The sequence below is a fragment of the Clostridium sp. 001 genome, assembly GCF_019056555.1.
GTDB classification, from domain to species: domain Bacteria; phylum Bacillota; class Clostridia; order Clostridiales; family Clostridiaceae; genus Clostridium_B; species Clostridium_B ragsdalei.
In genome coordinates this window covers 2,306,144-2,421,486 of record NZ_CP020473.1, presented here as the reverse complement: position 1 = coordinate 2,421,486, position 115,343 = coordinate 2,306,144, and the positions used below count along the sequence as shown (strand labels likewise).

Here is a 115,343-nt window from a genome sequence, read left to right as displayed (position 1 = left end):
TGGATTTTTTTATCAGTGCTGTGATGAACTTCAAGATATCCAATTTTGTGAAGTAATGAATCTTATTGTAGATATTTTAAAAAATGTATTAACTGAAAAACTTCTTCTTTCAAAGGACGTTATTGACTCAATAATAGATAGTTTTATTGCTGCTTTACCTTGTTACATCAAGGAGAAATTAGTCTTTTTGTCCTGCGAAAGTTGAGTTATTAAATTAATAACATTAGACATTACTAAATAAAATAATTATTCAGGTCCTACTTAATATTAAACAAACATATTCAATATCAAAATACATATTAATCCTGTTACTGATAAAATAGTTGATAACAAAGTCCAGGTTGAAAATGTTTCCTTCATACTGAAACCAAAGTATTCTTTAACCATCCAGAATCCTGCATCGTTTACATGAGAGGCTATTGCACTTCCGCATCCGGTTGCAAGTGTTACTAAAGCCAAATTAACATGGCCACAACTAGCAAGCATTGGAATAACTAGACCTGATGTTGATAAAGCCGCTACAGTTGCAGACCCTAAAGAAATACGTAATATTGCTGCAACTATCCATGCAAGTAGTATAGGCGATATAGAACTTCCACTGAATAACGTAGCTATATATTTACCAACACCTCCATCAATAAGTACTTGTTTAAAAGCACCACCGCCGCCAATAATTAAAATCATCATTCCAATTGATGCAGCTGCAGCCGAGCAGGAAACTCCCACTTGCTTAATTGGAATTTTCCTTCCTATTCCCATTGTATATACTGCAACTATTAAAGATATAAGCATTGCAGTGTCTGGATTACCAATAAAGCTAACAATAGTAAAAAACGAATTTCCTTTAATTCCTGCTGTTTTTTGTACCATTGAAATTATTGTGGAAATCATCATCAAAATAACAGGAAACATTGCTGTTAATAAACTAATTCCAAAACCAGGTGTTTCTTCTATTTTAAATGTTTTTTGTTCGCCTAAAGATTCAATATTCCCAGTTTTTTCAAAAGCACTTGGTATAATTTTTTTAGCAACTTTAGTAAATACTGGTCCTGCCATAATAACACACGGTATTGCTACAATAATACCATATAATAAAACCGTTCCAATGTCTGCTCCATATGCTCCAGCTATTACTGTTGGTCCTGGATGCGGAGGTAGAAAGCTGTGTGTTACTAATAAAGCTGCAAGCATAGGAATTCCTAAATATATTGGAGGAATTTTTAATTCTCTTGCAATAGAAAATACAATTGGAATTAATAAAACTAATCCTACTTCAAAAAACATTGCTATACCAACAACAAATGAAGCAACTACAACAGCCCACTGAATTCGTTTTACACCAAACTTGTTAATTAAAGTCATGGCAATGCGATGTGCTCCGCCTGAATCAGCAACTAATCTACCAAGCATGGCACCAAGACCAAATATTAAAGCTATATGGCCAAGCGTTCCACCCATACCACTTTCGATGCTTGCAACAATTTTCCCAAGAGGTATGCCCAACCCCAAAGCTACAGCAAATGAAACAATCAGCAGTGAAAGAAATGTGTTTAATTTAAATTTTGAAATTAATATTATTAAGAATAATACACCTATTCCTACCATTAATAATGGCATAATATATTCCCCCTAACATCTTTAGTTTTTAAACATAAAACAGTGATTATTTTTTAGTTAACGCTTTCTTACCAGCTTCAAGAACTTCAATAATTTTATCTACATCATATACGCTTCCTCTCCAAGTTCCACCACTGACAGATTGAAGTGTGACCCTTACCCACTTTGATAGACACGAGGAACTCGTGTTATATTAAAAGTGAAAGGAATGGTAGGGTTATGAAAAAACAATATAGTGCAGAATTTAAAATTGAAGCAATAAAAAGATTAGAGAAATCTGGAGAATCATTAAATAAGATAGCAACAGAATTAGGAGTAAGACCAACAACAATGCATGGATGGGTAAAGAAGTATAGAGAATCACCTGATACACCTTTTCCTGGCAGTGGACATCTTAAGCCTGAAGATGAGAAATTAAGAAGATTAGAAAAAGAAATTAGAGATCTTAAAGAAGAAAATGAAATATTAAAAAAAGCGGCAGCCTACTTCGCCAAGAACCTAAAATAAAGAGGTTTGAGTTTATCAAGGCTAGTTGCCATAAATATAGAATAGCGAAGCTGTGCAAGGTTTTAAGCGTGTCAAGAAGCAGTTACTATGCATGGGATAAAAGACCTGAAAGTCAAAGATCAAAGGAAAATAAACAGTTATTAGAACAAATTCAAACAATCCACAAAGAAAATAGAAATGTATTCGGTTCTGTTAAAATTACTAAAATAGTAAATATGAAAAATGATAAACCTATTAATCATAAAAGAGTAGAACGTATCATGAATCAGAATGGCATAAAATCAAGGGTTTCAAAGAAATTTAAGGCTACTACTAATTCAAATCATAAACTTCCAGTAGCAAAAAATATTCTTAATCGAGATTTTACTGTGGATAAACCTAATGAAAAAATGGTCAGTGATATTACATATCTGTGGACAAATGAAGGATGGCTTTATATAGCAGCAGTAATGGATTTGTGTGGACAAAAAATAGTTGGTTTATCTATGAATGAAAGAATGACAAAAGAATTAGTAATCAACGCATTAAATGACGCATATCAACGTGCAGGAAGACCAACTGGTGTTATTCTACATTCGGACAGAGGGTCACAATATTGCTCAAATGATTACCAAAATTTAATAAATAAGTATGGATTTATATGCAGTATGTCTCGTAAAGGTAACTGCTGGGATAATGCTCCTATGGAATCATTCTGGGGTAAAATGAAATGTGAATGGCTTTATGGGAATCACTTTAAAACACGTGAAGAAGCTCGTGCTGCTGTATTTGAATATGTTGAGATATTTTATAATAGGCAAAGAATACATGCTTCTAATGGTTATGTAACGCCTGAAAAATATTATAACAATTCAAATAAAAAATCAAAAGCAGCATAAAAATTATGATAATCTACGAAATAAAGAGATATTACGAGTTTAAGATGTCTATTTTATTGGGGAAAGGTCAGTGCTGCCCACAATCTTGTATCATCTGGAAGATCTGCATCAGGCTTAAGATCTGGATGAAGCTTGCGTGATTCTAATACTTTAGCTGCTTCTTCATAAGAAAGTTTGTTATCTTCAGTTCCAATGAAATTAATTGATCCCTCAAGTTTGTTAGTGTCAACTATTATTTCAATAACATCTTCATCTCTTAATTTTCCGATAGGACCTCCTGCTAATGCTTCAGGACCTACATGTCCAAAACAAGCCCCTGTAGAAACACCAGAAAAACGTGCATCCGTAATTAGAGAAACATGTTTACCAAAAGATAAATGTTTTAAAGCAGAAGTTAACTGATATGTTTCTTCCATCCCAGTTCCCATTGGGCCTCCGCCCATCACAATCATTATGTCACCAGCCTTGATTTTTCCCACATCTTTAAGTGCTTTAATAGCTGCCTTTTCAGATGTGAAAACTTTAACTTTTCCAGTATGTCTAAATATTCCATCATCACCTATAACTGATGGATCAATAGCCGTTGATTTTACTACTGAGCCTTCAGGTGCAATATTTCCTACAGGAAAAGTTACTGTTGATGTTAATCCTCTTTCTTTTGCCTGACTTGGGTTCATGATAATTTCATCAGGATTAATTTTATCCACTTCAAGCAGACGTTTTCTACACTCAACACGTCTTTCGGATTTTTCCCACCAATCAAGGTTATTTCCAAGTGTTTCTCCTGTAACAGTAAGAACATCTTCATGCAGCAAACCAAGTTTTCTTAAATGAAGCATAACTTCAGGAACTCCACCTGCTAAGAATGCACTTACTGTTGGATAATTAACTGGTCCCATAGGAAGAACACTCACTAAACGAGGCACTTTCTTATTAATTCTTGCCCAATCTTCCACAGTAGGAATTTTACAGTTAGCAGCATGTGCAATTGCTGGGAGATGAAGAAGCAAGTTTGTTGATCCTCCAAAAGCAGCATGAACTACCATGGCATTTTCGATTGCTTTATCTGTAATAATATCCTTTGTTGTTGTTCCATTATCTGCCATATCTAAAACTGCTTTAGCTGATTGTCTAGCAATTTCTTTCCATATTTGCTGACCAGAAGGTGCTAAAGCAGAGTGAGGCAACGCTATTCCAAGTGCTTCAGCAATAACTTGAGAAGTACCGGCTGTACCTAAGAATTGACATCCTCCACCAGCAGAAGCACAAGCATTACATCCACGTCGGCAAGCATCTTCTAATGAAAGTTCATTATTTGCAAATCTGACTCCAATAGTCTGAATAGTTCCTGCATCCTCCCCGTCTATAGCTTTAAGTGTTGCACCACCAGGAACAATAATAGTTGGCAAATCATGCATAGATGCTAGTGCCATCATCATGGAAGGCAGTCCTTTGTCACATGAAGCTACTCCCATTACTGCACGGCGTGTTGGCAGTGAACGAATTAAACGGCGACATACTATTGCTGCATCATTACGATAAGGAAGAGAGTCAAACATTCCAGTTGTACCCTGACTACGGCCATCACATGGATCTGTTACATATGCAGCGTAAGGAACGCCTCCAAGTTTCTTTATTTCTTCAGCTGCTGCTCTCATTTGTAATCCTAATTCAAAGTGACCTGTATGTAACCCTACAGCAATTGGAGTACCATCATTATCACGAATTCCTCCTTGATTGCTAAGTATTAACACGTCGCCACCCAGGAGTTTAGATGGTTCCCATCCCATACCAGCATTTAAAGTCATTCCAAATATATTTCCGCTAGGTGAATCTTTTAGCAATTCCGGGGTAAGTGGAAGTGAACCTTTGGGTCCTTCTGCATGAGTTTGAATCTCATATAAAGACTTATCTTCTCCACCATAAATTGATTTTAACGACATAATAATCCTTCCTCTCTATGATTTAAAAATCTTTTATTTTATATAGTAACTTTTAATAAATTGCAGCAGATTATTTTGAAATTATATTATCAATTTCTTCCATAAGCTTTTTAATTGAATTGGTTTGTTTTTCGTCAGCTTGCAGAAGAGGAGTTTTGCAGTAGTCTTTAATATCCAAACCTTTGAACATCATGGCTTTTTTTACAATTGGAATAAAGCATTTACTAATTTCATATAGTGCTGCTAACTTATCAACACAATTTTGAATTTCAGCTGTTTTATCCATGTTTTTCTCATTAACTGCTTTTACCCAATCTACAAAAATCTCTGGATAAAGATTGGAAAGTGCGCTAATACATCCGCTGCCACCAGAAAGAATATTACGAACAAAGTTTTCATCAAATCCTGAGAATACCTCAAAATCAGGGAACTCATTCTGTACGGTTTGGATTAATTTTCTAGTATGTCCCATTTCGGATACTGTATCTTTATAACCAACAATGTTGCTGTGTTTTCTCAATAAATTAAGTGTTAATTCTGGTGATAAATCATGTCCTGTTCTGTCAGGGTAATTATATAAATAAATATTACCTTTTACAGATTCTGCTACTTTCCCATAGTAAAATTCCAAACTTTCATCCGTTAGACTAAAATAATATGGACTGATAATTATAATATCATCTGCTCCAGCATCAATGGCATAATTAGAAAGTTCAATTGTATCTTCTATTGTCATGCAACCTGTTCCAATAATAAGTTTTGTCCTTTTATTTACATAGGAAACAGCAAGATCAATTAATTCCTTCCTTTGTTCAGTAGACATAGCATAGAACTCACCTGAACTGCCCATAATAAGTAGGCCGTCTATTCCTGCGCTTATGAGATAGTCATAAATATTTTTATTTGCCTGGATATCTAAGTTTCCATTAGTATCAAATGCAGTAACAACTGGTGTTATAAATCTAGCTTTTTTCATATATGTTTTCCCCCTTAGTAACAATTAGACTAAATACAAAGCCTAATTTGTAATTGTTTACATGTATTTCAAATAGTTAACTTAACTATTTAATAATTCATAAAAATAGTTAAATCTTTTATCTATACTTAAGTAATAATTTAAAATTTTTAGTGATGTCTTAATGACTTATGGGATTATTCCTCCTTCCATGTTTACGTATATACAAATCTTATTTGTTTATACGAATACTATAGTTAAATAATATCACAATTTTTTGTCATGTCAAGGTAATATTTGGACATTATTGTAGAATTAAAAAAAATAGAGACATTTTTCTTGATATTTTAATTGAAGTGCTTTTATAGAAATATTTATTTTTATATGTATAAATGGAGATTGAATATTACTAATAAGGCATTTATAATTGTTATTGTATAACAAAGTTTTATAAAAATTTGAATGGTGGTTGTAAATATGGCACATAAACCAACGGAAAGAGTGTTAAATATATTAAATCTCTTGTCAGTCAAACCTAAAGGCTTAACATTAACAGAGATTTCTGAAGCAATTGATGTACCAAAAAGCACTCTTTATCCTATTATCCAGACAATGTTAGAACGTAATTTTCTTTCTCTTGAAAAAAACTCTCTAAAATATTCAATAGGAATTTCCACTTTTTGTATTGGAGCATCCTATTCACGAAATAAAAATATGTTAGATTTTATACAAAAAATAATGAAGAACATTGTCAGTAATATCAATGAAACCTGTCAAATGGGTATTCTTGATGGAAACAATGTACTTTATATATTAAAAGAAGATCCTATAAAAGATATTGATATTCGACTTATTTCATATGTAGGGAAACGAATACCCGCTTATTGTACAGCATTAGGAAAAGCCCTATTAAGCGAATACAGTATTGAAGAAATAAAAACACTTTATCCTGATGGCTTAAAACCCATTACAAAAAATACTATAACAAATTTTTCTGTTTTAGAAGTGGAATTAAAAAAGATTAGAGAAACTCATGTTGCAACAGAAGTTGAGGAAGTAACAGAATTTTTACGCTGCTACGCTGTTCCCCTGACATCAAAAGGAAAAACAACCGCAGCTATCAGCATAAGTATTCCAACTTTCCGAGCTACTGAGGAGAAAAACAAGCTTGCAATTGAATTATTATTAAATGCAAAAGAACAAATTGATGCTGTTAATTTGAATTAAGTCTTATCAGCACTAATAATGCTATTTAACGGAATCAACCGATAAGGTGTCTTTAAACAATAGTCTTTATACCCTGGAAGATCTCTTAAAAGCACTTCTTCCTCATTCTTTATCCTTAATATATTCATTGGCACAGAGAGAAGGAAAGGTAGTACTGCCCAATAAGAACCAAGTGCAAGAGGAGTAAATAATAACATTAATATCATCCCTAAATACATTGGATGGCGAACTATGGAGTATGGGCCTGTTGTTATAACATGCTGTTCTTTTTCGACATGTATAATAGTAGATGCATAGCTGTTTTGATTATGGTTTCCACTAGCAAGCCCACAGTGGACTTGCACCACCAAGTTGCCGCCCATGCTAGGCTCACAAAAAAAATAAAGGGTCATTTTTATTGACTCTTTATTTTTTATATCTATTCAACTGTTGTTTCAGCCTTATTTACAACATCTGAAAGTTGTTGAGTAGGTGAATCATAAGGATTATTCCAGCCTCTGTTTATAACCAACTCGGTAAGTGCTGAATGACCACCAACTACTTGATTAAGACTAGATGCATAAAGTGCTCTTAATTCTGGTGTTGTACTTGTCATCGTTGCATTTAAATAAGCATCTGCTGCACCTTTAGCAGAAGAAAGCATACTTCCTGATATAACTTCATCATTTATATCAGTAGTATTTTTAACTATGTTGTTTAAAATACTTGCCATATAATTTTACCTCCTTTATCTTCTTGTAATATCATTCTCATTAATAAATTGTTCCAATCCTTTAATTCTACCTTCAGCCGCCAATATACCTGATTTTGCTTGCTTTTTTAATTCATCATCTTTTATAAGCGATTGCATTGCTCGTGAAACTGCTAACCCATCACTCTCAAACTTCAATAGTCCTGTTAATGAAAGTATTTCTCCTTCAGCAAGTTTTCTCATTTTGAAACCTCCATTCTATAGTTAATACATTGATTTCTCCATTAGTATGTGTAATTTATATAATACTAAACATAGAACTAAGATTTATAGTTTTTTATCAAGTCAATATCGGCTTTGAATCAATCCATATCATCCCGGAGTGCGTCAATAATATTTTCCTTTTTTATTTTTCTAATAGAATACAGCATTGTAATGAACACTATAAAGAACACGCCAAGCACACTGATTCCGATACTGGCCCACGGCATCACAAAACTCCCATTTTCGCTGCCGTTCATTTCTTTGTGCATGAACCATGAGAATATGATTGCCAGGGGAAGCCCGAAGAGCAGCGCCTTCATGCCATAAAAGATACACTCGAAATTCATCATCTTTTGGAAATCGTGGTCGGACATTCCCACAGAGCGAAGCATTGCAAGCTCACGTCTGCGCATCTTGATGTTCGTGGAAATTGTGTTGAACACATTGGCAACTGCAATCAGTGAAATCATAATTATAAAAGCATAGGAAAACACATCGGCAATGAATATCATATTGCGGCTCTGATCAAGCGCTCCAGACATATTCAAAAGGATGTACGGGCTTGTAATTCCCATATCCTGAACTATCTCTTTCATTTTATCCGATGACTTCGATGGGTTCTTTGACTGAAATGTCATGCCCTTAGTTATAATATCTGCAGGAGTACCAGTGGCATTAAACTTTTCTTTGAGTGAATATGGGGCAGTCACATAAATTCCACCTGATTTTTGTTTTATGTCTGTTAAGATAGGAGGCGTATCAAGCGGCACAAAATTGTTCATAAATGTAATGCTTGCATTATATCCCTGTTTCATCTCCGGCTTGCCATTTGTTTTGGGAAAAATGGTAAAATTACTGGCAGAACTCTTGAACACATTTTGAATTTGGCTGGCCGTTTTCTGATTGTCGTGGCTGTCCACTTTGGCAACGCCGATTAATTTCGCATTTTGTCCGGTATATTTATCTGTAGGCAAGCCTAAACTTTTGACAATCTTCAGATAGGTACTGTCATCTAAAAATTGGATTTGCACTGGCAGATTCACCGTTTCGTTTGGCGAATGTGAACCTAAAGATTTCTTGTAAGCGTCTGAAAGATCACTGCCCTTGGCAGCACAGAAATAGTTCATAACAACTTGATACGAACTTTCGTCAACACCATCGACATTTTTTAGTTTGCTATAAAGCTGCAGCATTTCGCTGTCTTTCATATCATGTGTGCCAAAACCGACATCACTATTAGTAACCTCTTTTGCACCTGCCGACGCCTGTTTCAAATCTATTACAAGGGAACTGGTCGATATAAACAGCACTACGCTTAAGACAAGTGACAGCACAATGCTACTGTAACGCTTTTTGTTCCTCTTAAAGTTCTTTAATGCAAGAGTTCCCTCCAAGCCGTAAATACGCTCCGCAAGTTTCGACGTTTTCACAGCTTTGGATTCGATTTTGATATCGTTCGTCTGGCGAATACACTCCATAACTGGCATATTGGCAGCTTTGCGAGCTGGAATATCTGCCGAAATCAGGATTGTGATCATGCTGGTCACTACTGCTGCAATGATTGCGGGAGCGGACACTGTCAATGTCAAAGGTACATTGGCGAAAAGAATGTTTGCGAAGTTTTTGGCGACGATATTAATCGCAAGTTTGATGCTGGCTATACCAATGATAATACCAATTGGGATACCAATAGCACCGATACAAAGTCCTTCAAACAGCACTGAATGGCGCAGTTGCTTTGGGGTGGCTCCCACCGATGAGAGAATCCCGAATTGGTGTGTGCGCTCGTTCAAGGAAATATTGAATGAATTATAAATCAGAAAAATAGAACCAATCATAATGATGATGAGTACAATGGCACCGACTGAGTACAAAAATGCATTGAACACCTTATCGCTCGAATCGTTTGAAAGAGCAATGAAACGCAGCACATCACTATTAAAGATGTAAGTATGACCTCCAGCTGTATTTTTTGCATAAGTATGAGCCTCAAACGGTTTTTTTAGCGTGACAAACAAGCTGATATTGTTTTCCGTATCTGCTGCACCTGAAGTTGTAATTGCGGTATATCCAGGCGCAGAATCTTCATCAAAGTGAGGCGTTTCGCAGAAACCGACCACTGTGTAAGTTTTCTCTGCTTTTGGAACAAGGGTTTCTTTGCCGGAAATGTAAGGGTCGTGTTGACCAAGACTTTTGTTTCCACTCATGCGGCTTCCAATAGCAAGGGTAAGTGTGTCACCCACACGTAACTTAACGCCATCTTTTATTACGACTCTCTCAGGAATAACAATCTCTCTACTGTTTTTTGGCAACCTGCCAGCACACAATGTGAGTGGGAGGGCATTAAATGTTTTCTTGCTGAATCCAGCGATAAAAAAATACGGTTTGTCGTGAATTTTTCCGCCGTTAAGTTTTGCGTAGCCAATATTTTTAAATGATGTGGTATTTTCAACTTTGTTGTTACTTGTCTGCTTCGCTGCGAAAGAAGAATCCACATCCTCAAATTTGATGTGCCAGCCGCCGTATTTATGAGCCTCACCATTTGACATATAGTTCAACAAGGAAACGCCAAAAGTGACAACTGCCGTAATCAGGGCAGCGGAAAGTACAACTCCGATAATCGTTACAATTGTTCGTGTACGGCTCTTTTTCATGCCTTGCAGGGTAACTTTGTTGAAAATATTCATAGTCTCACCTTCTCATCTCTCACTACTTTGCCATCTGATATGCCGATAATGCGATCTGCCTGCAAAGCAATATTTTCGTCATGTGTAACAACAATAAGTGTCTGATTGTATTTTTTATTGCTTTCTTTAAGCAGCTTTATAATTTCATGTCCATTTCGGCTGTCCAAACTACCCGTGGGTTCATCAGCAAGCATGACCGCCGGGGCGTTCATCAAAGCACGTCCTATGGAAACACGCTGCTGCTGACCACCTGAAAGCTGATTGGGTAAATGTGTTTCTCGGCCCTTTAGCCCAAGCAACTCCAGCAATTCATTCAACCTCTTCTTATTAACATTCCGTTTGTCCATCAGTATAGGCAATGTGATGTTTTCCACAACATTCAGAGTGGGAATGAGGTTGTGAAACTGGTAAATCAGTCCAACCTGACGCCTGCGGAAGATGGCAAGTTTTTCATTGTTCTGGGCATATACATCCTGACCCTCCAAATATATCTTTCCACTTGTTGGCACGTCCACGCCAGCGATAGCATGCAGCAGAGTGGACTTGCCAGAGCCAGAGGAACCGATAATTGAAGTAAATCCTCCTTTTTCTATTGTAAGCGAAACATGGTCAAGCGCAGTAACCTGATTTTCACCAGTGCCGTAGACCTTGCATAAATTTTCAATTTTTAAAAAGTCCATTATATGAGCCTCCCTTTTCATGTTTTACCTATATAATAGAACTCTCAACTTACATCTATGTGACTTTAAGGTGAGAGATTCGTCACTTTGGGAAACGAAGGTCAAACATGGCGCCGCCCTGTGGATGATTTTTGGCGATAATCGTTCCTCCCTGTCGTGTTATAATCATCTTGCAAAGAGCGAGTCCAATCCCGTATCCTGTAGCACCTGCATTTTTCCCACGATAGAACCTGTCAAACAGGCAGGGCAAATCTTCTTTTTCAAAGCCTGCGCCGCTGTCGTGGATGGTAACTTCGGTAAACAATGGGTTTTCCTTGCAGACAATTTCAATCTTCCCGTTATCACCTGCACTTTCCATGCAGTTTTTGATGATGTTTTGAATTGCTTCCGAAAGCCAACCAGAATCGCCCTGAATTATTATCCCTTTCGACACGTCTATTTGCAAAGCAATATCGTGCAGTTCCATTTGGATCAAAAACGGATGAAGCACAGTGCTTATCAAAGTATTCAAATCTATCTGTTCACATTTAAAAACCACAATGCCTGCATCCAGACGGGATAATTTGAGAAGGGAAGTAAGTAGCCAATCCATATGTAAAAACAATTCCTTTGTTTCCCGTATCAATGCTTTCCGTTCATTTTCGTTAGGGTTATTCTCTAACAATGATAAAATGAGGTTTACAGATGTGAGAGGAGTGCGGAGTTGATGAGCTATGTCGGCCAGCGAATCAGCAAGATGTTCTTTTTCTTTTCTCAGTGCATCATTTTGCTCTCGAATACGCAGCGTCATTTTTGTTATCTCGCTTTGCAGAATGGAAAGTTCGCCCTCATCTAATTCACAAATATACAGATGATCAGCATTATGAAGCACAATATCGATTTGATCTGAAATTTGGGCAATGCTTTTATATCGGGCTTTGGTAAATGCAAAAAACGCTATTCCAAAGGCTGAAGCAGAAGCAATGGCAAGAATTCCAGCTGCCACATTAATTGCAAATCCCAACGTAACAGCGGCTGCGGCTATTAAGAAGAACAAAATAGCAAACTTTCTAAATTCTCTATTCCGAAACATACCCATCCCCCAATCTATATCCAGTCCCACGAACTGTCAGAATTATTTGCGGGCTTGCTGGGTTGTTCTCTATCTTCTCACGCAGACGTTTAATGTACACGGTCAATGTATTGTCATTGACAAACTCGCCCGCAGCGTCCCACAATTCGTCAAGCAGCTTGCTTCTCGTGATAATACTTTTGGGGTTATTAATAAACACCAGAAGTAAGCGATATTCTAAAGCTGAAAGAAAAACTTCGCTACCGTCCTTTTTTACAACACCGCTTGCCATATCGACATGAAGCCCATGGATTTCAAAAGCTGATGGAGAACATCCGCTTTTTCGCAGGGCGGTTCTAATTCGTGCTATCAGTTCGCGCGGACGAAAAGGCTTGGTAATATAGTCGTCTGCGCCCATGTTAAGCCCAGTAACAACACTCGCCTCATCGCCGGAAGCCGTCAGGAAGATAACGGGAACATCCTGCACTTCTTTGATTTCCGTGCAAACTGTAAAGCCATTTCCGTCAGGCAAAGAAATATCTACAAGTGCTAGGTCAAATTTATTCCCAGCAAGCATGGCAATGGCATCACTATGCGTAGGGGCGTGAGTGACTGTAAACCCTTCTGAGCGAAGCAAAAGCACAAGGTTTCTGGCAATTGTATTATCGTCCTCAACCAAAAATATCCGTTTCATTTATTTTCGCCACCCTTTACTTTACTATTCCTATATCGTCCGTCAGCCGGTTTTTCAGCGTGAGCAGGAAGAAGCCATGTATTTCCCATTTTTTCAGCTCCTTTAATCCGTCCAGCAGAGCAATAATACACTACCATTCTGTCTGTAATTTTCCAATTTTTAGATGCTTCTTTTGTTGTTATATAATCCACGCATAGCACCTCCATAATTTTATTATATTTCCTTTAAAAGAAATATACAAGCTGAGTATAAATAACATTAAAACTATTTTGGCTGCATACATACTGACTTTTTAAGGTTTTCCAGAAAGCTTCTTAAATGAAAGCACATATAAAACCATTCCTACTAGAATAAATGTAAGTCTACTCATTATAAAATCTAAAGACAATCTAAAAACAGGTTCACCGAGACTATCAACTGGTAGAACTGTAGGCATATAAGTCACATACCCTTTGGCGAAAATATCAATAAAAGGTGTGCTATTAAAACTCATAAGTGACAAAATCAAAACAATTGGAATCCAAGAATAAAGCAAAGTTTGCCTTTTGCTGCCTAAAAACATACTTGTTCCAAAAACAAACACAAAAGTAGGAAGTAGTATTATTAAGATCGGTAATAAAAAGTTTTGAAAATCTGTAAAATTAAAAGTTATCTTGTAAAACACCAAACTTATCAAAATACAGCATACCGCAATAATTAAGTAAGAAATAAACAGGGCAAAACTTTTTATAGCCAGATACTTTTTCTGTGGTAAAGATGTACATGAAGTAATTTCTCTTACTCTTTGTTCATTTCTAGAAAAAAGTCCTGTACACGAAAGCATTAAAATTAATAACATAATCGTATTTATGCCACACAAAAACTTACAATAACTCCATTTAGAAAAAGGTGCCGTACCAGAAACACCTTGTATTATTTCTGTATAAAGGTCAATCACTGAAAAGAAAAGTGCAATTATGAAAGTTATCACAAATATCTTTGAAAAAATTATTCTTTTCAGTTCGTATTTAAGAATTTTTACATCCATTGACGGCTGCCTCCTTGTGTAATACCACTAATATTTAAAAAATCAGAAAAAGACAGTTTTTTATCCTTTTTGCCATAATATTCTTTGTAAATAACTTTCATAGAATTAAAATAATTGTCTTCACCTATGTGCTTATAAACATTGTAAACTGTGAGTGGTCCCAAGCCATAAATTTCACCACCTCTTAAAAATAATGAAACATAATACTTTGGAATCATTGATAACTTGTTCATGTATTCAGGATTTCTTCGATAAAAGTTTCGATTTAATTCATTTGTTGATTCTTCCCATTTTTTCAACAACAAATTTTCTGCATAGGCTTTTCCAAATTTGTTTTTCAAGAATAAATAAGTACTAAAATCCGCAAAAGCTTCATCTGACCATTCATCGTGATTTTTATCTATTTGATTATGGCTGTTTGCATTAGATACATTTATTCCAGTTCCCCACCATTGATGAGCAATTTCATGCGTGAGCAAAGCAAAAGTGTCAGAAGAAGATGCTATCGATGAATCCACATTGGATTTTTTCTTTAAACAATCTTCTGAAACATAAGAGATATTTCCGTTTTGAAATCCACCTTTGCCCTGTACTCCTGATGTTACAACTACTTTGAGACTATCTTTGCCTAGTGGTCCAAATTTTTCCGAAAAGAATGAGAATATATCAAGCGTATCATTTCCTCTGGATTCAAATTCTTTTCTTGCAGCCAATGGATAGAAAAACTCCACATTTGTGCCCTGTGCTTTTCTTTCAAATATTCCATATCGTCCGGCTGTCAAAGATAGGTCACTTAATTTATCCCAAGAAAAACTCCAAGTAGTAAAACCATCCTGCTCAGAAATCTTGCGATTTTTTTCTCCCTGAGTTATGACTGTAAACTTTGAGTCCATTTTTATTGTTCCTTCAATAATCCTATCATTTTGTTCAATACAAACAACAGGAGCAACGCCCGTGGTGCCATTTAACCTTACATAATTTTTGCTAATTCCTTGGGAAAAATCTTTAGCTGTACTTTTGGCTTTCGGTATACCTGAATACCTTATGCTTAATTTAGTTTTAGTGTTTCTTGGAATGCTTATTTCAAAAACGTTGTTAAGTTTTGCACTGCTCAAAATCTTGGGCGAAACCTGTGTACAGCTTATGTCCTTGTTGCCTAACTTGATTTCACTAATATGGTAACCGTCTGCTAATTCAAAATATACATTTTGAGGCTTATCAGTGCCGTTTTGCAGTTCCTGACAATAAGCTCCGCTAGCACAATTTTTATCTTTTTCTATCTTAAGATCTACAAACATATTTGAAGTTCCTATGACACTTACGTTTACAGGCGTTTCTTTTTTACCATTAATCAATACTGACACCACATCCGTAAGCGAAATTGGTTTGAAAATCGGTTCATTTTGAAAAACAAAAAATACTCCAAAAAGAGAAACCAAAAAGCAAATTGGTATGAGCTTATATTTTTTACAGTTTTTTAAGATAGATTTAAATAATCCTTTTTCATAACATCTATCGCTTAGCATTCCGAATAAAAATATGGACATAGATACTGATAACCCAAAGAGCCTATTCCAGAGCATTCCCAAAACGATATTCCCGCTTCCGAAATTTTCGGAAAGTCCACTAGCACCTGTCTGAACCCACATATATTGATAATTGATATTTCCTGTTAAAAAACTAAAAAGTACCGCTAAAAGCATAATAATGCAGGTTATATTGACATTCCTAAATATAAGATAAAATCCTGCGGTCATAAGAATTGTTAGCACAATCGAGCCAAAAATTATTAAGGTATAACTGAGCAGAAAATAACTAAAATTGGTTAGACTGCCCACGTTAAATATATAGTGAGGAATCATAATTATCATTGAACCCACTGTTGAAATAAGACCGGCACACATTAAGCCTGTAATTTTGGTTAAATGTATCTTTATAGAACTTGATATTGGTTCAATTATATAATTAACTCTAAACCTAAGTATTTTGTCAAACTCAAAAACTGTTAGTGTCGTAAAAGCAAGAGTTGAAAGTACTGCTCCTGCCTTTGCGGGGAAAAGTATCGTTTGAGATAAAAGAGTAGAGCTATTTATTCCAAATATCATACTGCTAATATCTTCGCTAATGTAGGTTGAGAGTAGTGCACCAATCAAAGGAAAAACTGACACAAGTAAGATTATTATTTGAGTAAACCTGGACTTCAGAATCCGCTTTGTTTCATAATCAAAAAATACATTTCTCATTTAATGGACACCCCCATTGTGTATGACATATGTGTATGCATCTTCCAAGGTAGGCTCTATAAGTGCAATAGAGCTTTCTATTTCTTTGCCGATAACACGACAGGAGATGCCATTACCAGTAAACAACTTAGATGTGATTTTGTACTTACCTCCAATTCTTTTTTCTAAAGTCTCGTTATCTTTTTCCTCAACAAAACCAACATGTCCGTGTACAGCTTTTATTAAATCCGGCGAAGTTCCATCAAATAAAATCGTACCGTTATTAATGATTATAATTCTATTGCAAATGGCTTGTATATCATCGATGATGTGAGTAGAAAGTAACACTATCTTGTCATTTGCAGTCTGTGAAAATACATTTCTGAAATTAATTCTTTCTTCTGGATCAAGTCCAACTGTAGGTTCATCTAAAATTATAAGTTCAGGATTTCCAAGTAATACTTGTGCTATACCAACACGCTGCCTCTGACCCCCTGAAAGAGTTTTAATTTTGAAATTTCTTTTTTCTTGCAAATCAGTCCTTTCAATAGCTTGCCGAATAATACCTTTCACGTTGTTTTTAATTTCTTTTAATGCACACATGTAATCCAAAAACTCATAAACTGTTAATTCGTCATATAAACCAAAGCTTTGCGGCAAATACCCGAGCTGCTTTCTGAGTTCTTTTTCGTACTTTTGGATTGGCTTACCATCAACAATTATTTCGCCGGCCGTCGGTATTATCTTCGATATCAATAGTTTCATAAAGGTACTTTTTCCAGCACCATTGGGACCCAAAAGTCCTATAAAATTTGGGCTGTTCACTTCTAAATTCATATTGGTTAGTGCCTTTTTTCCTGTTTTGTATGTCATACTCACGTTTTTAATACTGATTTTCATAGATGCTGTTACACTCCTTTTTCATCTTTTACCTATATAATAGAGCCTTCAACTTACATCTCTGTGACTTTCAGGTGAGAGATTCGTCACTTTGGGAAACAAATGGAAAAGACCTTCAAGTATTTTGAAGGTCTTACAGAAGTGACTGAATATTTACATCTATTGTTCAATTATCATCAAGAATAAATTTTGGCAACTGCTATCCCCCACAACAGTACAATCGCTTCAAATATCCATTTATACCTGAACATAATGGCTATATATTCGCGTATAAAGGCGCTTGGCCAGTAATATGTTGCCGTTCCACATCCAACACCGCTTGCCTTTATCTTCAGCTGTTTTGCATAGAGACTTGTTCGAAAAACATGATAATTGTTCGTCACAAATATATAGCGGTGCTTCACACCATTCACATCCAGCATATCTCTGACATTTTTGAGATTTTCAAAGGTAGTCTTAGACTGTTTCTCTAGAATAATATCCTCTTCTGGAAATCCAGTTTCTACAAGATAATTTTTCATTGCTGCCGCTTCCGATATCTTCTCATCGGCGCCCTTACCGCCTGATACAACAATCTTAGTATGCTGCCTGCATTTATGGTAAATACGAACCGCTTTGTCAACTCTGCCCTTCAGCAGCGGAGATACTCTTTCTCCGCCTATGAGACCACATCCATGAACAATAATATAATCACAATTCAGTCTTTTAGGTAAGCATGTATAAATTAGCGAATAGATCAACAGTGAAACAAACGTAAAAGCAATATAGAACTCCAAAATCAACACCAGTGAGAATATCGTTCTCATAACAGAAGCATCCTGAAGAAAATATATTCCAGCAATGGTTACCATACTTCCCACGATCATGACTATTCCCGTCAATAAAGATAGAACATTCTGCAAACGCCTTCCCTCTTTTTTCATCATCTCCAAACCATTCACAATGAAAAAGATTGCAGTAACAAGAAAAATCAATGGTATAAGCAGCAGCATCAAAATTCCAAGAATCATTCCCCGGATTCCCGGTGCAGAGCCAAATCCAAGAAGAAAAATACCAATTGCCATCATCAGCAGCAGTGCATTCCAGAAACTTCTTGGTTCATACAGCATACTTATAACAAGGATGAGCATTAAAATACAACCAGGCATCATTAAAGACATTCAGACCACCTCTTCTCAATATAAGTTGCGTTCAAATTGCCATTAGGATAATTTGAATTCAGATGTTTTTTGAATTTTTTGTATTAAATTAATATCAGTTTTGATTTACATGTCATCCCGAAGCGCGTCAATAATATTTTATTTTTCATTGCTTTAGGCATATACATACTGCCCTTGCCATATACATTACATAGATTTTCAACTTTTAAAAATTCTATTATTTAAGGTTCCTTTCTTGTGGCTTACCTATATAATAGAACCTTCAACTTACATCTGTGTGACTTTTAGATGACATATTTGTCACTTTTAGGGGAAAATAGATTAAAAACTATAATTTTAGATAAAATAAAAAACACTGAAAATCAGTGTTTGGAATGGATTATGGTGCGTCAGAGAGGAGTCGAACCCCCGGCACGCTGGGACGACGAAATAAATTTTTCCACTTTTTACATAATACCTTATGCGTTGATATACCTAGTTTTACAATACTGCTTGTCCCTTTTATTTCCTTATGAAGATACACTTTTTTCTTCCGGTTGTGTTACGGTTGTGTTACAGATTTGAATATAGGATCCTACGATTTTGTGGAACATAACTCCACTGCTTGTTCCACTATATAGGTTTACTCATAAAATGGAATTAATTAATTTTTACACTTATTTTTGATATCTTAATTTCTTCTTTGGTATATTGATATATATGTAAAAAAAGCCTTAACCTAAAAGCTAAGACTTTATAATTACAATTTTGAAACAACAAGTTAGTTTTCTTAATCTTAACCAAGTCAAATGCTACTATGCTTTAAACTTTAATATTTCAGAACAATGTAGTCATTTCTTACATTCTGTAGAATTGCTTCTCCCCTATGCCATACTTTTACAATGTATTATTTTAATTCACTTTTGATAAATAATACATATACATAACATTTACATCTCATTAATAAATTAGAAATTTGGCAACTTTATATTATACATAAGCTTAAGCTATGTTGTTCATATAAACTTATTTACTGACTTCCCATATTGATAAATCCGATATAGATAATGAATTATTGTTATCCAAAATTTCTTGTGGAATAATATATTTCTTATTATTACATTTAACACAATAATCAACAGAATAATACTGCGATCCTGGATTATATATTGATCTTATATTTATTCTGCCTTCGCTTATATCATATTTTGGATTTACAACAGGATATCGCACTGCTGTTTTTAACTGTGTATAGAATCCAATTGGTATCAAATTAGAGGAAGTAGCTGTTCCTCCTACCCCTATATCATCAGTAAAATTGCCATCCTCATCAACATAATTTTTTAACTTTCCATAATACGTACATATTACATTTTGAAAATGTCCTTCTGTTTCAATTTCATACTTTCCCTTTACTAAAATAAGAATAATAGAATATAATAACTTAAGGTTATCAGAAGAAATATCAAGGTTAAACTGAGTTCCTTGAGGACTGGTATAATTAAAATGGAGTAAATTATTTATAGATACAATAGCATCTATATTATGAACAAATCCATTTCTTATCGTTTTCATTAATCTATAGCATTCTTTTTCAATTATGTCTTGATTTGTAACAAAAGGCAAAGCATTATACTTTCGTTTAAATGACATCCCTGGGCTCATACTATATTTATTCTCTAAATAAGCATCAAACAATGTAAAAACAATCAAGCATGAAATCACTGGAGTTTTACTCAATGGAGTTGGACCCATATTTAAAACTTCACTAAAAACCATAGTAACATTCTTTATTTCTCCTTCAAATTTTACTGGTCTAATTTCTGTTGTGTAAAATCTTATATCTGAATTGTTTAACAAATTAATAATATTTTTGTAAAAATTATCATTCATCATGACCATTCCTTTCTTTCAACAAATCAAATTATTTATGAATAATTCACGATTAAGTAACCTTCAAGTCAGAATCTAATTCAATAATCTTCCTCCACTTTTTATAAGTAATAAAAATCTCTACAATTACTACTTATCTACTGTAGAACTTGCCAAGCTTTATCTCTTCCCTCACTCAGACAAAAAGCTTGGCAAGTGCCTTTAATTTTAATGGGATGCTCAGCCCCAAACCCATGAAGTAATGCTCTGCTGTCTTATAATAGGCTCGGGTTCCCTCACACGGAAGCTTTGGACAAGCACTTTCTTTTTCACTTAGTCAACACTTCAATAATCTCTTAAAGTAAGACATTTTATATGTAGGATTCAGCTCAGCAGCGTTCAAATCAAAGGCTTGTCCAAAGACAAATTGTTTCATTCAGTACTTCAAATAAGTGACGCTCCTGCATCTTTACAAAATGAGTTCTTATATTTTCACAAAATAAAATCAGTACATATGTATGAATTTCAAATATACTATCATAATCCTTTTCGTTATCACCTAAAAAACTTATTACTACACATATAGATACTTTATATATATCTTTAATTTATCCATATGTTTTAAGGCAATAAACCGCAGTATATTTTCTTCAAACACCATCACTTTTTTAGTCCTCGTCAGCCTTGTTACAATTAAATTCCCAAGCAAAAATAAAAAGAAAGCTTCCTGCGGATAAAGTGCTTCCTTAATAATTCATAAAAAGTTCCTATTTTAACTGTACTGCCGGTGTATTCCTCTGGGGTCTTCCCTCTACGCACAAAGTGTTTATTTAAATTGAATTTTCATACACGGTTGGCACCTTTGACAAGCCCAGGGCTAGTCCACCTTATACATGCCCTTTACAGGTCAGGCATAAGGACGGCTTGGGTATAAAACAATTGAAAATACTAATTTTAATTACTAATTATATGGATAATAGGAAATTTAAAAATATACTTTATTGTTTCTATTACTGAAAGCTTATAATGTCACTAATTATAAGGTTGGTGACATTATTTTCAAACAACACTACTTCTACATCTTATCAATTTTGAATTGATTAATAAATGTGTTTAACCATCATCTTTAGCTAAACAAACAGTAACTTATAGATATATGGAGTATATTGTAACTATTTATCTTTATTAAAAATTTGAAGTTCTATTGCCTTATTAGTAAACTGGTCCATGTTACAGTTATTAAACCAAAACTCTAGAATGTTAGACTTATCAGAAATTTTTTCAATCTTAAAAATAGAAGCAGTGTTCTCTTCATCAAATGGTGCAGCTAAGCCTTCTTTAGTTGTTGCATCTCCACAAATTATATAATCTAACTGTTTCAAATTATTATTTTTTCTTCTAATAACAAAGTTATCAAAACAAACGTTACTTTTAGGAATAGCCCCTATCCTATATATAAATGGAGAAATAATTTCATAGAACACTGGATCATTCCTAAATGAGTGTCTAAGAAGATGTTGAGGTGAAAGTATAGTTGCATCTATTTTCAGCATCAAAGTACTCTGCCTTTCGCTAATATTTTGTCTGTAAACTTTTAACTCAAGTATATCATTGCTATGTAATTCTCTCCATTTTCCAGTAATTACAGATGGTATAACAACATTATCTGTGATGAAATATATCTTTTCATTACTAGCCATAGCGATTTTTCTTAAGTCATTTTCAGTTTTTATTTTATCTAAGCATGTTAAGTATACATAACCAATATTAACCAAAGATTTATTGCCTTGGATATTCCACGTAGATAGCCAAAAGCATCCACTATTGATAATGCTCTGTTTCTTTTCTTCTGTCGTATGATGATAGAGCCGTAAAAATGGTATATACTCCTCTGTTAAATAGCATGCTCCAGTGGCAAAGGTGTTAAGATCTTTCGGACCGTGTATTTTACATTTAAACAAATTTGCACCATCTTCATAATTCCTTATAAAATCTTTATTTGTAAATTCAATTTTGATATTATTTCCGCATGAAATATCAATACTAATAAAAGCTATAATAAGCTTATCTTCCTTAAATAACACATTAGGGAAGAAATTCAAAGGTTGTATCCATAACAATTCTGCAGATTCTATATAAATTTGATCTGGAACTATAATGGATAAATTAGTCGTATGAACTAATTTACATTTAATATATCCTGTATAAGTATAATCTTGGTTAAATTTATAGCCAAATTCATTAATATAATAATTCTCATTTTCTGCTTCCATCCTGTTAAATTGTCTATTCTCTATCATAACTAGACCTCCAAATTTAAGATTACTCCATTTATATTTCTACAAAGTCAATTTAATTAGCAATATACTCACATATTTAATGAAAATTAAAAGTAGTATGCTTTCCTATATTAACGACACTTTCTAAATTAAAATATTCAAGATTATAACATACATTTTATATACTCAGGCTACCCATTGCCTTATGAGAATGACAATAGCACGTCCAATTATATGAATAATGAAAAATTATAATTCCTTATTATTCATATATTAATTGTCAAAATACTACTTTTTCAATGTATTATATGTAAATATCCGAATAATTTTGTACATACTTTGATAACCAATTATGATCAAATAAGTGTTGATTTAACCCATTTTCAAATGTACCTTGAAGATATTCAGGTATAATTAATCCATGATATCCACTTAGAATATATCTATTAGTTTCTGGTAAAGAATTAGTCTCTATATTACAACTCGCCAAGCGAACATAATCAGGATTGCAAATTGTATTATCAAGATGTGTTTTATCTATAGTTCGATAAATATGGTTATCATCTATAACCCATTGATTAATAATATAAACAACATTATTCGTATTTGCGTATTGACAAGGATCAAATAATTGAGTTAATCCTTCAGGATCAAATAATTTACTTAAACTACCCTCCTCATAAAATTCTGCTTCCTTTACAATAATTTCTTCCCTATTTAAATTGTTTATAAGCATAATATTTTCATTTTTACGCAACAACGAGTAATCAAAGCTAACTGGTGGTATTGCTCCTTTTACACTGAAATCGGAAGTATGCCTATTTCCAGTAATTTGTTCTCCTATCATATAAAAATATCCACCGCTAAGGATAGAACCTGCAAATACAGGGGAAATACCTAATTTGTTATACGCAGATACACCTATTCGCTGAAAAATATTTTTTATATTCATCCTTGTAGCATCTAAAGCACTTCTAATATCATATCCCTTATTAATCACTCTATTTGCTATATTGGTTAGCTTTAAAGAAATACCATTTATCGCATTTCCAGATCCTATTACCACAACTTCATTTTGTTTAACAGGAGTAAGTAAGCTTCCCATACCAACCTGTGACGTCACTTGAAAGCATTCATTTGTCATAGATTGATCATCTATTACAAATCCAAGCATACCTACCTTACGAATTCCTGTTAAGTTATCTCGGTTGCTCATCATGTTCAACTCAATTGCTCTTGCTAAGGGACCTCCAGGTTCTAAAACATTGTTTATATTGACTTGCGATTCCACTGAACGAATATCTGGTATAAGACGTTTAATAGCTGCAACATCTCCTGCGAAAAATAATCCAATTTTTGACCCAAAGGATGAATATTTCATCATTGCATCTATTTGTTTTCCACCTGTATGTGTAATTCTAAAATCTTGCAGAAAGAAAGCCTCGTTTTTATTTCGGTATAATAAAGCCATTGTCATTTTTATCCTCACCTTTTTAATATGTTAAATTATATAAGTATTGCTCTTCTTAATCTTAGAAAACATAATATCAAATAAACTTTTCTATACAACAATTATAAAATTAAATATATTCACATATTAATTTTATCAAACTATATCAATTGTCATTTATTCTTACATTCCAAGTAATTAAGTATTCTTCACATTATAGACATAATAGAAAGTTTAAAAAAGTATTCATAATATCGTAATATCTACATAAAATATACTTATGTTGAAAATACGCCTCTGCAATTCAACACATCAACTTGTGCTTTAAGCGAATTTATCAAATCAGTCTTAATTTCCGACCAAGTGATCCTATTATTTATGGCTAATCTTTTATTACAAATGTTAAAAAGCTTGCAAATAGAACGCCTCGTTATCTCAGAAAGTGCTTCTAATTCTACATCTGTAATATTAGAAGCATCACCTTCATGCAACGATTCAGAACGATACCGATAATAGTTTTTCATATTCCCATAAATTATAACAATTTCAACATCATTCTGCCCCAGCAAGGCAGCAACACGCTTTGATAGTACTTCCTTTTTCCCCTGCTGATTCTTGCCAAGAAAGATCATTTCTAATGCGGTTGTATATTTCTCAAATGCAGTGGCACTGTCAATCTGTTTAAGGCCAAAGGTAAAAACATCTACAATATCTTTCATAACTTGAAGGCCAGTGTGAATATGTATATTCTTAAATTGTTCCCATGCCGCTACTTCCGTATCTGACAAAACATACCAATCGTTCTTTACTGTATTAGCATCCTTAATATCTATAGTGGCAGAAAAAGTATTATTTAAAAATCCCATTAGGCAATAACTGAAATCAAAAAATATCTCTTTTAGTCCGATATTTCCTGATTTATAAACTTGAAGTAGTGAAATAATTTGATTTAGATAATCAAATTCATTATCTTTGTATTCTTCAAGATATGGAGTTCTCTCTAAATCAACATTAGAATATACCTCCCTAGCACATACCTCAGGTGATGGAACATAGAAGACATCTTCCTTTTTTAGGCAGTAGAATGATGTCACAATATTCTCATTTACTCGTTCTATTATTCTAGATAGACAATAATCTGTACTAATATTTCCACGCCCATCTTTAATTCGATCAATACCTGGAAAGTCTTCAATTTTTGTTTTTACCACTTGATAGCCATGTCCCCAGTTGATTTTAGAAACACTTTCATCTGCGCACAGGACAATAGCATTTATCTCTACTTTTACTTCAATTTTATTATCCATTTCATTTCTTCCTTCCATTATCGTTAAGCATCACATTTATCTATGTTCCTTGTCTACTTTTGTAACTAATTGTCAATGCTACTTTTAAAGAAGTTGAGTATATTCAATCAAATAAATCGTGTTATGTTGTTTCTTGTATCAATAAAGTTTGAAAGCAAAAACACTGTTCTGGCGTATCGCTTGGATATTCTGCAATTTTTTGTTTTGTTGCCAATACCAGAAACATCATATACACAGATTTTCGGTTCACCGACGAATTTATTTGTTCAATATAACTCGTTGATATATATACGTTTTTGAATTTTTGTCAAGATACATTAAAGCCTTCGTCCGGTACCAGAGCAATAAAAATCATTTCAATCAGGCAGTTCTGAAAATATCTTAAAACCAAGGCTCACCTAATTGATAATACTATTGCAGAAGAAATAGACATTTCTAAACTCCCAAAATGAAATATACACTACCTTGACCTTGAAAAACCTGTTCGATTACTTATTCAAAAAAAATTATACTCAGCTCACGATAATTGTATAATTACAACTTTTCTTAATTGTACCTTGCATTTATCCGAGTTAGCTTCACTCAACATTGAACAGGTTGTCTCTAATATAATATCTGTTATCAATTTTACTATACTTCCCATTATAGACATAATCCACTATACATATTACACATCTATACGATAAGACTATATCCCAATTATATCATACAAACCCATATTATTACTTATAGTTGCAAAACAAGTTATTATTTTATATAAATATACTAGGTTTAGATAGGGTGGACTTGCCTTGTAATGCCGGCCATATAAACAAATTCTACATAATACTCATATCTTGACCGAGTATTAGAAGCATGTCCACCCTTTCACCTGTATACTACAAATTGTTTAGAAATATTTTAAAGAGCTATTTAAAACTTAATGCATATAAAGACCTGTGAAGACTCCCCAGAACGCTTGTTTATTTCGCTAAACAATAGATTTGACGACTGTATCAAGCTTGTGACCTTAAAGAATTTACCCAAGGCTCTGCTGCAAGCTTGTACTTTCGTTAAATCTCCCTTTGTTTAGCGAAGTAGCACAAGCGAAAGACCCCGGAGGAATACCATGAAGGGGTGGACCTGCCTTGCTGCGAAACCTTATATGGACATGTCTTTTCAATGCTTGTACATGAAAGGTTTCTGCAGGGAGCATGTCTCACCCCTATGCACTCTGCCGGGTACCCAAATAAAGGACTAGTTAAAATCGTGTATTTCTTTGCTTTTAGAAGGTCCGGATAAAGGAGAAACTTATAAAAGCTTAGAAATACTAGATAGGAACCTGTCCTTTTTTGGGTGGCAGTCAAAGTGCCTTAATATATAAAATGTGAATTATATGTAATACCAATTTTACTTGCGTAAGAGTTTAGCTTCTTTTATAACCTAGAATCTATATCTAGTTTAGTTGAACTTAATAAATCAGGATTTATTTTTATCATATGATATTTTCATAATTTGTAGGATTGGTGTTATATATTATTGCAAGATCGTAATTCACTTTATTATGATATGATTTACTGAATAGAATATTATGTTTGCCTTTGGACTAGCTATTTTTTTGAACGTAGTGAAAAATAATAGCTAGTCCAAAGCTTCCTTGCGACTGAAAGGATCCTATTATAGGACTTCGAAGGATTACTCCCTGGGTTTTGGGGCGGAGCATCCCATTAAATTTTCGTCTATGGCCTAGCTTTTATTCTGAGTATGCGAAGAGTTAAGGCTTGGCCATAGCTTCATTGTTATAGAAATATACTTCATTTATCTGATAACTCCTTGAATACGCATTTTTTGTTTCAAGCGGATTGAAAATATTGTAAATAATATATTGTTCACTATTCTCTACAAAATATCCATTAGCTCTATACCTTTCTTTCTATATCTTATATTAAAATATAATATTAAAAGTGCTGTCTTTTAAATTTTCTATAAAAGCTTCATTACTTAAAATTTCATCATGCTCCTCAATTGAAGTATCAAGTGCATTCTTTGTATATTTAACTCTCTTTTCATCCCTAAATTCTATAATAGAACAAACATCTTGTCCATTACTTATATAATTATTTAAATAACTTTCTTTAATTACGAAATCATTAGACTTAAATGTTATGGGACTTCCTTGTAGTTTTGTAAACATATCATCTTTTGATAATTTTAACTTTGCAAACTTAATGAAATCATACGTATCCCTATCATTGGATAGCACAGTTATATTATGGTGTCCTTGAAAATAGATATATGACATAACCAGAGCTAAAACACTTATGGAAATCTCTCCTGCATTTTTCTTTTTTGTCCTTCCATTTTTAAGTAACTTACCCTCAAACCCCTTATCATACAACAAATCCAACCAAACTTCATAATCTTCTAATTCTTCTAGAGGCTGATTTTTCTCAATATTTCTTTTAATAAAACTTTTCACCTCACCGATTTTATATGAAGAATATAGGAAAAGCTTATAAATCCACATTGATTTATAGTTTGCTAACTTTTCATAATCTCTTTCATTTACTACAAAAATTTTTATACCTTTATTAAAAATATTTTCTATATAGTCTACTCTGTCTTTTGAATCTTTTACTTCTTTATAAACCCAATTAGGTATTAGTAATAAATCATAATTTATCAATATCTTGTCTACATAAATATACTTATCTACATTTACTAAAAAACTAATTGTATTATTATCAAGGATTCCAATCTTTTTAGGAGTACTGCAATTTAAAACTTCAATTAACTTCTTTACCTGAATTGTCTCCATTACTAAGTTCTCCCTTCATTAGATCCTTGAGTTTATCTAAAAATTTTAAATTATCTTTATGATAATCAACATCCGTTTCTTTTTCTGATAGTAATTTTATTTTTTTATCCAATCCACCAAAACTTATTATATTAGATGGTTTAACCAAGTCAGTATCTAATTCTAGTTTTTCAAATAATGTTACTAAATTTTGTGGCTTTTTATCAAAATTCTCAACTATTAGTTTCTTTAACCCAATATCATTGAATACTTGCATGGCATCTTCATATAGTTGAATTAATATAGCCTTATATGGTGCCTTAAATACATCCATACATTTTGCAATCTTATTTATAAAATCATCATCTTCTATTGAATAGTAATATCTATAGACGTCACCCAATAACATCTTAGCAGCAAAGTAATCCGCTCTTCTCTCATTTAACTCCATTTCTTCTGCTTGTATATTATGCTGTCCTTTAATAATAGAAGGATCATAAAGCAAATGATATACTTCATGCCAGGCAACAAAAAATTGATAAACTCTCGGCTGTGCTGAATTAATAACAGGTATTTTTAAATTATCTCTAATAAATATAGCTCCTCCCCAATACTCATCATCTATTGGCAGCTGTATTAAATTATAATTTTTCTTAAGAACCTCAAATGCTAATCTATCAGGACCCACTATTCCAGCTTTATTATAATTAATAAAGAAATTACTTTTAAAATTTTCAATCTCATTTTTTATTTTCTTATTTGCTTCTATTACTTCATTTAAATTCTGAGATGTTATATATTGAGACATATTTTATCAACCTACCTATCATTATAGACTTCATAAAGGTCTATTATATCATCTAGAAAACCAAACATCCTTTTAGCTTTGTCATTTAGTTCATATTCTTCCGGTGCATTATTAGATGCTACAACTTTAAGATTATTTTCTGATTCTACATGCTTATAATCTATTAATTCTTCAAGCTTTATATTAAAAGTTGTAATAATCTTATCCACATGTTTTTTCAGATTTGTATTATTATCTATTTCGCCTTTAATTAATTTATCAATAGTTGGTCTTGACAGACCAGTTAATTTTGAAAACGATGATTTTGTATAGCCATTATCTTTAATAAATTGAAGGAGATTAGCACCTATTTTATATCTATTGTCATAAATAAAGGATCTCAATACTTTTTCATTATACTTTTTTATTAATTCCATACTATTACCTCCCTTAACTATATTATATGCCAATATTGTAAAAAAAGATACATGTGTAAAAATAATTTTTACATATGTATCTTTTTAAATTATAATTTTAATCCATTTACATATACATGTTATGAGTCTCTGGTAATATATCACATAAAGTTGCTATTAATTTTACATAAATTTATTCTTAAGTAAAGCTTCCATTAATTTTTCGTTGTACTTTTTAGATTTTTCTATTTTATTTTCTAATTCATCACATAATGCCATTAATGAATCTACTTTTTCTACTATACGTTTTTGTTCGCTGAGTGGTGGTATAGGAATTAAAAATTTTGAAATATTTGACATACTCAAATTTGCTCTTGCATTATCTACTTGCTTATCAAACATGTAACTGATACATATGTTGCTATTCATAAAATGTAACAAATATGATCGGTAAACACTCTTTTCAATAATTCTTACCAAACATACTGCCTGATTTATGTTACAGCACTCTTCTAAATCAAAAATTGCTGTTCTTCCAATCGATCCTCCCACAATATTGATAAGTAAGTCGCCTTTTTTTAAAATTGACCTCGGTTCAATTTCGTTAAACTTCCACTCTAAATACTTTTTATTGCTTAATATCAATGAATACTTTCCAACATTTTCACTTGTTATAAATAAAACACCTTTATTATCTTCAATATAGTTTACTCCTTGCCATTTTGGAGATGAACCCTTAGTAATTCTTTCACATATATCGCCTAATCTTGCCCATTCCCATCCACTAGGCAACTCATAAGGCTTTTCATCCTCACTTATCTCAGGAAGTTTCTTTTCCTTTTTAATCTTTTTTTCTTTTATAAGTCTTCCTTTTTCTTCTTTTATCTTTTCTAAAAGCACACTTGCTGGCTCATCCTTGGGATTTTGAGGAACAAGCTTTCCTTGTACTGCTAATTGAAGTGCTGCATTTTTTAATTCTTTAACTCCATCATCACTTAATGTTAACTCTTTAAAGTTATCTATAACAAATTTTAAATTTTCTTGTAATTTCTCTAAGGAACTGCAATTACCTACACTATTAAATACAGATTTTGAACTTAAAGAACTAAATTTTACTTTTCTTTGTAGCTCTTTTTCTAGATTATCACAAAAAAACATTAATGAATCTACTTTTTCCACTATACGCTTTTGTTCATTTAGTGGTGGAATAGGAATTATTGTATCCTGAATTCTCTTTAAAGCTAATTTAGGTTGAGCCATTTGATTGACTTTATCCAACAACATTTCCTTTACTGTGCTTGAACTGAGAAAATTCTTCAGCCATATTTTATCCACATTATATGGTATAATACGTGCAGCATTTTCAGTCAAATTCATATTATGAAATTTTTCTGGTACAATTCCAACTTCACCTATCGTTCCAGCAATAGTTATATATAAGTCATCTTTTGTAATTATATAATTTTTAATCTTCTCATATACATTATCATCAATATATCTAAGATTGTAATCTTTTATAGTTCCATCCTTCATATCTGTGATTCTTATATATATATGTTTAGTTGGCTCTGTTTTTAATTCATATCCTTTTGGTACCCTTTTACCACCTTTTAACGTAATTATTTTTCCTAGTCTTATCCATTCCCAACCTTCAGGCAACTCATAAGGCTTTTCATCCTCACTTATCTCTGGCAATGGTTTTGACTTCTTTATCTTTCCTTCTTTAATGAGCTTCTCTTTTTCTTCTTTTATTCTCTCCAAAAGCACACTGGCTGGCTCATCATTTTCATCCTGCTCTACTAATTTTCCCTTTACTGCTAACTGTAGTATTAAATTTCTTAACTTCTTAACTTTTTCTGGCCTATCAAATATTGTTTTAAATTGTTCCAATAACATGTCCATACTATTTTGATGTCCCTTCTAAAATCTTCTTTAATTCATCTATCAAAGAATCCTGTAACTTATCTACAGCAGCAGCAGCTTCATGATATTTTTTTAATAATGCCTTTGGATCTCCTAAATCTTCTTCTTCCTTATTAGGATTTTTATAATCTAAATTATAATTTCTATTTTTAATGTCCTCTACTGAAACCTTCCACGCATACTCATTTTCTTCTCTGTTATTCCACCACTTCTTCTCTAATTCAAATTCTTCATATCTTATTGGCTTGGTTTTAGTATAATTCTTATACCCTTCAGGAAGTGGATGTTCAAAGAACCAAATTTCTTCTGTCGGCTTACTCTTTTCAAAAAATAAAAGATTTGTATTTATTCCCGTATATGGTGCAAATACTCCATTAGGCATTCTTACTATAGTATGAAGGTTAAATTCATTTAAAAGTTTTTCTTTTATATGTGTCTTTACACCTTCACCAAATAAGAATCCATCTGGAAGTACTACTCCCGCTCTTCCTTTTGCACTTAATCTATACATTATAAGAGTCATAAATAAATCTGCTGTTTCTTTTGTTTGAAACTGCTGAGGAAAATTAGTTAGTACTATATCTTCTTCAATTCCACCAAAAGGAGGATTCATTGCTATCACATCTACATATTCTGAAGACTTTAAATCTCTTACATTCTTCATTAAAGAATTATCATGTTTTATGTTTGGAACATCAATATCATGAAGTATCAGGTTAGTTGTAGCAAGCATGTGAGGAAGTGGCTTCTTTTCTACACCCATTATGGTTTCACCTAATATTTTTAAATCTTCAACTTTGGTTTCTTGTTTTTTTAAGTTTTCTATGGCACAGGTTAAAAATCCACCGGTACCACAAGCAAAGTCAGCTACTTTTTCACCAAGCTTTGGACTTAGCATATCTATTATAAATTGTGTGACAGGTCTTGGTGTATAAAATTCTCCTGCATTGCCTGCACTTTGAAGATCTTTTAATACATTTTCATATATATCATTAAATAAATGTCTGTCTTCACCTGCTGTAAAATCTATTTCATTTAGTTTATTTATTACCTGTCTCATTAGAGCTCCTGACTTCATGTAATTATAGGAATCTTCAAATACAGATTTAACTAATAGAGCTTTAGCATCACTATTCTCATCTACTTCCATTTCCTTTAAACCTTTGAATAATTTATTGTTTACAAAGTCTAAAAGTTCATCTCCTGTAATTCCTTCATCATCTTGAGCCCAGTTGCTCCATCTCAATTCTTCTGGAATAATAGGTGTATAATCATCATACTCTAATTCCCATTCCTCTTCTTTTGCATCAAATACCTTTAAAAATATCATCCAAACTAGTTGAGATATTCTTTGAGCATCTCCATCTACTCCTGCATCCTGGCGCATTATATCTTGTACTGATTTTACTACGTTTGTTATTGACACTTTTCTATTTCCTCCTAAGTCTCTATATTAAAGTAAATAGTGAATTATTAATTTTTTTATTTTCATATTCTACTATGGATATGTTTTTTTCAATTGAATAATCTACCTTAGTCTCCAATAAGTTTATACATGAAATTACATTATCTAATTTAAGAATATGATTTACCGAATTATCTTTTATAATTTTTAAAAAGTTAAACTCTGATAAAGTGTGTTTTCCATTATAATGTAATTGTATTCTTTTATCCACCATTATATATTGAATTGTTGATGGATAATATGGCCTATTCTTAACTTTTTTATTATTGTCAAATATAAAGTCAAGGTTATTAACATCTAAATTTAAAAAATACTTATGTTTATCAAGTTGATTTTTAAATATTTTATTAACATCATCGCATATCTTATCGTACTTCTCACCTTTAACATATAATTTTTCTTTCCATTTACATTCTATAATCATAACTGTATTGGAAATAACATCATATAATGCAACATCTACATCACTTTTCAGTTCTTTCCCATTGAATAAATGCTTTTGATCAAAATATTCCTTATTATTAGCAACTACAATATTTTTATATTTACTACATTCTAATGAAATTCTGTCAACAACAGATTGTGAAACAGTATCGTCCCTATTTATAATATCTATTTTCTTCTCATAGTGTCCATTTACTATTGAAAATTGGAAATCATTCATTATAAATGATGATGGTATCCATAATATGAAATTATCAACATTAATTAGTGGATATTCATTGGTACCCCATTGGCATTTACTATCTATAGTTAAATAATCTATGATACAACTTACTTTGTTTTCTTCAATAGAAATAAATTTTTTAATAGTTTCTATTAATTTTTCTTTTTTAAATATAATTGGTTTTTCAAATAACATTGGAGTTTTAATACTTCTCATATCATTTTTTATTTTATATAATTGGCATAAATACATAAAAGCTCCTAAAATGCTTACCAATTGATCCTTACTATTAAATACATTACTACAAAATTCGCATCCAATTTTATCTACATCTATCTTTACACTTTTCTTACACGAATCATATATATCTATATCTATTTTGTCTAACGAGAAAAACTCATTTACCGTTATATCACACTTTCCCGAAAAATATTTTTCAAATATTTTTTTAGTTGCTTCATTTTTAGTTTCAATTTCTAAATCAAATTGAGATTTATCAACATCCTCTTCATAAAAATAAGTATCTTGACAATCAATACTATCATTTATCATAGGTTCCTTAAAATAATATTCACCTTTTTCATTTATCTCTATACTAATTTTATTTATTCCACGATTTTGTTTAAACTTTTCATTCAGCAAATAATTGACACATACCATTAAAATTTTATTAATATCTTTTTTAAACACATTATACCTTTCTTGATCAAATACAAATTTATGTTTGTTTATTTTTATTTCTAATAACTTTTTCTGAAACCATTCCAATACTGTTTTTAGATTAGCTGCATTTTGATGCATACTGTTAGGTCTGAAACTATCTAACTCAAATTTAGAAAATGTTTTAAAATCCTGTTTTAATAATTTGCTAAATTCATTTTCTATCGCCTTATCATTCAAATCTGATATATAATTTCTTATCTCATATTCAGTTTGTCTGTCAATTTCCACAACATGCACCTTCAAACGTCTTAAATTTTATCATATATATCATATTTTCTTATGCTATTGTATATAATTCCTTAACCAATTCTTTAACCGCTTCTTCATACTTCTTTTTACCACCAAATACCTTCTTCACTATTTCTAGCTGACTGCCAAATTCCTTAAAATCCGGCAGCTTAAGTACTTTAATATCTTCTATGTTTTCAATGCCTTCATTACTGTATTTGTCTAACAGTTTTTCTAAGACTCTCCTTGCAGAATCTCCATATTTGGCAAAGTAATTTCTTTTTTTTATGTTATTTGCCCTCTCTTTTCTAGTTAAAGCCGGCATATCAAAAGCTATATGGCATATTAAATCAAAGGTATCCATATCTTTTCCCACTTCATCTTCTAAATCTTCAAGGAAAATTCCTTCTTCTTCTAAATGTAGCCTTAATTCTTCTTTTTTATCAGTTTCACTCCACTTCCTCAGGAATTCATCTAAACTTGCAAATTCTTTTTTTATATTCTTCTTAGTATAATCTACTAAAGATTCTGTAATAAGTTTTCCATCATTACCATAGTACTGAACTCTATCATTAATAACTTTAACTTCTACATCATCAACATAATATTTCTTTCTTTTCTCACCTGACGGATCACTTATAGTTTCTCCCTCGGTATATTCTCCAGCTTCTCCATAGCTTGTCTCCTTCTTTTCCTCTTCTTCTGAAATATCATCAATTTCTTCATCATCTTCATCTGGGACCTCATCAGAATTTACATCTTTGACTTTAACAGGTTCACCATCAAAATCCTTGTCAGCAAATAACCTTGAAACATCTCTAAAATCTATAAGAGTAAAATACATTTTGCCATAATCTTCTCTAATTCTAGTGCCTCGGCCTAATATCTGCTTGAATTCAATCATACTGTTTATCTCTAAATCTATTATGATAAATTGACACGTCTTGCAGTCCACACCAGTAGTTAAAAGTTTTGATGTAGTTACTAAAACAGGATAATCTTCTGAAGGTATTATGAAATTTTCTAGTTCTGCTTTTCCTTCATCATCATCTCCTGTTATTTTCATTATATACTTAGGATTTTTTGAATATAAATCAGCATTTTCATTTATAAGAGCTTTCCTCATTCTCTCTGCATGATCTATATCCGTGCAGAAAAATATGCTTTTAGCCATTCTCTTATCGTTCTTTTTCAAATAGTCAGAAACATATTTAGCTACTAGCTCTGTTCTTTTTTCCAATACCAGCGTTTTATCGTAATCTTTTTTATTATATATTCTATCTTCTAACTCTTTGCCATACTTGTCCCTTTTACCTTTTTCTGGCCTATAACCTTCTAAATCTCTATCTATACCTACCCTTATTACTTTGTAAGGAGCAAGAAATCCATCTTCAATACCCTGTTTTAATGAATAAGTAAATATAGGATCACCAAAATAATCTATATTAGAAACATCTTTAGTTTCTTTTGGAGTAGCAGTTAATCCAATCTTTGTAGCTGATTCAAAATAATCCAATATTTCTCTCCAGGCTGAATCATCCTTGGCACTTCCCCTATGACACTCATCTATTATTATAAGATCAAAGTAATCTCTGCTAAATTTCTTAAATACTTTCTTTTCCTCAGTTTCTCCAGTTAAACTTTGATATAAAGCAAACTGAATTTCTCTTGATTTATCAGCTGTTCTTTTTTGAATTTTGTTTATGTTCTCTTTTAAAGGTTTGAAATCTCCTATAATTGTCTGGTTAATTAAAATATTTCTATCTGCTAAGTAAAGAATTCTCTTCTTTACGCCAGATTTAAAAAGCTTATATACTATTTGAAATGCTGTATAAGTTTTGCCTGTTCCCGTGGCCATTACAAGAAGTATCCTATTCTGTCCTTGTGCAATTGTCTCTACTGCCCTATTAATTGCAATTCTTTGATAATAACGTGGTGGGAAAGTATCTTGGTCATAGTAATAATTATGAGTAACAACGTTTTCCTGCTCTTTAGTTAAACCTTTATAAGCTTTATACCTGTTCCATAGCTCTTCTGGAGATGGAAATTCCTCTAATTTCAGTTCTCTCTCTAATATTCCTTCTTTTTTAGTTCTATCATGTTCTATAAATCCATCGCCGTTAGATGAATAAATAAATGGAATATCCAATATCTCTCCATAGTTTAACCCCTGCTGCATTCCGTACCCAATTGAGTGATTATTATCTTTAGCCTCAATTATAGCTAGTGGTATATTACTCTTATAATAGAGAATTATATCTGCTCTCTTCCTTTTTCCCCTTGTAACAATTTTCTTTCTAACTATAATTCTACCGTCAGTAAAATTTACTTCTTCCCTAATTTGTTTATTTCTATCCCAACCGGCTTTCTCTACAGCAGGGATTATATACTTTGTTATTATATCTCTTTCGCTCAGTTTCTTTTTATCCATAATAACTCCCCCAAATCTAGCATTGTTACCGTTCCAAATAAACGCTCTAATTTCTCGGCTATTACTTATTCATTTGCATTATATCTTTTACACAAGTAAATATCATTACTTCCTCCAAAAGATACAAACCTATATTTAGTATGATTAGATTTAATATTAGAAAACTTCTTTTTCTTTATTAATAATACTTTATCACATCCATCAATATTTACACCTTTATAAACAGAATACCCCTTTATCCATAAAAAAATATTGAAATTAAAATTTTCTGCCTTTCCGTTCATAATTACAAACATAATTATTAATATATTAGTATATAGTATATAAAATCCATTTATCTTGTCTAAATCAAATGTCAATAATGGCACTAGATATGTCATCATATAATTTACATATGCTTTTTTATCTTCTCTAATATTTTTAAACGTAATTTCATTTTCTGAAATTCTCGAACTTTCCTTACCTTTTATATAGCAGTTAACTACTATTGAAGAAATAAATTGTATGAGTATAATAATTAGAATAGTAATTATTATATCCTTTTTAGTTGTTTCCCATATAGTTCCAAATAAATACGAATATAAATACATGGAAATCATCATTATGTATAGAGGGATAAAACCTGTTACAGATAATGCCAATTCAGGAATCATCTATATTCCTCCTTTTAATTACTTTATCACATCATCTTTTTGACTAATATGCCTTTTAACATAATCATCTGCAAATAAATGTAATACATCACTAACATCTGTTTCATCATCAAATATAATCATTCCATTTTGTTCATCAAATTTAACATTTAAATTATACAATTTTAAAACTTCTGGTATTCTATTAATATTATTATGGAAATACTGATATGAATGAGTAGCTTCTATTTTATGAAGTTTCCTCATATAGTTATTTTTTTTAGATACTTCACTTATAAAACTTTCAATAGTATCACTCTTCATTAAATTATATTCTCTTAAATTACTAGAGGCATTATTTAATGCGCTCACAAACAATGAATCTATTTCCAAAATATATTCAGCTTGAGTAACATTTAGTATAAAAGCAAATATTCCGCTAGCATCTAATATAATGTCAGGTATCGTCTTTGAAAGTACTAGTATACTATCATCTTCTTTCTGTACTACAGCCTCCTCTTTATCGAATTTGGCTTTCCATCCCTGTTTAAATAATTTTCTTGAATCATATCTATACAAAAACAAAAATCTATCTTTTTTAAATATAATAAGTTTAATTTTATCATTCTCAATAGTTTTGATAGTTGCTCTTTTAACATCTCCACATTCGATCTGATGATTTAAATTTAAAATATTGTTTAATGATTGATTTTCTTCCATTTCATTTGAAATATAATAAATAGTATTAGGCCTTATTTCCAATGGATCATATTGATCATACTCTTTATCTTTAAGATAATTACCTATAGGCTGAATTATATCTAATTGTTGATTTGGTGTTAATTCACTCCTAAATGAATATATGTCATTATTTGTCTGTAAAAACAAACATAAATCATTATCATCACTCACTAATTGTTGCTGTACTTCATTTAAAATTCTTCTATATGGCATAATTCTCCCCCTCCATCATCCATTAAAAAAATTTACATAAATATTTATTCTACATCCAAATATTTAGAGATGTATTTTATTTAAATAATATTCCAAATAAATTATACCATATTCCCCCATATTAATACCTATATTTACAAAATAGAAAATTATAACTATAGTATCGTTACAGATATTAGTTTAGGTTCATATAAATAAGGTATGAACTTATTAGATGGCAAAAATATAGCTTTGATGTAATAACATAAAAAAGGCTGGCATCGCCAACCTTTTTTACTTACCCAAACAACTTATTCCATGTATTAACTCCAACAATACCATCAACTGCAAGTCCGCTGTCTCTCTGAAAATCCTTAACAGCCTCAAGGGTACCCCCTCCAAAGAATCCATCAGCACCGCATCTTCCAATGCTGTAACCTCTGCTCATAAGCTTCTCTTGAACAGCCTGTACATTGTTATCCTCCAAACCAGGATTCATCTTTATAAGATATCCTGGATAAACTAACCTGCCGCTGCTTCCTGCAGCCTCACTTCTTATTCTGTCCAATGGAAAATTCTCTCCAGGACAGTCAGTAGAATAAAGCTCCCTATGTCCGTATACTTTATTTATTCCATATTTACTTAACATAGAGCGGGTTAATTCTAATAATGCACTGTACTGTGTTTGACCCATAACTTCAACGTTGAAATCACCCTCAGCGCATATTCCTATAGATTTGGAATTATATCCTGGACAATGAGCACCTACAGCCTTTTCATTTCTTCCCGTATATATAGTACCGTCTTTCCTCACAAGATAGTGATAACCGCATCCGCACCATCCATTTTCAAGGTGCCACCTGTGGATATCCTCTATACTGCACACTTTTGCATCTGCATGGTGGAGCACGACTGCCTGCGGGTTGTTTCCCCAGCTTAAACTGCTTCTAAAGCTCAAATTAGAATTTACTATGTTCAAAATAACACCTCCTAAATTTAAAGGTCCTGCACATCTGCAGGACCTTTATGATCTATTTCATTTCAAATTCTTTTGAGTCTGTTGTTACAACCTTAGCATCCTTCTTGCCAACCAATGCACCGTTCTTAGTAACAAATATTTTCTTTGCAATTATAAGATCCATGAGAGATGTGACCTGTTCCTGGGTAACTGAAGGCTGTCCATTTGCATCTTCTTTTACGTTGTCCACACTCAGGGAAAAATATTTGCCTTCTTCCTCGGTAGTAAACCTCATATTAAGTCTGTTTGCCATTTAAACTCCTCCTTTCCTGATTTTTGCCCACTAACTAGGCATTAGTAATTACAGTGTTGTCCACTTTTTGAATCTCATTTACAGGATAAGTCAGTATGTCACCTACAGCTTTTACAACATCATATACATCCTGATCTGCTGCATCCATCGCAATTTTGCCAAGTGTAACTTTCTTAAGTATCTCTTTACCCTGTTTGTTAAGCCCTGTCTTTTCTACAATAGAAAGCGTACTTGAAAGCTTTGTTGACTTTGCTGCCATAGCAATTCGCCCCTTTCTTTAACTTTTACTTATATATATGCCTTCCAAAAAATTAGTGCAGAAAAAAAGAAATAGGCTTTTACCTATTTCTTCTCCTGGTTTTTTATAACGGCTGATATATCCTCTCTTAAGTCTTCAATAGATTTGACTAAAAGGTCAATCTTATTTTCAAACCTTATGAGCAGATATATACTAACTGCTATTGGGAACCCTACGGTGCTGATTAAACTAACCAGCTGGTCATACATAAATATCACCCTCCCTCTGCCATTATAAAAATATATATGCTATTTCAGATATTTTTTCAGTTTATTTAGGGCAGATTTTTTTATTTCTATAGCATGTCTATATTTTATGTTAAGCATTTCAGCGGTTTCCTTAAGGGTTCTGCCTTCCATGTATACGGATTTAATTATTTTTATTTCTATATCCTGAAGGTTGCAGAGTGCAAGTCTTATCTTTTCTGCCTGATCAAATGCAATAACTTCATCTTCAAGGGTAAAGTCATAGGGCTGAATTGACAGTACCCCTTCATCCTGTATTTCTCTAAAGTGCTTTATCTGACCTTTCAAAAGGGCATTGAAGTTATTTACTATGGAATTTGTACAGTACGTTGTAAAAGAGCTTTTTCCAATTTTGTAGAGTTTTACTGCTTTTATTACAGAAAGATACCCATGCTGCACTAGATCTTCAAAGTCATAGGAAGGAATATTGTATTTGCATGCTTTTTTTATTATGAAGCAGCTGAATTTTGCAATGATAGAATCCATGGAGTTTTTGTCGCCAGATTTGGCTTTTCTAACAAGCTCTTCTATGGTAACCACCGCCTTTTTATTTGATTATACAGGTAAAAGGGCAGTGATTGACCATTTTTTGACATAATGGAAAACATTAATTTTAAGGCCTATGCTCAATAATGCTATCCGGTATCTTTCTCACTTTTGGATTTGGTTTTTCATCAGAATATCCAAGTGATACAGCTCCAACCAGTTCTTGCAGCATCCAATATTTTATTAAGAATATCTATTGGTATTTCTTTAGATTTATACTTTCATATACTCCTCTTATTATAAATTGCTTCTATGCTCATTTATTTCATCTCATTGAATTGAAATTTGTCTCTTTGAGCACAAGAAGCACTAGGACATATTCAGAAATATCCTTATTCGCATAAAATATTGTCGGAATGACATCACTTTTAACATAGAGTTCCTCTAACTATCATCACTATTATAGGAACCTTTAGCATCTTCCTTTTCAACTTTACGATAAAGTTCTTACTTTTTATACTCCTCTTTTAATTGCATAAATATATCTTGCCTTAGTTTTATTAATGGCTCTGATGATATATCCTTTCCCATAAAGCTAAACCATGTACTAAATATATCAAATGGTACACTTAAACCATAAGTTGCTTCATATACTCTATCCCCAAATTTAAAATATTCTTCTGCATATTTCTTGACTTCAGAAGCTTCATCTAAATGAGCTTGATATACCTTGTCAAGCTTAAATACCTCTACAGAAGCTTCAGCTCTTTTGTTCTTTTTAGTATCTATTGCTATCTCTGATACTCGTTCACTTGTTTCTAATGGTATTTTAAAGACTAAGCTATGACTTGAATCCTCATATGGATATAAATGTTTTTTATTTTTTTTTCCTTTCATTCTTGAATTACATACACCACAGCTTGGTATTAAATTAAAAATATTCATTTGTAATATTGGGTACTCTACTTTAGGGTAGTAATGATCTGCATCTGCTGTAGTTTTCATGTCATCTGCTTCACTTTCATAAGAAGTTATGTACTGCCTATTACAATATGGACATACTTTAACCCCTAAACTTGTGATGAATTTATGTCTGCTCCATTGCCTACCATTGCTTAGCTTTGTTCCTGAGTTGAATCCTCCATAATTAAATATTGAGTTTAAATCTTTACATATAGCTTCAATTGTTCTCTTATGCTTTTTTAAATTACTAAACTCAAAGCCATATATCTTTAAAAAAGTATTGTTAAATTTATCCACTATACTTTTTAAATCCGCTGATAAGCAACAGTTTACTAAAGAAGCTTTTCTCTCTTCTGGTGTGTTTCCAAATAAACTTATAAAAAACTTACGCTTTTTAATCATTTTTTTTCCCTTAATTGTTTCCTCTAACTTTGGCAAAGATGTTTGTTCGATATATTCTCTATGATTATCATTTATCTGTTTCCTCGTTGTTGCCGATACTTCAATCTTTACCATTTGCCATCCCTACCTTCTTCTGTTGCTTTAACATAAATAGGATATGACTTCAGCTTTTCTCTAAGAAATTTATCTCCTATATTATCAATAATATACACTAGCTTTTTCCGATCTACTATACCTAAATCAATGTTCCTTATGTTATCTATTGCCCATTGAATTTGTTTCTTTGCTATTGCTCCTATGCTTCCTTGTTCCATGAAAAATGAATCATAAAATAATGTGCTAATATTTGCTCCAAAAGTAAACTTATCCTTAGACGTTGTTTCAAATTGCTTTTGCAAATAAATGATGTTATCCTTCGGTATATCTGATAGAATAATTGGTGAATGTGTAGCTATTACCAATTGAACCTTCTTTTTATTAAATTGCTTAGATTCGTTTATCCATCTGGTAATGTGTGTTAATATGTCTTGCTGCCATTTAGGGTGTAGAAAGGCATCTATTTCATCTATTATCAATAATATGCTTCCGCTTGTTTTCTTCTTTAGTGCTGAATAAACAGTAGCAAATATGTTTATCATTGCTACTTCACCAGAAGACATAGGTGGAGGTATAATACTAAGCATTCTTCCGTATACAATCTCTTCATTATTATAGTCGTTAATTATTAATTCAATGAGTCGTGTAAATCCAAAGTTGATTGTCTGAGCAATCTCTATATTTGAATCGGTATTATAATTATATAAGAAGTTTTTAACCTGCCTATACCACATCGTCTCTCGTAGCAACTGTATATTTCCGTCTTTTAACTCAATAAACTCTCTTATCAGCTTAAGATCAATACCATGTACATTTCTTATCCTTCTAATTAACTCTTTCTTAGGTGCATTTTCATCATTATCTGCTATTTGCCCTAATATTTTCTCAAATGCTTCTCCACTACTAAGGCTAATATAATCTTTTTCAAGTACTGCAAAGTCAATATTTTTATATCCTGAGGTAAACATATTTAGAAACAACACAATTTCACAGAGTATATTTAAATACATCTGCTGCCAATGATTTTCTTTAAAGTACCTTTTTATATGCTCATAGATATATCTTCTGATAAACATAACTGCCTGATTAAATGGGCTTTGTCCAAAAAAGTTTTCCTGAAACTTAATGTATTCACCAAATTCTGTTATATTCAGCTTAAAGTTTTTCATAACAGGTAATAGTTTTACTATTGCATCTGGAAAGTATCTTACTGCTATTAAAAAATTATAGCTTATAGCTGTGGCATATGGTTTTTTAAAATCTGTGGTCATATTTTGAGCATATTGATTAATTACATCTAACAGTAGTGGACTACCATCAGCCTTACCTGCTCCGTAATGACTTTTCAGTTTTGTGAATGCCCTTTGTAATGAAAGCATTGGTGTATAACAGAGTGACTTATGTATTTTCCCTATACTAAACTCTGATAGTCCTTGGTTATTCATTACATTACTTATCTCAAAAGCATTTGTAAAATATACTGCTGTTATATCATGCTCTTGCTCTGCTTTAATTAATCCTCCTTTTCGTATTTTCTTTAAATCTATGAGTTCTATTTCTATCCCTTCTGGATTATTAATTGTTGGTTCATCATGCAAATAGTAGTGTATAATAAGTTTGCTTCGTTCACATCTCTGATTACTACCTCTCTCATAAACCAAAATTCTCTTCTTATCATTAGATACATATCTTCTATTTTCATAACATGGTTGTACACTATCACATTTATCATATAAATATTTTGCTATTGTTGTCTTTCCTGCCCCATTTTTTCCTACTATCGCTGTTATATCAAGAATGTTATTTCCATAAAAGTTATCTATATAACCCTTGTTTTTAGATACATTCAGTCTGTTAAACTCTATATCAAAATCAATGTGATAAGAGCTTGAGATATTAAAGGATTGATTCTTAATCATGTTGCTATAATTTTCTACCCACAAGAACAGTAACTTCATATGCTTTGCTCCTCTGCTTTATTATTTTCTATTATGTTTTATCACAATAAACTCAAATTCTAATTTGCCATTATTCCAATTATCCATACGAATTTACTATTTGTATTAAAATTCTTATATGCTAAATCAGCCTTTAACACCTTGATAGCACCATTTAATACAAAAATTCACCAAAAGTATAAATCTATCCATCACCCCACCCAAGCAGCTTCCTCTCAAGCTCCTTAAAATCATACTGCCTACACTTTTCCCTATGCCCACCTCCTCTGGACTCCCATATGCTCTTATACTTCTTAACATCACAAGCAGTCTTTAAGCCCTTCTTTCTCCAGCTCTGCAGTATTCTACCCACATAGTTTATATTCCTAGCATTGTACTTTAAGGCTTCCTCAACCGCAAGAATAATCACATCACAATCTATAACACCGCTCCACATGCAGAGTTTCTCCCTATCAGCTTCTCCTGCAGAGTGTATGTTCTCCTCAAAAAATGCAAGCACAGTACTGTAGGTGTCAAAAGGTACTGCTTCACCTGCACTCTTATTACTCCTTACTTCTTGCTTATTATTTATTATTTTTTGCTTATTACTTATTACTTCCTTACTTATAGGCTCCTTACAAGCCCCTTTCAAGGGGCTTGTAAGGGGCTCTTTTAAATCCTTAGCAGCTTCATTTTCAGAATCAGCAAGATCCTTTATTTCTATTCCATCAAAAATACTTTCAATATCCAGTTCTTCATTAAGACACTGTTTATAAAATAGTGAGACAAATTCTTTGTTTTTAACATTTTTAAGTTCTCTATTTACGCACTTTACAGCATTTAAATTATTGGGTTTATTGTATTTAATCCAGTTTAAAATCATTATTTCTTTTGTTTCATCCAGGTAAAATATCTTCTTATACTCCTGAAATCTGAGGAGTAGTTTGTCCACTGTTTCTCTATTATAACCTGTTTGGGTTTCTATAATCCGCTTAGGAAGCTCATAAATACCGCACTGGGTAGTGTTTGAGTTAGTCATCAAGTATATGTAAAAAAACTTTTCTTCAGGAGTTAAATCTAAAACAAATCCATCATTCCAGAAATCAGTATGGAGCTGCCTGTACTTAGCCATATAATACCCTCCCTAAATTAATATAATCTTTCTATCTGCTAAGTTTATATTTGCCTGTATTATTTTCAAGCCAGTTAATCAACTCCTCTTTAAGTATCCTTGTCCTTCTAGATTTAAGCATAATTACGGTAAAGTTTTCCCTGTAAATAATTTCATTAGCAGTACTTCTTTCTATCCTAAGTACCTGTGCCATCTCTTTTACAGTCATAAGTGCTGGAAGTTCCTCTAATCTTTCTTTAATCATGTAGATCCCCCCATATTATAAAATAAAATAACTATTTCAAAAAAATATCCTCTATTGTGGTATTAAAAAATCTAGCAAGTTTACCAGCCTCTCCAATAGTAAAACTTCTGCTTCCTATTTCTTTACGGCTGTATGCGGACACACTCATGTGCAGCATATATGCAAGTTCTCTTTCAGTTACATTATTTTTAATTCTAAGAGACTTAAGTTTATAATTTACCCCCATACCCATCACCTAAAAATTGTTAAACGTTATTTTAGATACCGTTATAATTTGTGTTATATTTTAACATTATTTCTATATTTATTAACTTTATTGTAAGATAATTATGTATTATTTTCAATATTTTTTCATAAAAACATTTTATTTGGATACTATCTATTGTATAATTAGTTTATACTTACTCGGTATAATTGAGAAATTAACGTAAATACCGAGTGCAGAGGTGAATATTTTGATATTAAGTAAAAAAGATTTAGGATTGCTTATAAAGGCGGCAAGAAAATACAAATCTGAGAAAATACAAAGGTCCTACACTCAAAAGATGCTGGCAAATGATATACAAAAATCCCAAAGCCATATAGGTGACATAGAATCCGGAAGAACTTACCCTAGTTTTATGATTTTAAATAAAATAGCTGAAGCATGTGAAGTCCCTATGAGTTTCTTTGAATCAGATACAGATAGGACATTCAAAGTACCTACAGTACAAAATCTCACCCTCAAAGAAAGTATAAACTTTATGATGCATCAAAATTCTATAATTGATTTCTGCAGCATTGACATAAAAAAACTAAATAAGCCAGAACAACACAGTTTAATTGAAGATATTTTAAACCAATTAAAACTTATAAGCTATAAATATAGAAAATAAGCCGCATGCTCAAAACTTCTCACCTAAATGTCCTAAAAACCATTCATCAACTTTATTCCTTATAATAAGGGCTTTCCTGCCGCAGAAAACTACAGGGAAACCTTTACAGTGTATGAGTTCATATGCTTTATTGTGGCCTATGCAGTATTCCTCCATAAACTGGGATACTGTCATTACTTTTTTCTTATCATGTCTCATCCTGTCGGCTGTTTTATACTCTTCCATTTCAATCCCTCCAGCCCTAATAAATATTATTTAAAGAACAGTTCCTTCACATCTTCCCCTAAAAGTTCTGCAATCTTTTTCATCAAGTCTCTCCTGGGTTCAACTTCGCCTTTTTCTATTTTTCCTAAGTACTGAGGTGTTATACCAAGTTGCTTTGAAAGTATTATCTGCTTTATACCCTTTTCAACCCTTTTAGCCTTTAATTTGTACAACATATAATTATCCGTTCCCCCTTTTAATGATAACATCTTTTTATAAATTTATTGATTTTATAATTTAATTCTATCACTATTTTAGTGATTGTCAATAATTTTATGAATAACTTATTTATAAATTTAATGATTTTATGATATACTATGTTCATAGGGGGATTATAAAATGGAATTTAAAGATAGACTTAAACAGCTTCGTGAGTCTAAAGGTTTAACTCAGAAAGAACTGGCAGATGAATTAAATAAACTCAATACGGACTTAAGTAGTAATTCTAAAATATATACACAAACTATATCTTACTGGGAGAACGGCAGAGATCCATCAATTGGAATGCTTATAAAAATAGCACAGTATTTTGACGTTCCAACAGATTACCTGCTTGGTAAAACTGATTCTGTAAGTATAGATGAAATTAACTTTGAATATTTTTCTAAATATCTTTCAAAACAAAACATTGAAAAACTTATAAAAAATTACCCTGACAATATGAAAAAGGCAGTGTATTTTTTGCTTTCAAATTATACTTCTAACATTTTCATGAATTTTGATAATGAAAAAAAACAGTATGAAATAAACCTGGATTTTCTGTATCTCATAACTAAAGCTGTAGATATACTGAAAAGTTTTTATGATGAAATGGAGAATAAAGTTTTATGCTATAACACAGAAAGTTCCCTTCAGGATGTTAAGTACATAGATTCTATATCCATGGATACACTTAAAGATATAAACAAACTTAAAGCTCTTACAAAAATAGGTCTTGATTCAATAGTAGATAAACTTGAAGATCTCGTTTTGTTCTTTGATAACCCATCTAATCTAAAACTTAAAGATGAAATTTTAGAGTATACAAGTACAAATGACCTTAATAAAAACTATTTTTCAAAACACTTAAAGAAGGCTTTTACAAATTTAGTTGATGATGTACTAAATACATCAAAATACACAGGTGACAATCACAAATAATTCTCTATTACATGTGAAGGAAGGTGCTAACATGCCCTCTAAAAAAGCAAATGGTGAAGGCTCCGTACAAAAATATTATAAAGATGGAGTTCTAAAGGGATGGAGAACTACAATTACTATAGGACGGGATGATACTGGAAAGCTTGTACGAAAACAGTTTTACGGAAAGACAAAGCTAGACACTATAAAAAAGAAAGATGAGTATATTAATAAATCCGCTGCAGGTCTGCTTCCTTGTGATGAGAAGGTAACCCTGCAGGAATGGATTAAAGTATGGCTTTACGAATACAAAATTAATGATTTAAGACCTTCTACCCTTGAGAGATACTGCGGCGTATTTAAAAACTATATACTAAACTCTCAAATAGGCATGAAAAAACTTAAAGATCTAAAGGCTGCAAACTTACAAGCATTTTATAATTCACTTATAAATGATAAAGCCAAAAGTCCTAATATAGTTAAAACCATAAATAAGTTACTTAAAACCGGATTAAATCAAGCTATAAAGGAACACTACTTAATATTTAATCCATGTGATAATGTCACTCTTCCTAAACTTCCTCCTAAGAAAGAAATTCAGATATTCACCGTTGAGGAGGAAAAAGCTTTCATAAAATCTTTGACTGACCATAGAAATAGAGCATTATTTATATTAGTTCTTGGTACCGGACTAAGGATTGGTGAGGTAGTTGCACTTAAATGGTCCGATATAGATTTAAAAAATTGTGAACTTAAAGTTCAAAGGACATTTAAAAGAGTTCACCTTATAAATAATAAGTCATCTTCTCATAAAACTGCAGTAATAGAGCAGCAGCCTAAAACTATAAATAGTATCAGAACTGTAAATATACCGTCAACTGTTGTGGAAGAACTAAAGCGTCATAAAACAAGGCAGCTTGAAGAAAAATTAAAAGCTGGTGAAATCTATAAGGATAATGATCTTGTATTTCCTAATGAAGTTGGCGAACCTACAGACTCAAGAAATTTAACCAGGAGTTATGCCCGGGCATTAAATAAAGCTAATATACCTTATAAAAATTTTCATGCTATGAGACATACTTTTGCTACTAGGTTGTTTGAAAGAGATGTACCTCTAAAGTCAGTTCAAAAGCTTCTTGGTCACAGCAGTATTAAAATTACAAGTGATATTTATACTCACGTTTTACCTGATGAAAAAATAAAGGCAGTAGATAAGTTAAATGATTTGTTCGTCCTATAATTCATAGGACGTCTTTTTATTTGTGTTTATATATTCCCCTATGGGTTGTGTTACGGTTATGTTATTTTGCATTAAAAAAGACCTTCACATACAAGTGAAAGCCTGCTATTGGTGCGTCAGAGAGGAGTCGAACCCCCGGCACGCTGGTTCGTAGCCAACTGCTCTATCCAACTGAGCTACTGACGCAAATTAACAGTGTTATATTAACACAAATACCAATTAAAATCAAGGTTATTTACTATATCAAGTTAAAATTTATATACCTATCCTAGTAAATAAAAAAAGAAGTAACCATTTTAATGGATAACTTCCTTAAGTAACTATATTTAAGCCATTATTAAAAGTATAATGGCGGAGAAAGAGGGATTTGAACCCTCGCACCGGTTACCCGATCTACGCCCTTAGCAGGGGCGCCTCTTCAGCCACTTGAGTATTTCTCCATGCCCTACGTTTAAATATAATTATTATATGGCGGAAAGAAAGGGATTCGAACCCTTGGTACGGTCACCCGTACGCCGGTTTTCAAGACCGGTGCCTTAAACCAACTCGACCATCTTTCCTAGACCAACATGACAAGTATTATTATAACAACAGTCTACATATATGTCAACATTTTTTTATCTTTTATATTGAATTTTTATATAAAAAATTCAATATAACTACTTTTTATCTAAAATAAGCCTGACAATTCATGTGATTTTCTCTGTATTTATTATACTAAAGGAGATATAATGAATTATTCCATTATATCTCTCAATATACCCAAAATACTCCCACAATATCTTATTTTAAAGATATTGTATTTTATAAGATAATTTTATTTTATTACTTCTTTTCCACCCATATATGGTCTTAATATTTCAGGAATTATAACACTTCCATCTTCTTGCTGATAGTTTTCTAAGATAGCTGCAACTGTTCTACCTATAGCAACTCCTGATCCATTTAAAGTATGTACATACCTTGGTTTGTCTTTTGGAGTTTCCTTATATTTTATATTAGCACGTCTTGCCTGGAAATCCTCAAAATTACTACAGCTTGATATTTCTACATATCTATTGTAACTCGGCATCCAAACTTCTATATCATACTTAAGTGCTGCAGTAAAGCCCAAGTCTCCTTTACATATTCTAACTACTCTATATGGAATTTTTAGTCCTTTAAGTACATCTTCTGCATCATTAGTAAGTTTTTCAAGCTCATCATAAGATTCTTCAGGTCTTGTGAATTTAACCATCTCAACTTTGTTAAATTGATGTTGTCTTATTATTCCTCTTGTATCTCTTCCTGCTGATCCTGCTTCTGCTCTAAAACATGCACTATATGCGACATATTTTAATGGCAAATCTTCTCCTTTTAAAACCTCATCTCTATGAAAATTAGTTACTGGTACTTCTGCAGTTGGAATTAAAAAGTAATCATTATTTGATATTCTAAAAGCATCCTCTTCAAATTTAGGAAGCTGACCTGTACCAGTCATACTAGTCCTATTTACCATATAAGGAGGTAATATTTCTGTATATCCATGCTTTTCTGTATGAAAATCCAAATAATAAGTTATTATAGCTCTTTCAAGTTTAGCTCCTAACCCCTTATAAAATGTAAATCTAGAACCTGAGACCTTTCCACCTCTTTCAAAGTCAAGTATATCAAGATCTGTACCTATATCCCAATGAGCTTTAGGTTTAAACTCAAACTTAGTAGGCTCTGACCATTTTCTAATTTCTACATTATCTTCGTCTGACTTTCCTTCTGGAACTGCAGGATTAGGAATATTAGGTATTCTAAGCATTATGTATTCTATCTTCCCATTTAATTCTGATAGTTCAGTATCATATTGCTTTATGTTATCTGATACATGTTTCATTTCAGCAACTAAATCATCTGCATTTTCACCATTTCTTTTCATTTTAGCTATCTGAGATGAATCTTGATTTCTTTTATTCTTTAAAGCTTCTACTTCAACTAGAATTTTTCTTCTCTTCTCATCTAAAGCTATTACTTCATCAATAGTTGCTGGATCAAAATCTTCTCCTCTATTTGAAAGTTGTTTTTTTACTTCCTCTGGATTGTTTCTTATTCTTTTTAAATCTAACATATTTTATAAATCCTCCCTAATCATCTATATAGTTTCCTATAATATAAAAAGAGCCTTTACGTACCCCAAAGGGACGAAAGACTCCGTGTTGCCACCCTATTTAATTAACAAATTAATGCTAATTCTCTCTAATTTATAACGGTATTACCGAACTGTTTTATCAGTACTTCCAAGGTGGATTCACAATATTATGATATCAGCTTACACCAAGACACTGACTCTCTTAAATCACTTTAAAGCTACTAACCTCTTCATCAGTTAATTTTTAATTAAATATATATCCACTACTTATTATAACCAAGATATTAAAAATAATAAAGGTAAATTTGAAATTATTTTGTAATTTTATTAACATTTTTAGTACAAATTATGTCCACCTTCGTATTTAGTATATTTTTGCAAATTATATCTCCAATTTTTATAGGTGCCCCAACATGTATTCTAGCTAAAACTTTTGAGCATTCAAGCCACAAGCTTTTATCTAGTGGCTTAGAGCTCTTTACTGATACTACGTTGCAATTACACCCTTTTATTCTAACTATAGTAGTAAATATATCACACTTATTATCTTCTTTTAATTTCAAATTTTCTTCTCCGCTATATAAACTTTCATCAATATCCTCTCTATCTTTACTAGCTATACATTGCCTATCCAATTTAGTACCTGTTCTCTCCTTTATCAATTCTAACTCCCCCAATTACATTTTATCAAACTCCTTTATTCTACCTACCATGATATTGGAATTTTTAGAATCTTTAACTACATCAGTCATTTTTTTATTAGTCTCCCTTGCAAGAATTGACGCCACTTCATAAAGGCACCTTGTTCCTCTACAATCTCCAAAAGTTGCACCTGTCCTTCTCTTTATACCTTCTATAGTACGTGCCCCTAATGGTCTACTTATGGCATCTATTATTTCACCCTCTGTTACCTTATTACAATAACATATCACCTTACCATATTTCCTATTTAGCTTTATTATTTTTTTTCTTTCCTCATTAGAAAGTTCTCTAAATTTGTAAAATTCCCTCCTCTTATCCACAAAATCCTTTTTCAAGCGGCAATTTAGTTTGTTTACTACTGTCTTGCACACTATATTTGCAATTGCAGGTGTCATTGTAACCTGCCCATAATGTTTTCCTATTATTTTAATATAATCTTCATCAATTAAACTATCGTCTATAATTAAAAAATCATCATAAAAATGTGAATTATAAAAATCATTAATATTTTCCTGTGATAAATCTTTTATAAAACCACTTATTTTTTGTAGTCCCTCTTCACAATTTATTTTTTCACTATTCTTTAATCCTACTAACAATTTATTTTCTTTTCCAGGGATAATACATGTTTTATTATCCCCCTCCCCTATTGTAGAAATTATATTATTATAGGGTTTGCTTAATTTTTTTTCTACGGAAAAATATTCTAAATATTTTACATTTTGATTTACCTTATTTTCTCTATCTATACTATAATTTTTACCTGGGGTCGTATTTAGTACCATATTACACGTAAATTTATTTTTATTGGTCACTACCTTAAAACCTTTGGATATACTTTCTATATCCAAAACTTCTTCCCCTAACTTAAAATTGACCCCATTGTCACAAGCAATTTCACCATAAGAAATAGCTAAATCATAAGGTGATATAATCCCCGTATTTTTAGAATAAATAGCTTTTTTTATATTTTTCCCCAAATTTGGTTCTATCATCTGTACTTCTTCTCCATCTAACAGCTGTATGTTTTCCATGCCCCTATTCAAAGCTTTATTATACATACAAATTAGCTTTTTCTCACCTTCTTTAGTATCTGCTAACAGTAAGTATCCCTTCTTCTCAAAGAAAATATTAAACTTAGATGCCAAATCAGACATAATCTTACTGCCAGCAAATTCAAGTTTTGATAATGATATATCTTCACATTCCAATCCATCATACACTATAGAATAATCTATAGGTGCTACATCATTAGCAATATCATAATCTTTTTCAATCAATGCTATATTTAAATTATACTTTGAAAGTTCATAGGAAACTGCACATCCTATTATTCCCCCTCCTAATATAAGCACATCATAATCCATGTTAATCTCCCCTTCAAAGAAATCTTTATTTTAATAATCTAAAAATAGCCCTGTTTCTACTACTTTGTATTAAATTCTATTTACTTAGTGAATTCAATATATCTCCAAGTTTTTTAATATTATCTCCATATCCTGACCAATCACCATTTTTTTGTGCATTTAATGCATTCTCGTACAAACTCTTAGCCTGCTTTATCTTTTCCTGATTGTCGTTATTAGTAGGCACCAGCTGACTTTGAGCAGCACTATTTCCTTGTGATTGATTATTTTGCTTATAGTTAAATATCTGCTGCAAAGCATCATCTATGCTTTCAGCTAATATTATTTTATCACCATAAGATACTACGACTCTTTTCATCTCTGGTATACTATCTTTGCCACTAGCTCTAAGATACATAGGTTCTATATAAACCAAAGAATTATTTATAGGAACTATCATGGTATCACCAAATTGAACCTTAGACCCATCTTTATTCCAAAGTGACAGTTGAGTAGATATAGTCGTATCCTGATTTAATTTTTGTTTAAATAAGTATGGACTATATATCGTCTTCTCTGGAGGGAATTTATATAGAATCATCTTTCCATAGTTTTTTCCATCCATCCTAGCTCCAAATAAAGCTACCATATTGTCCTTATCTCTCATATTAAAATATTGCAGCAATATCATTTCTTCCTTATTAGCACCTGGAAGTTTCATAACAACATAAGGAGACTCCATTAGATTCTTTTCGCCACTAACCTGTTTTTGGTTCTTAGCTACTTCCCATAAATCTTCTCCACTATAAAATACTCCTGGATCTGTTACATGATATTTCCCAAGTACACTACATTGAATATTAAACAAATCTTTTGGATATTTAAAATGCTTAACTATATCAGGTGATAGTTGATTCATATTTTTAAATAAGTTAGGAAATATTTTTGCATAGCTTTTTATTATAGGATCAGTTTTATCCACTATATAAAAATTTACGTCTCCATTTAAAGCATCTATAGTAACCTTCACAGAATTTCTCATATAATTTACATCGTTCTGAGGTTGTGAAAAAGGATATCTATTTGAAACAGTGTATCCATCTAATATCCAATATAACTTTCCTCCACTTGCAACTATATAGGGATCTGAGTCATAGTTTAAAAAAGGTGCTATTTTATTGACTCTATCAACTATATTCCTATTTATCAATATCTTACTTTCTTTTGATATATCCCTGGATAATAAGAAATTTAAATCCTTCTGATTTATTGCAAATAATAATCTATTTAGAAATCCTAATTTTATTCCATCTGTTCCATTATAAATATTAGTTGCATTATTACTTCCTTTAGGATAATCAAATTCACCTATTTTAGTATTAACTACTGCATAGTTATCCGTTTTTTCACCAAAATATATTCTTGGATTTTGAATTTTTATATCAGTGGAATTGTTAGGTGGCATATCCTTTATGACAAAGTTAGGCTGTCCTTCTGAAGTTACCGAATTAACTTTATTCATAACTATTCCATAACCATGGGTATATATAAGATGTCTATTTTGCCATGTATTTGGATCTATTGCCTTGCTGTTTATTTCTCTCGCACCTACAAAAACTTGATTAAATTTTCCATTTATATTGTATCTGTCTATATCAATATTATTAAAGTTATAATAATATCTTATAATTTGGACTTGATTATAAAATTCAAGTGTAGGATCAAAAGAATTTATCCTTATATTATTTATCGTATCCATATTATTTTCTATATCCTTTGAAGTTAAATCATCCTTGACTTGAAAAGACCTAGTATCCACATTATCAATATTAAATGCACTACGGGTATAATCTATATTATATTTTATATATGGACTTTCTAAAGTTTTTTGATTGGATTTAACCACAAAATTTTGAACCACAAAAGCCATTAGATTTCCACTTATAATTAAAACTATTATTACAACTATAGATGCCACTATAGGTTTAATTTTAACTCTAATTATACTAATAAATATAACTATAGCAGCAATAAAAGATGCTACTGCAATAATTTTATAGAACAACAAACTTACATGAGCATCTGTATAACTTGCGCCAAATGCTACTCCATTTTGGCTATAAACAAGGTTAATACACTTTAAAATATACCCTATTGATATACACAATATTATAAGAGCAGCTAAAACTGCCAATTGTTTTCCTGCAAATCTAGTAAGCCCACTATCTAATATATTTATTTTACCAAAATTTTTCTTAAAATTTCGTGATACAAATCTATCCTTCATACTTAATATAAAGTATGTAAAAAGAGTTATCAATCCTAATAAAATAAATAGGCTTACAAGTGCACTATATATAGATTGTATAAGCGGTAATTTAAATATATAAAAAGAAATATCTAAATTTAAAATTGGGTCTTTTTTATTGAAAGATACTGAATTTGTGAATTGTAAAATTCTATACCAATAAGCTGATGCAAATACATAAGAAGCTAAAAAAGACACAATCAAATCAATAAAAAAAACTATTTTTCTCTCAATTTTAACTTTACTACTTTTTACCTCAACAACTTTTCTATACTTTATAATGCTTATCCTTAGACTTTTATAATATAACCATATTCCTACAAAGCTTATAATAAATAAAGGTATCATAAGCTTACATACCGCTACAAGTTTAGTAAAATAAACAGATAAGTATCCTACTTGTTTATACCACTGTATATTTATTACGAAATTTACGATATTATTTAAAAATGAAATACACAATACTAAAACTAAAATAAAAATACCTATTGCCATTTTCCTCTTCATAATACAACCACCTCTTTTATAAATATAAAAAATTTTAGCTATGGATCAATCAGAAATCATATACTTTTTCTCTTTCAATTCCCTTTTTATATTCTTAATTATGTCATCGTTTTCTGCAACTATAGTATGTAAATGCACACCTCCTGTTAATATTAATAGTGGTTCTGCTTTATACTGTTCTATTTTATTTATAAAATTTTCAACATCATATAAATTTTTTATCATAAGCATACTTTTTATTTCACCATAAAGGGGATGTTCTACTATTACATCCTGTACTTTACCCCCAAATTTAACTATAGTTTTAAGTTCATCCTCTATTTCACTTGTTTCGTGTGAAACTGCTATTACAGCCTTAATTAAATTTTTTTCTGCTTTTGGAATCAGATAACCATCTGGGGTTGCTATTATATCTTTACCTTCTGCCCTTAAAATTGCTATATCTTTAACTATTATTTGTCTAGTAACCCCTAACTTTTCTGCCAAAATATGACCCTTTTGAGGTTCGTCATTTTTTTCAAGAATTTCTTTAATATATATTCTTCTTTTTTTTGAATCCATCTTAACCTCCACTAATACACTTATACATTAATTATATCATAAAAATTGGAATAAATTTATACACATAAAATACTAAAATACTTATAAATTAAAAAAATTTAACTTATAATTTTAATTTCTTTTATCGCAATACTTTAATATCTTTAACTCCAAATTATTATTATGAGTATCGTTATTATGATGATTTTCTATCAAATAAAATAATTTTTCATTATACTCTATCTTTTTTAATAGCTCTACTCCTATTTTACTATGATTGTAATATACATTTATCTTTGGCTTTTGAGAAAATTTTCTTAATTTCCCTTTTGAAATCCTATCCATTGATACTATAAATGATTTGTCTATTAGATTTAGCTTTCTATCTATCTTACCTATATCATGTAAAAGAGCAGCCTTTAGAAGCAATTTCTCATCTACTGTACCTGGCTTACTATTACAAATACGCTCTACATCATATGCTACTTTTACGCAATGCTTTTGTTCATTTATGGACAGTTTATTAAATAATTTTAATTCTTCTATACTTAAAATATTTTTTATAAACCTACTATCCTGTTCATTAATTCTAGAAGTTAATGCCCAATAAAATTGCTTTATTCTATAAAATATCAATATAAATCTCCTCCAACTAATACACTATTTAAAGTGTACCATAATACGGGCAAAAAATAAAAGAACTACATAAAACTATGTAGTTCTTTTCATGGTGGACCTTCAGGGACTCGAACCCCGGACCCACCGGTTATGAGCCGGTTGCTCTAACCAACTGAGCTAAAGATCCTTATTACCTGGCAGCGACCTATTCTCCCACAGGGCCTCCCCTGCAGTACCATCGGCACTGTGAAGCTTAACCTTCCTGTTCGGTATGGAAAGGGGTGTTACCTTCACGTCATTACCACCAGATTTATTATCGAAAATTGCTATAAGCTTCTCATATTTTCGTCAAGTCTTTCACTGCGGTGCTCATTTACACAAGTAAACTCTGCTCCTCATTCAAGCCTTTCCTCAATCTGCTCGCTTCTATCAATTTTCTTATATATTATCTTTTAAGAGTTCAAATTACTCTGTCCTCTCAAAATTGCACAGTAAATTTTTTTCTTTCGTTTTTTATTTGGTCAAGCCCTCGACCTATTAGTATCAGTCAGCTTAACAAGTTGCCCTGCTTACACCTCTGACCTATCTCCTCGTGTTCTTCGAGGGGTCTTACTAGCTTACGCTATGGGAAATCTTATCTTGAGGTGGGCTTCACACTTAGATGCTTTCAGCGTTTATCCCTTCCCAACTTGGCTACCCAGCTATGCTCCTGGCGGAACAACTGGTTCACCAGCGGTCGGTCCATCCCGGTCCTCTCGTACTAAGGACAGCTCCTCTCAAATTTCCTGCGCCCGCGACGGATAGGGACCGAACTGTCTCACGACGTTCTGAACCCAGCTCGCGTGCCGCTTTAATGGGCGAACAGCCCAACCCTTGGGACCTACTTCAGCCCCAGGATGCGACGAGCCGACATCGAGGTGCCAAACCTCCCCGTCGATGTGAACTCTTGGGGGAGATCAGCCTGTTATCCCCGAGGTAGCTTTTATCCGTTGAGCGATGGCCCTCCCACGAGGTACCACCGGATCACTAAGCCCGACTTTCGTCCCTGCTCCACTTGTTTGTGTCGCAGTCAAGCTCCCTTCTGCCTTTGCACTCTTCGAAGAATTTCTAACCCTTCTGAGGGAACCTTTGTACGCCTCCGTTACTTTTTAGGAGGCGACCGCCCCAGTCAAACTGCCCGCCTAACATTGTCCCGTCTCCAGTTTCATGGAGCCCGGTTAGAATTCCAGTACTGTCAGGGTGGTATCCCAACATCGACTCGGTAATGGCTGGCGCCACTACTTCCTAGTCTCCCACCTATCCTGTACAGACAATACCGAAATTCAGTGCTAAACTGCAGTAAAGCTCTACGGGGTCTTTCCGTCCAATCGCGGGTAGCAAGCATCTTCACTTGCACTTCAATTTCGCCGGATTTGTTGTCGAGACAGTGCTCAAATCATTACGCCATTCGTGCGGGTCGGAACTTACCCGACAAGGAATTTCGCTACCTTAGGACCGTTATAGTTACGGCCGCCGTTTACTGGGGCTTAAGTTCTGACCTTCGCTTGCGCTAAGTCTTCCCCTTAACCTTCCAGCACCGGGCAGGCGTCAGCTCCTATACTTCAGCTTTCGCTTTAGCAGAAACCTGTGTTTTTGATAAACAGTTGCTTGAGCCTTTTCTCTGCGGCCACTTGCGTGGCTCTCCTTCTCCCTAAGTTACGGAGTTAATTTGCCTAGTTCCTTAACAACAATTCTTCCGATGGTCTTAGGATTCTCTCCTCACCTACCTGTGTCGGTTTGCGGTACGGGCACATAAAAGCTCCATAGAGACTTTTCTCGGCAGCGTGAAATCAGGTACTTCCCCTTGCGGGTTCCCCATCACACCTCATCATTGATATACCGGATTTTCCTGGTATACCTGACTCGGTGCTTAGACATACATCCATTTGTATGCACACCTTATCCTCCTGCGTCATCCCTTTTGTCAAACGCTTTTATGCGGTATCGGAATTTCAACCGATTGTCCATCACCTACGCCTTTCGGCCTCGGCTTAGGTCCCGACTTACCCTGGGCGGACGAACCTTCCCCAGGAAACCTTAGGTTTTCGACCAATAAGATTCTCACTTATTTCTCGCTACTTATGCCAGCATTCTCTCTCCTGTACAATCCACTGTTCCTTCCGGTACAACTTCAACTCATACAGGATGCTCCTCTACCACTCTTTCGAGTCCACAGCTTCGGTGGTAAGTTTTAGCCCCGGACATTTTCGGCGCATGATCTCTTGACTAGTGAGCTATTACGCACTCTTTAAATGAGTGGCTGCTTCTGAGCCAACATCCTAGTTGTCTTAGAAATCACACATCCTTTCCCACTTAACTTACACTTTGGGACCTTAGCTGGTGGTCTGGGCTGTTTCCCTTTTGACCACGGATCTTATCATTCGCAGTCTGACTGCCGGAATTCAAGTATATGGCATTCGGAGTTTGATAAGGTTCAGTAACTGTTGTCAGCCCCTACCCCATTCAGTGCTCTACCTCCATTACTCATTTCCGACGCTAGCCCTAAAGCTATTTCGAGGAGAACCAGCTATCTCCGAGTTCGATTGGAATTTCTCCGCTATCCACAGCTCATCCCATGGTTTTTCAACACCAACGTGGTTCGGTCCTCCACGGAATTTTACTTCCGCTTCAACCTGGCCATGGATAGGTCACTCGGTTTCGGGTCTACAACATACAACTTCGCGCCCTTTTCAGACTCGGTTTCCCTCCGGCTCCATACCTTAAGTACTTAACCTTGCTGCATATCGTAACTCGCTGGCTCGTTCTACAAAAAGCACGCCGTCGTACTTTACGTACTTCGACTGTTTGTGGACACACGGTTTCAGGTTCTATTTCACTCCCCTCCCGGGGTTCTTTTCACCTTTCCCTCACGGTACTCCTTCTCTATCGGTCACCAGGTAGTATTTAGCCTTGGGAGGTGGTCCTCCCTGTTTCCCACAAGGTTTCTCGTGTCTCGTGGTACTCTGGATTAGATCTGGCTGCTCTTTGCTTTCATTTACAGGGCTTTTACCTTCTCCGGCGGAGCCTTCCAGCTCTCTTCAATTAACACTTCACAGTATTTATGACCTATCCGCAACCCCAGGAACAAGTTCCTGGTTTGGGCTCTTTCCCGTTCGCTCGCCGCTACTTAGGAAATCGATGTTTCTTTCTCTTCCTCCGGGTACTTAGATGTTTCAGTTCCCCGGGTTTGCCTCTACAAACCTATGTATTCAGTTTGCAGTACCTAGCGTTATCTAGGTGGGTTTCCCCATTCGGATATCTCTGGTTCTCTGGCTATTTGCGCCTACCCAGAGCTTTTCGCAGCTTATCGCGTCCTTCTTAGGCTCCTGGTGCCAAGGCATCCTCCATGCGCCCTTTGTAGCTTGACCTTTATTATCGAAAATTGCTATTAACTTCGCATATCTTCGTCAACCTTTTCGCTGTGGTGCTCATTTACATAAGTAAACTCTGCTCCTCGCTCAAATCTTTCCTCGATCTGCTCGTTACTATCAATTTTCTTATTATCATCATATCATCTTTAAAATGATACTTTACTACAAAGGTTATATTATAACCTTAGCTTTACTTTATTTCTTATTTACTGTGCAATTTTCAAAGGACAATTTTTCAATTTACATTCCTAATTGGTTGTAAACTGAAAGAAGAATCTATCTGATCCTTCAAAATTAAACAGAGTGAAAAATTGCTATTAACTTCGTATATCTTCGTCAAAATCATTCACTGCGGTACTCATTTACATTAGTAAACTCTGTTCCTCGCTTATGTTTTTCCTTGATATACTTGTTACTATCAATTTTTAAGTATTAACTTACTTAAACCATCAATTTATAAGATAGATTATACTCTATCTTTCGACTCCCTAGAAAGGAGGTGATCCAGCCGCAGGTTCTCCTACGGCTACCTTGTTACGACTTCACCCCAATTACTAACCCCACCTTCGGCCGCGTCCTCCTAAGTTAGACTACGGACTTCGGGTGTTGCCAGCTCTCATGGTGTGACGGGCGGTGTGTACAAGGCCCGGGAACGTATTCACCGCGACATTCTGATTCGCGATTACTAGCAACTCCAACTTCATGTAGGCGAGTTTCAGCCTACAATCCGAACTGGGGGCAGTTTTTGAGGTTTGCTCCACCTCGCGGTCTTGCTTCTCTCTGTACTGCCCATTGTAGCACGTGTGTTGCCCTGGACATAAGGGGCATGATGATTTGACGTCATCCCCACCTTCCTCCGCGTTAACCGCGGCAGTCTTGCTAGAGTGCTCAACTAAATGTTAGCAACTAACAACAGGGGTTGCGCTCGTTGCAGGACTTAACCTAACATCTCACGACACGAGCTGACGACAACCATGCACCACCTGTATCCCTGCCCCGAAGGGCTTCTCTTATCTCTAAGATATTCAGGGTATGTCAAGTCCAGGTAAGGTTCTTCGCGTTGCTTCGAATTAAACCACATGCTCCGCTGCTTGTGCGGGCCCCCGTCAATTCCTTTGAGTTTTAATCTTGCGATCGTACTTCCCAGACGGAGTACTTATTGTGTTTACTGCGGCACAGAAGGGGTCGATACCTCCTACACCTAGTACTCATCGTTTACGGCGTGGACTACCAGGGTATCTAATCCTGTTTGCTACCCACGCTTTCGTGCCTCAGCGTCAGTTACGGTCCAGAGAATCGCCTTCGCCACTGGTGTTCTTCCTAATCTCTACGCATTTCACCGCTACACTAGGAATTCCATTCTCCTCTCCCGCACTCTAGATATCCAGTTTGAAATGCAGTGCCCGGGTTAAGCCCGGGTATTTCACATCTCACTTAAATATCCGCCTACGCACTCTTTACGCCCAGTAATTCCGGACAACGCTCGCCACCTACGTATTACCGCGGCTGCTGGCACGTAGTTAGCCGTGGCTTCCTCCTTGGGTACCGTCATTATCGTCCCCAAAGACAGAGCTTTACAATCCGAAAACCTTCTTCACTCACGCGGCGTTGCTGCATCAGGCTTTCGCCCATTGTGCAATATTCCCCACTGCTGCCTCCCGTAGGAGTCTGGACCGTCTCTCAGTTCCAATGTGGCCGATCACCCTCTCAGGTCGGCTACGCATCGTCGCCTTGGTAGGCCGTTACCCTACCAACTAGCTAATGCGCCGCGGGTCCATCTCAAAGCGGATTACTCCTTTAAATCAATCTCCATGTGAAAACTGATTATTATGCGGTATTAATCTCCCTTTCGGGAGGCTATCCCCCTCTTTGAGGTAGGTTACCCACGTGTTACTCACCCGTCCGCCGCTAATCCACTCCCGAAGGAGCTTCATCGCTCGACTTGCATGTGTTAAGCACGCCGCCAGCGTTCGTCCTGAGCCAGGATCAAACTCTTAATTTAAAAGTTTGTATTGACTCTTCTTATTACGAAATTACTTTTTTAGCTGCTCTCGCAGCTCAAAAGAATTGCTGGTTTATTCTAAATAAGTTGTACTTATATCTTCCTCTGTTTAATTTTCAAGGATCATTTTGCTGTCTTACTTCGACAGCTTTTATAGTATATCATCTATTTCTTACTTTGTCAACATCTTTTTTTCAAAACTTAATTTTGAATTGCATGAGACATTACAATTGATATTCTCAAATTAATGTCTTCGCTTGATGACGACAGTTGCTATTCTAACACATTACATATATACATAATTCAAAAATATCACCATTATGTAAAATTATCTTATAATACATACACTATGATACTTATTCCTTAAATATTCTTATACTGACACACTAGGTTATGTTGTTTTTTTAATATAACAAAATAAATACTAGTGTCCTAATCAAGACACTAGTATTTATTTTATTTAAACCATTTAACACGTTTTATATATCATACATATAAAATTAAATAGTATTTATTTTGCTTAATTTAAGTGCACCTATTATTCCTCTACTTGTTTATGATCTATATCATCACTTGTATCATCACTGCAATTTATTTTAGCAATTGCAACAACCCTTTGTTCTTCATCTGTTCTCATGAGAGTAACTCCCATAGTATTTCTATTTGTAACAGAAATCTCAGATACATTGAGCCTTATAGCTACATTACTGCTATTTATGAGCATCATTTCATCCTCATCTTTTACAACTCTAGCACCAACTATTAAACCGGTTTTTTCTGTAACTTTGTAAGTGATAATTCCTTTTCCACCTCTTCTATGAATAGTGTATTCGGATACTGGCGTTCTTTTGCCAAATCCATTCTCACTAATTACAAGAACATCTTGAGACTTATCTACGATATCCATAGCTACAGCTATGTCACCAGTTCTTAAAGTTATGGCTCTTACTCCTGTCGTATTTCTTCCCGTAGGTCTTACATCATCTTCACTGAATCTTATAGCATATCCATTTTTAGTGAAAATAAGAATTTCACTCTTACCTGTAGTCATTCTAACTCCTATAAGTTCATCTTCATCTTTTAAATTTATAGCATTTAATCCATTTTTTCTTATAGAAGCATATTGACTTATCTTAGTCTTCTTTATCAATCCGCATCTAGTAGCCATAATAAAATAATTATCCTTATCAACTTCCTTAAAGGATATAACTGCTTGAATTTGTTCGTCTCCTTGCAGAGGTATTAAATTAACTAAATTTGTTCCTTTAGCTGTTCTACCAGCATCAGGAATTTCATAACCCTTTAATTTATACACTTTACCTTTGTTAGTGAAAAATAAAATATTATTATGGGTTGATGTAATAAATATGTGCTCTACAAAGTCATCCTCTTTTGTAGACATTGCTTGTATTCCCTTTCCCCCTCTTCTTTGGGAAGAATAAGTATCAGCAGAAATTCTTTTTATATATCCTGAATGAGTTAGAGTTATTACTACTTCCTGCTCTTCAATAAGATCTTCAATATTTATATCATCATTGCTTATCTGTATTTCAGTTTTTCTTTCATCACCATATTTATCTCTTATCTCAATTAATTCATCTTTAATTATCTTCAGCAGCAATTCTTTATTTTCTAGTATTTCCTTGAGATGTTTTATTGTTTCCATCAATTCATTATATTCATTTTCAATTTTTTCTCTTTCAAGACCTGTAAGTCTTTGAAGTCTCATATCCAAGATAGCTTGAGCCTGTTTTTCTGAAAGACTAAATTCAGACATTAACCCATTTCTGGCATTTTCTGCAGTTTTAGATGATCTTATTAGATGTATTACCTCATCTATATGATCTAATGCTATTTTTAATCCTTCTAGAATATGAGCTCTAGCTTGAGCTTTATCTAAATCAAATTTAGTTCTTCTTGTTATAATTTCTTCTTGAAATCTTAAATAATATACAAGCATCTGCTTTAAATTCAGTACTTTTGGTTCATTATTTACAAGAGAAAGCATTATAATACCAAAAGTATCCTGCATTCTTGTATGTTTGTACAGCTGATTAAGAGTTACATTAGGATTTGCATCTCTTTTTAATTCTATAACTATTCTCATTCCATCTCTATCTGATTCATCTCTAATATCAGATATTCCATCTATTTTTTTATTCTTAACAAGGTCGGCCATATTTTCTATAAGCTTTGATTTATTAACTTGATATGGAATTTCAGTTACTATTATTCTGTTTCTACCTTTAACTTCTTCAATTTCAGCTTTAGCCCTTACTAATATTTTTCCTCTTCCAGTTTCATAGGCACTTCTTATACCTGATGTGCCAATTATTTGTCCTGCAGTTGGAAAATCAGGACCTTTTATAGACGTCATAAGCTCGCTAATTGTTATATCTGGATTGTCTATTATCATTATGACACCATTTATAACTTCAGTAAGATTATGGGGTGGTATGTTCGTAGCCATACCTACAGCTATTCCAGCAGAACCATTTACAAGTAAATTAGGAAATCTTGAAGGTAAAACTGAAGGTTCTTTTTCTTCACCATCAAAGTTTGGAACGAAATCTACTGTATTTTTATTTATTCCCCTTAACATTTCAAGTGTTATTTTATTCATTTTAGCTTCAGTATATCTCATAGCTGCAGCACTATCTCCATCTACTGAACCAAAATTTCCATGACCATCAACTAGAGTATACCTGATAGAGAAGTCTTGTGCCAATCTAACTAGAGCATCATAAACCGCTGTATCTCCATGTGGATGATATTTACCTAAAACATCTCCTACAATTCTTGCACACTTCCTATAGCCCTTTTCAGGGGTAAGTCCTAACTCATACATAGAATACAGTATTCTTCTGTGAACTGGCTTTAATCCATCACGTACATCTGGAAGCGCACGGCTTACAATAACACTCATAGCATAGTCTATATAACTTTTCTTCATTTCACGGCTTATGTCTACTGGTAAAATTTTTCCTTCATCAAACATCTATTACACCTCTCTACTTATATATCTAAGTTTACAACTTTTTTAGCATTTTCTTGTATAAAATTTCTACGAGGTTCTACTTTGTCACCCATAAGTATAGTAAAGATTTCATCAGCAGCCATAGTGTCCTCTACATTTACTTGAATAAGGGTCCTTGTTTCAGGATTCATTGTAGTATCCCAAAGTTGTTCTGAATCCATTTCTCCAAGTCCTTTATATCTTTGTATATCTACATTACTGTCTTTCCCACCTATTTCAGTAAGCAATACATCTAATTCATCATCTGAATATGCGTAGTATTCCTTCTTCCCTTTAGCTACTCTATATAAAGGTGGTTGAGCTATATAAACATGACATTTTTCAACAAGTTCCTTCATATATCTGAAGAAAAAAGTAAGTAATAATGTTCTTATGTGCGCACCATCTACATCTGCATCTGTCATTATTATTATTTTATTGTATCTTATTTTATTTACATCAAAGTCTTTTCCTATACCTGCTCCAAATGCCGTTATCATGGCTCTTATTTCTTCATAACCAAGTATTTTATCAAGCCTTTGTTTCTCAACATTCATTATTTTACCACGCAGTGGAAGTATAGCTTGAAATTTTCTATTTCTACCTTGTTTCGCAGATCCACCTGCAGAATCACCCTCGACTAAATATATTTCACATTCAGAAGGATCTTTAGATGAACAATCTGCTAATTTTCCTGGAAGAGAAGTATTTTCGAGTATAGATTTACGTCTTGTAAGTTCTCTTGCTTTTCTTGCTGCTTCTCTAGCCCGGGATGCCATAAGTGATTTGTCAAGTATCATCTTTGCTACTTGAGGATTTTCCTGTAAAAAATTATTTAATGACTCTCCCATTATACTGTCAACTATGCCACGCACTTCACTATTTCCTAGTTTTGTTTTCGTCTGGCCTTCAAATTGAGGATCTACAAGTTTTACAGATATAACTGCAGTAAGGCCTTCTCTTATATCTTCTCCTGATAGATTTTTGTCATTTTCTTTTAATATACCAAATTTTTTTGCATAGTCATTAAAAACCCTAGTAAGTGCTGACTTAAATCCAGCTAAATGAGTTCCACCTTCTACTGTATCTATATTATTAGCAAAAGCAAAAATATTTTCAGTGTACCCATCATTGTATTGAATAGCAATTTCTACAGAGTAGTCATCTTTTTTGCCCTCTACGTATATAGGCTCTTTATGAATTGGTTGTTTATTTCTATTAAGATAACTTACAAAGGACTTTATTCCACCTTCATAGTGAAATATTTCTTCTTTATCATCTCTCTCATCTTCTAACCTTATTTTTATACCCTTGTTTAAAAACGCCAATTCTCTAAGTCTTTGAGCCAATATATCATAATCATATTCTATTTCATCAAATATTTCTGCATCCGGTTTAAAGTGAATTTTTGTTCCGTGCTCCTCACTATCACCTATTATATCAAGTCCGCTTGCTACTTTTCCTCTTTTAAATACCTGTCTCCATATATGGCTTTCTCTTTTTACTTCAACTTCACAGATTTCAGACAGAGCATTTACAACTGATGCTCCAACTCCATGAAGTCCGCCAGAAACTTTGTATCCGCCACCACCAAATTTTCCTCCTGCGTGTAGTATAGTCATTATAACCTCTACAGTTGGTTTTTTCATTTTATGGTGCATTCCAACAGGCATTCCTCTACCATTATCCGTAACTGTTATAGAATTATCTTTATGTATAATTACATTTATTTTATCGCAATATCCTGCCAGTGCCTCATCTATGCTATTATCAACTATCTCATACACTAAATGATGAAGCCCCCTTGAACTAGTACTTCCAATATACATTCCAGGTCTTTTTCTAACAGCTTCAAGACCTTCTAATACTTGTATTTGATTTTCATCATAAGTTTGCTTTTTTTCTTGCATCATACCTATATCCTCCTATTTTAGAGTTCGTAACATAAAATTTCTGACCTTTTAGCTAGTGTGGATGAAGATATAGGTGATAAATAAATTCTACTTTTTTTATTTACTTCCGCAATAATGAATGATTTAGGTTTATCTTTTGTAATTTTTTGAACAAATCCATCTTCTTCAGCCATTCTTAAAAATTGGGTTGTATCAGAATTATATGTTGAAGTTTCAATATCAAATATTCCAATTATATCTTTTATCGGAACAACTATATTTTCACCTAAATGTAAAAACATAACAATCTCCTTTCAAAATTAAATTCTATTCATCTTTCCACTCTTTACAATAAATATTTGATTTTCTTTTTTTACATTTTTTTTAATGTCATCAATTCCTGTACCCGTTATAAATGTTTGTATTTCATTTATAGAATTTAATATATACTTTTGTCTATTTGCATCTAGTTCAGATAAAACATCATCCAGTAATAAAACCGGATATTCTCCTGTAATTTCTTTTATTATTTCAAGAGACGCAAATTTCATAGTTAGAACTGATGTCCTCTGTTGTCCTTGGGAACCAAAGCTTCTTACATTTATACCATTTATGCTCGTAACAAAATCATCCCTATGTGGACCATAGAGGGTAATACCTTTTTCTATATCCCTTTGTCTATTAGTTTCCAAAACTTTAAACAAGCTGCTTTCTACATTATCTAAGTCTGTTATAGATGTTACATATTTAAATTCTATTTTTTCAGTTTGTGAAGTTATATCTTCATGAATAATTTTACCCATTTTGCTGAGTTTGTTTATGTATTTATTTCTGAGATCTATTATAACTGCACCATATTTAGACAATTGGATATCGTATATATCAAGAATATCACTATTACTGCTACCCCGTTTTCTAAGTAATAAGTTTCTTTCACTTAGAACCTTGTTATATTGAACTAAGTTATAATAATATCTTTTACTGAATTTACACAGCTCTATATCTAAAAATTTTCTTCTGAAAGAAGGAGATTCTTTTATTATTTTTAAATCTTCTGGAGAAAACATTACTACATTAAAAATTCCCATAAGTTCAGACAGTTTATTTACCCTTATAGAATTTATGTTTATTCCCTTTTTGCCTTCTTTGAATATCTTTATCTCTATTTTTTTATCATTTAAGTTGTGTGATGAACTATATACCCCAGCTTTTATATAAGCATATTTGCCATTCCAATTTATTAATTCCTTATCCTTATTTGTTCTTGGTGACTTGCCTATACTGCAATAGTATATACTCTCTAATATATTTGTTTTTCCTTGTGCATTATCTCCTATAAATACATTTAAATTTTTATCAAATTCTATGTCTAGTTCCTTATAGTTTCTAAAATTAATAAGTTTTAAATATTTGATATACATATAAAAACACCTATTTATAATTATATCACAATATATAATGCACATTTAATACTAAATTTTTAATTGCATCTATATAATTTTATAAGTTTTTTCTTGAAATTCAACTGTAAATCCTTGTGAAAGTTTTCTTCCTCTTCTCATTTCTACTTCTCCATTTACCTTTACCATTCCATTTTTTATAAACATTTTAGCTTCAGAGCCTTGTGAAACAGCCCCACACCATTTTAGAAAAGAATCTAATTTTATTACATCTGTATTAATTTTAATTTCATTCATTTTCTATTATCTCCAATTTTTTTATTTTTAATTGTTTAAAAGTCTTACAGGGAGTACTAAATAAGTGCAATTATCTTTATCTTTATTTTTGATTACGCATGGACTTACGCTGCTAGAGAATTTCATAATAATTTCTTCTTCGTCCATTATTTTCAAGACATCTATTAGGTATTTTGAATTAAATGCAATTTTTAATGTGTCTCCTTGCAATAATATGTTTAGTTCTTCTCTAACCATTCCTAATTGAGAATTTGAAGTTATTATCATGTTGTTTTCTTCTATTTCTAACTTTATTAAATTGGTATTACTGTCTTTAGCCATTAGTGACGCTCTTTCAATACAACTTAAAAGTTCTTCTCTTTTAGCTGTTACTTGCAAATTAAATTCATCTGGAATTATAGAATTATATTTTATAAATTCACCTTCCAGTAATCTAGATATAATTTTAGTATTATCTAAATTAAAAAGTATGTGATTAGGTGTAAAAGTTATATTTACATTTTCATCATTATCTTCTAGGATTTTAGAAACTTCACTTAAAGTTTTTTCTGGAATTACAGCGTTTATTATGTTTTCTGTATTAAGATATTCTGACTTTAAAGCTAATCTATATCCGTCTAATGCCACTAAATTTAATTTTTTGTTCTTAATTTCAAATAAAATGCCTGTAAGTATAGGTCTTGTTTCATCTTGAGCTGCAGCGAAAATAGTACTTTTTATCATATCTTTTAGTATTTTTTGAGGTATTAAAAAAATAATATTTTCATTTATATTAGGTATTTCAGGAAAATCTTCTGCATTCATATGAATTAGGTTAAATTTAGATTTTTGACATATTATTTCTATTGAATTATTTTCTGTAGTGGAAATATTTATATTGTCATTAGGTAATTTTCTTATAATTTCTCCAAATATTCTAGAATCAACTACTACAGATCCTTCTTCTTTTATTTCTGCATTTATTTTTGTTTCTATACTGAGGTCTATATCTGATCCAGTTAATTTAATTTGATTTTTACAGGTTGTAATAAGCAGACCATTTAATATTGGCATGCTGGATTTCCCTGTGATAGCTTTTTGTGCTATGGAAATAGCTTCTTGTAATTCTGTTTTTGTACATGTAAAATTCATTTTATGTCCTCCTTTATTCACAATGTAGAAAGATGTATAGAATATAGATAATTAATTAAATTTAGTAATAATAGTAGTAGGGGCTGTGATTATGTGGATAACCTTTGAATGCGTTGATACTGAATAAAAAAATGCGAAAAATAATTGTGGATAAGTAATTGATAAAAATTGACGTTATCCACATAATTAGAAAAAAATATATTAATATTTTTAATGCACAGTGTTATTGCTAAATAATATTAACAGTTGTTGATAATTAATTTTGATTTAGTCGTTTCGTTAAATCGCCTATAGCATTTTGAAGACTTTCATCCTGTTTTAAATTAGTTGATATTTTTTCATAGGCATGTATTACGGTAGTATGATCTCTTCCACCAAATTCTTCTCCGATTTTTGGCAAAGACATATCTGTAAGTTTTCTGCACAAGTACATAGCTATTTGTCTTGGAAAAGCTATATTTCTTGTTCTTCTTGCAGATTTTAAATCATCTACTTTTAAGTTATAATAGTTTGCAACTACGTCTTGTATTAAGTCTATGGTAACTTGTTTTGATTGTTTGCTTGAAATTATATCTTTTAATGCCTCTACTGCCAAATCTATACTTATTTCTTTATTTGTAAGTGAGGAGAAAGCAACTATTCTTATTAGAGCACCTTCAAGTTCTCTAATGTTGGATTTAATTTGGGTAGCTATATACACCATTACTTCATTAGGGATATTTAAATTTTCAACGTCTGCCTTCTTTTTTAATATGGCCATTCTAGTTTCAAAATCTGGTGCTTGAATGTCTGCTATAAGTCCCCATTCAAACCTAGATCTAAGTCTATCTTCTAATGTAGGTATTTCTTTTGGTGGTCTATCACTAGATAAAATTATTTGTTTATTAGCTTCGTATAATGCATTAAAGGTATGAAAAAATTCTTCTTGGGTTCTTTCCTTACCTGCTATAAATTGTATATCATCTATTAAGAGTACATCTATATTTCTATATTTATTTCTAAACTCTACATTTTTATCATCTTTTATTGAATTTATAAGTTCGTTTGTAAATTTTTCAGATGAAACGTATACTACTTTAGATTTGCTATTATTGTTTAATATGTAGTGTCCTATAGCATGCATTAAATGAGTTTTGCCTAATCCTACGCCTCCGTATATGAATAGAGGATTATATGCTTTTGAAGGTGATTCAGCTACAGCAAGTGAAGCTGCATGAGCGAATCTATTACTATTACCTATAACGAAGGAATCAAAAGTATATTTTGGATTTAGCATGGTTGACATTTCATCATTTACCAATACGGAATTTTTATTGTGCCTTTTATTAGTGCTGTCTAATGTTAAAGCTTCTTCTGATTCAGAGGCAATTAAAAATTTAATGTTGTATTTTTTTGAAGTAATTAATTTTAGAGCATTAGCTATTAAATTTTTATATTTACTAGTTAATATGCCTTTAGTAAGGTCATTTGGTACACTTAATATGAAGGTGTCATTTTCAATAGATACAGGAGTAATACTTTTAATCCATGTGTTAAAGCTTACTTCAGTAATTTCACCATTTATTATGTTTAAAGATTGTTCCCATATTTCTTTTGGATGGGCATTCATTTTGTATCCTCCAGTCTTAGAAAAATAATTCACAACATATTTACATGATTATAAACGTCATTATATTTTCTTGACATATGTTTATAAAAATATTCACATGTTTATAAATATGTTTATATCTCTTAAATAAAAAAAGTTATAAACAATAGCCGTAAAATAAATATTAACATTATCTACAATGAATAATGTTAGTAAAATAGTTAAAAATGTATAAATGAATAGGAAGTTTATATAAAATTAAACAACTTATGCACATTTTTATCCACAACTGTGGATAAGTTATATATTTTTAAAGTTATTAACAGGTCTCTATTTATAATATCAAAACCTAACTACCTATTCAAGAAGTTATCCACAAAAACCGATAAAAAATATTAACAGGTAATGTTTTTTATCCATTTTTGTAGTCTTTATTTTGTATTGACATTGTAACTTAGTGAATATATAATTTAATAGTAAAACTTTAGGATTTATAATTAGGTGGATTGATTGCTTTTATAAATGTTAGTTTACATGAGAGTAATGTATTTATTGCGCTCCATATATAATAAGTAAAGAAAAAATAAATGCTAAATTGGAAAGGAGTTGTGTTATAGTATGTGGATGACTTATCAACCAAAAAAGAAACAAAGAAAAAGAGAGCATGGTTTTAGAAAAAGAATGAGAACTTTGTCAGGAAGAAATGTTATTAGAAGAAGAAGACAAAAAGGTAGAAAGAGATTAACAGCATAAGGGCCGCTTTTGTGGCCTTTTTCTGCAAGCAGAAAAAAGGAGCAAAAACATATGAATGTTTACAGAATAAAAAAGAATGCAGAATTTAGGGCTGTGTATAGAAGAGGAAAATCTTTTTCTAATAATCTATTAGTATTATATATTTACAGAAATAAAAAGGGTATAAATAGATTAGGTATATCAGTGAGTAAGAAAGTAGGAAAGAGTGTTATTAGAAATAGAATTAAAAGATTAATCAAAGAGAATTTTAGGTTGAATATTGAAGACATAAAAGTTGGATATGATTTAGTATTTATAGCTAGGAATTTGTCAAATGGTAAAAGTTATATAGAAATAGAGAATTCCATGAAAAATTTAATTAAAAAAGCAGGTTTGTATAATAAATGAAAAAATTTTTAATTTTTTTAGTTAAATTGTATATGAAATATATATCACCTTTGAAGGGTCCATGTTGTAGATTTTCCCCTACTTGTTCACAATATACAGTAGAAGCATTGCAGAAATATGGTACTATAAAAGGTGGATTTATGTCTATAAAGAGAATATTGAGGTGCAATCCATTTTGCAAGGGAGGATATGACCCAGTTAAATAAATTTCGGGAGGTTTAATATTTTGCAATATCTAAATAATGCTTTTGTTCAGTTTTTTGAGTTTTTACATCATAGTGTAACTTCCGTCATACCTAATCAGAATATGTCTTATGGTATCGCAATAATTTTAATGACTATAATAATTAGAATTATAATACTTCCACTAGGTATAAAACAAGCAAGATCTTCACTTATAATGAATGAAATTCAGCCAGAGGTAAAAAAGCTACAAGAGAAATATAAAAAAGATCCTCAAAAAGCACAGCAAGAAATGATGAAATTATATAAAGAAAAAGGAGCAAGTCCTTTTAGTGGATGTTTACCACTTCTAATTCAATGGCCTATTCTAATAGCTCTCTATTATGTTTTTAACAATCTATCAGGAATAAATGGCGTTAGTTTTTTGTGGATAGGTGATTTAGCTAAAACGGATATATTCCTTGCTATTTTATCTGGCATAACTACTTTCTTATCAGGATATCTAATGATGTCAGGTAATAGCGAACAAGCAAAGCAGGCAAAGACAATGAATATAGGAATGTCTATATTCATGGTATTTATGAGTATAAAGTTTAAAGCAGCTTTAGTACTTTATTGGGTTGTTAGTAATTTAATTCAAATAGCGCAAACTGTTGTTTTGAAAAAGATTGAAATGAAAAAGGGAAATATTAAGGCTTAGGGGGTGGCCATGTGTTATGGATTTTATAGAAACGACTGGGAAGACAGTAGAGGATGCATTTAAAACTGCACTTTCTGAATTAAAAGTTGAAGAAAATAAAGTGAAAATGGAAGTTTTAGATGAAGGCAATAAAGGTTTTTTTAATATTATAGGAACGAGGCCAGCCAAAATAAGAGTTACGGTTAAGAGAGATTATATAAATGAAGCTAAAACATTTTTGAAAAGTATTTTAGATAAAATTAAGGTAGAGGCTGAAATAGAAATAAAGGAAGACAAAAATGGTATAAAGATATACTTAACTGGTCAAGAAATGGGAATACTTATAGGATATAGGGGAGAAACGTTAGATGCACTTCAGTATCTTGTAAGTCTTGTAATAAATAAAAATCATGATACAGAATATAAGAGAGTTGTTTTAGACACAGAAAATTATAGATTTAAAAGAGAAGAAACACTAAAGAGACTTGCTAGAAGAGTAGCTGAAAAGGTTAAGAGGACAGGTAGAATAATTAAGTTAGAACCAATGAATCCTTACGAGAGAAGAATAATTCATTCTGCCCTTCAAAATAATATTTATGTGAATACATATAGCGAAGGTCAGGAACCCTTTAGAAGAGTTGTAGTGGATTTAAAGAAAGCCTAAAGGCTTTCTTTTTTACATTTAGAAAAATAAATTGGAGATACAAAATAATTATTTTTCACAAAATAATTTTAGATATTAGCTAGAGTTAGATTATCTTATGTGTAGAGGTATACTTATAAATTATATTTTGAGGAAGTGAAATAATGAAAGAGTTTGATACAATAGCAGCTGTAGCTACGGTTTTAGGTGAAGGTGGCATATCGATTATAAGGATTTCAGGCTGTGATTCACTTAAAATAGTTAATAGTATATTTAAAGGAAAAAATAATAGAAATTTAATTGATATGAAGCCTTATTCTATGAGATATGGTTATATAGTAGAAAAAAGTACCGGTGAATTATTAGATGAAGTACTTGTTAGTTTTATGAAGTCTCCTAAAAGTTATACTTCAGAAGATACAGTTGAAATAAATTGTCATGGTGGAGTTGTGGCAACTAAGAAAGTACTTGAGGAAGTTATTAAATCTGGAGCTAGAATTGCGGAGCCAGGAGAGTTTACAAAGAGAGCATTTTTGAATGGAAGGATAGATTTAAGTCAGGCGGAAGCGGTAATTGATATAATTAGAGCAAAAACTGAACTTTCGATGAAGTCAGCTGTACAGCAGTCTACAGGTAAGATTTCTAAAGAAATTAATGTACTTAGAGAAAAGCTTTTGGAAGTAATTGCACATATTGAAGCTACAGTTGACTATCCTGAAGAGGACTTAGAAGAAATGACATCAGAGAAGGTTTCCATGAGATTACAGGAAATATTGGACGAAATAAATCGCATATTAAGCACTGCAGAAGAAGGTAAGATAGTCAGAGATGGATTGAATACAGTAATTGTAGGAAAACCTAATGTAGGTAAGTCTTCACTTTTAAATTCTTTAATTAGAGAAAATAGGGCAATAGTTACAGATGTACCAGGTACAACAAGGGATGTCATAGAGGAATATATGAATATAGATGGAATTCCTATAAAGGTAATTGATACTGCAGGAATAAGGGAAACAGAGGATTTGGTAGAAAAAATTGGCGTAGAGAGATCTAAACAAAAGATAGATGAAGCTGATTTAGTCATATTAATGCTGGATTCAAGTGAAGAATTGGATGATGAAGATAAAGAGATTATGAATTATGTAAAAGATAAAAAATATATAATTCTATTAAATAAAATTGATATAAATGATAAAATAAATTTAGACGACATTTGTAATTTAGATTCCAGTTGTATAATAAAAACTTCAATAAAGACAGGTAAAGGATTGGATAAGATAAAAACATGTATTAAAGACTTGTTTTTTAAAGGTGAGGTTAAACCAGGAGATTTATTTATAACTAATGCAAGACATAAGGAAGGACTTATAAGAGCTAAAGAAAGTTGTATTGAAGCTTTAGGAGCATTAAAGAATACGTCTGCTATAGATTTGGCATCTATAGATATAAGAAATGCATGGAATAATCTTGGCAAAATAACTGGAGACACCTTAGAAGAAGATATAATTGATAAAATATTTTCACAATTTTGTTTAGGAAAGTAGGTAGTTAAAATTGGAGTATTTTTCAGAAAAATATGATGTAATAGTTGTAGGAGCAGGTCATGCAGGTTGTGAAGCAGGACTTGCAGCTGCTAGAATGGGTTGTAAGACTTTAGTGTGTACAATGAATTTAGATAGTGTAGGATTTATGCCTTGTAATCCTAATGTTGGTGGAACTGCTAAAGGGCATTTAGTAAGGGAAATAGATGCTTTAGGTGGAGAGATGGGCGTAAACATTGATCATACTTTTATACAGTCAAGAATGCTCAATACTTCTAAAGGGCCAGCAGTACATTCACTTAGGGCTCAGGCTGATAAGAAAAACTATTCAGTTAGAATGAAAGAAGTACTTGAAAAACAAAGTAACTTGTCTTTAAGACAAATAGAAGTACTAAGTATAAGAACAGATGATAACGGAAAAGTATGTGGTGTATTAACTAAAAATGGAGCATATTTTAAAACGAAAACTGTGGTCTTGGCTACAGGAACTTATCTAAAGGGTAAAGTTATAATAGGAGACGTAAGTTATAGTTCGGGGCCAAATGGATTTATGCCTGCTAATGACCTTTCTCAAAGTTTGCTTGATCTTGGTATAGAACTTAGAAGGTTTAAAACTGGTACTCCAGCTAGAGTAAATAAGCGAAGTGTTGATTTTTCAAAAATGATAGAACAACCAGGTGATAAGAAAATAGTTCCTTTTTCTTTTATGAGTGGAAATTTAAATAGAAGCCAAATATCTTGTTATTTAACGTATACTACAGAGAATACTTTAAAAGTAATAAGAGATAATATAAATAGATCTCCACTTTATAATGGTTCTATTAAATCTGTAGGTCCTAGGTACTGTCCTTCAATAGAAGATAAAGTAATGAGATTTCCAGATAAGGAAAAGCATCAGATATTTATAGAGCCTGAAGGTGAAAATACGGACGAACTATATGTAGATGGGGCATCTACTTCTATGCCAGAAGATGTGCAGATTGCTATGTATAGAACTATAGCTGGACTTGAAAATGTAGAGTTTTTAAGAACAGGTTATGCTATTGAATATGATTGTATAAATCCAACGCAACTAAAACTTTCACTAGAATTTAAAAAAGTTGAAGGATTGTTTGGGGCAGGTCAGTTAAATGGAAGTTCAGGATATGAGGAAGCTGCTTCTCAGGGAATAATTGCAGGTATAAATGCTGCTCTTAAATCGCAAGGCAAGTTACCTCTTATTTTAAAGAGATCAGATGGATATATAGGTGTTTTAGTAGATGACTTAGTTACAAAGGGAACTCAGGAGCCTTACAGAATGATGACGTCACGAGCAGAGTATAGGTTGATACTGAGACAAGATAATGCAGATTTGAGGCTTACGGAACTTGGACATAAAATAGGACTTGTTAGCGAAGAAAGATATGAAAAATATTTAAAAAGAAAAAGTGACATTGAGAAAGAGGTTGAAAGAATAAAAGATATTCACATAACGCCTAAAAAAGAAGTAGTTGATTTTTTAAATTCTATAGGTTCTTCTGAATTGAAGAAAACTACAAGTTTGTATGAGCTTATTAAAAGACCAGAACTTGACTATTTTAAGGTGCAACCACTTGATGTAGATAGACCAGAGCTTGGAGAAGATATTCAGGAAGAAGTTAATATTATTTCCAAATACGAGGGGTATATTGAAAAACAGTTAGAACAAGTAAGTCAATTTAAAAAATTTGAAAATAAAATTATACCTGAAGACATAGACTATGATAAGATAAATGGATTGAGAATAGAAGCTACACAAAAGTTGAAAAAGATAAGACCTATGAGTGTAGGTCAGGCTTCTAGAATTTCAGGAGTTTCTCCAGCAGATATTTCTGTTTTACTGATTTATATGGAGAAAAAATATAGAGAAAAGGATCTGTAAATGAAGGTAGATTGGAGAACTAAATATGCAATATTTTAAAATTATAGATACTGCATGTAAAGATGTAGGACTAGAATTTGATGAAGAAAAGTATAATAAATTTATAAAATATAAGGATATATTAAAATTTTGGAATAACAAAATTAATCTTACTACTATAGTAGAAGATGAAGATATAATAAAAAAACACTTTATAGATTGTGTAAAAATATTTAAATTTTCACCATTAAGAGATATTTCTAATATTATTGATATAGGAACAGGAGCTGGATTTCCAGGTATACCTATGAAGATAGTTAATCCGCAAATAAAAGTAGTACTTTTGGATTCACTAAATAAGAGGATAAACTTTCTGAATCAAGTTATATCAGATATTGAATTAAGCGATATAAAATGTATACACGGAAGAGCAGAAGATTTTTCTAAAGATACTGAGTATAGAGAAAAATTTGATGCAGCAGTTTCAAGGGCAGTGGCAAATTTAACTGTTCTAAGCGAATTTTGTATTCCTTATATAAAATTAGGAGGATATTTTGTGGCTATGAAAGGTCCATCTGTTGAGGATGAGATTAAGGAAAGTAAAAAAGCTGTTAGTATTTTAGGTGGGAAAATAGAGGATATAATAAAAATAGAAAATGATGATCTTAATCATAATTTAGTCGTAATAAAAAAAATTAAGAGAACACCGAATATGTATCCAAGAAAAGCAGGTATGGTTTCTAAAAAACCACTAAAATAAATGTAATAATTTGTAGAATGAAAATTATATAAATTAGAAGGATTTTATAAAACGGTGAAGAAATGTTAATAATAGGAAACATAAGAGGGATGGTTAAATATGCAAAAGAACGTTAATTATATACCCGTAGATTTAATTTTACCTAATGTATATCAACCAAGAAAATATTTTAATGAAGAAAGTTTAGAAGAGTTAGCTCAATCTATAAGTTCATATGGAATAGTTCAACCACTGTCAGTAAGAAAATTAGGTGAAAATAAATATGAATTAGTTGCTGGAGAAAGAAGACTGAGAGCAGCAAAAAAGGCAGGGCTTACTGAAGTTCCTGTAATAATAGTAGATATAAGTGATAAAGAATCTGCTGCAATTGCACTTTTAGAAAATTTGCAGAGGGAAAATTTAAATTTTTTAGAAGAAGCAGAAGCATACTATAATTTAATAAAAGATCATTCTTATACTCAAGAGAAACTAGCTGAAACTATAGGAAAAAAACAATCTACTATTGCAAATAAGATTAGACTTCTTAGACTTGATAAAGAAATTAGAATTATGTTACTAGAGAATAACTTAACTGAAAGGCATGCAAGAGCTTTATTAAAACTTCCAACATTGGAGATTCAGAAAAAAATATTAAAAATTGTAATTAAGAAATCTTTGAATGTAAAAAAAACGGAAGAGCTTATCAATAAAGAATTGGACAAGCTTACTAGTAATAAAAAAAATAAAAGAAAGAAAATAAAAGGAATATTTTCTCCTAAAGTATATATAAATACAATTAAACAGATTTTTGATAAATATGGATTGAATGCAAAGTATACTTCAGAGGATTCAGACGACGAGGTTCAGATTATAATTACTATTCCTAAAAAATAAAATGTTTCACATGAAACATTTTATTTTTTTATAAGAATTTAAGTAGTAATTAACAATAAAAACTCTTTTATTCTTTTAAATAAAAATATATAATTAGAAGATGAATATATAAAACTGGAAGGAGGAAATTTAGATGAAGGTAATATCCATATTTAATCAAAAGGGTGGAGTCGGTAAAACTACTACTTGTATCAATTTAAGTGCTTATTTGGCTATGCAAGGATATAAAATATTGAATATAGATATTGATCCTCAAGGTAACACTACTAGCGGATTGGGAATTGATAAGGAAAATTTAGAGGTTTCCACATATGATATATTAACTTCAGACATTGAAATAGATAATGTTATAAAAAAATGTGAATTGATAGATAATTTTTCTATAGTTCCATCAACTATAGAATTAGCTGGAGCTGAAGTGGAATTAATAAATAAAGAAAATAGAGAAAATATATTAAAGAACAAATTGAAAAAGTTAACTCCTAAATTTGATTTTGTATTTATAGATTGTCCTCCGTCTTTGGGACTTTTGACTATAAACGCACTTACAGCATCAAATAGTGTGATTATACCTATTCAATGCGAATTTTATGCTTTGGAAGGTGTTGGACAACTAATTAACACAGTACAATTGATAACAGAATCATTAAATAGGAATTTAAAAATTGAAGGGGTTATTATGAGTATGTGTGATGGGAGAACTAATCTATCTACTCAAGTGATTTCAGAAGTAAAAAAATATTTTAAAGATAAAGTATATAAAAGTACCATACCTAGAAATATAAGATTAGCTGAAGCTCCTAGTTTTGGACTACCTATAGTACTTTATGATGATAAATGTAAAGGTGCTAAAGCTTATGAAAGATTAACTAAAGAATTTTTGCATAGGCAAAAGGAGTGAGTGAGGTTTGAATAAAAAATATGGATTAGGTAAAGGACTTAGAGCGTTGATACCTGAAAATGCGTTGGAAGAGAAATTAGAAAGTAAAAAGGATACAATACTTATTGATATTGACTTAATAAGTGCAAATAAAACTCAACCTAGGAAAAACTTTGATGAACAAAAAATATTACAGCTTTCTCAATCAATACAAGAGCATGGTATAATACAACCACTTATACTTAATAAAACAGGAGATGATGTATATAGCATAGTTGCAGGTGAGAGAAGATGGAGAGCTGCAAAATTAGCTAATATTAAAGAAGTGCCTGCAATCATAATGAATTTATCTGATAAGGAAATTCTAGAAATTTCCCTTATAGAAAATATACAGAGGCAAGATTTAAATCCAATAGAAGAGGCTTTAGCTTATAAAAGATTAATTAATGATTTTAATTTAACTCAAGAAGAATTGAGTGTAAAGATAGGTAAATCTAGGACTGCAATTACTAATTGTATGAGACTTTTGAATTTAGACAGCAGAGTTCAAGAATATATAATAGATGGAGTTATTACAGAAGGCCATGGTAGAGCACTCTTAGGTGTGGGAGATGGGGAACTACAATATAAATTAGCACAAAATGTAATAGATGAAAATCTAACAGTTAGAGATATAGAAAAAATTATTAAAAATCTAAATTCTAGTAAGGCAGCTAAGAATGATAATATAAAAAAAGCAAATCCCTATTATGTAGATATAAGAGAAAAACTAGAAGATTTATTTGGCACTAAGGTTTCACTAATGGATAAAAAAAATAAAGGAAAAATACAAATAGAATATTATTCTCAAGAAGATTTGCAGAGAATATTAGATATACTAAAAATTTGATAAGTCTTGTTTAAATGTTTCATGTGAAACATTTTTATGAAAGGAGAAAGATATGCAAAACATTATTAACTTAATAGGAAGTTTACAACCTTATATTATAATTGGATTAGCTGTATTAGTATTGATATTGTTAATTATGAATATGGTGATTTTTACATCTTTAAGCAGATTGGAAAAAAGATATAGAAAAATCATGAGAGGTTCAAACAATAAGAATTTAGAAGAACTTATTGTAGGTTACTTAGATAATATAGATGATGTAAAAGAACAATCTAAAGACATGAAAGAACTTTACAATAGCTTAAATTTAAAAATAAAGGACTGCATCCAAAAAATATCCATTATAAGATACAGGGCTTTTGAGGATGTAGGAAGTGACTTGAGTTTTTCAATTGCACTGCTGGATGGAAAAAATGATGGTGTAATAATTACAGGAATATATGGAAGAGATGAAAGTACTACTTATGCAAAACCTATTGATAGTGGAATGTCAAGATATGAGTTATCTCAAGAAGAAAAACAAGTTTTAGAAGAATGTGTAAATAAGAAAATATAATAACTTACATAAAGAACCTCCTTAAGGGAAAATTATCTTTTAAGGAGGTTCTTTATATGAAAATATATGTTACTAAAAATCTAAGTTATATAAGTGATGAATTGAAAAAAAGAGGATATATAATAGTAACAGATGATTCAGATACTAAATATGATGTTATAATTTGCAAGTTAAAAGATAATGGACTTGCAAATTTAAATATAAAAAATAAAGATATTTTGATAATTGATTTAGGAAAAAAGAATATAGAAGAAATAGAGTATATACTTAGGGATAGAGTATTTTAGTATAAATAGAACATTAAGCTTCTATATTTTGAAAAAAACTTGTATTTTTTTTACCACCAATAGTTTTTAATATGGAATGATATAATCCTTTAGAAATTGTGTCTGCAAGTTGCATAACAGTAAACAAACGGGTGTTTTGTAAGACCATAAATTCCATGGCTCCGCAGATATTTACGATACCTGTTATACTTAAATCTCCTACTTGTGGTAATGATTTTTTCATTGCAGATCCAGGGGTAAGAGGCTTTGTTTCTATTATTATTTTGCCTACATCTTGAATAGTGCCAAGGCAAGCATCAATTGCTATTATAAAAGGTTTGTTGTATTTAGAATTTATTTCAGTTATAATATCTTTAAGATTTTTTGCATGTACTGGATATTGTAAATTACCATATAGTTCAACTCTATTTCTCATTAAAAACTTCAATTTATCTCCTACTATTGGACCTAAACTATCTCCGGTAGACCGATCTGTTCCTATACAAAGTATTACTATAGTTCTACCGGATTTAACAACTGGATATATTTCATCACTTATTTTATCTCTTAAAGTGTATACGGAATTTCTAGATGTGGAATCTAACGTTAATTTTTTAATCATAAGAAAACCTCCTATATTATGATTTTTGCCATATGGAGGTTAATTATACGTATATTTTACATTTTTTATTATAAAACTTTACAGCATGTCTAATTTATGAAATATATTAAAGAATACAACTAAAAATATGCAAAATATTATTCCTATAAGTCCGTCTGCTTTTAAACCTATAAATAATGATGCTAGTACAGCTACAGGATGTATACCAAGAGATGAGGAAACTATTTTAGGCTCTATAATTTGTCTTATAACTGAAACCAAAATATAAGATATGATTAATCCTGTACAGATAATGTAGTTATTAAATATCGCCAGATAAATAATAGCGAGAGGTAAATATATAGCACCAATTCCTATAATAGGAAGCAAATCTGCTATAGCACAAGTTATACTGAGGATTAAGGCATATTTAATTTTAAACAGTGAAAATACTATGAGTGTTTCCAAAAAAGTTATTAAAATTATTACAATATAGGATAGCATGTAATTTTCCAACATCCGTTTACTTTCATTATATATTTTTAATATCTTATCTGTTTTGTTTTGCGGTATCAAAGTATTCATGCTTATTTTAGAAGAAGTCATATCTCTAGTAAAAAAGTATGTGGCAAGTAGTGTGAAAAATATTACCATTAATATGTAAGGAATTGTAGTCAATAGATTTATTAAAGAAGAAACTAATTTACCTGAAACAGTTACTGCTATATTTGACAATTTAGTAATAAAATTTGTAAAGTTTTTTTCTAAAGTATTTATTATATAAGGGTCTAAGTTATTATAGTATTTTTGTAATTTATAAAAAGAGTTATAAACATTATCAGAATTCCTAGAAATATATAGCTGAGTGCTTTTACCCAATTGTATGGCTTCTTGTGTAACTACCGTTATTCCAAATGACAATACTGTTATTATTATGGTAAAAAATATTATAGTAGTAATTAAAGAGGATAGTGCATTGCTGATTCTAAGTTTTCTCGAAATAAAAAGAGTAGGTCTTTTTAGTATTAGAGCAAAAACAAAAGCTAAAACAAATGGCAATGTGTAATTAAGCGTACTGAAGAACACTAAAAAAGTTATAGTATAAAGTATAATAAATAAACTAATTCTATTTATTTTGTTTATCAATTCATTCACGATTTAAGAGACTCCTTTCCTGATCTTTCCTAATTTAGGCGTTTGCGAAACGCTACAACCCGTATAAATGCGGTGTATTTTTTGTTACAAAACAAAATAACTCCTCACTGATTTATGGTAAAATTGAATTGCAAAGAAACAAAATCACCATATACCTCAGAAAGGAGTTATATATTTATGATACCATATAAACAGCTTTCTTTGGCAGATATTTTTTCTGATTGCAAAGAAAAATTTGAAAATAACAAGCCTCAGTTTCTTTCTTTACTTGAAAATACTATTAACCTTGATGATTTAATCCCTGCTTCCTTCATAAATCATTTTTATGCTTCTACTGGAAGGCCCCGTAAATACAGTCTTTACGCCATGCTCCGTGCTTTGATTTTGCAGCACATTTTTTCTATTCCTACGGATTCCCTTTTGATTATTTTTCTTAAATATTCTCAAGAGTTAAGGGATTTCTGCGGTTTCCTTAAAGTCCCTGATGCTTCTAAATTCACACGTTTTAAACAGGATTTTATTCTGGACTTACAATTGATATTTGATAATCTCGTTGATATTACTGAACCAATATGCCAGCAAATTGACCCCAAACTTGCTTCTATGACTATTTTTGATACTTCTGGTATCGAAGCTTTTGTTACTGAAAACAACCCTAAGTATGCTAACCGCATCATAAAACAGCTTAAGACTTTTAAGAAAGTACATGCTTTAGATGATTCTTATGATCCTTATAAAGCTGCCTATGGTTCTATGCCTCCACACGCTTCAGCTAATCCGGCCATTCAGCAAATGTACATTAACGGTCATTTTTGCTATGCTTTTAAATTTGGCATTGTAACCAACGGACTTGGTATTGTAAGAGATATTTCATTTTACAATCAGGATTTTCTAAAAGCACATCCTGATATTGTTATTGAGAAAAAATCTGATTCACCGGATGAAGATAAATCTCTTGCTGATTCTAAAGCTCTTATACCTGTTCTTATGGATTTCTTTGCAAAACATCCTTTGATAAATCCAAAAATCTTTTTAGGTGATGCTGCTTTTGACAGCATTCTGATTTATCGATACCTTTTGCATGATTTGAAATTTGAAAAGGCATTCATTCCATTAAAAACTAAACTTGCATCAAAAGAATTCGACTGCCCTTTAAATGAAAATGGTATTCCATGCTGTCCTTATGACCATTCGCTTCCAATGAAACGAGAAGGCAGTAAAACACACTTACGTTCTGGAATTCCATCAATGAAATTCGTATGTCCCAAAATGAAATGGGTATACAATAAAAAAACTAAAAAGAGCAAACGTGTAACTCTATGTGAAAATCCATGTACAAAATCTTCTTGCGGCAGAATGTTTTACATTTATCCTGAAAAGAATCTTCGTGCATATCCTGGAACTACTCGTGGAACTCTCCAATGGGAAAACACTTATAAAATCAGGACTGCTGTCGAGAAAAACATCAACCATTTCAAAGGCAGTTATTGCGTTGCGGATCGTAAGACACAAAATGAGCTAACGCTTCATTCTGACTTACTTCTAGCCGGTATAACTCAGCTAATAACAGTTATTGTAGCAAATAAAATACATAAAAATGAATATATTAGAAGCCTAAAACCATTAATTGCATAAATTTTATTTGTAAAAAATAGAAACCCAACTTTGCTTTATTTCGTGCGCCCTTTTTTATCAATATGGCTATTTCAAATCATAAAAATTTGTCTTTAAACTTCTAACAATACTTTTGCAACTTCTAAACATCTTTTATTCATTTTTATTAGCGAGTTTCGCAATTACCTATCTTTCCTAATTAATAAATTAAATAAAACATATTTTTTATGTTTATATGAAAAATAAAATGTGTTTTGTTATATAATTATATTGTTGGGTACATAGATTTTACAATTTTAAGATAAATTATTAGTTAAGTTTATATGATATATCCATAAAAAACATATTTCTGATATAATGGTATATAAAAAATAAGCATTGGTTTTAAAGAATTTTATTAAAATTATGCACTAAAAGTAAATCTTTATACAATAATTATAAAGTAATCTAGAGTTGTTGTATATAACATAATAGTAAAATTTTACAAGGAGGTTCAGGTTTAATAAACTGAGATTATAATTATGAAAGAATATTATGTAGTAACTTTTAAAAATACTCACGGAGCTATAAATGGAGAAAAAATTTTAAAAGAACAGGGAGTAGACGTAAATATAATGCCTACACCAATAGTTATAACTAAAAGCTGTGGTATAAGTATAAAAATTGACAGTAAGGATATAGATACAGTAAAAAGTTTGATAAATGAAGAAAAGTTAACTATTAAAAATATTTATGAAAGAAGTAATTTAGGATATAAGCAAATTTGCTTATAATTCTGGAGGTAGAACATGAAAGAAAGTGGTGTTTTTTCTTTTCTTAAAGTTGGTATGTCTGGAGATAATATTAGTATAGGCAAATTATCCATATCCACACAAGCTATGTATAATTTTATTTGGATAATTATTAAAGTGATATTTATACTTATAGTTATGTATCTCATCGTTAAACTAGGAAACAAAATAATAAATAGATATGTTTCAAGACAGAAAAATTTTAAAATTTCATTGAATGATAAAAGAGCTAAAACTATAGGAGCTATTTTAAAAAGTGTATTAAGGTATTCAGTATACTTTTTTGGAATATTTACAATAATTACAGTTATATCACCTAAAGTAGGTGTAACTGGCTTAACTTTTGCAGGAATAGGAGGTGTGGCTGTTGGATTAGGTGCTCAAAGTATTATAAAAGACATTATAAATGGTTTTTTTATATTATTTGAGGATCAATTTTCCGTAGGAGACTACATAAGTATAGATGATAAAAGTGGCATTGTAGAGAGTATGGAGCTTAGAGTTACTAAAATAAGGGATTTTAATGGAGATCTTCATATAATACCTAATGGACTTATTTCAAAAGTAACCAATCATTCTAAGGGGAGCATAAGAATTACAGTAGATGTGGAAATTTCTTATGATGAAGATATTCAAAAAGTCATAGAAATAATGACACAATTATGTGAGGATTTTGCTAAAGAAAATAGTTCCATTACCCAAGCACCTGCTGTTCAGGGAATAACAAATATAAAAGATAACAGAGTAACCATTAGAGTAGCTGGTAAGGCTAAGGCTATGACGCAGTGGGATATGGAGATGAAACTTAGAAGGGAAATAGGAGAAATTTTAAAAAAGGAAAACATAAAAACTCCTTATTTAGTAATAAAAAATTTAAAGGGGGAATAGTACATGAAAAAAGTTTATTACATTGGTGATGTAGTTGAAATGAAGAAAGGACATCCTTGCGGTAGTAATGAGTGGGAAGTAATAAGACTTGGGGCAGATATAAAGATTAAGTGTTGTGGATGTGGAAGAATAGTTATGCTTCCACGAAGTAAATTTGAGAAAAGTGTAAAAAAAATAATTAAGCAAAATTCACCTGATGAAAAAGAGATACAATAATTAAAAAAATTAATTGATTTAATATTAAAAAAGTAGTAAAATGAATAACTGTAGTCCCTGCTGTGAAATCACAGCCATTAGCCCAAAGGGAGGAGGTGGAATCAATGAATAAGTATGAAACTATATTTATATTACAGCCATCATTAGACGAAGAAGCTTGCAAAGCTAACATAGAAAAGTTTAAGGGTGTAATAGAAAATGGTGGAGGAGTAATAGAAAACGTTGATATTTGGGGTAAGAGAAAACTTGCCTATGAAATAAACAAAGTTAACGAAGGATATTATACCTTAATAAATTTTAATGCTGATCCTAAATTACCAAAAGAGTTAGACAGAGTATTCAGGATTACAGATACAGTTATAAGACATATAATAGTAAAGGATGAAAAATAGGTGGTGTTTTGATTGAATAAGGTTGTTTTAATTGGAAGATTAACCAAAGATCCAGAATTGAGATTTACACCAGGAAATGGTACAGCAGTTACCACTTTTACTATAGCCGTTGATAGGAGATTTTCTAAGGATGGACAAAAAGAAGCGGATTTTATCCCTATAGTTGTATGGGGAAAACAAGCTGAATCTACTGCAAATTATATGAGTAAAGGAAAACTTATAGGTATTAGTGGTAGAATCCAGACTAGAAATTATGAAGCTAAAGACGGTACTAGAAGATATGTTACTGAGGTTATTGCAGAAGAAGTTCAATTCCTAGAATGGGGAGAGAAATCTGCAAAGAACTCATATAATCAAACTTCATCTGAAAATTTTGGAAAAACTCAAAACTTTGATGAGAATATTTATGGAGAGGATATTACTCCAGTAGATGATGGAGATATACCTTTTTAAAAGTAAGGAGGGGAAAGCATTATGGCAAATAATAGAGAAGGCGGAAGAAGAAATTCCGGCAAAATGAGAAGAGCTAAGAGAAAGGTTTGTGCTTTTTGTATGGACAAATCTGAATTTATAGATTATAAAGATATAAATAAATTAAGAAAATATGTTACAGAAAGAGGAAAGATCCTTCCAAGGAGAATTTCTGGAAACTGTGCAAAACATCAAAGAGAACTTACAGTAGCTATAAAGAGAGCTAGAAACATAGCTTTACTGCCATTTACAACAGAGTAGTTTATAAAGTGAAGAATTTTTATTCTTCACTTTTTTTAAATTATATTTAGTTTTTTACTATAGATTTAATTTATGTACGATTTGGCAGCATAATCAATGTTAATTTATTGCATAAAGCTATGAAAGCAACTAAAATATAATTAAAGGCTAGGAGGATGATTGTATGAAAAAAGAAAATTTCAACATAATGTATAATGTTAAGATAATAGAAGATTTAAAAGCTAATCTTTTATGTATAGTAGCAGATTTTTTTAAATTGCTTACAAGAGGCAGTAATGTAGCACAAGAATCCATACTAGACTGTATTTCCGGGGGAATAATAGTATTATATTTACTTGCAGAGAGGCTTGGCTATTCACATAAATCAGTAGATCAAACTATGAAAAAGAAATTGAAAATTGGTATAATTGAAGAAGACAAAATAGAAAAGGATGGCAAAGATTTAAGTAAACTATATAGTTATCTCAAAGAAAGGGAATAATGGAGGTAAAAATGCAGAATAAGACATATAACACAAGAGCCCTAGCAGAAGCAGGGCTTACCATAGCACTTACAGTAATAATAATGCTTGTAAACATATATGTACCTATAGTTTCCGTAGTTGCTAATTTTATAGTACCAATACCTATAACGATTTTGTATATTAGGCATAATTATAAGGTTACTTTGATTTCTGTAATAGCTAGTGGTATATTTATAGCAATGTTTTATAATCCTATATATGCAATATCTTCAATAATAATGGTTGGATTTACAGGAGTTGCACTAGGATATTGTGTAAAAAATAAAAAAAGTTTTGGAACTACAATTATCTTTCTTTCTATAGCAATGGCTTTAGGAACAACAATTTATACGACTATATACATAGTTTTAATGAGTAATGATGGAATATATGGTTTTGTAAGTAAAATAGTGCAAAATTTCAACCAATCCATGGAGATAAGTAAAAGTATTTATCAGCAGGCAGGCGTATCCAGCAGTCAATTGGCATCTATAGAAGATTTAGTTAAGATGTTTACACCAGAATATATTATGAGACTTATTCCAGGAGTAATTATAGCTAGTTCAGTTATTTTGGCATATCTAAATTACACAATAACAAGGGCTGTGCTTAAAAAGTTAAAATATGAAGTTAATGAAGCAAAACCTTTTAATCAATGGTATATGAATACAAGAATAGGAACATTAGTTGGTGTTACACTTGTTTTAGGAATATTATTTAACAGAAACAACATGGCAATTGGACAGTATTTAATTAATTCTTCAGGACTTATACTTGAACTTGTATTTTTACTAGATGGAGTATCATTGGTTACATACTATCTTATGAATAGGTATAAGGTATCTAAAAAAATTATTGTCTTGATTATAGTATTTACAGTTATGACTAAGCTGTCCCTAGTGTATGGCTTGGCTGGATTTATAGACATGGTATTTGACTTTAGGAAACTAGACCCTTATAGAAAATTGAAAAAATAGTAACTGGGGGCTCATTTAATGGATAATAAGTACAATTACTTTATAAAGGGTAATAAAGTGTACATGGTGATAATTGCTCTTCTTATTTTAATATTGATGGCATATGGACATATGATAGTTGGAAGTATAGCTATCTGTCTATATGCATTTCTTGTAATTTACAATGTAAAAAATACGGAATATAAAAAAAGTAAGTGGAAAAAGTTTATAGAAGATTTTTCATCTCAACTTGATATAGCTACCAGAAATACACTTGTAAAACTTCCTTTTCCACTTGTTATAATAAAAATCACCGGTGATGTACTCTGGTATAATCAAAATTTTTCCTCTATACTAGAAGGAAAAGACATACTAGGTCAAAATATTAAGAATGTGGTAAGAGATTTTAATGTTAAGCAGGTGGCAAATGGAAAGGAAACTATATTTAGATATATAAAGATTAAGGACAAATATTATGATATATATACTAATATAGTTGATACTTCAGAAAACTCTAAAGATAAAATTATACTCTTATATTTCTATGACGTAACAAAACCCTTTAAAATTATGAATTCAGTAAATGCAAACAAAGATGCAGTAATGTTAATGGAAGTAGACAATTTTGATGATGTAGTAAAGCCTATGGAAGAAGACGATAGACCACTTATAATAGCTGAAATAGAGAGAACTATAAATAGTTATGCTCAAAATTTAAATGCTATGATAAGAAAGTATGAATCAAATAAATATGTATTCTGTATACAAAATAAGTACATAGAAAAAGAAATGGAAAAGAAATTTGAAATACTTGATACTATTAGAGAAATAAATATGGGAAATAAACTTGCAGTAACTTTAAGTATTGGAATTGGCAGGGGTGGTGATACTCCTTTAGAGAATGAAAAATATGCAGTATCGGCTAAGGAATTGGCACTAGGACGTGGAGGAGATCAGGCAGTTGTAAAAAATGGAGATAAGCTTTTGTTTTATGGAGGAAAGACTAAGGAAATTGAAAAAAGAACAAAAGTAAGGGCTAGGGTAATAGCCCAGGCTCTTGTAGATATAATAAAGGATAGTAGAAATGTATTTATAATTGGACACATGAAACCAGATATAGATTGTTTAGGATCTGCTGTTGGAATTCGCAGTGTAGTTAGTTTAATGAATAAAGAATGCTTTATCATATTAGATGATAGTAATGAAAGCATAAAAGTTATATTAGATAAGATAAAAGAAGAGAAGGAATACGATAATGTTTTTATACACAGCAAAAATTGTGAAGATAAGATAGATGAAAATAGCCTTCTTATAATTGTAGATGTACATAGTGAAGGACATGTACAAAATATGCAATTAGTTAAGAAGTTTGATAGAATAGTTATAATAGATCATCATAGAAGAACTACAGATCTCATTAAAAATTCTCTTTTAAGTTACATTGAACCTTATGCTTCATCTACCTCTGAGTTGGTTACTGAAATGCTGCCTTATATGGTAGAAAAACCAAATATAAAACCAATAGAGGCAGAAGCACTTCTTGCAGGCATATGTGTGGATACAAAGAATTTTTATTTTAAAACTGGTGTAAGAACTTTTGAGGCCGCTTCATTTTTAAGAAGATTGGGAGCAGACACCATAGATATAAAAAAGCTTTTTTCCTATGATTTCGAGACTTATTTAAAGAGAGCTGAAATTATAAAATCGGCAAAGATAAAAAATGGTATTGCTATAGCAGTATGTCCTCCAGAAATGGCAAATTTATTATTAGTTGCCCAAGCAGCAGATGAGCTACTAAATATTACAGGTATTCAAGCATCCTTTGTTTTTGTTAAAATAAAAGATGAAGTATTTATTAGTGCTAGATCCTTAGGGGATATAAATGTTCAAATTATACTTGAAGGCCTAGGAGGGGGAGGGCATATGACTATGGCAGGAGCTAAATTAGAATCCGTAACCATAGATGAGGCTATAGAAAAATTAGATGAGGCTATAAATGAATATACTGAGGAGAGTGAAGAATAGATGAAAGTTATATTATTAAAGGACGTAAAAACTTTAGGGAAAAAGGGGCAAGTAATAAATGCTTCAGACGGATATGCTAGAAATTATTTAATACCAAGGGGAGTTGCAGAAGAAGCAAATCAGTCAAATCTTCATATATTGAATAACAAAAAGGAAGCAGAGAGAAAAGAAAAACTTGCTGAAATAGAAGCAGCACAAAAACTTGCTGCTAGCTTAAAGGGAAAAGAGATAAAATTAACTGTAAAGTCAGGAGAAAATGGAAGGTTGTTTGGATCAATAACGGGAAAAGACATTTCAGATGAATTAAACAAAAAATTTCATATAAATGTGGATAAAAAGAAAATAGCAGTTAACAACATAAGACAACTTGGTACCTATGATGTAGAAGTTAAATTGTATCCTGAGATATCCACTAAAATAAAAGTAGTTATTGCAGAGAAATAAGGAGGAAAATTTGTGAAATTACAATTTGTTGATGGATTAAATAGGGAATTAAATGATTCTATTCCAATAAATACTCAAGTAAAAGTTTTATATGATCTTTTGAAAAAAATAATGGATAAAGGTACTGTGAACTCTAGAGTAGTAAGGTATAATTTAAAAGGTTATATGAATAGTGAGAATTTATTTGAAAGAATATATGCTCTAAATAAAATAGTTAGTGATGGAAAAGGATTAACTGAGATACCAGATGAATCAAATGTATATGATGCACTAGAAAATACCAATAATTGGATAGCAGAAACATTAGCAGAAAGATATGTAAGAACTAAGATTGAAAAGGAAGTAGAGAAAAACCTTACAGAACATCAGGATAAATATATGGATGAGGTTAGACTCAGTATTATAAAAAAGCGAAAAGGACCTGAAAATGCAAAAACTTTGAAAAAGTATGCTCAACTTGAGGTACTGGATTCTAAGGGGCTTAGCAAAAACATTCAAAAACTTCTAAGACCAGAAACTTTTGATGAAATAATTGGCCAAGAGAGAGCTATAAAGTCTATACTGTCTAAAATAGCATCACCCTATCCGCAGCATATAATTTTATATGGACCACCGGGAGTAGGTAAAACTACAGCAGCTAGAATTGCTTTAGAAGAAGCTAAAAAGTTAAAGTTTACACCTTTTAGAAAAGATGCCAAGTTTGTAGAGGTAGATGGAAGCACTTTAAGGTGGGATCCTAGGGAAATTACAAATCCACTTCTTGGCTCTGTACATGACCCGATATACCAAGGAACTAAGAGAGACTTAGCGGAAGTAGGAGTACCAGAACCAAAACCTGGACTTGTTACAGAAGCTCATGGTGGAGTGCTTTTCATTGATGAAATAGGAGAATTGGATGAAATGCTCCAGAATAAGTTGCTAAAAGTACTCGAAGATAAAAGAGTCGAATTTTCATCTTCATATTATGATCCAGATGATGAGAATATACCTAAATATATAAAGTATTTATTTGAAAAGGGAGCTCCTGCAGATTTTTTACTTATAGGAGCTACTACAAGAGAGCCAAGTGAAATAAATCCTGCCCTTAGATCAAGATGTACTGAGGTTTATTTTGAGCCGCTTTCTGTGAAGGATATACAGAAAATAGTGGAAGATGCCGCTGAAAAACTTAATATTGAAATTGAGAGCGGGGTATCTGAACTTATAAGTAAATATACAATTGAAGGCAGAAAAGCTATTAACATATTATCAGATGTCTATGGATATGTACTTTATAATAATGGAATAAGTGATTTAAATGATAAAGTTAAAATTTCAGTAGAGGATTTAAAGAAAGTTATATCTATAAGTAGATTTATACCTTTTGAAGAAGTGCCTTCAAAGTCTACCTATGAAATTGGTCATATTTATGGACTAGGAGTAAGTGGATATATAGGCTCTACTATAGAAATAGAAGCCGTTACATTTGAAGCTAAAGAAAAAGGCAAGGGAATTGTAAGATTTAATGATACAGCAGGAAGTATGGCGAAAGATTCTGTATTTAATGCCGCTTCAGTTATAAGAAAAATAACAGATAAAGATATGTGTGATTATGATATCCATGTAAATGTAATAGGTGGAGGAAGGATTGATGGTCCTTCAGCAGGAGCTGCTATTACGGTGTGTATTATAAGCGCCCTTTTACAAAAACCTTTAAGGCAAGATGTAGCTGTAACAGGAGAAATATCTTTAAGAGGAAAGATAAAACCTGTAGGTGGAATATTTGAAAAAGCTTATGGTGCCAGGAGAAAGGGAATAAAGACAATGTTACTACCTGTAGAAAATTTGAAAGAAGTACCTGCTGATATTAAGGATATAGAAGTTAAGGCTGTATCAAATATCGAGGAACTTATGGAATTGATCTTCTAATTCTAAATAAGCAGAGTGTTAATTTGAAACAATTGCTATTTCACCTGTAGATCAATTAAGCAAATGGTAACATTTAATTCTAGGGAGTGAGGCATCTGTATGGATACATCTATTAGAAGCATACCTCATAATATAGAGGCTGAACAAGGTGTAATTGGATCTATGCTTATTGATAAAACTTCAATAGTTGAAGCTATGGAAGTTCTAAACACCGAGGATTTTTATAAGGATTCACATAAGGTTATTTTTGATTCAATACTTGATTTATATAAAAAAGATACAGCTGTAGACATAATAACTTTGACTGAAAACTTAAAATCGAGATCAAAACTTGAAGCAGCAGGTGGTATAACTTATATAAGTGAACTAAGCGGATCAATAGTATCCACTGCTAATTTAAAATCCTATATAAAAATTGTAAAAGATAAATCTGTCCTGAGAAAACTTATTAGGGCTTCTACTAAGATAATAGAAGAAAGTTATAAAAACCAAGATGATGTTGTAGGAACCATTGATATGGCTGAAAAATCTATATTTGATTTGTCAAGTAATAGAAAAGTTTCTGATTTTGAGCCTATGAATGTTGTACTTGAAAGAGGATTTACTGAAATAGAGAGGTTATTCAACGATAAAGGTGAAACTACAGGAGTAGCCTCTGGATTTAGAGAGTTAGATGCTAAGACGTCGGGCTTTCAAAAGGGAGATATGGTACTTGTGGCAGCTAGACCTTCTATGGGTAAAACAACTTTTGCCTTAAATATAGCGGAATATGCTGCTTTAAGGGAAGGTAAAAAAATAGCTATGTTTTCTCTTGAAATGTCAAAAGAACAATTAGCTTATAAGCTTTTATGTTCTGAGGCACATGTAGATATGTTGAATTTAAGAACGGGAAATTTGGAAGATAAGGACTGGGAAAATATAGCTAGAGCGTCAGGGCCTCTTGCTGCTGCAAAGATATTTATAGATGATACTGCAGGTATAACCATTATGGAAATGAGGTCTAAATGCAGAAGATTAAAAATGGAACATGGTATAGATATGATAGTTGTGGATTACCTACAGCTTATGAGCGGAGGCAAAGGCTCAGAAAATAGGCAGCAGGAAGTTTCAGAGATATCCAGATCCATAAAAGCACTAGCAAAGGAAATGGAATGTCCTGTTATTGCCTTGTCTCAATTATCACGTGCGCCTGAAGCTAGAACGGACCATAGACCTATGTTGTCAGATTTAAGAGAATCCGGATCAATAGAGCAGGATGCAGATATAGTTATGTTTTTGTACAGGGATGAATACTATGACAAGGATACAGAAGATAAAAATATTGCGGAATGTATTATTGCAAAACAGAGAAATGGTCCTACAGGAACTGTAAAATTGGCCTGGATGGGTCAGTTTAGTAAATTTGGTAATTTAGATGTTATACATCAGGAATAGCTAAAAAACACTGTAAAGTTTATTTACAGTGTTTTTTAGTCTGGTTATATTAATTTTGTAGTAAGTAATTTTTTATTGTATATCTATTTTCTTACCTTGTCTTTTACCTTGTGAAAGTTTTGGAAGGCTAACTTTTAAAACTCCATCCTTAAAAGAAGCTGTAATGTTTTTGTCATCTACATTATCAATGTAAAAACTTCTTCTGAATTCACCATATCTTCTTTCACGTCTTACAAAGTTTTCATTTTTATCTTCTATAGAGTCATCCCTTTTTGCAGATATGGTCAAGTAGTTATTATTGAAATCCAAATCTATAGAATCTTTATTTATTCCTGGTAGATCAGCACAAACTACATAAGAAGTTTCATTTTCCTTAAGATCAACTTTAAAACCATTGCCAAAACCGTTTATGTTCATAGGTGTGAAAAAGTCATTGTCAAAGAACGAATCTATAAAATTATCGAATGCATCACCTCTTTTTAAAGAATTGTTTTTTCTAAATGGAACCATATCAAACATAATGAATACCTCCTAAATATAATTTTATTATTTTTTAAAAATTATCAAATTTCGTTAATGTATATCTATTTTTTTGCCATTTCCTTTTTCTCTATTAAGTTTTGGAAGATCAACTCTTAAAACTCCATCCTTAAAAGAAGCTGTAATATTTGAATCATCTACATTATCGATGTAAAAACTTCTTTTGAATTCACCGTATCTTCTTTCACGCCTTACAAAGTTTTCATTTTTATCTTCAATAGAATCATTTCTTTTTGCACATATAGTCAAATAATTACTGTTAAAATCTAAGTCTATGGAATCTTTATTTATTCCTGGTAGATCAGCACAAACTACATAAGAAGTTTCATTTTCCTTAAGATCAACTTTAAAACCATTGTCAAAACCATTCATGTTCATAGGTGCGAAAAAGTCATTATTAAAGAATGAATCTACAAAGTTATCGAATGCATCACCTCTTTTTAAAGAATTGTTTTTTCTAAATGGAACCATATCAAACATAATGAATACCTCCTTATAGATTTTATTTTCTATGTTTTCTAAACTGTTTTTATATTTTGTAAATCCTTATTACAGTTATTATAGTACAATAAAGGTCAAAGAAAGTCAAAGTCTAAAAATAAATGAATTGCATAGATATGATTAGTTATTATTAGAGCTAACTATATAATTTAGTGCTATCCATATATTTTCAAGATATGCTAAGAAATTAATCATATTTGGATAATTATGATAGTAATATAAAAAAAATTTTTTTATATTTGCTTAAAATAGAGTTTTGTATTAAAATAGTATTGTGTTTTGCTCCTATGGCTCAGATGGTAGAGCAACTGATTCGTAATCAGTAGGTCACAGGTTCGAATCCTGCTAGGAGCACCAATAAAGAATTTGACAGGTTCTAAATACAGAAACACTCACTTGTTTATTGTAGTGATATTACAGTAGACTAGTGGGTGTTTTTTTGTGCTCTTTGATTGGACTTAATACCAATATAGAGTGATCAATGAAAACTCATATTCTTTAAATTTTCATTCAACACTTTATTTTAAAATAATCAACAAAAATATGTAAAAAATGATAAATTAATAGAAATTATAATATAACTATAGTAAGCGTCAAATAAGAAGTTGGATAGAAAGTGTTTAAAAAATGTGAGATAATCTTCTAAAATAAGTTTTAAAGTTTTTAAAGTTAACTTGAAAAACTTTAATAGGAGATTTTAAATGGATGTACAAAAAACAACACAGGATTATAGAATGAATAAATGGATTAAGACCATACGTGAATGCATGGATAGTGGAGAAAATGTATCTTCCTGGTGCAGGAATAATGGAATTAAGGCAAACAGTTATTACTACTGGCTAAGGAAAATACGTGCTGCTGCCTGTAAAGCACTGCCTTCAATAAACCATCAGGGACAAATAGTTCCAATGGATATGCCCAAAATATCTAATGTCATTTCTACAGATACAGCTTATGTTCCTTCAGGAACATCCCAAGCTGATGTTATTGTCCATTTAGGCTCTGCAGTACTTGAAATTCACAACAGTGCCTCAGAAAGTTTAATTCAAAATATTATAAAGGTGCTCAGAAATGTTGGGTGATATTTCAAAAGCAGAGAAGGTATATATTGCAACTGGATATACAGATATGAGAAAATCCATTGATGGACTTGCTGCAATTGTACAGCAGAATTTTGAGCTGAATCCATTCCAAAATAGCTTATTTTTATTCTGCGGTCGGAAGAGAGATAGAATGAAAGCATTATATTGGGAGGGCGATGGTTTTGTACTTCTTTATAAAAGATTAGAAAATGGACGTTTTCAGTGGCCCCAGGATGCACAGGCAGTAAAATGCATAACTCCTCGGGAATTTCGGTGGCTCATGGAAGGACTGTCATTGAATCAGCCAAAGGCTGTAAAAAAGGTAGATGTACAAACTGCACTCTAGTGTCAGAGAAATCTGAAATCATGCGGTTTTATAGAAATTCATGGTATAATAATAGATATAAAAAATAGTAAAGGAACTGTCTCAATTATGTATACCAAAAATGAAATTCTAGAGCTTAAAAATCGCATAATACAACTGGAGAAGGAGAATAAAACTCTCCATGAGACAGTTGAATTTTTAACACACAAGTTATTTGGCAGGAGCAGTGAAAAAACATCTGTAATTGCAGGTCAGATAAACCTTTTTAATGAAGTAGAAACAGAAAGCAAGCCGTCTGCGCCAGAACCAACATTACAAGAAGTAGCAAACTACCGACGTAAGAAATTCAATGGACAACGCGCAGAACTTCTAAAAGATATTCCCCATGATACAGTAATTTGTGGTCTTGAAGAAGACGAACGTTTCTGTGAAAAATGTGGAACATCTCTAGTAAGCATTGGCAGAGAATTTATTCGCACAGAATTAGAATTTATTCCAGCAAAAGTTCGTGTTATTGACTATTATCGGGAATCTTACGAATGCAGGAAATGCAGAAAAGAAGGATTGCCTTATATAGAGAAATCACCAATGCCGTACCCTGTAGTACAGCATTCAATGGCTTCACCATCTACAGTTGCCCATATCATGTATGAGAAATTCGTAGATGCCCTCCCTTTATACCGTCAGGAGAAAGAATGGGAGTCACTGGGGGTAAAGCTAAGCCGTGCAACAATGAGTAACTGGATTATGGTTGCAGCTAGAGACTGGCTGATACCACTTACAAAATTAATGCACCAGAAACTTATTGAAGAAAAATATTTGCATGCAGATGAGACGCCTGTACAGGTACTTATGGAGCCTGGAAGGAAAAACACATCTGAATCCTATATGTGGGTATACAGTACGTATGCAGGAAGCCAGACACCGATAAGGTTGTTTGATTACAAACCCTCAAGAAGTGGAAATTGTCCACAAAAATTTTTAAAAGGTTTTAAAGGATATCTTAATACCGACTGCTATAGTGGATACAATAAAGTACCTGGAATAACAAGATGTCTGTGCTGGACACATCTTAGAAGGTATTTTGTTGAAGCACTTCCGAAAGATATAAAAAGTCCAGAAGCTACACTTCCGGCAATAGGAATTGACTTTTGCAATAAACTCTTTTCAGAAGAGAAACTACTTGTGAATCTTACACCTGATGAGCGAAAAACGAAGCGTCTTGAAACGGCTAAAGCTAATGGCCTTGAGCCCTATAGTTATCTCAAGTTTTTGTTTAAAAATTTACCAGGTGTTCAATTTGAAGCACATCCAGAATTCCTGAATGAATACCTGCCATGGGACCAATGGGTTCAATCTTCATGTAAAAAGAAAGCATAATAAATTACGACCATTTTAACGAATGGTCGTTTATTTTTTATGCTTATACACCGGGTAATTTATCGCTTACTAACTATAGATAATTTGCACAAAAATTAGTATTATATAAATAAGTTTGTTATTTTAGGAGGTGTTTTATGAGTGGAGTAAATGGAGCAGATACTGTATTTGTAATTATGAGCACAGTACTGGTAATGGTTATGACTCCAGGGTTGGCGTTATTTTATGGAGGAATGGTTAGAGGCAAGAATACATTAAACAGCACCCTTCATAGTTATTCGGCTCTAGCAATAGTATCTATTCAGTGGATACTTATAGGGTATACGCTATGTTTTGGAAAGGATATAGGAGGATTAATAGGTGGTCTTAATTTTGCTGGCTTAAAAGGAGTAGAATTTGCACCGAATGCAAATTATGGAAGTACAATTCCACAGCAAGCATTTATGGTATTTCAGCTTATGTTTGCCATAGTAACTGCAGCAGTTTCAGTTGTAAGTTGGAGTGTTTGTGAATTTGCTTATAGAAAAAAAGTAACTTCTCTTGGAGTTGTTAGTGGAATAGTTGCAGGTCTTGTAGCTATAACTCCGGCTGCAGGTTTTGTAAGCCCCCTAGCTTCAATGATTGTTGGTTTAGTAGCAGGAGTTATATGTTATATATCTATTACTTTTATTAAGGCTAAGTTTGGATATAATGATGCATTAGATGTCTTTGGATGTCATGGTGTAGGAGGAATATGGGGGGGAATCGCTACTGGAATATTTGCATGGAAGTCAGTAAATTCAGCTGGTGGAAATGGATTAATACATGGAAATCCGAAATTGATTGGAATTCAGGTTATAGGTATTTTATCTAGTATTATATATGCAGCAGTAGTTACATTTATTATAATTAAAGTAATTAATGTTGTAAGCAGTATAAGAGCAAGTGAAAAAGATGAACAGATAGGTTTAGATATTACAGAACATGGAGAAGAAGCCTATGGAGGACTGTAAATTTAATATAAATATAAAAATATAGTTGAAAAGTCTTTATAAAATAGTATAAAATTTAAATGCATAATATAAATTTGTATTTTAAGTGATTTTGGAATTAAAATCTAAAAAGTGTAGGTAACTGATTATTTCGCGGAAAAGAATCCAGTACGGAGCATAGCTCCGTACCAGTAATAATCCGTCTTGAATCCAGCAATTCACGGAATGAATCCACTTGAAATTATAGCTTGTGTTTAGCACAGTACTCACGCATGTTCAGGGATCCTGTTTCAACCCAGATTGCATTATGTACTATTCTGTCCATGATGGCATCAGCATGAACACCACCACCAAGTCTTGAATGCCAGTCTTCCTGACGGTATTGCGTGCAGAAGATAGTAGATGTTGAATCGTGTCTGCGTTCAATCAGTTCGAAGATGAAATGCTGTTCTTCTTCAGAGATATCTTCAAGTAGCCATTCATCCAAAATTAGCAATCCATAACAGCTATACTTCTTAAGTAGTTTTGCTGAGCCCTTAGTGACTAGAGAAGCCTCATCATGCTCTACTAATAAGTCTGGAAGTCTTATATACCTAGTTTTGATCTGATATTTGCAGGCTTGCCTTCCAAGTGCACATGCAAGATATGTTTTGCCAGAACCGGTAAAGCCTTGAAAAATGACATTTGAATTGTTTCCAATGAACTGGCATGTGGACAATTCTTGAATCACCTGCTTTTCAATACCACGTTCTGAATAATAGATATCATTTACTTCGGCTTTGGGAAGCCTGAACTTTGAAAGCTTCATAAGTCGCTGAATCTTACTGTTATATTTCTCCTGGTAAAGATAATCCATCAGCCTTTGTATGCGTTCATCAAATTGCAGAGTGACACAGTTGATGTCTCGCTGCTGTATTTCCAATGCAGTAATGAGTTCACTAAGATTCAGTTCACGCAGTTTTCGTTTTGTTTCATCGTTAATCATTACTGCTACCTCCGTAATACTCTGCACCACGTACATATCCACCTGTATTTTTCTTGGGTTTTACGGATGCATTTTTATTTTCTAGATAAATCTGGTCTTGATTAGTAGCAAGAATAGATTTAACATGATGATAGCGGGGCGTTTTGACTCTAGTTAGTGCCAACTCGCAGGCAGTTTCCAGACGGGCTTCTGAATAGGTTTTGCTCAAGCGTAAAACGGACAGGGATGGGTTGTATCCCTGTTCTTTTATTTTTACTCCAGCAAATATCCTATCAATAACCTCACCGGTACTGCTTCCGATAGAATAAGCCCGTCGTCTGATTCGTGTATTATCCCATTCAGGTTGTTGGAACTGATCAGGCATGTCTTCAGCGTGTGTTGAATAACGATTGATTACATAATCAGGAAACTTTGTATGGGTAGCAACACGTTCCCTTGATATATATATTTCCAAGTTAGAATCGGTAACTTTTAGGTCTGCTGTTTTACCAACATATTGATAAGGGCAGGAATATCGATTCTTGTTATAGACCACGTGACAGTCAAGATTTACTTTTCTGCCATAAATCCATTCAGCGATTTCATATGGGATGATTGGAAGATTATGAAGATAACTCTTTTCTTCTTCAAAAACTGCCTTTCGGCTTCCCTCACGTTTTTGGAACTTTTGGTTATTAAAGTCCGTAAGGGCATTTGAGACACCCATCTTTAATTCATGAAATGAGTAATAGAGCTTATTACGAAGTTTAGCAATGATGGCAGTTGCTACCTTTCCAACAGTACCTTCTACTGATGCTTTCTGTTTAGGTTTTCTGACTCCGGTTGGCATGATTGCTGTCATGTAATGAGAACCAAGTGCCTCATAATTGTCGTTAAGTATGATATCGCCTTCTTTAGGATGGGATATAACACCAGTTTTGAGATTATCGCAAACAGTACGGATGGTGACACCACCAAAGAATTCATACATGTGAATATGACATCTAAGCCATGTGTCCTGCTTCATATCAAGACAGGGCTCTACATATGAATACTGGCTATATGGAAGTGTAGCAACAAACAGATATACGGTAATCACTTCACCTGTTGTAGCATCAACATAAGACATCCCTGGTCCTGACCAGTCTACTTCTGTGATGACACCTGGCTTGTGATCCAGATGATTAGTCAGTTTGTTTGCAATCGTATAATCACTGTATCCCTCGCAGAATTTAGTGTAGCCCATAGAGATTTCGTTGGAGCTATTACATTTATCACAGTATTCCTGCCAAAGCAGTTTTAATGTAACACCAACTTTCTTCAATTCTTTGTGAACATACTCATAATCAGGATTCCTATACATATTTTCGATGACATGCTTATCCGGATAGAAAATCCGATATACGATTTCCTCATCCATGTCTTTGACAGTATCGAAGGTAATGCCGAGAGAATCAGCGATGTGAAACACATCACTAACAGAGTTTTTAGACATATGCCTGGTAGCTGCAATTGTGTTACGTGACATACGTGCTGCTCGAAGCTCTAGGATGAGCTTCACTTTGATTTTATTGGCCATAAAAAGGCCTCCCTTCTGTAAAATTAGGTAGCTTTTAGCTCCATATTTATTGTACAGAAGATTTATGAATAAGTGGAATCATTCCACGAATGACCTTATAAAAAACAGAGTGGAATCATTATGCGAATAGGTGGCTCTCAATTGCGTATTGATGGCTCCGTGAACGCGAAATAATCAGTAACCTTTGAAATCGTACTTGATATAATATTATGTAAAGAATTAATTTATTAATTTGTACATTTTAAGTATCCAGATCAATGATTGTAGAATTACGAAAGAAATTGAAATATATTTAATAAGGGAGGTAAAACAATGGGTAATAAACTTAAAAAGGTGGATATTATTACTCACAAAGCTAAATTGGAGGAATTAAGAGAAGCATTAAATGACATTGGTGTTACGGGTATGACTGTTACAAATGTTTTAGGATGTGGAGTACAAAAAGGTTATAAGGAATATTATCGTGGATTAACCATGGACATTAATCTACTACCAAAAGTAAAAGTAGAAGTGGTAGTCTGTGAAGTACCTGTAGAACTTGTTATTGAAACTGCTAAAAAAATACTCCACACAGGAGAAATAGGTGATGGAAAAATATTTGTTTATGATATTGAAAACGTTATACGTATAAGTACTGGTGATGAAGGGAGAGAAGCCCTACAATATAGTAAGCCTTAGATTTAATATTAAATGGAAATACCCACTTGTTTATTGTAGTAATATTGCAGTAGACTAGCGGGTGTTTTCTTATTTGTAGTGTTTTCATAAAATAGGTATATGGTAAATTAATCATAAATTTACTTATATACAAATGCAAGGAATATATTTCAATTTATACAAGTAAGATGTATAATATATATTGTATTTATAGTAAATTAATTGGAGGCAAAAATATGTTATCACCGATAGTTGAAAATACAATATTTAATTCTTTAAATGATTCACTGCAATACATAGATATACTTTTTGGTCATCATATAACTATATATATTACTGATACAGAAAAAATTTTAAAAATTCTTTATAGTGACAAGCTAAGTTTATCAAGTAAAGAAGGAGATCCAATACCAAGAAAAGGACCGCCAGGTGAGGCACTAAGAACTGGAAAGCCAGTAATAGATATTGTTTCCAAAGCATTATACGGAGTACCTTTTAGATCGTACTCAATTCCAATTAAAGATAATAATAACAAGGTAATTGGTCTTTTACTAGCGGCACAAAGTCTTGAAAATATGGATAAGGTGCTGACTCTATCTAAAAATGTATCTGGTTCTCTTAAACAAATGTCCTTGGCAAGCAGTGATATTTCCGAGCAAATCCAAAACATAGTTAACTCAAATGAAGATACTTCTAAAGCATTAAATAAAGCTAATAAAAATGCTAAGGATACTAATGAAATCTTAAGATTTATACAAAGCATTTCAAAGCAGACAAATCTTTTGGGATTAAATGCAGCTATTGAAGCTTCAAGAGCAGGAGATAATGGAAAAGGCTTTGGTGTAGTTGCACAAGAAATAAGAAAATTGTCTAAATCAAGTAGTGAATCAGTTAAAGAAATTGATTCCGTGCTAAAAGAAATTACCAGTTCTATGGAACTTGTTACTAATAGTATAAATAAATCAAATTCCAATTTTGAAGCAGCAAGCAGTGCAATAGAGGAGATAACTTCATCTATTCAAGAACTTTCTTCAACTGCTGAAGTATTGGAAGAAGTATCTAAAAAAGTTTAATTAGCATAGTATAAAAGTGCTAATTGATAATCAGTAGACTGTAGGGTCAAATGCTGTTATAACTGCCAAAAAATAAATGGTTATAGGAATTACAACTGCTTATTTTTTGGTTTTTTAGTGCAGCTGAAATTTCAATTAATCATAGTATAGAGATTACGGCAGCTTAGTAAGTAAAAATAACGCATGTATATTAGTTTTAGTAATTTAGCATATAATTTGTGAATATTTTCACTAAATTGGGCTCAAATCGGTGTTTCTTAGTTATTAAACAAATTTCCCATTTGAAAGAAGGATCTTTAAAAGGAATTGGATAAATGTCCTCATAGTTAATATCTTTAGCCATAAAATCAATACTTATTCCAATACCTTTATTAAAATGACTTAGTTTATGAACGGTAATAATTTCTGAGGTAGTAAAGACTATATTTGGTTCAAAACCTGATTCTCTGCATTTATTAATAAAGTTGTGATAAAAATGAAATTTTTCATTAAGAATAATAAATTTTTCGTTTTTTAATTCTTTAAAATCCACTGATGTTTTTTTAGACAATGGATTTTTTTTATTTACTAAAATACAAGGATACTGAGATTTAATGGCAGTAGAATTAAAAGTTTTTTCATTAACGGGGCCAATTGAAACAGCTAAATCTGCTTTTTCATTCATAACAACTTCTTCACAAATTGAATCAGGATAAGTTTTTATAACTAACTTAATGTTAGGATAAGTTTTTTGGAAGTCAGATATAATATCTGGTGATAGAGCATTAAGAACTCCAAAGCTAAAACATACGGTTAGAGTTCCCTCATTGATATTAGCCATTTTATTCATGTCATCTAAAATCAAATCAAACTCCTGTACAATATGTTCCGATCGTTTTTGCAAGTATTGCCCATATTTTGTTATTTTGATTCCTTTAGGTGTAGTATGAAGTAAAGGATATTGAAGTTCTTCTTCCAAATTACTAATTGCCTTGCTTAAGCCCTGTTGAGTAATATAAATTTCTTTAGCAGCTTTTGAAAAACTCTTATGTTTGCAAACTTCTAGAAAATATTTTAATTGTTTGATCTCCAATTCATTACACCTGCCTTTTATAATATCTTAAGAAATTTTAAAAGTATAATATGCTAATTCTTATACTTTTATATATTATGATATAATAATATAAAATATTGGTTGATACCGTTTTATGTTGATAAAATAAGAAATTAATATAACTTTATTGTAAAACACTAGTGTTATATGTAAAAGTGCCAGATTTAGAAAAAAGAATGAGGCCAACTATAGAAAAGCGTATTCTTAAAGAATCATGATTTTAGGTTAAAAGGATGTGAACGTATGTTTGTTTTAAAAGATAAAAGTGATGTTCCATTATATATTCAGTTGTACCAGCAGTTTAGAGAGCAAATTTTAAATGGTGATTTAAAGCCAGGTAGTAAACTGCCATCAAGCCGAAAACTATGCAGTGATTTACATATAAGTAGAAACACTGTAGAGATAGCTTATCATCAACTATATTCGGAAGGATATTTAATTAGTAAACCTCGCAGCGGATATTATGTTGAAAAGTTAGATCTTTCATATATTCATGGTACAAAAGAAGTTTTTTATAATAAACCTACGTTGCCAGATAATTCGGATTCATTAATTCAATATGATTTTAAATATGGGAAATTGAATGAGAGTGAACTTCCTATGACGCAGTGGAGAAAGCTTACAAATAAGTGCATAAAAAATTTTTCTAGGCAGATGACAAGTTATGGTCCAACTTTTGGAGAAATTGATCTTCGAGAAGAGATATTAAAATATCTTCATTATTATCGTGGAGTAGAATGTACGTTAGATCAAATTTTTATTGGGGCCGGCGTGAATTACTGTTTAGGTATGTTATGTCAACTTATTAAGGATATTACTACCACAATTGCAATGGAAGAACCAGGACATCATATAACCCGCCGTACCTTAGAAAATCATGGATTTAATGTGAAGCCTATTTCTCTTGATTCATCCGGATTAAATGTAACGGAACTAAATTCTACAAATACCAAAGCTGTGCATGTTACTCCATCACATCAGTATCCTTTAGGAATTATAATGCCTATTTCTAGAAGACTTGAGCTTATAGAATGGGCAATTAAAAACAATTCAATAATTATTGAAGATGATTATAGCTGCCACCTTAGATATAATACAAAACCTGTGCAGTCTCTTCAATCTCTTTGTAGTGATAGAGTTGTATATATCGGCAGTTTTTCAAAATTTTTATTTCCAACATTACGTTTATCATACATGATCATTCCCAAATGTATGTTAAATAAGTTTACTGTAATGTTTGAGGGGTATCCACCTTCTGTACCTTTTATTATCCAAAAAACTTTAGAACTTTTTATGAAAGAAGGGCATTGGGAAAGCTACCTTAGAAAAACTAATAGGATGCAGAAGAAAAAACATGATGCACTAGTTGAAAGTTTGAAAAGAATGTTTGGAGACAAAATTTCTATTTATGGCATGAATGCTGGTCTTCACATCTTAGTACAGGTGAAAGAAAATGTGTCAGAAAGGGAGTTAATTGAAAGAGCTCATGAAGTTGGTGTAAAAGTATATCCTACGTCGAAGTTTTGGAAATATCCTGAGAACAGTTTAAAAGGTACTGTTATGTTGGGATTTGGAGGAATAAAATTAGATGAAATTAATCCAGCTGTTAAACTTCTATATAAGGCGTGGACCAATAATAATGTAGATTAAAATAGAGAAAATAAATTGTTTTTGCCCTTCTTTTAAATTTTAAAGTTATAACTTTTAGTTGTATAAGTGTAAATTTAAGTTGTTTATCAAATGTAAATATATGTCGTATAATTTAAACATAAACACAAATATGTTAGGGGTAATCTCATCATTAGTATAATAGTGAGAAAAATTATATTAAATACAATATATCCTTCTTATATAAAATAGCAAAAGTATCTTATAAAGATACATTGTATAATCTTAAAAATACCTAAAACCCTATTTAGTTAAAAAAAGATTAATAATTTTTGCCCCTTCCATGTTAACCTTTACAAATTTGGTAGACAATTAGATTTTAACTATAATAAAAAAATACAATTTGGGTTATAAATTTATTATATTTTAAGGAGGTATTTTATTAATGGAAGACAGAAGATCAGAAATAGTAGCAGCTGAGGAAGAGCTTATTGAAAAAGCAAAAAAAGATGGTGTAGAAACTGTATGGGATAGAAAAGCTAAAATGAAAGTACAATGTGGTTTTGGTTTAGCTGGTGTATGCTGTAGAAATTGTGCTATGGGGCCTTGCCGGGTAAGTCCAGTTCCAGGAAAAGGAGTATCAAGAGGTATTTGTGGAGCTACAGCAGATGTTATAGTTGCAAGAAACTTTGCAAGAATGTGTGCAGCTGGAGCGGCAGCACATTCAGATCATGGTAGGTCAATATGTCTTTATCTTGAAAACGCATCAAGAGATGGACAAATAAATATAAGAGATGAGAAAAAGCTTGCAGCTGTTGCAAAGAGATTTGGAATTGAAACTGAGGGAAGAGATATTTATGATGTAGCACATGATTTGGCCGCAGCTACATTGAATGAGTATGGAAAACCTCATGGAAATTTGACTTTGCCTACAGCACTTCCTAAAAAAAGAAGAGAAGTATGGGACAGGCTTGGTGTAACTCCAAGGGCAATTGATAAAGATATAGTTAGTATAATGCACTCAACTCACATTGGATGTTCAGGAGATGCAGAAAATATTCTTAAAATGTCAATGAGAGCATCCCTTGGAGATGGATGGGGTGGTTCTTATATTGCAACTGAACTTAGTGATATTCTATTTACAACTCCATCAGAAGTAGAAACTACAGCTAATTTAGGCGTATTAGAGGAAAATTCAGTTAACGTTATACTGCATGGACATGAACCAGTACTTTCAGAAGCAGTTGTTGCAGCTGCTGAAGATCCTGAACTCATTGCTCTTGCAAAAGCTCAGGGTGCAGATGGAATAAATCTTTGTGGTATGTGTTGTACAGGAAATGAAATAGCACTAAGACATGGTATTAAGATGGCAGGAAACTTCCTTCAACAGGAACTTGCTGTAGTAACAGGTGCAGTTGAAGCATTGATAGTTGATGTTCAGTGCATAATGCCATCACTTGCAAAACTATCTCAATCTTATCATACTAAATTTATAACAACATCACCAAAAGCTAAGATAACAGATTCATTATATATTGAGTTTGATGAAGACAATGCCTATGAATGTGCAAAACAGATATTGAAAGAAGCTATATTAAATTATAAGAATAGAGATAGAGAAAAGGTTTTAATTCCTCATGAAAAATGTGATGCAGTGGTTGGATTTAGTACTGAAGCTATAGTTGACACCCTTGACAAGGTTGTCAATTCAAATATAGATCAGCTTCAAACAGTTAAACCTCTTGCAGATGTTATATTATCGGGTGTTATAAGAGGTGCAGCTGCTTTTGTAGGTTGTAATAACCCGAAAGTTGAACATGATGGACCTATAGTAAAAATGATTAAGTATTTAATTGCACATGATGTAATAGTAGTTGTTACGGGCTGTGCAGCTCATGCAGCAGCAAAGGCAGGATTGCTTTTAAAAGAAGCTAAAGAGATAGCTGGTCCTGGACTTAAAAAAGTGTGTGATTTATTAGATATTCCACCTGTTCTTCACCAAGGTTCATGTGTTGATATCAGTCGTAATTTACAACTTGTTGGTGAACTAGCAAATTATTTAAAATTGGATATCAGCGATTTGCCAGTAGTTGGAGCTGCTCCTGAATGGATGTCAGAAAAAGCAGTAGCTATAGGAATGTATGTAGTGGGAAGCGGTATAGATGCATGGCTTGGTGTTGTTCCACCTGTAACTGGAGGTCCATTTGTTGCAGATTATCTGTTAAATAAGATGGAAGATGACTATGGTTCAAAATTCTTTGTAGAACCTGATCCAGATAAGGCAGCAGAGCAAATGCTTCAAAGGATAGAGTCAAAACGTAAAAAATTAAATATCTAAAGATAAAAAACAAAGCAGGCATTTATCTAAAATGTCTGCTTTATTTTATGAGATTTATATGTTAGCCGTGAGAGAAAGTTTCAGGATAACTAGTGATTTCATAAAGTTCATTTGAAAAGTCTTTTTTACCAGGTATTCCACATGCATCTGCGCGGCAGTGTTTACAATTTTTAAATACAGAAATATACTTTTCAGCTGTTATTCTTGCTTCATTTAATTGCTGACATGTAGGAGCAAGAATATGGCTGAATTCATGTTGAGGTATAAGTGGTATGATGTTGTATAGAAATGCTCCTGCATCTTTAACGGTTTTAGCTATTGCCCCTATATGTTGGTCATTAATGCCTGGAATCAATACCGAATTTACCTTTACTATAACTCCAAGTTTACTTATTTTGGATATACCTTTTAGCTGATTATTTATGAGAATACTTGATGCTTCTTTACTGTAATATTTTCCGCCTTTGTAATTTATGTAAGATATAATTTTACTTCCAATACATGGATCTACAGCGTTTACAGTAACTGTTATAGTTCTTACTCCTACATCATAAATTTCTTGGGCATACTTATAAAGTAAAAGGCCATTAGTGCTAAGACATTTTATAAGGGTAGGATAGGCTCTATGAATAAGTTTAAAGGTTTCAATTGCTTGAGGAGTAGCCAAGCTATCTCCCGGACCGGCTATACCTACTACAGTTATTTGAGGACAAAGTTCTAGAGCCTTTTTAACTTTTTTTATAGTGTCTTTTGGAGATAGTATTTCCTTTGTAACACCAGGTCTATTTTCGCTGTCATTATAAACTCTTTTACAAAATTTACACTGTATGTTACAGTGAGAACTTACTGGAAGATGAATTCTTCCATAATTCGAAGCATTCCCTCTACTAAAGCAAGGGTGAACTTTTAAAGCATGAGATAATTCCATACTCTTATTTATATCTGCATTCTCCATAATATTTTCTCCCCATGCTATTGATTTTCTTGTTTCAGTAAATAATTTGCTAATTGCTTACCCCAATCTCTTAGTTCTTGAATACCTAGAGGGGAAGGCACTTTTGATTCAGTATGAACTGCTATTTTTTTAGCTAATCTAGTATAAATTTTAGCTTGATCGGAATCCGGGGCATCTTCAATGGTAGTTTTACCTTGAAGTTCGCTGTGTGTAACGGTAATTGACCTTGGTATATATTCGATTACCTGTGTATTTGTTTTTTCTGCAAAAGCATCAAGTATTTTTTTGTCATAAGGTTTGTTAATAGAATTTCCTATAATACCGCCAAGTAATGCTCCATCAGAATTAGAATATTTTTTAATACCTTTAAACAAATTATTAGACGCATATATAGACATGAAATCTGAGGAGGAAACCGTAAATACATGTTCTGCTATTCCCTCTCGTATTGGCATTGCAAAGCCGCCGCATACGACATCACCTAAAACGTCATATATTATATAATCTAAATCCAATTCCTCGAAAATTCTTTGTTGTTTAAAAAATTGTACTGCGGTAATGATACCTCTACCTGCACAGCCTACTCCGGGACATGGACCTCCTGATTCTACACAGTAGACTCCATTGAAACCCTCAAAAATTACATCATGTGCATCTACTTTATCTTTTTCTCGTAGTGTATCTAAAACGGTAGGAATGTAATTACCATTTCTCAATGTGTTTGTTGAATCGCTTTTAGGATCACAACCAAATTGCATTACTTTATAACCCATTTTAGATAGTGCTGCACTGATATTTGAAGTTGTGGTAGATTTACCTATACCGCCCTTACCATATATTGCAATTGACTTTATTTTTTTTGTCATTTCATTCACTCCCATAAATAAGTTAAAACTTTAATAAAATACAGTCCTTTTTGTAAGGTATAATTATTTAGTACTTATATGTTCCTAAAATGCTGTCGTATATATCTTCTGCCAATCGAAGTCCTCCGCTGTATCCAATATAGCTTCTATCTAAAACCAATCTGTGCATAACCGGCAAAGATATATTTAACCAAAATCCATTTTGATGTCGAGCTATATCAATATCCCAGGAGCTACCTAAAATTAGAGGAGTATGTCCATCATAATCATATTCTTTTAATTTATGAGATATTTTGCCTCCATCAATTTCAAAGATTACTTTAGATGAAGTATTTTTTGACAAGTGTTTAAATTGATTTATTATAAATTCTTGATATTCTTTAGGTGTATCTTCTGTAATGTATTGTTCTCCAGGAAGAATGCCGAGTCCATTTGGCAAAAATTTACTAATGCCAAGTGCATAAAAAGAGTCGTTTATATTAAAAAATCTATCTGGCATACTAAAGCGAAATTCAGTAAAAAAATCAATAGCTCTCTCTATGTAGTAGTAAAAATTTTTTTCTTCTTTTTTAATTAGACTTTCAATTCTTGATTTATCGAGTCCTGCAAATTCTCCTACTTGTCTTAGAAATTTACTAGTTTCACTTGCTCCTATAGGCACAACGGGGTAATGGAAATAAGGAGTTTTATATTTAGTTTTAAGCAGTTTGGCAGTTTTCAATCCTACCCAGGGAGATAGTACTAAATTAAACTCTGCATTAGGAATGGTTTTCCATTCTTTAACTCCTCCAGATTCTGGCCCAAAAAGTATATTTACCTTTAAACCTGTTGCTTCTAACAGATGCTTTATTTTAGCTAAATTTCCAGACCAAAAGCTATCCTGATAGGGAATTGATGCGAAAACATTTACTAATCGTTTTTCTTTTTTTACTTCAACATCACCAATAAATTGATTTATTATAGCTTCAATTACTAACTCATGACCCTTGTAATTAGTTCCTTTAAATCCGCCGGTTTCTGCAAAAACTATTGGAATATCTTTTTGCTGATATTCCTTAACTATATGTTTTACATCATCACCTACAATATCAGCTGTACATCCAGTTAAAACAACAAATAGATCTCCTTTTAAAACTTTTAATGCTCCATCTATTACTTCTTTTAATCTACTTTCTCCACCAAATATTACTTCTTTTTCTGTCGAATTAGTACAAGGAACGGAGCTTCCACCAGAATATCCTACTCCTTGATAGCCTGATGATGTGCTTAATCCACGGAAGAGTTTATATGAACATCCAGGGCCTGAATGAACTATAGGAATAGCTTTCTTAATAGCAGCTACAGTCTGTTGGCATCCTAGTGCACAAAAATGCCGGGGTTGTTCAACTATATTATTTGTATTATTACGCCACCAGAATAAGGTAGAATTCCATTTTTCTGAACGCTGATTATCATCATTATTATTATTCAATTTTCTCCCTCCCTAAAAATGTTTGAGGATCTTGATTCATCCACCAGCTAGTATATGGAAGTTCTGAATGAGCAGCAATATTGCTTACGAATTCCTTAGTTGCAAGAGTGTCTAAAATTTTATTACCATAGTTCAAGATTCCTTGATAGCTTATACCAAATTGTTCATCTCCAATTAATAATGTTGGTATTCCAAGGTTTACACCCCAAGCCGATAAACTACCGTGCCGTACAATTAATACATCTGGCTTTAATTTATTTAATGTATTCACCAATTCAAAGACTTGTTTATTGCAAACATTAAAGTTTTTAATATCTCCATAATTGTCAACTACATATTTTAAAACATCACATTTTTTATTTCCATTGTCATAGTGGGGATCATGATGGAATATTCCTGCACCAACAACATTCATTCCAAGATCATTCATCAGTCCTAGTAAACTATGTCCATGGGCAGCTCCAGCACATACATAAACTTTTTTACCTTTCAATTTATCTCTTAATTCTTCAAGTTCTTCTGAAATTCTTTTTCTTTCTTGTTTTATAAGTATTTCAACTTCTCTTTCTTTATGGGTTACCTTCCCAAGTTCCCTAAAAAATTGATCTGAAGCTTTAAGACCATAGGGAGGTGGTGATTTTACCTCTGGAACTCCATATTCTTGTTCTAAAGCTGCAGCTAGATAGGTACCTAGAGTAGGGCAAACTTCTACTGTGGCAGCAGCTTCGGATATTTTCTCTAATTGCTCAATAGTGGTAAAGGGTACAATATAATTAGGCTTAAGACCTATTCGTCTAAACAAATCAGTAAATACGTCGCTACCCCAAAAATTTATAACATTAACTAACTTCTTTTCCTTTTTAACAGGTGGCTTGACTATTTTTCTGATAATCCCATGAAAAGCAGAGTCAAATCCCGTTGCCCATATTTTAGATTTAAAACCTTCACAGGAAATGTATACAACCGGTATACCTAATTCACTTTCTAGTTTATCAGTTATACCTGACACATCATCTCCGATGATACTGGATGCACAAGAGGTTGTTACAAATATTGCTTTTGGTTTAAATCTTATATATGCATTCCTTATAGTTGCCTCTAGCTTTGCTCCTCCACCATAAATCATATCTTTTTCTTCAAGATTTGTGCTCAATAAATTTACATTTTTTAAAGGTAGTTTCCTTCTTATCTGTTCTCCTCTATTAGTAAAATTAAACTCGGCGAAATCCGCACTACATCCTAGTGGGGCATGGTTTATTATTGCAGAATCTCTTATCATTACAAGCATAGACAATGCTCTACTTGAACTACATTCAGTACATTGAGTGAAGGAACGTTTTCTTCCACAAAACTTATTTTGTGTGGATTTGTCACATAACTCCCTAGCAGTTCCTTTGAATTCATTATTTGAACCTAATCGTGATTCTCTAATTTCAACTTCTGATGATTTTGTGTTGATACTCACTTATATTCCCCCTTTCAGGTTTTCTAAGTATAGAAATAAAATTTAATATTATAATTTAGACATGAAAAAGATTTGGGGTTTTTCATACTATGATAAATCTAATTACAGCTTAGAATTGATTGTCCATTAAAATTGTAGGAATTAATATAATACGTTTACAATTAAATTGTACAGCAGATATTTATATTTTAAAAACAACTTAATTTTAGATATTAACAACTAAAAGTTTAATGTGTATGATTAAGAATTGTTTGTTAAAAAATTTTTAATATATAAAAAGTATATGTCATTTTGAAATATAGAAACTGATTTAAACACAGTAAATTTTTGTGACATATCCCAAATTGAAATAAGTTATTTAATATTTTAAGTATGGTATTTCAGTAAAATAGCCATTTCCCTATAATTAAATTTTGGCATGGATATTGCTAAATAGTTATGTGAGAAAACTTTTACAAGTAGTAATAAAAAATTCATAATAAAATATTAATTTTTAGGAGGAAGAAAAAATGGCAGTAAAAGATTTTATAGACACAAACGATTTTACAAAGGAAGAATTAATGGATATTATTAACTTATCTTTAAAGTTGAAAAGATGTATCAAAAATGGATATTATCCACAGTTACTTAAACATAAAACATTAGGAATGATCTTTCAACAGAGTTCAACTAGAACAAGGGTATCTTTTGAGACAGCAATGGAACAACT

The 115,343-nt window shown here is 32.1% G+C and carries 103 protein-coding genes, 5 tRNA genes, 3 rRNA genes, 2 pseudogenes and 1 other annotated feature (2 of these 114 running past the window's edge); of the genes and pseudogenes, 42 read left to right on the top strand and 71 right to left on the bottom strand.

The window, feature by feature from the left end; genetic code table 11:
• A protein-coding gene (locus B5S50_RS11255) for a transposase (RefSeq protein ID WP_217301860.1) crosses the window boundary here: on the top strand, positions 1-205 show its 3' portion. Its footprint begins 1,184 nt before the window's first position; 205 of the gene's 1,389 nt are visible here — the last part of the coding sequence; its start codon lies beyond the left edge, outside the window; its stop codon occupies positions 203-205.
• Between the two features lie 62 nt (positions 206-267).
• Here the strand turns inward: B5S50_RS11255 and B5S50_RS11250 are convergent, their stop codons facing one another.
• Complete coding sequence (locus tag B5S50_RS11250; RefSeq protein ID WP_217301859.1) at positions 268-1,617, bottom strand: GntP family permease; 1,350 nt, start codon at positions 1,615-1,617, stop codon at positions 268-270.
• A 219-nt stretch (positions 1,618-1,836) separates the two neighbouring features.
• On the opposite strand from B5S50_RS11250, the gene B5S50_RS11245 reads away from it, so the two are divergent.
• A protein-coding gene (locus B5S50_RS11245; protein WP_243121154.1) for an IS3 family transposase occupies positions 1,837-3,002 on the top strand; the annotation gives its coding sequence in 2 pieces (ribosomal slippage) (positions 1,837-2,095 and positions 2,095-3,002; 1,167 coding nt in all).
• 53 nt (positions 3,003-3,055) lie between these two features.
• On the opposite strand, the gene B5S50_RS11240 is transcribed toward B5S50_RS11245, so the two are convergent.
• Together B5S50_RS11240 and B5S50_RS11235 are read right to left on the bottom strand one after the other, a co-directional pair.
• Positions 3,056-4,945 carry a YjhG/YagF family D-xylonate dehydratase gene (locus B5S50_RS11240; RefSeq protein WP_302180667.1) on the bottom strand — a complete coding sequence of 630 codons (1,890 nt, stop codon included), beginning with the start codon at positions 4,943-4,945 and terminating at the stop codon, positions 3,056-3,058.
• Positions 4,946-5,015: 70 nt separating this feature from the next.
• Complete coding sequence (locus B5S50_RS11235) at positions 5,016-5,921, bottom strand: dihydrodipicolinate synthase family protein (protein ID WP_065078284.1); 906 nt, start codon at positions 5,919-5,921, stop codon at positions 5,016-5,018.
• Between the two features lie 456 nt (positions 5,922-6,377).
• Between B5S50_RS11235 and B5S50_RS11230 the strand changes: the two genes are divergently transcribed.
• Positions 6,378-7,127 (top strand): IclR family transcriptional regulator, encoded by a 750-nt coding sequence (locus B5S50_RS11230; protein ID WP_065078285.1) that lies wholly within the window; start codon positions 6,378-6,380, stop codon positions 7,125-7,127.
• Here B5S50_RS11230 and B5S50_RS11225 read toward each other — a convergent pair.
• From B5S50_RS11225 to B5S50_RS11055, 35 genes and pseudogenes are all read right to left on the bottom strand, one after another.
• Positions 7,124-7,432, bottom strand: a pseudogene (locus B5S50_RS11225) (isoprenylcysteine carboxylmethyltransferase family protein); the annotation flags it as partial. The gene B5S50_RS11230 and the pseudogene B5S50_RS11225 sit on opposite strands and share 4 nt — an antisense overlap.
• Before the next feature lie 113 nt (positions 7,433-7,545).
• Complete coding sequence (locus tag B5S50_RS11220; RefSeq protein WP_065078286.1) at positions 7,546-7,839, bottom strand: spore coat protein; 294 nt, start codon at positions 7,837-7,839, stop codon at positions 7,546-7,548.
• A gap of 15 nt (positions 7,840-7,854) precedes the next feature.
• Entirely contained in the window at positions 7,855-8,061 is a 207-nt protein-coding gene (locus tag B5S50_RS11215; RefSeq protein WP_065078287.1) for a hypothetical protein, read from the bottom strand.
• Between the two features lie 119 nt (positions 8,062-8,180).
• Positions 8,181-10,769, bottom strand: a complete 2,589-nt coding sequence (locus B5S50_RS11210) for an ABC transporter permease (RefSeq protein ID WP_217301858.1) — start codon at positions 10,767-10,769, stop codon at positions 8,181-8,183.
• On the bottom strand, positions 10,766-11,449 hold the full coding sequence (locus B5S50_RS11205; protein WP_217301857.1) for an ABC transporter ATP-binding protein: 684 nt from the start codon (positions 11,447-11,449) through the stop codon (positions 10,766-10,768). The genes B5S50_RS11210 and B5S50_RS11205 overlap by 4 nt, the downstream gene beginning before the upstream one ends.
• Positions 11,450-11,531: 82 nt before the next feature.
• A complete protein-coding gene (locus tag B5S50_RS11200) occupies positions 11,532-12,521 on the bottom strand; it encodes a sensor histidine kinase KdpD (protein WP_217301856.1) in 990 nt (329 codons plus the stop codon).
• The gene (locus B5S50_RS11195; RefSeq protein WP_065078291.1) at positions 12,508-13,194 is read right to left on the bottom strand and encodes a response regulator transcription factor; all 687 of its coding nucleotides are present in this window, start codon (positions 13,192-13,194) and stop codon (positions 12,508-12,510) included. The genes B5S50_RS11200 and B5S50_RS11195 overlap by 14 nt, the downstream gene beginning before the upstream one ends.
• A complete protein-coding gene (locus B5S50_RS11190; RefSeq protein ID WP_065078292.1) occupies positions 13,191-13,385 on the bottom strand; it encodes a transposase in 195 nt (64 codons plus the stop codon). The genes B5S50_RS11195 and B5S50_RS11190 overlap by 4 nt, the downstream gene beginning before the upstream one ends.
• A 101-nt stretch (positions 13,386-13,486) precedes the next feature.
• On the bottom strand, positions 13,487-14,221 hold the full coding sequence (locus B5S50_RS11185; protein WP_065078293.1) for a hypothetical protein: 735 nt from the start codon (positions 14,219-14,221) through the stop codon (positions 13,487-13,489).
• Positions 14,212-16,464 (bottom strand): hypothetical protein, encoded by a 2,253-nt coding sequence (locus B5S50_RS11180; RefSeq protein WP_217301855.1) that lies wholly within the window; start codon positions 16,462-16,464, stop codon positions 14,212-14,214. Before B5S50_RS11180 ends, B5S50_RS11185 begins: the two co-directional genes overlap by 10 nt.
• Positions 16,465-17,343 carry an ATP-binding cassette domain-containing protein gene (locus B5S50_RS11175; protein ID WP_065078295.1) on the bottom strand — a complete coding sequence of 293 codons (879 nt, stop codon included), beginning with the start codon at positions 17,341-17,343 and terminating at the stop codon, positions 16,465-16,467.
• Between the two features lie 176 nt (positions 17,344-17,519).
• Positions 17,520-18,503, bottom strand: a complete 984-nt coding sequence (locus B5S50_RS11170) for a YdcF family protein (RefSeq protein WP_065078296.1) — start codon at positions 18,501-18,503, stop codon at positions 17,520-17,522.
• A gap of 1,005 nt (positions 18,504-19,508) precedes the next feature.
• Complete coding sequence (locus B5S50_RS11165) at positions 19,509-20,375, bottom strand: hypothetical protein (protein ID WP_217301854.1); 867 nt, start codon at positions 20,373-20,375, stop codon at positions 19,509-19,511.
• 1,151 nt (positions 20,376-21,526) lie between these two features.
• Positions 21,527-22,654, bottom strand: coding sequence for a hypothetical protein (locus B5S50_RS11160; protein ID WP_217301853.1), 1,128 nt, complete (start codon positions 22,652-22,654; stop codon positions 21,527-21,529).
• Positions 22,655-22,937: 283 nt separating this feature from the next.
• Positions 22,938-24,110, bottom strand: a complete 1,173-nt coding sequence (locus B5S50_RS11155) for a hypothetical protein (RefSeq protein WP_217301852.1) — start codon at positions 24,108-24,110, stop codon at positions 22,938-22,940.
• Between the two features lie 251 nt (positions 24,111-24,361).
• Positions 24,362-25,390 carry a HEPN domain-containing protein gene (locus B5S50_RS11150; protein ID WP_217301851.1) on the bottom strand — a complete coding sequence of 343 codons (1,029 nt, stop codon included), beginning with the start codon at positions 25,388-25,390 and terminating at the stop codon, positions 24,362-24,364.
• Positions 25,391-27,314: 1,924 nt separating this feature from the next.
• Complete coding sequence (locus tag B5S50_RS11145) at positions 27,315-28,187, bottom strand: hypothetical protein (RefSeq protein ID WP_217301850.1); 873 nt, start codon at positions 28,185-28,187, stop codon at positions 27,315-27,317.
• The gene (locus B5S50_RS11140) at positions 28,156-28,974 is read right to left on the bottom strand and encodes an ImmA/IrrE family metallo-endopeptidase (protein ID WP_217301849.1); all 819 of its coding nucleotides are present in this window, start codon (positions 28,972-28,974) and stop codon (positions 28,156-28,158) included. The genes B5S50_RS11145 and B5S50_RS11140 overlap by 32 nt, the downstream gene beginning before the upstream one ends.
• Positions 28,975-28,985: 11 nt before the next feature.
• Positions 28,986-29,390 (bottom strand): helix-turn-helix transcriptional regulator, encoded by a 405-nt coding sequence (locus B5S50_RS11135; RefSeq protein WP_217301848.1) that lies wholly within the window; start codon positions 29,388-29,390, stop codon positions 28,986-28,988.
• A gap of 162 nt (positions 29,391-29,552) precedes the next feature.
• Positions 29,553-31,271: a restriction endonuclease subunit S gene (locus B5S50_RS11130; RefSeq protein WP_217301847.1), complete on the bottom strand. Its 1,719-nt coding sequence runs from the start codon at positions 31,269-31,271 to the stop codon at positions 29,553-29,555.
• A gap of 1 nt (position 31,272) precedes the next feature.
• Complete coding sequence (locus tag B5S50_RS11125; protein ID WP_217301846.1) at positions 31,273-32,718, bottom strand: class I SAM-dependent DNA methyltransferase; 1,446 nt, start codon at positions 32,716-32,718, stop codon at positions 31,273-31,275.
• Between the two features lie 22 nt (positions 32,719-32,740).
• A complete protein-coding gene (locus B5S50_RS11120; RefSeq protein WP_254306590.1) occupies positions 32,741-34,375 on the bottom strand; it encodes a hypothetical protein in 1,635 nt (544 codons plus the stop codon).
• A 49-nt stretch (positions 34,376-34,424) separates the two neighbouring features.
• Positions 34,425-36,806, bottom strand: a complete 2,382-nt coding sequence (hsdR, locus tag B5S50_RS11115; protein ID WP_217301845.1) for an EcoAI/FtnUII family type I restriction enzme subunit R — start codon at positions 36,804-36,806, stop codon at positions 34,425-34,427.
• Positions 36,807-36,871: 65 nt separating this feature from the next.
• On the bottom strand, positions 36,872-37,459 hold the full coding sequence (locus tag B5S50_RS11110; protein WP_217301844.1) for a hypothetical protein: 588 nt from the start codon (positions 37,457-37,459) through the stop codon (positions 36,872-36,874).
• Between the two features lie 18 nt (positions 37,460-37,477).
• Complete coding sequence (locus tag B5S50_RS11105; RefSeq protein ID WP_217301843.1) at positions 37,478-38,392, bottom strand: Kiwa anti-phage protein KwaB-like domain-containing protein; 915 nt, start codon at positions 38,390-38,392, stop codon at positions 37,478-37,480.
• 277 nt (positions 38,393-38,669) lie between these two features.
• A complete protein-coding gene (locus B5S50_RS11100; protein WP_217301842.1) occupies positions 38,670-39,350 on the bottom strand; it encodes an N-acetylmuramoyl-L-alanine amidase in 681 nt (226 codons plus the stop codon).
• 52 nt (positions 39,351-39,402) lie between these two features.
• Complete coding sequence (locus B5S50_RS11095) at positions 39,403-39,642, bottom strand: DUF2922 domain-containing protein (protein ID WP_217301841.1); 240 nt, start codon at positions 39,640-39,642, stop codon at positions 39,403-39,405.
• Between the two features lie 34 nt (positions 39,643-39,676).
• Entirely contained in the window at positions 39,677-39,901 is a 225-nt protein-coding gene (locus tag B5S50_RS11090; RefSeq protein ID WP_023162381.1) for a DUF1659 domain-containing protein, read from the bottom strand.
• An 83-nt stretch (positions 39,902-39,984) separates the two neighbouring features.
• The gene (locus tag B5S50_RS11085) at positions 39,985-40,149 is read right to left on the bottom strand and encodes a YvrJ family protein (protein ID WP_023162382.1); all 165 of its coding nucleotides are present in this window, start codon (positions 40,147-40,149) and stop codon (positions 39,985-39,987) included.
• 39 nt (positions 40,150-40,188) lie between these two features.
• Positions 40,189-40,725, bottom strand: coding sequence for an RNA polymerase sigma factor (locus B5S50_RS11080; protein WP_217301840.1), 537 nt, complete (start codon positions 40,723-40,725; stop codon positions 40,189-40,191).
• 453 nt (positions 40,726-41,178) lie between these two features.
• Positions 41,179-42,150, bottom strand: coding sequence for a hypothetical protein (locus B5S50_RS11075; RefSeq protein WP_217301839.1), 972 nt, complete (start codon positions 42,148-42,150; stop codon positions 41,179-41,181).
• Entirely contained in the window at positions 42,144-44,090 is a 1,947-nt protein-coding gene (locus B5S50_RS11070; protein WP_217301838.1) for an AAA family ATPase, read from the bottom strand. Before B5S50_RS11070 ends, B5S50_RS11075 begins: the two co-directional genes overlap by 7 nt.
• A gap of 184 nt (positions 44,091-44,274) precedes the next feature.
• Positions 44,275-45,201 (bottom strand): DnaD domain-containing protein, encoded by a 927-nt coding sequence (locus B5S50_RS11065; RefSeq protein WP_217301837.1) that lies wholly within the window; start codon positions 45,199-45,201, stop codon positions 44,275-44,277.
• Between the two features lie 31 nt (positions 45,202-45,232).
• On the bottom strand, positions 45,233-45,445 hold the full coding sequence (locus B5S50_RS11060; RefSeq protein ID WP_217301836.1) for a helix-turn-helix domain-containing protein: 213 nt from the start codon (positions 45,443-45,445) through the stop codon (positions 45,233-45,235).
• A 31-nt stretch (positions 45,446-45,476) separates the two neighbouring features.
• Positions 45,477-45,671: a helix-turn-helix transcriptional regulator gene (locus B5S50_RS11055; protein ID WP_063601100.1), complete on the bottom strand. Its 195-nt coding sequence runs from the start codon at positions 45,669-45,671 to the stop codon at positions 45,477-45,479.
• A 220-nt stretch (positions 45,672-45,891) separates the two neighbouring features.
• On the opposite strand from B5S50_RS11055, the gene B5S50_RS11050 reads away from it, so the two are divergent.
• On the top strand, positions 45,892-46,320 hold the full coding sequence (locus tag B5S50_RS11050) for a helix-turn-helix domain-containing protein (RefSeq protein ID WP_254306589.1): 429 nt from the start codon (positions 45,892-45,894) through the stop codon (positions 46,318-46,320).
• A 9-nt stretch (positions 46,321-46,329) separates the two neighbouring features.
• Here the strand turns inward: B5S50_RS11050 and B5S50_RS11045 are convergent, their stop codons facing one another.
• Positions 46,330-46,545: a hypothetical protein gene (locus tag B5S50_RS11045; protein WP_063601101.1), complete on the bottom strand. Its 216-nt coding sequence runs from the start codon at positions 46,543-46,545 to the stop codon at positions 46,330-46,332.
• Positions 46,546-46,571: 26 nt separating this feature from the next.
• Positions 46,572-46,760: a helix-turn-helix transcriptional regulator gene (locus B5S50_RS11040; RefSeq protein WP_023162394.1), complete on the bottom strand. Its 189-nt coding sequence runs from the start codon at positions 46,758-46,760 to the stop codon at positions 46,572-46,574.
• A gap of 163 nt (positions 46,761-46,923) precedes the next feature.
• On the opposite strand from B5S50_RS11040, the gene B5S50_RS11035 reads away from it, so the two are divergent.
• Entirely contained in the window at positions 46,924-47,724 is an 801-nt protein-coding gene (locus B5S50_RS11035) for a helix-turn-helix domain-containing protein (protein WP_217301835.1), read from the top strand.
• A gap of 31 nt (positions 47,725-47,755) precedes the next feature.
• The gene (locus B5S50_RS11030) at positions 47,756-48,943 is read left to right on the top strand and encodes a tyrosine-type recombinase/integrase (RefSeq protein ID WP_217301834.1); all 1,188 of its coding nucleotides are present in this window, start codon (positions 47,756-47,758) and stop codon (positions 48,941-48,943) included.
• A gap of 109 nt (positions 48,944-49,052) precedes the next feature.
• On the opposite strand, the gene B5S50_RS11025 is transcribed toward B5S50_RS11030, so the two are convergent.
• From B5S50_RS11025 to dnaA, 20 genes are all read right to left on the bottom strand, one after another.
• Positions 49,053-49,129 (bottom strand) — tRNA-Arg (locus B5S50_RS11025).
• A gap of 163 nt (positions 49,130-49,292) precedes the next feature.
• A tRNA-Ser gene (locus B5S50_RS11020) sits at positions 49,293-49,383 on the bottom strand.
• A 29-nt stretch (positions 49,384-49,412) separates the two neighbouring features.
• Positions 49,413-49,503: transfer RNA gene (locus tag B5S50_RS11015), tRNA-Ser, on the bottom strand.
• Positions 49,504-49,760: 257 nt separating this feature from the next.
• Entirely contained in the window at positions 49,761-51,041 is a 1,281-nt protein-coding gene (gene serS, locus B5S50_RS11010; RefSeq protein WP_217301833.1) for a serine--tRNA ligase, read from the bottom strand.
• 66 nt (positions 51,042-51,107) lie between these two features.
• Positions 51,108-51,305 (bottom strand) — a binding site (T-box leader).
• Positions 51,306-51,373: 68 nt separating this feature from the next.
• The gene (locus B5S50_RS11005; RefSeq protein WP_065078298.1) at positions 51,374-51,724 is read right to left on the bottom strand and encodes a DUF1667 domain-containing protein; all 351 of its coding nucleotides are present in this window, start codon (positions 51,722-51,724) and stop codon (positions 51,374-51,376) included.
• Positions 51,725-51,739: 15 nt separating this feature from the next.
• The gene (locus B5S50_RS11000; protein ID WP_065078299.1) at positions 51,740-53,131 is read right to left on the bottom strand and encodes an NAD(P)/FAD-dependent oxidoreductase; all 1,392 of its coding nucleotides are present in this window, start codon (positions 53,129-53,131) and stop codon (positions 51,740-51,742) included.
• A 76-nt stretch (positions 53,132-53,207) separates the two neighbouring features.
• Positions 53,208-55,925 carry a UPF0182 family protein gene (locus tag B5S50_RS10995; RefSeq protein ID WP_065078300.1) on the bottom strand — a complete coding sequence of 906 codons (2,718 nt, stop codon included), beginning with the start codon at positions 55,923-55,925 and terminating at the stop codon, positions 53,208-53,210.
• Between the two features lie 45 nt (positions 55,926-55,970).
• On the bottom strand, positions 55,971-56,486 hold the full coding sequence (locus B5S50_RS10990) for a transcription repressor NadR (RefSeq protein WP_065078301.1): 516 nt from the start codon (positions 56,484-56,486) through the stop codon (positions 55,971-55,973).
• Positions 56,487-56,597: 111 nt separating this feature from the next.
• Positions 56,598-57,101, bottom strand: a complete 504-nt coding sequence (locus B5S50_RS10985; RefSeq protein ID WP_065078302.1) for an HDIG domain-containing metalloprotein — start codon at positions 57,099-57,101, stop codon at positions 56,598-56,600.
• 92 nt (positions 57,102-57,193) lie between these two features.
• Positions 57,194-57,270 (bottom strand) — tRNA-Ile (locus tag B5S50_RS10980).
• Between the two features lie 5 nt (positions 57,271-57,275).
• Positions 57,276-57,392 (bottom strand): 5S ribosomal RNA (rrf, locus tag B5S50_RS10975).
• A gap of 208 nt (positions 57,393-57,600) precedes the next feature.
• Positions 57,601-60,490, bottom strand: a 23S ribosomal RNA gene (locus B5S50_RS10970).
• Positions 60,491-60,985: 495 nt separating this feature from the next.
• Positions 60,986-62,495, bottom strand: a 16S ribosomal RNA gene (locus B5S50_RS10965).
• The 16S, 23S and 5S rRNA genes sit together here with 1 tRNA gene alongside, the layout of an rRNA operon.
• Positions 62,496-63,033: 538 nt before the next feature.
• The gene (gene gyrA, locus B5S50_RS10960) at positions 63,034-65,493 is read right to left on the bottom strand and encodes a DNA gyrase subunit A (protein WP_065078783.1); all 2,460 of its coding nucleotides are present in this window, start codon (positions 65,491-65,493) and stop codon (positions 63,034-63,036) included.
• A 17-nt stretch (positions 65,494-65,510) separates the two neighbouring features.
• Positions 65,511-67,421: a DNA topoisomerase (ATP-hydrolyzing) subunit B gene (gene gyrB, locus B5S50_RS10955; protein ID WP_207644816.1), complete on the bottom strand. Its 1,911-nt coding sequence runs from the start codon at positions 67,419-67,421 to the stop codon at positions 65,511-65,513.
• 20 nt (positions 67,422-67,441) lie between these two features.
• Complete coding sequence (gene remB / locus B5S50_RS10950) at positions 67,442-67,705, bottom strand: extracellular matrix regulator RemB (RefSeq protein ID WP_013236719.1); 264 nt, start codon at positions 67,703-67,705, stop codon at positions 67,442-67,444.
• A gap of 18 nt (positions 67,706-67,723) precedes the next feature.
• Complete coding sequence (gene recF / locus B5S50_RS10945; RefSeq protein ID WP_065078781.1) at positions 67,724-68,824, bottom strand: DNA replication/repair protein RecF; 1,101 nt, start codon at positions 68,822-68,824, stop codon at positions 67,724-67,726.
• Between the two features lie 69 nt (positions 68,825-68,893).
• Entirely contained in the window at positions 68,894-69,100 is a 207-nt protein-coding gene (gene yaaA, locus B5S50_RS10940; protein WP_065078780.1) for a S4 domain-containing protein YaaA, read from the bottom strand.
• Between the two features lie 27 nt (positions 69,101-69,127).
• Positions 69,128-70,231: a DNA polymerase III subunit beta gene (gene dnaN, locus B5S50_RS10935; protein WP_065078779.1), complete on the bottom strand. Its 1,104-nt coding sequence runs from the start codon at positions 70,229-70,231 to the stop codon at positions 69,128-69,130.
• Positions 70,232-70,487: 256 nt separating this feature from the next.
• Positions 70,488-71,840, bottom strand: a complete 1,353-nt coding sequence (gene dnaA, locus B5S50_RS10930) for a chromosomal replication initiator protein DnaA (RefSeq protein ID WP_065078778.1) — start codon at positions 71,838-71,840, stop codon at positions 70,488-70,490.
• Positions 71,841-72,437: 597 nt separating this feature from the next.
• Between dnaA and rpmH the strand changes: the two genes are divergently transcribed.
• The 13 genes from rpmH to B5S50_RS10865 all read left to right on the top strand — a co-directional run bounded on the left by rpmH (position 72,438) and on the right by B5S50_RS10865 (position 82,129).
• Positions 72,438-72,572, top strand: coding sequence for a 50S ribosomal protein L34 (gene rpmH, locus B5S50_RS10925; protein ID WP_013240860.1), 135 nt, complete (start codon positions 72,438-72,440; stop codon positions 72,570-72,572).
• Positions 72,573-72,623: 51 nt separating this feature from the next.
• Entirely contained in the window at positions 72,624-72,959 is a 336-nt protein-coding gene (gene rnpA / locus B5S50_RS10920; protein ID WP_065078777.1) for a ribonuclease P protein component, read from the top strand.
• On the top strand, positions 72,956-73,165 hold the full coding sequence (gene yidD, locus B5S50_RS10915) for a membrane protein insertion efficiency factor YidD (RefSeq protein ID WP_065078776.1): 210 nt from the start codon (positions 72,956-72,958) through the stop codon (positions 73,163-73,165). Before rnpA ends, yidD begins: the two co-directional genes overlap by 4 nt.
• Before the next feature lie 20 nt (positions 73,166-73,185).
• On the top strand, positions 73,186-73,842 hold the full coding sequence (locus B5S50_RS10910) for a membrane protein insertase YidC (RefSeq protein WP_065078775.1): 657 nt from the start codon (positions 73,186-73,188) through the stop codon (positions 73,840-73,842).
• A gap of 16 nt (positions 73,843-73,858) precedes the next feature.
• Positions 73,859-74,485, top strand: coding sequence for an RNA-binding cell elongation regulator Jag/EloR (jag, locus tag B5S50_RS10905; RefSeq protein ID WP_065078774.1), 627 nt, complete (start codon positions 73,859-73,861; stop codon positions 74,483-74,485).
• A 143-nt stretch (positions 74,486-74,628) separates the two neighbouring features.
• Positions 74,629-76,008 carry a tRNA uridine-5-carboxymethylaminomethyl(34) synthesis GTPase MnmE gene (gene mnmE / locus B5S50_RS10900; RefSeq protein ID WP_065078773.1) on the top strand — a complete coding sequence of 460 codons (1,380 nt, stop codon included), beginning with the start codon at positions 74,629-74,631 and terminating at the stop codon, positions 76,006-76,008.
• A gap of 10 nt (positions 76,009-76,018) precedes the next feature.
• Complete coding sequence (mnmG, locus tag B5S50_RS10895) at positions 76,019-77,905, top strand: tRNA uridine-5-carboxymethylaminomethyl(34) synthesis enzyme MnmG (RefSeq protein ID WP_065078772.1); 1,887 nt, start codon at positions 76,019-76,021, stop codon at positions 77,903-77,905.
• A 25-nt stretch (positions 77,906-77,930) separates the two neighbouring features.
• Entirely contained in the window at positions 77,931-78,644 is a 714-nt protein-coding gene (gene rsmG / locus B5S50_RS10890; RefSeq protein ID WP_065078771.1) for a 16S rRNA (guanine(527)-N(7))-methyltransferase RsmG, read from the top strand.
• Between the two features lie 99 nt (positions 78,645-78,743).
• Positions 78,744-79,517 (top strand): nucleoid occlusion protein, encoded by a 774-nt coding sequence (noc, locus tag B5S50_RS10885; RefSeq protein WP_217301832.1) that lies wholly within the window; start codon positions 78,744-78,746, stop codon positions 79,515-79,517.
• 133 nt (positions 79,518-79,650) lie between these two features.
• A complete protein-coding gene (locus tag B5S50_RS10880; RefSeq protein ID WP_065078769.1) occupies positions 79,651-80,418 on the top strand; it encodes a ParA family protein in 768 nt (255 codons plus the stop codon).
• 7 nt (positions 80,419-80,425) lie between these two features.
• Positions 80,426-81,286, top strand: coding sequence for a ParB/RepB/Spo0J family partition protein (locus tag B5S50_RS10875; RefSeq protein WP_065078768.1), 861 nt, complete (start codon positions 80,426-80,428; stop codon positions 81,284-81,286).
• Positions 81,287-81,338: 52 nt separating this feature from the next.
• The gene (locus B5S50_RS10870) at positions 81,339-81,842 is read left to right on the top strand and encodes a DUF4446 family protein (RefSeq protein ID WP_065078767.1); all 504 of its coding nucleotides are present in this window, start codon (positions 81,339-81,341) and stop codon (positions 81,840-81,842) included.
• A gap of 56 nt (positions 81,843-81,898) precedes the next feature.
• The gene (locus B5S50_RS10865) at positions 81,899-82,129 is read left to right on the top strand and encodes a YkuS family protein (protein WP_065078766.1); all 231 of its coding nucleotides are present in this window, start codon (positions 81,899-81,901) and stop codon (positions 82,127-82,129) included.
• A gap of 13 nt (positions 82,130-82,142) precedes the next feature.
• On the opposite strand, the gene yyaC is transcribed toward B5S50_RS10865, so the two are convergent.
• The gene (gene yyaC, locus B5S50_RS10860; RefSeq protein ID WP_065078765.1) at positions 82,143-82,730 is read right to left on the bottom strand and encodes a spore protease YyaC; all 588 of its coding nucleotides are present in this window, start codon (positions 82,728-82,730) and stop codon (positions 82,143-82,145) included.
• Between the two features lie 78 nt (positions 82,731-82,808).
• Positions 82,809-83,864 carry a sporulation integral membrane protein YtvI gene (gene ytvI, locus B5S50_RS10855; protein ID WP_065078764.1) on the bottom strand — a complete coding sequence of 352 codons (1,056 nt, stop codon included), beginning with the start codon at positions 83,862-83,864 and terminating at the stop codon, positions 82,809-82,811.
• A 177-nt stretch (positions 83,865-84,041) separates the two neighbouring features.
• Between ytvI and B5S50_RS10850 the strand changes: the two are divergent.
• The 13 genes and pseudogenes from B5S50_RS10850 (at position 84,042) to B5S50_RS10790 (ending at position 95,766) form a co-directional block, all read left to right on the top strand.
• Positions 84,042-85,386, top strand: a pseudogene (locus B5S50_RS10850) (transposase).
• A gap of 613 nt (positions 85,387-85,999) precedes the next feature.
• Positions 86,000-86,251: a DUF3343 domain-containing protein gene (locus B5S50_RS10845; protein WP_065078763.1), complete on the top strand. Its 252-nt coding sequence runs from the start codon at positions 86,000-86,002 to the stop codon at positions 86,249-86,251.
• A 15-nt stretch (positions 86,252-86,266) separates the two neighbouring features.
• Positions 86,267-87,157 carry a mechanosensitive ion channel family protein gene (locus tag B5S50_RS10840; RefSeq protein ID WP_217301830.1) on the top strand — a complete coding sequence of 297 codons (891 nt, stop codon included), beginning with the start codon at positions 86,267-86,269 and terminating at the stop codon, positions 87,155-87,157.
• A 3-nt stretch (positions 87,158-87,160) separates the two neighbouring features.
• A complete protein-coding gene (locus B5S50_RS10835; RefSeq protein ID WP_065078761.1) occupies positions 87,161-87,373 on the top strand; it encodes a DUF951 domain-containing protein in 213 nt (70 codons plus the stop codon).
• Positions 87,374-87,477: 104 nt separating this feature from the next.
• Positions 87,478-87,765: a 30S ribosomal protein S6 gene (gene rpsF / locus B5S50_RS10830; protein ID WP_063557096.1), complete on the top strand. Its 288-nt coding sequence runs from the start codon at positions 87,478-87,480 to the stop codon at positions 87,763-87,765.
• 12 nt (positions 87,766-87,777) lie between these two features.
• Positions 87,778-88,218 carry a single-stranded DNA-binding protein gene (locus tag B5S50_RS10825; protein ID WP_013240841.1) on the top strand — a complete coding sequence of 147 codons (441 nt, stop codon included), beginning with the start codon at positions 87,778-87,780 and terminating at the stop codon, positions 88,216-88,218.
• Between the two features lie 21 nt (positions 88,219-88,239).
• The gene (rpsR, locus tag B5S50_RS10820) at positions 88,240-88,497 is read left to right on the top strand and encodes a 30S ribosomal protein S18 (protein WP_013240840.1); all 258 of its coding nucleotides are present in this window, start codon (positions 88,240-88,242) and stop codon (positions 88,495-88,497) included.
• 163 nt (positions 88,498-88,660) lie between these two features.
• Positions 88,661-88,978, top strand: coding sequence for a MazG-like family protein (locus B5S50_RS10815; protein ID WP_013240839.1), 318 nt, complete (start codon positions 88,661-88,663; stop codon positions 88,976-88,978).
• An 11-nt stretch (positions 88,979-88,989) separates the two neighbouring features.
• Positions 88,990-89,976, top strand: a complete 987-nt coding sequence (locus B5S50_RS10810; RefSeq protein WP_065078760.1) for a YybS family protein — start codon at positions 88,990-88,992, stop codon at positions 89,974-89,976.
• An 18-nt stretch (positions 89,977-89,994) separates the two neighbouring features.
• Positions 89,995-91,980 (top strand): DHH family phosphoesterase, encoded by a 1,986-nt coding sequence (locus B5S50_RS10805; protein ID WP_065078759.1) that lies wholly within the window; start codon positions 89,995-89,997, stop codon positions 91,978-91,980.
• The gene (gene rplI, locus B5S50_RS10800) at positions 91,981-92,424 is read left to right on the top strand and encodes a 50S ribosomal protein L9 (protein WP_013240836.1); all 444 of its coding nucleotides are present in this window, start codon (positions 91,981-91,983) and stop codon (positions 92,422-92,424) included.
• 12 nt (positions 92,425-92,436) lie between these two features.
• Positions 92,437-94,332 carry a Lon family ATP-dependent protease gene (lonC, locus tag B5S50_RS10795; protein WP_065078758.1) on the top strand — a complete coding sequence of 632 codons (1,896 nt, stop codon included), beginning with the start codon at positions 92,437-92,439 and terminating at the stop codon, positions 94,330-94,332.
• 99 nt (positions 94,333-94,431) lie between these two features.
• Entirely contained in the window at positions 94,432-95,766 is a 1,335-nt protein-coding gene (locus B5S50_RS10790) for a replicative DNA helicase (protein WP_217301829.1), read from the top strand.
• A gap of 72 nt (positions 95,767-95,838) precedes the next feature.
• Here the strand turns inward: B5S50_RS10790 and hsp18 (B5S50_RS10785) are convergent, their stop codons facing one another.
• Both hsp18 (B5S50_RS10785) and hsp18 (B5S50_RS10780) read right to left on the bottom strand, forming a co-directional pair.
• The gene (gene hsp18 / locus B5S50_RS10785) at positions 95,839-96,285 is read right to left on the bottom strand and encodes a heat shock protein Hsp18 (protein ID WP_065078756.1); all 447 of its coding nucleotides are present in this window, start codon (positions 96,283-96,285) and stop codon (positions 95,839-95,841) included.
• A 54-nt stretch (positions 96,286-96,339) separates the two neighbouring features.
• Entirely contained in the window at positions 96,340-96,786 is a 447-nt protein-coding gene (hsp18, locus tag B5S50_RS10780) for a heat shock protein Hsp18 (protein ID WP_217301828.1), read from the bottom strand.
• Positions 96,787-97,088: 302 nt separating this feature from the next.
• On the opposite strand from hsp18 (B5S50_RS10780), the gene B5S50_RS10775 reads away from it, so the two are divergent.
• The 5 genes from B5S50_RS10775 (at position 97,089) to B5S50_RS10755 (ending at position 100,586) form a co-directional block, all read left to right on the top strand.
• Positions 97,089-97,164: transfer RNA gene (locus B5S50_RS10775), tRNA-Thr, on the top strand.
• 344 nt (positions 97,165-97,508) lie between these two features.
• Positions 97,509-97,889, top strand: coding sequence for a hypothetical protein (locus tag B5S50_RS10770; protein WP_065077981.1), 381 nt, complete (start codon positions 97,509-97,511; stop codon positions 97,887-97,889).
• Complete coding sequence (gene tnpB, locus B5S50_RS10765) at positions 97,879-98,235, top strand: IS66 family insertion sequence element accessory protein TnpB (protein ID WP_122058723.1); 357 nt, start codon at positions 97,879-97,881, stop codon at positions 98,233-98,235. Before B5S50_RS10770 ends, tnpB begins: the two co-directional genes overlap by 11 nt.
• 87 nt (positions 98,236-98,322) lie before the next feature.
• Positions 98,323-99,594 (top strand): IS66 family transposase, encoded by a 1,272-nt coding sequence (locus B5S50_RS10760; protein WP_217301827.1) that lies wholly within the window; start codon positions 98,323-98,325, stop codon positions 99,592-99,594.
• A gap of 137 nt (positions 99,595-99,731) precedes the next feature.
• Positions 99,732-100,586, top strand: a complete 855-nt coding sequence (locus B5S50_RS10755) for an ammonium transporter (RefSeq protein ID WP_065078754.1) — start codon at positions 99,732-99,734, stop codon at positions 100,584-100,586.
• Between the two features lie 220 nt (positions 100,587-100,806).
• On the opposite strand, the gene B5S50_RS10750 is transcribed toward B5S50_RS10755, so the two are convergent.
• The gene (locus tag B5S50_RS10750; protein WP_217301826.1) at positions 100,807-101,550 is read right to left on the bottom strand and encodes an ATP-binding protein; all 744 of its coding nucleotides are present in this window, start codon (positions 101,548-101,550) and stop codon (positions 100,807-100,809) included.
• Entirely contained in the window at positions 101,543-103,108 is a 1,566-nt protein-coding gene (istA, locus tag B5S50_RS10745; RefSeq protein WP_217301825.1) for an IS21 family transposase, read from the bottom strand. Before istA ends, B5S50_RS10750 begins: the two co-directional genes overlap by 8 nt.
• A gap of 312 nt (positions 103,109-103,420) precedes the next feature.
• On the opposite strand from istA, the gene B5S50_RS10740 reads away from it, so the two are divergent.
• On the top strand, positions 103,421-103,786 hold the full coding sequence (locus B5S50_RS10740) for a P-II family nitrogen regulator (protein WP_065076969.1): 366 nt from the start codon (positions 103,421-103,423) through the stop codon (positions 103,784-103,786).
• Between the two features lie 215 nt (positions 103,787-104,001).
• The gene (locus tag B5S50_RS21830; RefSeq protein ID WP_217301824.1) at positions 104,002-104,838 is read left to right on the top strand and encodes a methyl-accepting chemotaxis protein; all 837 of its coding nucleotides are present in this window, start codon (positions 104,002-104,004) and stop codon (positions 104,836-104,838) included.
• 196 nt (positions 104,839-105,034) lie between these two features.
• Here the strand turns inward: B5S50_RS21830 and B5S50_RS10730 are convergent, their stop codons facing one another.
• Positions 105,035-105,910, bottom strand: a complete 876-nt coding sequence (locus B5S50_RS10730; protein WP_065076967.1) for a LysR family transcriptional regulator — start codon at positions 105,908-105,910, stop codon at positions 105,035-105,037.
• A 264-nt stretch (positions 105,911-106,174) separates the two neighbouring features.
• Here B5S50_RS10730 and B5S50_RS10725 point away from each other — a divergent pair, with 264 nt between their 5' ends.
• Together B5S50_RS10725 and cooS are read left to right on the top strand one after the other, a co-directional pair.
• Positions 106,175-107,581, top strand: coding sequence for a PLP-dependent aminotransferase family protein (locus B5S50_RS10725; RefSeq protein WP_065076966.1), 1,407 nt, complete (start codon positions 106,175-106,177; stop codon positions 107,579-107,581).
• Positions 107,582-107,984: 403 nt separating this feature from the next.
• Positions 107,985-109,877, top strand: a complete 1,893-nt coding sequence (gene cooS / locus B5S50_RS10720) for an anaerobic carbon-monoxide dehydrogenase catalytic subunit (protein ID WP_065076965.1) — start codon at positions 107,985-107,987, stop codon at positions 109,875-109,877.
• Between the two features lie 61 nt (positions 109,878-109,938).
• Here cooS and B5S50_RS10715 read toward each other — a convergent pair whose 3' ends face one another.
• The 4 genes from B5S50_RS10715 to B5S50_RS10700 all read right to left on the bottom strand — a co-directional run bounded on the left by B5S50_RS10715 (position 109,939) and on the right by B5S50_RS10700 (position 114,634).
• On the bottom strand, positions 109,939-110,805 hold the full coding sequence (locus B5S50_RS10715; protein WP_065076973.1) for a radical SAM protein: 867 nt from the start codon (positions 110,803-110,805) through the stop codon (positions 109,939-109,941).
• 44 nt (positions 110,806-110,849) lie between these two features.
• A complete protein-coding gene (gene nifH, locus B5S50_RS10710; protein WP_065076964.1) occupies positions 110,850-111,698 on the bottom strand; it encodes a nitrogenase iron protein in 849 nt (282 codons plus the stop codon).
• Positions 111,699-111,765: 67 nt separating this feature from the next.
• Positions 111,766-113,088, bottom strand: coding sequence for a nitrogenase component 1 (locus B5S50_RS10705; protein ID WP_065076972.1), 1,323 nt, complete (start codon positions 113,086-113,088; stop codon positions 111,766-111,768).
• Positions 113,089-113,161: 73 nt separating this feature from the next.
• On the bottom strand, positions 113,162-114,634 hold the full coding sequence (locus B5S50_RS10700; protein WP_065076963.1) for a nitrogenase component 1: 1,473 nt from the start codon (positions 114,632-114,634) through the stop codon (positions 113,162-113,164).
• A gap of 509 nt (positions 114,635-115,143) precedes the next feature.
• On the opposite strand from B5S50_RS10700, the gene ptcA reads away from it, so the two are divergent.
• Positions 115,144-115,343, top strand: partial view of a putrescine carbamoyltransferase gene (gene ptcA, locus B5S50_RS10695; RefSeq protein ID WP_217303738.1) — the beginning only. Its footprint extends 817 nt past the window's final position; 200 of the gene's 1,017 nt are visible here — the first part of the coding sequence; the start codon lies at positions 115,144-115,146; its stop codon lies off the right edge, out of view.

Bases quoted from the DNA above. Each gene is read 5' to 3' on its own strand.
- B5S50_RS10740 (WP_065076969.1), top strand. From the start codon at position 103,421: ATGGGTAATAAACTTAAAAAGGTGGATATTATTACTCACAAAGCTAAA.
- B5S50_RS10770 (WP_065077981.1), top strand. From the start codon at position 97,509: ATGGATGTACAAAAAACAACACAGGATTATAGAATGAATAAATGGATT.
- B5S50_RS11180 (WP_217301855.1), bottom strand. From the start codon at position 16,464: ATGAGAAATGTATTTTTTGATTATGAAACAAAGCGGATTCTGAAGTCC.
- B5S50_RS11200 (WP_217301856.1), bottom strand. From the start codon at position 12,521: ATGTTTCGGAATAGAGAATTTAGAAAGTTTGCTATTTTGTTCTTCTTA.
- B5S50_RS11220 (WP_065078286.1), bottom strand. From the start codon at position 7,839: ATGGCAAGTATTTTAAACAACATAGTTAAAAATACTACTGATATAAAT.
- rpsF (WP_063557096.1), top strand. From the start codon at position 87,478: ATGAATAAGTATGAAACTATATTTATATTACAGCCATCATTAGACGAA.
- rsmG (WP_065078771.1), top strand. From the start codon at position 77,931: ATGCAATATTTTAAAATTATAGATACTGCATGTAAAGATGTAGGACTA.
- B5S50_RS10840 (WP_217301830.1), top strand. From the start codon at position 86,267: ATGAAAGAAAGTGGTGTTTTTTCTTTTCTTAAAGTTGGTATGTCTGGA.
- B5S50_RS10870 (WP_065078767.1), top strand. From the start codon at position 81,339: ATGCAAAACATTATTAACTTAATAGGAAGTTTACAACCTTATATTATA.
- B5S50_RS11130 (WP_217301847.1), bottom strand. From the start codon at position 31,271: ATGGACATGTTATTGGAACAATTTAAAACAATATTTGATAGGCCAGAA.
- serS (WP_217301833.1), bottom strand. From the start codon at position 51,041: ATGTTAGATTTAAAAAGAATAAGAAACAATCCAGAGGAAGTAAAAAAA.
- B5S50_RS11165 (WP_217301854.1), bottom strand. From the start codon at position 20,375: ATGAATGATAATTTTTACAAAAATATTATTAATTTGTTAAACAATTCA.
- B5S50_RS11060 (WP_217301836.1), bottom strand. From the start codon at position 45,445: ATGATTAAAGAAAGATTAGAGGAACTTCCAGCACTTATGACTGTAAAA.
- B5S50_RS11170 (WP_065078296.1), bottom strand. From the start codon at position 18,503: ATGTCTTTAATGATGCCTGGTTGTATTTTAATGCTCATCCTTGTTATA.
- B5S50_RS11150 (WP_217301851.1), bottom strand. From the start codon at position 25,390: ATGGATAATAAAATTGAAGTAAAAGTAGAGATAAATGCTATTGTCCTG.
- rplI (WP_013240836.1), top strand. From the start codon at position 91,981: ATGAAAGTTATATTATTAAAGGACGTAAAAACTTTAGGGAAAAAGGGG.
- B5S50_RS11230 (WP_065078285.1), top strand. From the start codon at position 6,378: ATGGCACATAAACCAACGGAAAGAGTGTTAAATATATTAAATCTCTTG.
- rpsR (WP_013240840.1), top strand. From the start codon at position 88,240: ATGGCAAATAATAGAGAAGGCGGAAGAAGAAATTCCGGCAAAATGAGA.
- B5S50_RS11030 (WP_217301834.1), top strand. From the start codon at position 47,756: ATGCCCTCTAAAAAAGCAAATGGTGAAGGCTCCGTACAAAAATATTAT.
- jag (WP_065078774.1), top strand. From the start codon at position 73,859: ATGGATTTTATAGAAACGACTGGGAAGACAGTAGAGGATGCATTTAAA.
- B5S50_RS10790 (WP_217301829.1), top strand. From the start codon at position 94,432: ATGGATACATCTATTAGAAGCATACCTCATAATATAGAGGCTGAACAA.
- B5S50_RS10845 (WP_065078763.1), top strand. From the start codon at position 86,000: ATGAAAGAATATTATGTAGTAACTTTTAAAAATACTCACGGAGCTATA.
- hsp18 (WP_217301828.1), bottom strand. From the start codon at position 96,786: ATGTTTGATATGGTTCCATTTAGAAAAAACAATTCTTTAAAAAGAGGT.
- dnaA (WP_065078778.1), bottom strand. From the start codon at position 71,840: ATGAATGCCCATCCAAAAGAAATATGGGAACAATCTTTAAACATAATA.
- B5S50_RS10725 (WP_065076966.1), top strand. From the start codon at position 106,175: ATGTTTGTTTTAAAAGATAAAAGTGATGTTCCATTATATATTCAGTTG.
- mnmE (WP_065078773.1), top strand. From the start codon at position 74,629: ATGAAAGAGTTTGATACAATAGCAGCTGTAGCTACGGTTTTAGGTGAA.
- B5S50_RS11095 (WP_217301841.1), bottom strand. From the start codon at position 39,642: ATGGCAAACAGACTTAATATGAGGTTTACTACCGAGGAAGAAGGCAAA.
- B5S50_RS11040 (WP_023162394.1), bottom strand. From the start codon at position 46,760: ATGTTGTACAAATTAAAGGCTAAAAGGGTTGAAAAGGGTATAAAGCAG.
- B5S50_RS11085 (WP_023162382.1), bottom strand. From the start codon at position 40,149: ATGTATGACCAGCTGGTTAGTTTAATCAGCACCGTAGGGTTCCCAATA.
- B5S50_RS10755 (WP_065078754.1), top strand. From the start codon at position 99,732: ATGAGTGGAGTAAATGGAGCAGATACTGTATTTGTAATTATGAGCACA.
- gyrB (WP_207644816.1), bottom strand. From the start codon at position 67,421: ATGCAAGAAAAAAAGCAAACTTATGATGAAAATCAAATACAAGTATTA.
- B5S50_RS10815 (WP_013240839.1), top strand. From the start codon at position 88,661: ATGAAAAAAGAAAATTTCAACATAATGTATAATGTTAAGATAATAGAA.
- B5S50_RS10810 (WP_065078760.1), top strand. From the start codon at position 88,990: ATGCAGAATAAGACATATAACACAAGAGCCCTAGCAGAAGCAGGGCTT.
- B5S50_RS11160 (WP_217301853.1), bottom strand. From the start codon at position 22,654: ATGATAGAGAATAGACAATTTAACAGGATGGAAGCAGAAAATGAGAAT.
- B5S50_RS11210 (WP_217301858.1), bottom strand. From the start codon at position 10,769: ATGAATATTTTCAACAAAGTTACCCTGCAAGGCATGAAAAAGAGCCGT.
- B5S50_RS10835 (WP_065078761.1), top strand. From the start codon at position 87,161: ATGAAAAAAGTTTATTACATTGGTGATGTAGTTGAAATGAAGAAAGGA.
- B5S50_RS10995 (WP_065078300.1), bottom strand. From the start codon at position 55,925: ATGAAGAGGAAAATGGCAATAGGTATTTTTATTTTAGTTTTAGTATTG.
- B5S50_RS11075 (WP_217301839.1), bottom strand. From the start codon at position 42,150: ATGGTAAAGATTGAAGTATCGGCAACAACGAGGAAACAGATAAATGAT.
- B5S50_RS11235 (WP_065078284.1), bottom strand. From the start codon at position 5,921: ATGAAAAAAGCTAGATTTATAACACCAGTTGTTACTGCATTTGATACT.
- B5S50_RS11215 (WP_065078287.1), bottom strand. From the start codon at position 8,061: ATGAGAAAACTTGCTGAAGGAGAAATACTTTCATTAACAGGACTATTG.
- B5S50_RS11195 (WP_065078291.1), bottom strand. From the start codon at position 13,194: ATGAAACGGATATTTTTGGTTGAGGACGATAATACAATTGCCAGAAAC.
- B5S50_RS10715 (WP_065076973.1), bottom strand. From the start codon at position 110,805: ATGGAATTATCTCATGCTTTAAAAGTTCACCCTTGCTTTAGTAGAGGG.
- B5S50_RS11185 (WP_065078293.1), bottom strand. From the start codon at position 14,221: ATGGATGTAAAAATTCTTAAATACGAACTGAAAAGAATAATTTTTTCA.
- B5S50_RS10760 (WP_217301827.1), top strand. From the start codon at position 98,323: ATGTATACCAAAAATGAAATTCTAGAGCTTAAAAATCGCATAATACAA.
- cooS (WP_065076965.1), top strand. From the start codon at position 107,985: ATGGAAGACAGAAGATCAGAAATAGTAGCAGCTGAGGAAGAGCTTATT.
- B5S50_RS11240 (WP_302180667.1), bottom strand. From the start codon at position 4,945: ATGTCGTTAAAATCAATTTATGGTGGAGAAGATAAGTCTTTATATGAG.
- B5S50_RS11070 (WP_217301838.1), bottom strand. From the start codon at position 44,090: ATGAAGTTACTGTTCTTGTGGGTAGAAAATTATAGCAACATGATTAAG.
- remB (WP_013236719.1), bottom strand. From the start codon at position 67,705: ATGTTTTTACATTTAGGTGAAAATATAGTTGTTCCGATAAAAGATATA.
- istA (WP_217301825.1), bottom strand. From the start codon at position 103,108: ATGGCCAATAAAATCAAAGTGAAGCTCATCCTAGAGCTTCGAGCAGCA.
- hsdR (WP_217301845.1), bottom strand. From the start codon at position 36,806: ATGGATAAAAAGAAACTGAGCGAAAGAGATATAATAACAAAGTATATA.
- yaaA (WP_065078780.1), bottom strand. From the start codon at position 69,100: ATGAATGAAATTAAAATTAATACAGATGTAATAAAATTAGATTCTTTT.
- rpmH (WP_013240860.1), top strand. From the start codon at position 72,438: ATGTGGATGACTTATCAACCAAAAAAGAAACAAAGAAAAAGAGAGCAT.
- yyaC (WP_065078765.1), bottom strand. From the start codon at position 82,730: ATGATTAAAAAATTAACGTTAGATTCCACATCTAGAAATTCCGTATAC.
- B5S50_RS11105 (WP_217301843.1), bottom strand. From the start codon at position 38,392: ATGCCATATAGAAGAATTTTAAATGAAGTACAGCAACAATTAGTGAGT.
- B5S50_RS11000 (WP_065078299.1), bottom strand. From the start codon at position 53,131: ATGGATTATGATGTGCTTATATTAGGAGGGGGAATAATAGGATGTGCA.
- B5S50_RS10865 (WP_065078766.1), top strand. From the start codon at position 81,899: ATGAAAATATATGTTACTAAAAATCTAAGTTATATAAGTGATGAATTG.
- B5S50_RS11045 (WP_063601101.1), bottom strand. From the start codon at position 46,545: ATGGAAGAGTATAAAACAGCCGACAGGATGAGACATGATAAGAAAAAA.
- B5S50_RS11175 (WP_065078295.1), bottom strand. From the start codon at position 17,343: ATGAAAATCAGTATTAAAAACGTGAGTATGACATACAAAACAGGAAAA.
- hsp18 (WP_065078756.1), bottom strand. From the start codon at position 96,285: ATGTTTGATATGGTTCCATTTAGAAAAAACAATTCTTTAAAAAGAGGT.
- rnpA (WP_065078777.1), top strand. From the start codon at position 72,624: ATGAATGTTTACAGAATAAAAAAGAATGCAGAATTTAGGGCTGTGTAT.
- B5S50_RS11155 (WP_217301852.1), bottom strand. From the start codon at position 24,110: ATGACAATGGCTTTATTATACCGAAATAAAAACGAGGCTTTCTTTCTG.
- B5S50_RS10880 (WP_065078769.1), top strand. From the start codon at position 79,651: ATGAAGGTAATATCCATATTTAATCAAAAGGGTGGAGTCGGTAAAACT.
- B5S50_RS11145 (WP_217301850.1), bottom strand. From the start codon at position 28,187: ATGGAGACAATTCAGGTAAAGAAGTTAATTGAAGTTTTAAATTGCAGT.
- B5S50_RS10805 (WP_065078759.1), top strand. From the start codon at position 89,995: ATGGATAATAAGTACAATTACTTTATAAAGGGTAATAAAGTGTACATG.
- B5S50_RS10750 (WP_217301826.1), bottom strand. From the start codon at position 101,550: ATGATTAACGATGAAACAAAACGAAAACTGCGTGAACTGAATCTTAGT.
- noc (WP_217301832.1), top strand. From the start codon at position 78,744: ATGCAAAAGAACGTTAATTATATACCCGTAGATTTAATTTTACCTAAT.
- B5S50_RS21830 (WP_217301824.1), top strand. From the start codon at position 104,002: ATGTTATCACCGATAGTTGAAAATACAATATTTAATTCTTTAAATGAT.
- B5S50_RS11135 (WP_217301848.1), bottom strand. From the start codon at position 29,390: ATGGAATTAATAAAAAAGTATAATGAAAAAGTATTGAGATCCTTTATT.
- B5S50_RS11090 (WP_023162381.1), bottom strand. From the start codon at position 39,901: ATGGCAGCAAAGTCAACAAAGCTTTCAAGTACGCTTTCTATTGTAGAA.
- B5S50_RS11250 (WP_217301859.1), bottom strand. From the start codon at position 1,617: ATGCCATTATTAATGGTAGGAATAGGTGTATTATTCTTAATAATATTA.
- nifH (WP_065076964.1), bottom strand. From the start codon at position 111,698: ATGACAAAAAAAATAAAGTCAATTGCAATATATGGTAAGGGCGGTATA.
- B5S50_RS11205 (WP_217301857.1), bottom strand. From the start codon at position 11,449: ATGGACTTTTTAAAAATTGAAAATTTATGCAAGGTCTACGGCACTGGT.
- yidD (WP_065078776.1), top strand. From the start codon at position 72,956: ATGAAAAAATTTTTAATTTTTTTAGTTAAATTGTATATGAAATATATA.
- B5S50_RS11110 (WP_217301844.1), bottom strand. From the start codon at position 37,459: ATGATTCCTGAATTGGCATTATCTGTAACAGGTTTTATCCCTCTATAC.
- tnpB (WP_122058723.1), top strand. From the start codon at position 97,879: ATGTTGGGTGATATTTCAAAAGCAGAGAAGGTATATATTGCAACTGGA.
- B5S50_RS10990 (WP_065078301.1), bottom strand. From the start codon at position 56,486: ATGGATTCAAAAAAAAGAAGAATATATATTAAAGAAATTCTTGAAAAA.
- B5S50_RS11140 (WP_217301849.1), bottom strand. From the start codon at position 28,974: ATGTCTCAATATATAACATCTCAGAATTTAAATGAAGTAATAGAAGCA.
- recF (WP_065078781.1), bottom strand. From the start codon at position 68,824: ATGTATATCAAATATTTAAAACTTATTAATTTTAGAAACTATAAGGAA.
- dnaN (WP_065078779.1), bottom strand. From the start codon at position 70,231: ATGAATTTTACATGTACAAAAACAGAATTACAAGAAGCTATTTCCATA.
- B5S50_RS11035 (WP_217301835.1), top strand. From the start codon at position 46,924: ATGGAATTTAAAGATAGACTTAAACAGCTTCGTGAGTCTAAAGGTTTA.
- B5S50_RS11055 (WP_063601100.1), bottom strand. From the start codon at position 45,671: ATGGGGGTAAATTATAAACTTAAGTCTCTTAGAATTAAAAATAATGTA.
- gyrA (WP_065078783.1), bottom strand. From the start codon at position 65,493: ATGTTTGATGAAGGAAAAATTTTACCAGTAGACATAAGCCGTGAAATG.
- B5S50_RS11065 (WP_217301837.1), bottom strand. From the start codon at position 45,201: ATGGCTAAGTACAGGCAGCTCCATACTGATTTCTGGAATGATGGATTT.